Consider the following 115,343-nt stretch of genomic DNA (forward strand, 5'->3'; position numbering starts at 1 on the left):
CCCGTCCAGATGGATTCGAGCCGTCTCCGCCGTCACCAGGCAAACCAGGCTGATCCGGGGTGAATACGCGCTGATTACCTTTCAGAGATCCGTGATCCGAAGTCAAATTACCTTGAGGTCCGACAATTGTGATGTAAGCACCTTCTGGGGCTTTCGGAATGGAAACCGAAGGATCCCTTTCCAGAATAAACCTTCCACTTCGGTTAGGATCCTGCTTAATGATGAATCCAGTTAACTGAGTGAATTCCTTTGCACTGCCGTTATAGTTTTTCCACAATGCTCCAGCGGCACCGTCAGAGCTGTGAGTCGGATTCAAAATGTGCTCTCGAGTATCGTTTCGCGCACCCCCGACATACTGACCGTTGTCAACATTACTACCGATCAATGCCGCTAGGTAAACAGAGTAATTCGCAACGGTCTGCTTTTCCCCCTGCAGAATTGCATTGTGCATCTTGGTTGCAACGTTAATAGCAGCGTCACGATATTCGGGCTCAATTGGCGCCTTACCAGCATTATTCCTGTCATAGGTCTTCTTGGCATCAATTGGCTGGCGCAATATAGGATCAATACACCAAGCCCAACCGACGTTCATTTTTCCTTCTGAACCATCGGGCTTGCCCGTCCAAACCATCGTTCCCCAATTAGGGGCGTCCGCTGTTGTCACTTGTGGCAGGCCTTTATTGGCTTCGATCGAGAATCGTTCATCTCCGTCCTGCGCCTCGGCCCCTGGGACGTGGACCATGGCCGCGATTACCGCAATTGCAGCAAGCACTGCGGTAAAGACCATCCACCCCTCTCGGGATATATTTCTTAACTTACTCATTCTTTCCTCTTCGAGCGGTACAAATACTTACATTCGTTTTCCTGTACAGCGAGTGTCTTCGCTGAACAGAACCTGAAATTGAGACTTGAACACACTGCGGTTAATCAGGGTTTTGAACCCAACTCTGGATTAACTCTTATCGTGCTCTCAGCATAATATCACGGGAAAATTTAAGGCGCCAGCCAGAAAGCTTTAGAAAACTGCAGGTTATGCAGGATTTCTAATTTCATACCCACAGGTGGATGCACTTATTTCCACGGTTAACCTAGGTTTAAATACGTATGTTCAATGTATCCTAGGCCTTTCTTAAGGTCTGGACACCACACTAATGGCTTAATCAATACTAAGATTAGCTTTAACAAGACCTACGTAGATATTTCTTTACGCTGTGCTTTATCTAATTTCTTGCAAATTTTAGAGAGGGGGGATTGCACGCAATTTCTTCGCGTCACCCCGCTACCATCCCCAGAAAGTTGGTGTTACAGGTGTAGCTGCATGGCATTCGATAAGAGTGTACGCACGTTCGACATTTTAGAAATGTAGTAATCCTTAATCCTTTTGCCTCTCATCTCCAAGAAGGGCTGTGTGAGCGAAAACTCTGCCTAAGGTCGTCACAATCACACTTAGGACCCCCGAATAGGGAGTGAGGGAGAATTGGGCAAAGAAAAATCCGCACGGGCGTCGGCAAGCGGATGCTTTACCGAGGCCGCAGTGCGGATCCTGGAATGAACTAGGCCTTAAAGAACGGCAGTAACCCGGTAGCCCTTTTCCTGCAAGAGCTGGGAAACCGCCTCAAAAGTATCGCCATCCTTGTCCGGGTTGTAGGTCTCCGGGTTCAGGGCAATATGGGCGGTGTCGCCTTCGTAACGGACGCTGATGAAGTCGTAGCCGGCTTCGGCTTGGGCGGCGTCGATAAGCGCCTGCACGTCGTCGTTGTTGCCCTGCCCAGCAACGGCAACCTGCTCCTGCTCAGGAGCCGGCGCAGCCTCCTGCGCCGGGGCGCCCAGGCCGAAGAAGCCCATAATCGTGGCTAGCAGGCCGCTCACAAGCTTGATAATCATTGAAGTAACTCCCTGTGTAGTAATACGCGGGAATAGGGCCCGCGAAAGCTGAAAACTCTCAGTACTTAAAGCAATCTTAACTTTAGCTTAGTGTCTAGTTACATTCAACAGGGAAAGCCTAAATTTACCACGCCATGGCCCTGTGTGCGGTTAAGGGACGCTGAAACACCACAGCGCCCCTGCTCCGTCTCAATGACGGGACACGGGCGCTTTCGCTCAATTAGGTCTCAATCCCTTAGAGGGACCAAGAGCTGGGCAGGGATAGGAACCTTTGCTGTCTGCTTGGAGGGCTAGGAGAAGCATCGTGCAGAGAGCCAGTTCAGCTGTGCTAGGGAGCGGGGCTCTCACACCACCTCGGTGAGGACTACGGCCTTACTGGTCTTCCATCACATCATGACGAATGATGGTCTGGTCGCGGCCCGGACCAACGCCGATATAGGAGATACGGCAGCCAGACAGCTCTTCCAAGCGCAGGACGTAATCCTGTGCCTTCTGCGGCAGCTCCTCAAAGGTGGAGCACTCCGTGATGTCCTCATCCCAGGCCGGCATGGTCTCAAAGATGGGCTCGGCGTGGTGGAATTCGGACTGGGTAAGCGGCAGCTCGTCGTAGCGCTTGCCGTCGACGTCGTAAGCCACGCAGATCGGGATCTCGCCGATACCGGTGAGAACGTCCAGCTTGGTCAGGAAGTAATCGGTAAATCCATTGACGCGGGTGGCATAGCGCGCCACAACGGAGTCATACCAACCACAGCGGCGCTTGCGGCCGGTGTTCACACCAATCTCGCCGCCGGTGGTCTGCAGGTACTCGCCCCACTTATCAAAGAGCTCGGTGGGGAACGGGCCGGCACCCACGCGGGTGGTGTAAGCCTTGATGATGCCCAGCGAGGTCTTGATGCGGGTAGGGCCAATACCGGAGCCTACGGAAGCACCACCGGCCGTCGGGTTAGACGAGGTCACGAACGGGTAGGTGCCGTGGTCCACGTCGAGCATGGTGGCCTGGCCGCCCTCCATGAGCACGTGCTTGCCAGCTTCGAGGGCCTGGTTGAGCTCCAGCTCAGCATCGATAACCATCGGGCGCAGGCGGTCGCGGTAGCTCAGGAAGTACTCCACAATCTGATCCGCCTCGATGGCCTTGCGGTTGTACATCTTCACCAGCATCTGGTTCTTGATATCCAGCGCGGATTCCACCTTCTGGCGCAGGATGGACTCATCAAAAATGTCCTGCACGCGGATGCCAATGCGCGCGACCTTATCGGCGTAGGTCGGGCCAATGCCGCGGCCGGTGGTGCCGATAGCGCGCTTGCCCAGGAAGCGCTCCTGCACGCGGTCCAGGGTCTGGTGGTACGGCGCCACCAGGTGCGCATTGGCGGAAATCTTCAGGCGCGAGGCGTTCGCGCCGCGGGCCTCAAGGCCGTCAATCTCATCAAAGAGCGCCTCAAGGTTGATCACTACGCCATTGCCCAGCACTGGGGTGGCGTTCTCGGACAAAATGCCGGCCGGCAGGAGCTTCAGCTCGTATTTTTCGCCGCCTACCACGACGGTATGGCCGGCGTTATTACCGCCGTTCGGCTTGACCACGTAGTCAACCTTGCCGCCGAGGATGTCGGTCGCTTTGCCCTTGCCTTCGTCGCCCCACTGGGCGCCGACAATGACGATCGCTGCCATTGTTTAGTCACTTCCTCATAATTGAAGCCAAAATACTCTCCAACTTTACACTTTCCCGGCGCAAAAAGCCCGCGTAGCATTGTCCGCATGCGTTTTTTGTTCCTCCGTTGCGGCGCCCCGGGCGTGGCCATGCCTGCCGAAGCCCACGACCTCTCCCCCATCCCTACCCGCAAAGAGCTCGCGCTTATCGACGCCTTCCTCAACCCCCTCCTCCCCACAGACCCCACTCCCTCGCTCGATGACATCGCCGCGCAACCCGACGTTCGCCACCTCGGCGCCCCCGAACCTGCCCCGCAGGCCCCACACTTAGCTGAGCCCGCCCGCATCGTCGTCGCCGGCTCCGACGCCGCCCTCTCGGCCGTGCTGACCCGCCTCATGCGCTCCGACCGCCTCTGGGCCGAGGTCGCTTTCATCCCCGTCCCCTCGGCCGCAGCCTCTGCCCCCTCAACCACCGCGCCGACCGCCTCCCCCGCATCCGCCACATCCGCGGCCGCGCAGAACTGGGGAATTCCCACCTCCCCGGCCGAGGCCCTCGACTTCGCCCGCACGGCCCCGGTCCGCCCTGCGCCGCTCATCCGCAACGATTCCGGCCTCGCCGTCGCGGGCTCCGCCACTATTTCGGACACCGCAAATGGCTCTTTCACCGGCGAAATCATCATCGACGACCACACCCTAGCCGCCACTTCCCCCAAAACCTTTGGCGCGCGCCTCGTCCCGATGACCGACGCCCCCGGCATCCTCGCCGCCCGCGCCACCTCCCCCGTCGAGTCGCAGGGCCGCCTGCGCTCGCTCCTGCGTAAGCCCGGTCAGCTCGACCCCGAATCCGTCAGCACCGGCCGCGCGGTCCAGGCTGGCGGCCCGCAGCTGCGCGTCATCGTCGATTCTGTCCCTCACAAGCGGCCGGTGACCCGCGTGACGTTCTACCGCCACCTGCGCGACCTCCAAATCGTCCGCCCTTAGCTCACGCGGCGTCCTTGTCTGCGCGCGACGTCTTTATCTACGCGCGAGGACGCTTGTCCTCGCGCCCCCACACCTCCGGCGGGTAGGCCGGGTGCTGCGAGGTCGGCACGAGGTGCGCCACAGCCGACTCGCGCGAGAGCCCGCACACCATCAGCATGTCCACCACGATGGAGCGCGTTTGGCCCAGAATCATATAGGCCGAGAGCGTGCCTTCTTTATCGATAATGTCCAGCCCGGCGCGCCCGCCCACGATGCGCAGGCGCTGCACAAGGTCCGGAATCTCAATCGCCTCGTCGTGCCCGTGCTGTTTGCCTTGGCCGTAGAGCTCGCTGATAGCGAGGATGACGTCGGAAAGCTCATCGAGCAACTCCAGCTGCTCCTCCGAAACCTTATCGCGGTCCTCCGTCAGGCCCAGCGCCTGGCGCGAGAGCACGCGCACCCCGCGCACCGCGTTATCCACCGGCATGAGGATGCGCTCCAGCGAGCGAATGCTGCGCCGCGAGGCCCACAACAGCGGCGAGACCTCCGAGGCCTCCCTACCCGATTGCGCCGCGCTCAGCAGAGTATTGATGCTATTTTGCGTACCGCGTACCGCCTCGCGCGCATCGCGGATGACGGCGGGGTCTTGGTGGCGGATGCCATACGTGACGTCGGCAAGAATGCTCGAGGCAATTTTTAACACCTTCGAGACCTCGCGCCGCGCCTCCACCAACGGAGAATTGGGAATCAGCGCAATGGTGATAAGGCCAATGCCAGAGCCAATCATCGCGTCAATCGCGCGGTGCAGGCCGCCTGGGCCCTCTGTGGGTGGGAAAATCGTGGCGATCAAAATCGCGCCAAAGACAATTTGGTTGGTCACCAGCGGCGACTTGGTCAAAAACGAGCCCACCACCAGGCCCGCGCCCACAATGAAGAAAATCTGAAACGGCCCCTGCCCCACAATTTGGAAGAGCAGGTCGCCCACGGCCACGCCAATGATGCCGCCAATCGACATCTCCAACGCCTTTTTCATCCTGTCCCCGCCCGAAAGCCCCAGAATGATGACCGCGGAAATCGGTGCGAAGAACGGCTGCGGGTGCCCCACCACATCGCCGGCTACCCAGTACGCGAGCGCCGCGCCGATAGTCGCCTGGACGATGTAGACAAACCGCGAGCGGATGCGGTTAACCCGCGAGAGCACCGAGCGGTCAATCACCCGCAGCTTTTGCCGCGTTGAGACTCTTTCCTTCGCTTCCGACATGCCCTCCAGCATAGAAGACCGCCCTTACCATCGCCGCCGTCCCCGCGCATCTCGGCCGCCGGCCGGCTTGTGGATAGCTCTTGCCGACGCCCCCTTTCCCCCACCTATCCACAATTTCGCCCTTCCCGGCCGCGCACCGCTTGTTCGGCCCTCGCGTGCCCTTTAGCTTCGGCCGTGTGAACACCGAATTTCTCTTGCTATGCCGCCGCGGCGTCGATCTCGTCGCCGATTTTCAGGGCTGCTCCGAAGACTCGCTCCTCGAGGCCGGGGCCAGCCCCCTTCTGGCTGCCCAGCTCGCCCGCCTGCAGCACGTCTACTTCGGCCGCACGTCCAATACCCGCAAGCAGCGCCTCGCGCGCGATGCCGCCCGCACCCGTGCCCATGACCTCACCACGCTCGATAGCATCGAGTCCTATACCCGCCGCGTGCGCGACACCAGCCGCGCCTGGGACCTGCGCCTAGAACTCTGTCGCACCGAGGCCCGCCTCATCCCTTCTGTGGCCAAGAAGCTCCTCAAGCAGCTCAATCCTCCCCGTCGCCCCGAGCCCGGCGTGCGCTATACCCGCCGCCCCGACGGACCCCACACCATCTCGATTACAGCCGATCCCACCGATATCGCCGATATCAAGGGCGTGCTCTCCTCCGTCAACAAGGACGATCCCCTCGCCGCCGCAAAGAAGGTCCTCCTCGAGGGCAACCCTGGCGCACTGCCGGCCGTGCACACCAACGTCATCCTCACCCTGGACCAGCTCGACCGCATCGTCGCCGCGCCTGCCGACGCCTCCGATATCACCCTCCAGCTCACCAACGGCGCCCGCATGACCGGCGCGCAACTCGTCGCTCGTGCCTTAGCCCAGCGCGGCTACGTCAGCCTGGTCCACCCCGAGCACGGCCCGGTGAACCTGTATCGCACCGAGCGCATGGCCACGTGGAAACAGCGCATGCTCGCCGCAGCCGAGCACCCCGTGTGCGCCTGGCCGGGCTGCAATACGCCTGCCGACGACGCCCAAGTCCACCACCTCACCGCCTGGTCCGCCGGTGGGCCTACCAACCAAGAAAATCTGGTCACCTTGTGCGCGCACCACAACGCCGTCAACCAAGATGACCCCGCCCGGCCAACGGAACGCGGCCGCATGGTACGCATCGACGGCCGCGTCGCCTGGGTACCGCCGTGGAGCAATACCCCGCGCTTCGTCCCCAGCCCCGCTAGGCCGCCAAACCCCAACCACAATCCCACCCCCACACACAACCCCTAACTGCGCCGGCCGAGAGCACGAAAAAGCCGCCTCCCACGCGGGGAAGCGGCTCATTCGGCATGCCTATGTGCGAGGCTGCCTCAACTTAAAGCAGTGTGGAGCAGCTAAGGGCAATTACTTGGAAATGGACTTGCCCACAGAGTGCAGGTCCTGGCAGGACTCGATGACGCGCTCGGACATGCCCTGCTCTGCCTTCTTCAGGTAGGAACGTGGGTCGTAGACCTTCTTGTTGCCAACCTCGCCGTCAATCTTGAAGACGCCATCGTAATTCGTCATCATGTGGCGAGCGATCGGGTTGGTGAAGGCGTACTGGGTATCGGTGTCTACGTTCATCTTGATGACACCGTAGCGCAGAGCCTCTTCGATCTTTTCCTTCTCGGAGCCGGAGCCACCGTGGAAGACGAAGTCGAAGGCGTACTCGTCCTCACCCAGGCCGAGCTTCTTTTGTGCAACCTTCTGGCCCTCAAGCAGGACCTCTGGGCGAAGCTTCACGTTGCCTGGCTTGTAGACGCCGTGAACGTTGCCGAAAGTAGCAGCCAGCATGTAGCGGCCCTTCTCACCGGTGCCCAGAGCATCGATGGTCTTCTCAAAGTCCTCTGGGGAGGTGTAAAGGTTAGCGCCCGCCTTAGCCTGGACGCCGTCCTCTTCGCCGCCGACGACGCCGATTTCGGCCTCGAGGATGACGTGAGCGTTCTTAGCCTTCTCCAGCAGCTCCTGTGCGATGACCAGGTTCTCATCGATTGGAATAGCGGAGCCGTCCCACATGTGGGACTGGAACAGTGGGTTCTCGCCGCGGTCGACGCGCTCCTGGGAGATTGCCAGCAGTGGGCGGACGTACTCATCGAGTACCTCCTTCTGGCAGTGGTCGGTGTGCAGCGCGATATTCACGCCGTAGTGCTTGGCGGCCTCATGAGCGAATGCGGCCAGTGCCTGAGCACCCTTGACCTTGTCCTTCACAGCCAGACCGGAGCCGAAGGCGGCACCGCCGGTGGAGAACTGGATGATGCCGTCGGACTCGGCCTCAGCAAAGCCCTTCAGAGCTGCGTTAATGGTCTCAGATGAGGTGCAGTTGATAGCTGGGAACGCGAAGCCATTCTTCTTCGCGGTATCCAGCATCTCGTTATAGACCTCAGGGGTTGCAATTGGCATGAGTTTCCATCCTTAAAAAGTGGGTTTGTGGTCAAACACGTTCCAGCACCCAAGTATGCCCGTTTCACGAAAATTCTGCCGCAAAAACTGTGTGACATTTTCAACCCGCTCATTTCCGGAGCCAATCCCCCTCTGAAAAGCGTGGATTATTTAGGCATGTGCCGCGTCACGCGAGCGCAGGCCTCCATCAGCATCCACCCGGAGAGTTGCACGGACAGATCACGCTCATCTACGCGAATGATGCCGACCTTCTCACTCATGGTGCGCCGGCCGAAGCCGTAGTTATGTGGCAGGCGCGCATCGGACAACCAGTCGGATCCGAAAATCGGCAGGCCGTCGACCTCGAGGCGGTGCTCCCACACCGACTCGGCCGAGGCCACCACCATGCGCGCGGCCAGCTTTTTCGTCGCGCGGTTGGCGGGGGAATCGCCGGGCAGGCGCACAGCGACGTCGGCAAGATAGCGCATCAAAATTCCCTTAAACAGGCCACCGTCGCCATCGCCGGTCTCCCAGTCCACCACGCCCGAAGGCGTAGCCATGCCCGAAGCCACGGTCTGCACCAAGCCCCGGATGCGGATGATGTAATCCATCATCTCGGAAGCCATCTCGGCCTCGTACACGCTGTCGATGTGCTCCAGATCGCCCACGCCGGCCTTTTCCCGCAGCGCCAGCACGATTTCCAGGCACGCGCCGAGCACTACGCCCTGGCAGTAGGGGTGGATGTTTTTTACCACCTCAGGGCCGTCCATGCGCATGCGGACGCCGTCCATGATGTAGCCGTCGTCGTCAAGCAGGTGGTCATAGATCCAGTCAACGATGTGGCGTGCTTCCTCAATGCGCCCCATCCGCGCGAGCATGATGGCGCCCGGGCCATTGGAGGGCACGTTCATGAAATTCTCGCCCAGGCGCCACGGCAGCACACCAAGCGTTTCATCGAGGCCTTCGTGGATATTGCGCTGCAGGGCCGCGAGGCGCTTGGGCGTCTTTGCCTTCTTCAGTCCTTCCACGCGGCCGAAGGCCAGCGCGAGCCAAGCCTTGTCGTCGTAGTACTTATTCTTGGTCAGCTGCGCGAGGTTGCGGATGCGAATGCCGCGCAAGGTGTCATAGATGCGGTAGCGGCGCACCTTGGTGTTATTGCGCAGCGCCGCATCGACGAGGCAGTCCAGGTAGTGGGCCTGCCACCAGTAGTGCCAGTGGACAAAGAGTTTTTCCTTCGTGGTGGGCGGCCAGCTAACCACCGCTAGATTGGTGCGAGGCAGGCCCCACACAGAGTGCGCGTGGCGCTCATTGATGGCGGCCTCTGCGAGTTCGGCGCGGTGGGCCCATTTTTCTTCCACGGTTCCTCAATCACTCCAGTCGCACGGGTAGATACAGCTAGTGTAGCGATCTTCCTACCAAGAATTATCCAGATCGGCGTGCTGGCGGATCCAGGCGTGCATGGCGATGCCGGCCGCGACACCCGCGTTGATGGAGCGGGTGGAGCCAAATTGGGCGATGGAGCAGGTCATCACCGCGGCATCTTGGGCTGCTTGCGTCACGCCGGGGCCTTCCTGGCCGAAGAGTAGCAGGCTGCGCTCCGGCAGCTCGGCCGTTTCCAGGGGCACGCAACCGGGGGTGTTGTCGATGGCAACGACGGTAAGGCCCTCCTCGGCCGCCCAAGCAATAAGCTTCTCGACGCTCTCGTGGTGCATCAAGTGCTGGTACCTATCCGTGACCATTGCCCCGCGGCGATTCCACCGCCGCCGGCCGACGATATGCACGGTATCGACGGCGAAGGCGTTGGCGGTGCGCACGACGGTGCCGATATTGGCGTCGTTTTCGAAGTTCTCGATGGCGATGTGCAGGCTATGCCGGCGCTTATCGATGTCCTCTTTGATCGCTTCCCTACTCCAGTAGCGGTAGGCGTCGACGACGTTGCGACGGTCGCCTTCGGCAAGCAGCTCTGGATCGTATTTCGCGGCCTCCGGCCCTTGCGGCAGCGGACCTTCCCAGGGGCCTACGCCATGGCGGCCCTCGTTCCACTCGGTCGGGCCCTTGGCCTGGTCGGCCGCGCCATCTGCGTTAGGCGAGGTCAAGGTCGCCCAAGCCCAGCAGGGAGCGGTACTCGAGGCCTTCTGCGGCGATGACGTCGCCGGCGCCGGTCTCGCGGTCCACAACGGTCGCCACGCCCACGACCTCGGCGCCGGCCTCGCGCAGCGCGGCCACGGCGGTCAGCGGGGAGTTACCGGTAGTGGTGGTGTCTTCTACGACAAGAACCTTCTTGCCTTCTACGTCCGCACCCTCGATGCGACGCTGCATGCCGTGCTTCTTGGCTTCTTTGCGCACGACGAAGGCGTCGATATCGCGGCCCTCGGCATGCATGATGGAGGTAGCAACCGGGTCGGCGCCGAGAGTCAGGCCACCGACGGCCGCGAAATCCCAATCTGCGGTCAACTCGCGCAGCAGGGCGCCGATAAGGCGGGAAGCTTCGTGATGCAAGGTAGCGCGGCGGAGATCCACGTAGTAGTCAGCTTCCTTACCTGAGGACAGGGTCACCTTGCCGTGGACGACGGCCAGTTCCTTAACCAGTTCGGCGAGGCGGGCCTTCTTCTCGGCGTCCAAGTTCTGGGCGTGCGCGTTCTGGGCGTTGGTGGTGTGAGAATCCACAGTCATCTGCTCCTTGTTGTGGTTCGGGGACGGCGGCCGGCCGCCGGTATCGGACTCTAGGCTACTCTCCCCGGCGCGGGTCCGATTCCTCGGCCGCGGACTCGCTCGCCGGGGTGGGGTCGACTGGGTTGGGGTCGGCCGCACGGAGGCCATCGGTGGTGGAGTCGGCGGAGGGGCTGTCGAAGATGGAGGCGGCGCGGAACTGCTGGCGCGGCAGGCGGGCGGTATGAGAATCGGGGTTGGGGCGCTCGCGGCCGTCGGCAATGGCGTCTACTTCGTCGCCGCCGAGGGCGCTGTGCTCGACCGGGCCGCGGGTTTCGGAGTAGGCCCGAGACGGCATCTGCAACGGCTCTTCCGGCCGTTGGATGACGGGTCGCTCGAATTCGGGCGCGCCTGCGGTCGGCGCGCCGCCGACGACTTCGACGATGGGCTGAGCGGGAATCTCGCGGGCTGGATCCAATTCCTCAAGGCGCACCACGTGGGTGGCCGAGGAACGCGGGGGGAGGACGCGGGCGGCGTCGGCAAGCAGGGCGAGAGGCGGCAGCATCGCGTCCCATTCCGCGGAGCGCGCCTGCTTCGTGGTCTGCGCCAGGACCCACTCTGTTTCCATCCACAGTGCGGTAACGGCCTCGGGCATTTGCTGGAGGGCGACGTGGACGCGCTCGTCCACCATGCGCTCGGTCACGGCGCTATCCGAGGAATACACATCGAAACCCTCGATGGTCATCGCCAACAGCAGGTCCTCGGAAGCCTTCGCGTCGTCGCGATCGAAACGACGGAAGTCCACCACCATGTCGGAGGCTGCGCCGGTGCGCATGGCCATGACGTTGACGCCATCGATATCCATCAACAGCATCTCGTGGCCGTACACGTTACCGGCGACAATGTCTTTGGGAGCCGCGCCGGTGGAGGCCACTCCCCTGGTCCATTCGTCTACGAGGTAAGGGTCGGCCTTCATGAATTCAAATCCCTTGGCTTCCGCCCAATTGCGGCGCTCGCGGCGCATGGTTCCCGGCAGGATCGGCCGGTGACGCGCGTGGGGCTTGGAAGGTGCAGGGTGCTCGCTCGCGGTCTCGTGGCTCGGCTGGTGCTCCGGTTCGGGGGCCGGCTCGGGTTCGTCAGTTGGCTCAGGTTCTTGCTGGGACGGGGTCTCGGTCGCGGGCTCGGGAGTGAGCTCCGGTGCGGGAGCTGACGCATCTGCTTCGGTGGCCGGGGTAGCCGGGTCAGCGGCAGGGGCACGCTCGGGGGCCACGCTCGAGGCCGAATCGGCAGGCTCGGCCGGGGCAGCGTTTTCGGGCGCGGCGAAGGTGGATGCGGAGTCCGTTGGAGTGGGATCTGCGAGAGCGGCATCAGCGGGGGTGGGTTCCACGGAGCTGGGGTCTGCGTCGGCGGAGGGTGTAGGGGTGGAGGTGCGCTGTTTGCCGTCGTAAAGCAGCAGGGCACCGCCGGCAATGCCGAGAAGGACCGCAAAAGCAAGGATTAGAAAAGCCATCACCCCACGATAGTAGTAGGAACGAGCAAGCCCTCAGCGCTCGGCGCGCGGACGCGGGAGGCTGAGGGCGAAGCGAGGGGCGGACTGGGGCGATTAGCCGTTGACGGTGAGGCGGTCGCCGCGCTCGACGGGGTTGTGGGGGTTGGCAGACCACTGGGACCAGCCACCGACATAGTGGCGCAGGCCGGTGAAGCCAGCGTCTTCCATGGCGGCCAAGGCGAGGGCGGAGTGGTTACCGGAACCGGAGTAGATGATGGCGCCTTGGACGTTGTCGGGGGTGAGGCCGGCGTCGAAAAGCACTTCGCGGATTTCGCCCGCGGACTTCCAGGTGCGCAGGCCATCGTTGTGGAACAGGCGCTCCGGCACATTGACGGCGCCGGGGATGTGGCCGGCCTTGAGGTCAAGGTTCTCGCGACGGCCGGCGAAGCGGTTGCGGGTGCGGGTATCGATGAGCAGGCCATCGTGATTGCGCACGTCATCGATGGTGGCCACGGGCATCTGGCCCGGGTTGACCTCGGCGGTGGCACCAACGGCGAAGTTGCCAGGGCCGGTAAGCGTGGTATAGCCCAGGTGGCGCCAATTGGCTAAGCCGCCGTCGAGGATGCGGACGTTGTCCAGGCCGGCCCAGCGCAAGGTCCACCAGGCGCGGCCGGCGAAAAGGCCACGGCCTTCGTCATAGACCACGACTGGGCGATCCTCGCGGATTCCCCACTGGCGGAAGTGCTCCTGCAGCTTATCCGGATCCGGCAGCGGGTTGCGGCCTACCTGGGAGCCGGGCAGGCCGGCGAAGGAATTGGCGGTATCGCTAAATAGTGCCGTCGGGATGTGCAGGGAGGTGAATTCGTTATAGCTCTGGCGCAGCTGCGGCTGCCAGTGGGTGGCCAAGAGGGTGAAACGCTCGCCGTGATAAATGGATTCGCGGAGTTCTTGCGGGGAGACCAAAATGCTCATGCCCCCGAGTCTAGGGGCATGAGCAGGATTTGGCGCGGCGGGCGCTGTGCGGCCGACTAACGGGCGGCGATGTCTAGCTCGGCGCCGCCATCGGCGACGTCCACGTGGACGGTGTCGCCATCAACGATGTCGCCGGCCAGCAGCTTCTTGGCGAGCTTGTCACCAATGGCCTGCTGGATGGTGCGGCGCAACGGGCGGGCGCCATAGGCCGGGTCGTAGCCGCGCTCGGCGAGCCAGGACTTGGCGGAATCCGAGACCTGCAGGGTCAGGCGGCGGGCGTCGAGGCGCTCGGACAGGCCGCGCAGTTGGATGTCGACGATGCCGCGCAGTAGCTCCTCAGAAAGGGGCTCGAACATAACCACATCATCGAGGCGGTTGATGAATTCGGGTTTGAAGGCCTTCTTCACCGCGTCCATGGTCTCCTCGCGGGTGCCGCCGGCGCCCAGGTTGGAGGTCAGGATAATAACGGTATTGCGGAAGTCGACGGTGCGTCCTTGGCCGTCGGTAAGCCGACCTTCATCCAGGACCTGCAGGAGGACGTCGAAGACGTCGGGGTGGGCCTTCTCTACCTCGTCGAAAAGCACGAGCGTATAGGGGCGACGGCGCACGGCCTCGGTGAGCTGGCCGCCAGCCTCGTGGCCGACGTATCCCGGAGGGGCACCGACGAGGCGGGAAACGGAGTGCTTCTCGCCGTACTCAGACATATCGATGCGCACCATGGCGGATTCATCGTCAAAGAGGAAGTCCGCCAATGCCTTCGCGAGCTCGGTCTTGCCCACACCGGTGGGACCGAGGAAGAGGAAGGAACCGGTCGGGCGGTTGGGGTCGGCCACGCCCGCGCGGGAGCGGCGAACGGCGTCCGATACAGCAGTGACGGCTTCCTTCTGGCCGACCACGCGGTTGCCCAGCACGGATTCCATATTGAGCAGCTTCTCGGTCTCGCCCTGCAACATCTTGCCGGCCGGGATGCCGGTCCAGGCGGAAACGACCTCCGCGATGGTGTCCGGGCTTACCTCCTCATCGAGCATCGTATTGCGCTGCTCGGCGGCCTTGACCTCCGCGGCCGCGAGATCCTTTTCCAGCGGGGGGATCTTGCCGTAGTTGATCTCGGAGGCGAGTGCGAGGTCGCCGTCGCGCTCGGCGATTTCAGCCTGGCGGCGCAGGTCATCGAGTTCTTCCTTGATGTTTTGGACATCATCGATGGCCTTCTTCTCATTGGCCCAGCGGGCCTTGAGCTCGCCGAGCTTCTCGCGCTGGTCCGCGAGCTCGCCTTGCAGGGTGGCTAGGCGATCCTGGGAGGCGGCGTCAGATTCCTTCTTCAGCGCCAGCTCTTCGATCTCCATGCGGCGTACGATGCGCTCCAGCTCGTCGATTTCCTGTGGGGAGGAGTCGATCTCCATGCGCAGGCGGGAGCCTGCTTCATCGACGAGGTCGATGGCCTTATCCGGTAGGAAGCGGTTGGTGATGTAGCGATTGGATAGCTCGGCGGCCGATACCAACGCGGAGTCCATGATGCGCACGCCGTGGTGCACCTCGTAGCGCTCCTTCAAGCCACGCAGGATGCCGATGGTGTCTTCCACGGAAGGCTCGGCGGCGTAGACCTGCTGGAAGCGGCGCTCGAGGGCGGCGTCCTTTTCAATGTACTTGCGGTACTCGTCCAAGGTGGTGGCGCCAACGAGGCGCAGCTCGCCGCGGGCCAGCATGGGCTTAATCATGTTGCCGGCGTCCATGGAGCCGTCGCCAGTAGCGCCGGCGCCAACGATGGTGTGCAGCTCATCGATGAAGGTGATGATCTCGCCCTCGGAGGACTTAATCTCATCGAGCACGGCCTTGAGGCGCTCCTCGAATTCGCCGCGGTACTTCGCACCGGCGACCATGGAGCCAAGATCCAGGCTGATGAGGGTCTTGCCCTTGAGGGACTCGGGGACGTCGCCAGCCACGATGCGGCGGGCCAAGCCCTCCACGATGGCGGTCTTGCCCACGCCGGGTTCGCCAATGAGCACTGGGTTATTCTTCGTGCGACGGCTAAGCACCTGGACCACACGGCGGATTTCCTGGTCGCGGCCGATAACCGGGTCGATCTTTCCCTCTCGGGCGCGGGCGGTGAGGTCCGTGGCGTACTTTTCTAGGGCCTGGAACTGGTCCTCCGGGTTCTCAGAGGTCACCTTGGCAGCGCCGCGGACGGAGGGGAAGGCACCCTTGATGGCGTCATAAGTAGCACCACGGCCGGTAAGTAGCTCGGCGGCGTCGGTCTTAGAGCCAGCGATGGCGGCGAGGAGGACCTCGGTGGAGACGAATTCATCGCCCAGCTCCCCGGCCAACTCCTGCGATTTAGTCAGGACGTTGAGGCCATCGCGGTTAAATTGCGGGTTGGCCATATTGGCACCCTCGGCCTTGGGATAGGAATCAACGAGCTCGCGGGCTTCCTTGAGCACGGTATCCGGGTCTACGCCGGTGGCCTTAAGAACCTGGGCGGCAATGCCGCCTTCTTGGCTCAAGATAGCGGCCAGCAGATGGGCCGGGCGGATATCCGGGTTGCCATTAGAGGAGGCTGTTTGCAGGGCGTCCTGCAGGGCCTCTTGTGTTTTAGTGGTGGGGTTAAATGAGTTCATGTGTGCGTTGCTCCTTCTAAGTTTTATTCACCCACTGTAGGGCTTCACTTAGCACAACGCACCCAGAGTTGAGCCTATTCCACTCAACCTAAATATTTTTGAGCGTGGGGCGCTCAACTTTGCGCAGGACTTTTAAACCTGCTTGTATTCCTCGTTTTCGTGGCCCAGAATCTGCAAGCTATGCGCGATGGCAAAGAAGGATACGGTCACTACCTGAACAAAAAGCGCCCACTTGAGATCTTCATTAAAGGTCTTGAAATCGCCGATACTACACAGATGGGCAATGCCATTGGCGCCGGCCCATACAGCCAAGGCGCTGATATAAACCAGCTGGTCGGTGGGGGTAATTCCCATCTCGATGACAAACTTGCGGAGTAGGTCCATCATGATGGCATAGTTCTTGGTCATACCCTCATGCGAGCTGCCATCACCATTGTGTGGAACGATGGAACCGCTGGCCAGCGCGATAATGGAGCTGAAACGCTCTGGGTACATCATCGCGTAATTAAAATAGGCGGCCGCAACAATCTGCAGTTGGTCTACAGTGGGGGTGTCCTCCGGAAGCGCAGCAAGGCAATCCTCGAAGACCTTGACCATTTCCGTGGTGGTGAGGGTTTCTGCCACCTCACGCAGCGCGAAATCGTTGTCCACGATGGTGGTCAGGAAGTCTTTGGAGGTACCAAGCTTTTCGGCCACGTGGTCAAAGAAGCGGCGGTCGACACCGCGGCGACCAGCCACGCGCAGCGCGGCCTCAATAATGACCTTCTTGGCTTCCTCAGGATCCATCTGCTCAAGGTTATCCGGAGCCACGAAGGGTTTTTCACGCTCGCTGCCCATGACCTTTTCCACAATGCCGCGGGCATCGTTCATAATGGGGCGGCGTTGCGGGATCTGCTTATTCTTAAACCAATATTGCAGGGCATCGACTACGAGGCGATCGACCTGCTTAAGATTGGCGGCGCGAATAACGGCATGTTGCAGGCGCAAGATACCCATCACACTCAAGTGGCCCATGCCGTGAATGACCGACCAGCACGCCAAGGTGATGCGGCCGATTTCCAAAGGCGAGATGTCTCCATCGTGGGCCACGACGGCACCCTGTTCTTCGGCAAAGCGCTTGACGACGTCCAGCGCCATGTCCGCCCCCGGAGTCCCCGACTTTTCTCCCTTGGCAAATTGGCAGACGTGCTCCTCATCCATAGCATCGTACCGCTCGAAGAGGTAGTGGTAGATGGCGGGCTCGTCATGGGCGTAGGCAAAGTAGGCCTCTGCCAGCTGCATGAGGACATCGCCGCCGGAATCACCCTCCGGCAGGTGACGCGCCGCTTCCACCATGTATTCAGACATGCGACGATCCAAGAAGGCGGGGACTTCCGCGAGCATGTCGGCACCGGTGGCGAATTCCTCAGCCACCACCTGTGGCGAGAGACCAGCCTGGTCCGCCACAGATTCCACGGTAACGGCTTGCTCGCCTTCGCAGCCCGCTACATAAACAGCGGCTTCCAGGATGATCACCCGCCTGGAAGCCGCATCTAACTGGTACATCTAGTTCCCCATCAAGACAAAGATTAATACCCGCTAATTCTAACAAAATTTAAGGTACAGGAATAACCCCCAATCGAATGCCCTTTCTCGAGAAAATCTTTTCTCACCGATGTTAACGGTGGTAGCGCGGCCTATAGGCCATGGTCGCGGCCATGAGGGTTTCCACCAATCCCGCACCGACGAGAAATATTCTTAACTTTTATGCGGTCAATCTCATAGTTTTTTAAGGCGGGAAGGAGGGGGTCGTCGGCAAGCGCGGCTATGCTTGCTTCTGTCCTACATGGCCGATGCCCTCTTGGAAGATAGTGCCGCGCGGCGGCATAAGGCGCATGGCCTTGAAGGCAATGTAGACGCCGATGGAAATCGCCAAGGAAATGGCGCCGAAGACGCCGGTAAATCCGTACATGACAGCCATGGGCGCGATGATGGTCCACGAGATTTCGAAGGGACCGAAACCGATATAGGCCATGCCGTATTCGGACAGCGTGCCGGACTTGAGCTTAGGATCCACAATCTTGAGGATGGCGATGCCGGTCGCCACGGTGGCGGTGGCCCAGCCCCAGCCAAAGATGCCGCGCTCGATCCAGCGCTCACCAAAGAACTCGGCTGGGAACCACAGCAAGAAGAACACGCAGAAGATGGTGCCCAAGACGAAGAGCAGGAGAAGTGCCTGCCAATAAGAGGCAATAGCGGCTGGGACGATGGCAGCCACGCCGAAAGCGATGAGGTAGTCCGTGGCCGCGCCAGAAATGGAGGAAATGGAGTCCTTATCCAGATAATCCTCGGCGCCGACGAAATTCATGACCGCACGGAAGAGAAGGCCCACCACCATAGACATAGCAAAAAGCGGCACGGAGACGTTTTCCCAGATGCTGCTCAAACCCTGATTGATGCCGTAGGCGGTCATCACGGTCAAGATGATGAAGCCAAAGTGCAGTGCGAGCGGCTCGATGGAGGAAGGGTTGGTGGTAGCGCGGCCGAGAGACGGGCGCTCATCAATATTCTTAATGTAGCCGCGACGCAGCTCTTCCGGCAGCTCCTTGGGTACGTGGGAGACCTTGCCCTTGCGGATTCCCCAGTTACCGGCGATTACGCCGCCGATGATTGCGGCCAGCGTGCCGACGGTCGCGGAGGTAAAGCCGAGCGAAGACGCGGCATCAGCGCCTACGCCCTCGAGCGCACCACCCACGGCCGCGGCGGTACCGAAGCCGCCGGTGAAACCGACGGGCAGCATCATGCCGAACCAATTCGGGGTATCGAAAAGCGGCGCAAAAAGGAAAAGACCCAGCACGATGAACAGGCCCCACTGGCCGGTGAACATCATGGTGGAATAGCCCCACATATTGCGCGCGCCCTTGCCCATGTTGCCTCCCACTTCCATGGAGTAGGCCATAGATGCAAAGACCACCGCGATGAGGATGGAGGTGTAGTCGCCCAAGTTATCGGAGAAGTTAATCCACCCCAGCACGTTTGGACCTACCAGCAGGCCGATGAGGCCGGCGGTAATCGGGGCAGGTAGCAGCAGGTCCTGGAAGATGAACTTCACCTGGTGACGCAGGACGTTGCCGATGACCATGAGCAAAGAAATCCAGCCCACATCTAGCATGAGCGTATATGCGGAAAAATCTTCCATGAGGACCCTTTCTAGCTGTGCAATTATGGCGGCTTGCCCCCGTTAGAGGGCAGACGGATAGGGAATACAATACCTGCCGACAAGTGAGCCACAACATAGGCTCCCGTTTTCACCCCCACTACACTTTCAGTAGGTAGCTCGACCCCCGGTTGGGCGCTGACTATTAGGATGATGTGACATGTGGGAATTGGGCGAGCATTTTCGAAATTACGCAGACGAGTACCGCGATGCGGTCCACGAGCATTTCTTTAACGCGGTGCCTGAATCCCGGCAGATTTTTGCGCTGTCGATGCGCGATACCCATACCTCGATGGTGCCTGCGCTGGCGTGGGTGATTGAGCATACGGAGCCTGGGGAGCCCCTGCTTGCCGACGTCTCCGCAAAGCTCACCCAGCTCGCCCGCGATCACCGCCGGCATGGGTTTCCGGCCGAAATTTATGCCCGCTTTGACGATGCCCTCGTGGCGGGACTGCGGGTTTTGGCGCTGACGCAGTATCAATACAACTTTGCCTGCGACGTCATCCACCAGGTATGTACCACGATGGCCGACGCCGCACGGGAATCCGACGCCGCCGGCAAAGCACCGGCGCACTCGGCGCAAGTGGTAGCGGTGGATCACCCCACCCGCGAGACATCCATCATCCGCGTGGAGGCTGGCCTGGCTGTGCCCTACCAACCGGGGCAGCACTTTCCGGTGACTACACAGTACTTGCCCGGGCAATGGCGGATGCTCACCCCTGCGCAGCCTAGCGACGGGACCGGTCAGCTGATCTTTCACGTCTCCACCGCGGGCGAGGCTTCCCGGTCCCTCGCGCACGCGCAGCCCGGAGACTGGTGGACCTTGGGCCAGCCCGCCGGCGGCATTAGCCTCCAGAACGCGGGCGCAGGTGAACTGGTCATCATTGCCTACGGCACCGGCTGGGCCACGGCCCGCTGCGCGGCGCTCGCCGCGCTGGGCGCTCAAGACCGCAGCCGGGTACCGCGCCTCTTTGCCGTGGCGGGCAGCCCCGGCGCCCACTATGACACCTACTTCCAGCAGAACCTAGCAGCGCTCGGCGTACCGGTGCGCCGCATCGTGCGGGAAGAAAAAGACCCGTGGTTGCTCAATGCCCGCGAATTGGCACCCGGCGCCGACTACGTGGTCTCCGGGGAGCCGACCGATGTAGTAGTCAACGAGGTGGAGTTATCCACAGGCACTCCCCCGCGCTTCCTACTCGTCGGACCGGCCGAAGAAGTTGTGGAAGGTGAGGAAGAGTTGGTTCAAAGGGGCGTCGGCAAGCAGCACATCGACCTCCTTAGCTGGGGCCGCGACGGGCGCTGGCAGCCGGAAGACTACGCGGCACTGGCCTAGTCCGCAGTGGCCACGACCGGCAGGGCGCGGCGGGTTTTCGCTACCTCATTCGGATCGATGTCGGCATAAAGGATGTCATCCTCGTACCCGGCCTCGGCCATGCGCACGCCATTCGGGTCAACGATGGTGGAATGGCCAATGCCCGTTGGTCCGGAGGGATTGCCCGCCTCCGCCTCGCCGCCTGGGCGCGATTGGCCGGCCGCGAGGATATAGCTGGTGGAGTCCAAGGCACGCGCGGCCGTGAGCAGGCGCCATTGCTCCAGCTTTCCGGGGCCATCCGCCCAGCTCGTGGGTACTACAATGAGCTGCGCACCCTGGCTAGCCAGCTCCTTAAACTGCTCTGGGAAACGAATGTCATAGCAGGTGGCCACGCCCACTACAAGGTCATCCACGTCGAAGGCTACGAGCGATTCGCCGGCCAAGACCGTATCCGATTCGCGGTAGTCAAAGGCATCGTAAGTGTGGATCTTGTCGTAACCACCCAGCACGCCGGGACCCGCAATGAGCGCCGTATTGGTCACGCGATTTATGGTCTTGCCGTCGCGCTCCACGGTATCGGCTGGGCAGAACATACCGACCACGACGGTGACCTCAAGCTCCTCCGCGAGCGTTTGGATCGCCGTGGCGAACGGGCCTTCGAGCGTCTGCGCCTGCTCATCAAGGCGTCCGGAGCGGAAATTCTGCGCCGTGGCCTCCGGCAACACGATTAACCGCGCCCCGTTTCCGGCTGCCTCACGGATCTTGGCAAGGGCCAGTTCCTGGTTTTCGGTGATATTACCGGTGGACGTTAACTGCACTGCTGCTACCTTCATGCCTCCCAAAATAATGAAGCAGGGCAAAGTTATCCACAGGCTGCGTCATAACCCCTAGCGCGGCGTTGTGTGGTCCTTCAGGCTTAGGGGCATGAGTTATGTAGAAATTCCCACGCACCTGCCCGATTACGTCCGCTCCCTCATGGCGCGTCCTCCGCTGCCACCGCCGACGGCCGCGCTCGATACCGCCTACCGCACCGCGGCCGCACTAGAGCGAGCCCGTGCCGCCTGGTCCAGCACCGTGGCTGCAACGGAGGACGCCACGGCTGAGCAATTGCGCTCCGTTGAGGCCTTCCTCGTCACTGCCGCCGGGGTAGATTCCCGCCTGGGCCATGCATTGGGAGATGCGCGATGACCCTATCTATGGCTTTAAGACATGGCGCCAGTACGTTGCACAGCGAACGCACTGAACTGCGTTTTCGATTTTTAGATGCACACCAGGATTGGCGCGGCCTATCACTGAGTGGCCCCGCTGGTGACGCCGCCCGCACCAGTTTGGCGGGCTACACCGACTGGCTGGCCCAGCCGCTGCACCAGATGGAGCAGGTTGCCACCACCCTTGAGCGCCACGCCAGCCTGCAAGCCCGCCGCGAGGAACTCGAAGACCGCATCATCGCATTTCTAGGACAAGTAGATGAGCGCAATGGCGCCGCGGCCAGCGCCGCCGGGCTCTTGTTGAATCAGGTGCGGGCACTGGGCGATTCGCTGGATTGGCTCTGCTCCCAAGAAATCGATGCCCTGTGTACGCCTGCCGGGGTCGCTCCACCCGTTCGCCTGGAAGACTTCTCCGATCTTCCAGTGGATACCGTCCACGAGATTAATCTTGCCCAAGCCAGCGAGCACGTATCTCAGCTAGCCGCGCAGAACCCAGATATGCGAATCCTAGAAACTGGCGACGGACGACTCGTAGCAATGGTGGACCCCGGCGGCTTCCGGACTACGCCGGCATCGCTTACCACCTTTGTGGAAGGAGTTCACTCCTCCGATCCAGAAACCTGGCAGCGCGCGGTGGACCGCGGCCGCAATCTTGCTAAGGCCAGCGGCGGGCCGGCGGTGGTGTGGTTAGGCTACCAGGCGCCATCTTCCCTGCCCCGTGCGGTTCACGCCACTCCCGCGCACACTGCCAGTCAAGAACTCGCCCGGTTTCAACGCTCGCTCGGTAAACGCTATCCGCAGGCCAAGCGCACCGTTGTGGGATATTCCTATGGTTCTGTTGTCACCGGGCATGCCGCACAGCAGGAAAGAATTGCTGATGACGTAGTGCTCGTCGGCAGCCCTGGCACGGGTGCTGGCCACGCCTCAGAACTGCATGGCCGCATCTGGGCAGCCACAAATGCCAACGACCCCATCGCTATTACGACGGGGCCTAACGGCGGCATCCATGGTCCCGATCCCACCGTTGATACTTTTGGTGCCACTCCCCTCCCCGGCGCGGATGGCCTCCCTGGCGATCATGGCTCCTATTGGGAGGACCCGCGGTTCTTGCGTGGCCTAGGCCAAGTGGCGCGCGCGAACTAATCCGAGGGGTACGGCCTTTAGAACAGGCCGGCCGGCTGGTCCGAATAGGAGACCAACATATTCTTAGTCTCCTGATAGTGGCCCAGCATCATCAAGTGGTTCTCACGGCCAAGGCCAGATTCCTTGTAGCCACCAAAGGCGCTATGTGCTGGGTAGTCGTGGTAGTGATTGACCCACACGCGGCCGGCCTGGATATCGCGGCCCGCGCGGTAGCAGATGTTTTGACTGCGCGACCATACGCCGGCACCAAGGCCGAAGTTGGTGGCGTTAGCGATTGTGATCGCCTCGTTATAGTCCTTAAACGTAGCTACGGAGAGCACCGGGCCAAAGATCTCCTCCTGGAAGATGCGCATGTCGTTACTTCCCTTAAACACGGTGGGCTCGATGTAGTAGCCCTTTTCTAGGCCTTCCACCTTGTTCACGTGGCCGCCCACAAGAGTCTCCGCACCTTCTTGCGGACCGATCTCCAGGTACTGCTTGATCTTGTCCATCTGCTCCTGGGAGGCCTGCGCACCCATCATGGTTTCCGTATCGAGTGGGTGACCAATCTTAATCTTCTTGACGCGCTCAACGGCCAGTTCCAAGAACTTATCCGCAATGTCTTCGTGCACCAGCGCGCGCGATGGGCACGTGCAGACCTCGCCTTGGTTAAGGGCAAACATGACAAATCCCTCCACGCACTTTTCCAAGTAGGAATCGTCTTCATCCATGATGTCTTTGAAGAAGATGGACGGGGACTTACCACCCAGTTCCAAGGTAACGGGGATGACCTTGTCAGCGGCAGCCTTGTTGATGATCTTTCCTACCGGGGTAGAGCCGGTGAAGGCGATTTTGGCAATGCGGTCCGAACCGGATAGTGCCGCACCGGCTTCATCTCCCAGGCCATTGACGATATTGAGCACGCCGTCAGGAAGAAGATCACCGATGATATCGATGAGCAACAGGATGGATGCTGGTGTCTGCTCAGCCGGCTTCATGACAATGCAGTTTCCAGCAGCCAGCGCTGGCGCAATCTTCCAGGCGGCCATGAGCAACGGAAAATTCCACGGGATAATCTGGCCTACGACGCCGAGCGGCTCATGGTAGTGATAGGCCACGGTGTCCTGGTTGAGCTGGGACAGGCGGCCCTCCTGGGCGCGGATGGCGCCAGCAAAGTAGCGGAAGTGATCCACGGCCAGCGGAATATCGGCGGCCAGAGTTTCGCGTACGGCCTTGCCGTTTTCCCAAGTTTCCGCGACCGCAATCTTTTCCAGGTTTTCCTCGATGCGGTCCGCAATGCGGTGCAGGAGCAACGCACGCTCGGCTGGGGTGGTTTTACCGAAGGTTTCGAAGGCCTTTTCCGCGGCATCGATAGCCAAGTTGATATCGGCTTCTTTGCCGCGAGCTACCTGGCAAAATACCTCGCCGTTTACCGGACTGATGTTGTCCATATATTCACCATCGACGGGCGCCACCCATTGGCCGCCGATGTAGTTGTCATAGCGTTCGCGGTAGTCAACGATGGAGCCTTCGGTTCCGGGGGCTGCATACAGGGTCATGGTGCGTGTCCTTTCCTGGAGAAAATTACAGGTTGAGGTGTTGTACAGCACTATTTATTACTACTGTGTTGCACATCACCCGCTCGCTAGTCATCCTAACCCGAAACTTTGCAATGCGCACTGATTACGGTTACCCCCCTTGCACAAATTCACATGACACCGCGAGTACACGAGTAGAAGAAAACCCCGCAGCCAGCGGGAAAGCTGGCTGCGGGGTTGGGTGTACTCGTCTGCAGAGCGAGAGTTAGTCTTCGCCGTATCCACGGCCGCGGGAGCGTTTACGTTCGCGCGCGGTGCGCGGGCTCCACATCACCACGGAGGTGGACCGTGGGACATGGACAAGCTCACCGCTGCGCTGCGGGCGGCGTCCAGCGGCCTGCTCGCGCAGGGCTCGGACCTCTTCAGCTAAAGCGTCGCGCTCGGCCTCGAGTTGATCGCGTTCCTCGGTCAACTCGATGATGGACTTGATGCCGGCAAGGTTGACGCCATCGTCTTGGGACAGCGCCTGAATCTTGCGCAGCAGCTCAATATCCCGGTCAGAGTAGCGGCGGCCGCCGCCACGGGTACGAGCCGGGGAGACTAAGCCCATACGGTCATAGGTGCGCAGGGTTTGGGCGTGCATTCCGGAGAGTTCCGCAGCTACGGAGATGACGTAGACCGCGGTGCCGGAATCTTCTGCCTTTCCAGTGCTCATTTCTTAACACACCTCCTGCCTTAAGCATTCTCGGCGCCGGCCCAACCCGCACGCGGGTTGAAACCGGAGTCCTTTTCCGCTTGAGCATAGGTGCGCAGGGCGCTGGAGGCAGCGGCATCGAGCTTGGTGGGCACGGTCACCTGCACGGTAACCAGCAGATCGCCGGAGTTGCCACCGCGCTTGGCGATGCCCCTTCCACGCACCCTCAACGTGCGACCATCCGGGGTGCCAGCCGGGATCTTCACGCGCACCGGGTTATCCAAGGTAGGAACCGCGATGGTATCGCCCAAGGCCAGCTCCGTGAAGGAAACCGGAACGGTGACATGGAGGTCATCACCCTCGCGAGTAAAGACCTTGTCCGGCTTTACAGTCACCGCTACGAAGAGGTCACCGGCGGGAGTGCCGTTGGGACCTGCTTCGCCCTGACCGGCGAGGCGGACCTTTTGCCCATCGATGACGCCGGCGGGGATGCGCACGGTGATATTGCGGGTGCGGTGAACCGTGCCGGTGCCGTGGCAATCCTTGCACGGATCCGTGATGCGGCGGCCGGTACCATCGCAGTCCTGACACGGGGCAGAGAAACCGAAAGCGCCGCGGTTCTCCGAGGTAAAACCGGTACCACTGCAGGTGCCACAGGTAGAGGTCTTGCCGGAAGCGGAACCCGAGCCGTGGCACGTGGTGCACGGCGCATTGCCGCTGAGTGCCAGGGGAATGGTGGTTCCCTTAGCGGCCTCGCGGAAGTCGAGGGTTATTTCCGTTTCGACGTCGGCCCCCCGCGACGGTTTAGCTGAGTGGCCAGCACTACCGCCGCGGTTGAAAACGCTACCGAAGATATCCCCAACACCGCCGCCTTGAGCCGATCCTCCAGCGGATCCTCCGAAGAGGTCCGAGAGGTCGAATTCTTGCGCACCTTGTCCACCCATGCGCGTGGATCGAAACCCGCCGGGAAATCCGGCGCCTCCCATCCGTCCAAAGCCGCCTCCATTGCGGAGCATGGCCTTGAACTGGTCGTATTCCTTGCGCTCGGTGGCGTCGGAAAGCACGTCGTAGGCTTCCGCAACCTTTTTGAACCTTTCCGCTGCCGCGGGGTCGTCTGGGTGGGTATCGGGGTGATTCTCGCGCGCTAGCTTGCGGTAAGCACGCTTAATCTCGTTCTGGTCTGCGGACGAGGAGACCCCCAGATCCGCATAGTAATCTTTGTCTGCCCATTCGGGTTTAGCGCTCACTGGGCATCTCCTCCTTTCAAAGAGAATCGATATAAGTTAAGTAAAAGGGCGCCGCGGGAAGGTCACTAGTCAATTCCCAGGGCGCCCTTTTCGTTATTTACTCGGAATCTTCCGAGCTGCCGGTCTCATCGCTGGGGTCCGCGATGATGACCATGGCATTGCGTACGAGCCTGTCGCCCACGCGGTAGCCCTTGCGCAGCACAGTGCCAAGCACCTGCTCATCGCCGGAGGACAAGTCCTGCACGGCCTCGTGGACCTCAGGGTCGAAGGCATCGCCTTCCACACCAAAGGCAGCGAGGTCGTGCTTTTCCAGCGTGCTGTAGAACTTATCCGCAAACGCCTTGAGCGGGCCTTCCAAGTCGCCGTGTTCACGAGCCAGTTCCAGGTCATCAAGGACAGGCAGCATATCTGCGATGACCTTGGCCTTGGCGGTCTCGATTACGGCCTGGCGGTCGCGCTCGGTGCGGCGGCGGTAGTTGGTGTATTCCGCATTCAGACGCTGCAGGTCTTCCGTGCGTTCTGCCAACTGTGCTTCCACATCGCTGGCGCCGGTGCCTGCGGGCTCTTCGCCCGCTGCTTCGGCTTCTACCTCGTCAGCGTTGACATCTGCCAGCGCTTCTTCGAGGTCAGCATCGAGGGTGGGATCCAGCTCGGCTTCTTCGGTGGCGTCAGCCTGCGCTTCCTGCGCAGCCTGGGCCTCCTCGGCCTGCTCGGCAGCAGCCTCAGCGCGGTCAGCCGAGGTAGCCTCCGGATCCGTGTTTTCCGGGTCGCCTGGGTTGTGCGGCATTCCGCTGTCCTGAGTCATTACTTGTTGCCATCCTTGTTCTCGTCCTCGTCAACGACCTCAGCGTCGACGACGTTCGGGTCACCCTGCGCAGCACCAGCATCGGCAGCGCCCTCAGCGCCGGCCTCAGCAGCCTGTGCCTCGTAGATCTGCTTGCCCATCTCCTGGGATTCGGTGGACAGCTTCTCCACTGCGGACTTGATGGCCTCGAGGTCATCGCCCTTCAGAGCCTCATCAACGGCGTCAGCAGCCTCGGTGACCTTGGTCTTAACATCCTCGGATACCTTGTCAGCGTTGTCATCCAAGAACTTGCGGGTCTGGTAGGAGGTGGACTCTGCGTTATTGCGCAGCTCCTGCTCCTCGCGGCGCTTCTTGTCCTCTTCGGCGTGCTGTTCAGCATCCTTGACCATGCGGTCGATCTCTTCCTGGGACAGGCCGGAACCATCCTGAATCTTGATGGTGTTTTCCTTGCCGGTACCCTTGTCCTTTGCAGTCACGTGGACGATGCCGTTGGCATCGATATCGAAGGTGACCTCAATCTGCGGAACACCGCGCGGTGCAGGAGCAATACCGCCGAGTTCGAAGGAGCCCAGCAACTTATTGGCGGTAGCCATCTCGCGCTCGCCCTGGAAGACCTGAATCTGTACGGAAGGCTGGTTATCTTCCGCGGTGGTGAAGGTCTCGGACTTCTTCGTCGGGATGGTGGTGTTGCGCTCGATGAGCTTGGTCATCACGCCACCCTTGGTCTCAATGCCGAGGGACAGCGGGGTGACGTCGAGAAGCAGCACGTCCTTAACCTCGCCGCGCAGCACGCCTGCCTGCAGGGCAGCGCCTACTGCAACAACCTCGTCCGGGTTGACACCCTTGTTGGCATCCTTGCCGGTCAGTTCCTTAACCAGGTCAGATACGGCCGGCATACGGGTGGAGCCACCAACGAGAACAACGTGGTCGATATCGCCGACAGAAAGGTCAGCGTCCTTGATGACCTGGTTGAACGGAGCCTTGGTACGGTCCAGCAGATCCTGGGTGATCTTCTGGAACTCGGTGCGGGTCAGGGTCTCATCCAAGAACAGCGGGTTCTTGTCGGAGTCGACGGTGATGTACGGCAGATTAATGTTGGCCTGCTGGGAAGAGGACAGCTCAATCTTTGCCTTCTCTGCAGCCTCGCGCAGACGCTGTACGGCGCGCTTATCCTTGGTCAGGTCAACACCCTGGGAGGTCTTGAAGCGGTCTACCAGCCAGTCGACGATGCGCTGATCCCAGTCATCGCCACCCAGCTCGTTATCGCCGGCGGTGGCCATAACCTCGACGACACCATCGCCGATTTCCAGCAAGGAAACGTCGAAGGTGCCGCCACCCAGGTCGAATACCAGGATGGTCTGCTCTTGCTCGCCCTTTTCCAGGCCATAAGCCAAAGCAGCTGCGGTTGGCTCGTTAACGATGCGGAGCACGTTCAGGCCTGCAATCTGGCCAGCTTCCTTGGTGGCCTGGCGCTGTGCGTCCTCGAAGTATGCAGGAACGGTAATAACGGCGTCAGTAACATCCTCGCCGAGGTAAGCCTCTGCGTCGCGCTTCAGCTTCATCAGCGTGCGAGCGGAAATCTCCTGGGAGGTGTAATCCTTATCATCAATGTTAATCTTCCAGTCGGTGCCGATGTGGCGCTTGACGGAGCGAATGGTGCGGTCAACATTGGTTACCGCCTGGTTTTTAGCGGACTGGCCGACCAGGATTTCGCCGTTCTTTGCAAAAGCAACGACGGAAGGCGTGGTGCGGGAACCCTCAGAGTTTGCGATAACGGTGGACTCGCCACCCTCCAGTACGGAAACGACAGAGTTCGTCGTACCAAGGTCAATACCTACTGCGCGTCCCATGATTTCTTCTCCTTTTATCTTGAGGTAATTAATAAAGTTGACTGTCAGTGACTCAACTTCTCGTTGCGTCCGAGCGCTACTGTAACAGAACTTCTACGTCCGGTCACACAACCTTGAGCCAGTGTCACTCAATCCTTACAACGGGTAGCCTACAAAAGTTATTCCCCGCGACTCAACTTTTCTTGTAAACCCCGCCTTTACGCAGCTCAGGCCCACCCTTGCCGACGCCCACACCCCTACCCTCCGCACAATCACCCCCTTCACCCAACACTGCCCCACACCCAAACGGAGCTCCTTACATAACCTTAAGAGGATCCAAAAGTCACCTCAGAAAGGATCCAAAAGAGGATTGGCAGCCCGCCCCTGCTACCGCATACTAGGAATCACAGCAGTTAAGAGCTGCTACCCCAGAGAGAGATTGTAGTTTTACTCCGCCGATCCGAAAGGAATGTGTATGTTCGATACCCTCGCAGACCTCAGCTCCGCCATCGACTTCGAGGCACTCATCAAGGGCATCAAGGGCCTCATCGAGGCTTCCTCCGAGTCCAACACCGACTCCGAGGGCCTGTCCTCCGTATTCGAGGGCCTGTCCTCCAAGGATGACGCAGAGGCTGCCGCAGAAGCTAAGTAATTAGCCTTCTGTACTCCTTCATGAAGACCAGCTACCCCCCCTCACCTTCTTCCTCCGCTCGGAACCCACCACAAGGAACCGCGCACGAAGGTGCGGGGGTTTCGCTGTTTTCAATCGCTGTTTCACGTTCGCCGTACTTACACTAGGGAGATAAAACCCATTGAGCCTTAGCATCCAGGAAGCGTGGACCGCACCGTGTCGAAACCTTCACAGCCGCCCATTCACCAACGCATCCGCGCGGCCATGACCCTGCAGCGAACAGCCGCTTTAACGGCGTTCTTCTGTGTAATACTCGCCTTCCTCGGGGCATTCTTTTCTCCCACCGAGGACCAGCTATCTTCCGCCCTACTCGGCCTCACACTCACCGTCGTCACGACTTGCGCTTACCGCTGGCCTATCAACATGTCAGTGGCTTTCGTTGTCATCTGGGTAGCTGCAACACTACTGACCAAGACTCCATTTATTAGCTCGGTATTCTTAGCGCCGATCTTTCTTGCCGTCATTGCATATCATGGACACCACGGGCGCACTTTCCTGATCGGAATGGTCCTTTGGCTAGGTGGCCTAATTGACCCCACAGAGCCCAGCATGAATATCGACCCTGCACCAGCCTTCACTTGGGCCATGCTGATCACTATTGGCGGAGTCATCGGTGGTACGTTCGCCCATTCCGCTGATCGTTATAGGTCCGCCATGGTGGAATGGAACAATGATGTCAAGCGACGCCAATCTGACCTCGCAGAGACTCTGCACAACTCGGTAGTTTCTAGCCTGACAGTAAATACTATGCAGCTAGAAGCTCTAAGCCTCGAGTACGCTAACCAGCCAGAGCTAGCCCAGAGTCTCGATAAACTTAGCGATTCCATGCGCTCTTCAATGTCTGAAGTCCGTGCACTTACCAAGGTTTTGCGCAACGACATCGATGGCATTAACGACGGCACAAGCTTTGCAACCACCACGAAGCCTTCGAACTTTGCTCAGCTGCTGTCAGAAGAGCAGGAACGCCTGTCACGACTCAACCGAGCACCAGTCGTAGAGGTTTCCGGCGAAGAATTCGCGCCGGAATTCCCCCGAGAAATCCTGGATCCAATCGCAGCAATTACTACTGAGGCCTGCCTCAATGCTGTCAAATATTCGCCACCTGGCGCAGAAATTCTGATTTCTGTCCGACCTCATCTGGGGTGGACACTGGTCTCAATTACCAACCCCGTAGCGAAACCTACAACTACAAATGCTGATATGTCTTCCGGCATTGGACTGTCCTCAATGAATCGTATAGCCGCGACTATAGATGCTCGTGTCGACACCAACCTAGAAGATGGAAGCTGGGTTTTGACTCTGTCGCTGCCGCCAAGCACACATAAGGCACGTTAGATCCAGCACTCCGCCTAGCAAACACCGAGTTCGTCCATTAAGCTATCGCTTGTTTCTAACTAAATTGGTTTTTATTGAAGGAGCCCGCAGATGCAGGCCGCACTCGCTACTTTTCTCGCACCACTAATGCTGTCCACTTCACTCCTGGGTGGTCTCGCGCCTGGAGACCTTTCCTCCACAACTGAGTACAAGTCTGCCGTGGATATTGCATTCGGATGCCCCGCACCATGGTGCCCGAAATCGAAGTAAAAACATCCCTCTTGGTCGTCGATGACGACCCACTTGTCCTTGAGGCCTTGGGGCGCTATTTTGCCTCGGCTGAGGACATGGAAGTGCGCGCCACCGCAGAAAATGGCAAGGTCGCCCTCGAACTATTGCAAGAGCAGGACTTTGACGTCATTGTCGCGGACATCCATATGCCCGAGATGGATGGCACGACCCTCTTGCGCGAGGTCAACAAGCTGGAAGAACCGCCGGTTTTCGTTGCGATGACCGCGATGGACAATGACGAGACCCTCAAAGAGGTCATGTCCAATAAGGCTGCGGCCTATATTCTGAAAAGCTCCAAGCCGGTCTACATTTTGGATACCGTACGCGAGGCCGTGCGCGGCGGCACGGTAGTCACCCCACAATCGCTTACCCGCTTGTTTGAGCAGCTACCTGATTGGAATGCTGAGCGAACCAGCGCCGATACCGCAGCCGCAAACGCAAAAATCAAGGACAATCACCACATCTCCCCTGCGCTAGAGCAGGTCCTGGACTTGGTCTGCCAAGGAAAGTCCAACGAAGAGATTGCCAAGAGCACACACTATGCACCGGGCACGGTGAAGAAGTATGTGTCCACCCTACTCAGTGAATTCCACGCCAAGTCGCGTCTCGAGCTGGCAGTGAAGGCGCTTAAGGCCGGCTACGGTTCTTAAAACCCAATTGTTGGACAATCCGGGGGTAGATTACCCCCGGATGAGTCAATACCCCCTCTAAACCCCACATGCTGGGGTTTATTTTTTGTTTTTCTACCCCCGCTTACCGTTTTTCAAAGGAGACTAGCATCACGTTTACCGCTTTCCTATAATTACGGCAACACAAAAGTTCATAGTATTTCCCAGGCAACAATTGGAACCTGAACCTGCAGGGTTGCCGCACGTCAGAGCGTTATAGCGCTCGCGTTTTCCTTTAGCCTTACATAGTCACGTCATAGAAAGCAGGTGAGTGTTGAACACCAACCTGGCGCGCGTTCGTCGCAGCAGCGATAGGCCTCCCGTCCGCACTCGGCCCGCATGATGGCCCGCTGAACATCGCACTTCACACCGAATCCCTGCGACCCTCACTTTGCGTCGCGCGCACCCGCGTGTTCGCTCCTCACCCGACTGCAACCCCTGCAGCACCACATAGCTCACCGCTTACGTCCCAGCCGCCGTATCGCCTGGCAGCCCACTGTCCAGCACGAATACTGCTAGCGGCTACGGGGATGTGACCCGTTTGAAAAAGAGGTAGAACCAATATGACTTCTCCTGCTAATACCCGCTTGCCCATCTCTGATGATGTGGAAGCAGTCCTGCCTGCAGCTATCAGCCGCGCACACGACTGGTTGAAGTCCACTGCGGACGAAGAAGATAAGGCCACCGAACAGCTCGCGGACCTGCTGCGCGATGAGGACGGCGTGAAGTTCACCATGGACTTCGTCGACCGCGTCATGCGCCCAGAAGATGACAAGGTTGCCGCGCACGCGCTGAAGGATATTTCTTCCCACTATGACCCATCGTTCTTGGGCAGCATCAATGGTGCACTCGTTGGCGCCGGCGGTTTCTTCGGCCCCATCCTGCCGAACCTGGTCATGCCGATAGCCCGCCTATACATGCGCAAGATGGTTGGCCACCTGGTTCTAGACGCCGAGTCTGATGCCCTCAACAAGATCCTGGACAAGGCCGCCGAATCCGGTGAGCAGCTTAACCTCAACCTGCTGGGTGAGGCCGTACTCGGTGAGGAAGAGGCGAAGTCCCGCGCGGAACGCACCCTCAAGCTCATCCAAAACCCCCGCGTGACCTACGTTTCGGTCAAGGCTTCCTCCATGGTGGCCCAGCTCAACCACTGGGATATCGACGGCTCGGTAGAGCGCCTCAAGGAGCGCCTGCGCCCGCTGTATCAGGCTGCAGCAGACCGCACCGACAAGGTCTTTATCAACATGGACATGGAGGAGTACCACGATCTCCACCTGACCATCCGCCTGTTCAAGGAGCTGCTCAGCGAGCCGGAATTCCTCACCCTGGACGCCGGCATCGTGCTGCAGGCTTACCTGCCGGATACCTTCGATGCGCTCAAGGATGTCGCTGACTTTGCCAAGGAGCGCGTGGCTAAGGGCGGCGGCAAGGTCAAGGTACGCATCGTGAAGGGCGCGAACCTATCCATGGAAACCGTGCAGGGCGAGGTCCACGATTGGCCGCTGGCTACCTACACCAACAAGCTCGACGTTGACGCCAACTACTATCGCCTATTGGATTTCATCCTGCGCGAAGAGTACGCCGATAGCGTCCGCATCGGTGTAGCAACCCACAACCTCTACACCGCGGCAATGGCCTATGAGCTGGGCAAGAAGCGCGGCGTGCTGCACATGATGGATTCGGAGATGCTGCAGGGCATGTCCCCAGCACAGCAGGCAGCGGTGCGCAAGGTCTTTGACGGCCGCCAAATCCTCTATACCCCGGTTGTCCACGCAGAAGACTTCGACGTCGCCGTGTCTTACCTGGTGCGCCGCTTGGAGGAAAACTCCGCGCCGCAGAACTTCCTCTACGCGCTCTTTGCCCCAGGCGAGGAGCCACTGGCGGACCAGGAAGAGACGTTCCGTCGGGCCGTCGCCAAGCGCTGGGACACCTTCGCTGGTGCCCGTCGCACCCAGAATCGCCTCGAGGAAGACGGCCGCCAGGCACCGCGCACCGGCCGCTTTACCAACGAGGCAGATACTGACCCGGCGCTCGCGCCGAACCGCCAGTGGGCGCTGGAAGCGCTCAAGCGCAATCCGGGCGAGCACGGCATCGCGGAGGTTACCGACCCTGCCGCGGTCGAAGGTCACATCGCTCGCGCCAAGGAGCTGGGCACCGAGTGGGGTAAGCGTCCTGCCGCCGAGCGCGCCGCCGCACTGGAGGCCGTGGCAGATCAAATTGCGTCCCAGCGCGGCAAGTTCATCTCCGTGGCTGCGTATGAGGCCAATAAGACCGTCACCCAAACCGACCCTGAGGTCTCTGAGGCGATTGACTTCTGCACCTACTACGGCCAGTCCGCGCGCCTGCTGGAAGAGTCCTACTCCGAGTTCACCCCGCACACTGTCACCGTGGTGACCCCGCCCTGGAACTTCCCCATTGCCATCCCCACTGGCGGCATTGCGGCGTCCTTGGCGGCGGGCTCGGCGGTCATCGTCAAGCCAGCGCCGCAGGTGGTTCACTGCGGCAAGCTCGTGGTGGAGGCCTTCCGCACCGCCCTCGAGGCGCAGGGACTGGACCCGGACCTGGTCCAGCTCGTGCTTACTGATGAAGGCGAAGCCGGCAAGGCTCTGCTCTCCCACGATGACGTGGACAATGTCATCCTCACTGGCGCCTCCGATACCGGCGCGCTCTTCCGTTCTTGGAAGCCGAAGATGAACATTATGGCGGAGACTTCCGGCAAGAATGCGCTCATCATCACCCCAGCCGCAGACCCGGATCTGGCCATCGATGATCTCTACAACTCCGCCTTTGGCCACTCCGGCCAGAAGTGCTCGGCGGCCTCCCTGGTTATCTTCGTCGGCGCGGCCGGCAAGTCCGAGCGCCTGCGTACCCAGCTGCTGGATGCTGTCAAGACCCTTAAGCCGGGCCCGGGCTTCGATATCACCACCACCATGAACGGCCTGGCGGAAGCGCCGAGCGAGAAGCTCCTGCGCGGTTTGACCAAGCTCGAACCGGGCGAGAAGTGGCTGCTCAAGCCGGAAAAGCTCAACCAGGAGGGCACCCTGTGGTCCCCGGGCATCCGCGATAATGTGCAGCCGGGCTCTTGGTACCACAAGAACGAGTGCTTCGGCCCCATCCTGGGCATCATGTACGCCGATACCTTGGAAGAGGCCGTTGCCTGGCAGAACGACACCGGCTATGGCCTGACCGGCGGCATCCACTCGCTTGACGACGCCGAAATTGAGTACTGGATCGACAACGTCGAGGTGGGCAATGCCTACGTCAACCGCGGCATCACCGGCGCGATTGTCCAGCGCCAGTCTTTCGGCGGTTGGAAGAAGTCCGTCATGGGACCGGGCGCCAAGGCTGGCGGCCCGAACTACGTGGCGCAGATGGGCGAGTGGGCCGATGGCGAGCTCAAGCCGCGCAACGTGGACATTGCCCCAGCAAGCCTCGCCGCGCTGCACCGCCTGCGCGATAACCTCTCCGGCAAGCTCACCGAGGAGGACATCACCTGGCTGTGGCGCGCCGCTGAACTGGACCAGGTGGCGTGGCAGGAAGAGTTTGGCCGCAATCACGACCGCACCGGTTTGGTTTCTGAGGCCAATATCTTCCGCTACCGCCCGCTTCTGACCAAGCTGCGTGTGCGCGTGGGCGAAGGCTACGAGCTGCGCGAGGTTGCTCGCCAGGTGCTGGCCGCCGCAATTACCGGTACCGCCACGGAAATCTCCGCCACCCCGGAGGTTGCCACCCAGCTGCAAGACCTCGGCTTCGACGTCAAGGCCATCACCGACGAGGCTTTTGCCACCGACGTGGCCAATGACGCCTCCTCCCGCGTGCGCGCCCTGGGCACCGTGCCGGATTCCATCTACGAGGCCGCGGTGCGCTCCAACTCCGTGGTGCTGGACCAGCCCGTGCTTGCCGACGGCCGCCGTGAGCTCATGCCTTACCTCCTTGAGCAGGCAGTTTCGGTTACCATGCACCGCTTCGGCATTATCCGCAACGTAGGTAACCTGCGCGACGAGTAATTCCCGGCCGCGTCAGCGGACGTGTTAAAGGTATTGAAGGGAGGTAGCGCCCCGCCCGTGGGCCGCTACCTCCTTTTTCGTATATGCGCTGCGAGTTTAATGTGGCATAGTGGTAGGCAATGTCTACGTCACATAATTCGTCTTCCCGCGACGAGGTCAAGCGCCCGTCTGCGCAGGAAAAAGGCAACGCAACCCAGATCCAAAAGCCAGGCGAGGAAGATTCTCATACCCTCGTCGCTTATGATGACGCGCACCTTGGTGCAGAGGCTGCCAGCGAGCACCCTGCCGAGCGCGACGATAAATCCGCTGTTCTGGCCAAGGACTTCCGCACCATGGCCAAGGTCTCGGTAATCTTTATCCTTATCGTCGCCGGCCTAGCGCTGGCCGGCTACCTGCTCAAGTTCATTTGGGTAGGCCTGCTGCCGGTCTTGCTCGCCATCCTCGTCTCCACGGTGCTCTACCCCATCAGCGCGTGGCTGCGCAGCAAGGGATTCCCGCGCTCGCTCGCGGCGGTGAGCACCTTGCTCGGCCTCATCATCATCTTCTGCGGCGTTTTTGCCGCCATGGCCCCCGTAGTCACTAGCCAGAGCCAAACGCTCATTAACCAAGCCGAAGAGGGAATCAACCAGCTCACGGAGATGGTGGAAAAGTCCCCCATCGATATCCAAAGTGACCAGCTACAGTCCGTGCTCCAGGACGTGGTCAAGTTTGCCAAGGGCCAAGCCTCCACCATCGCCACCGGCGTTATCTCTGGCTTCTCGATGGCCAGCTCCATCGTCGTGGCCGCGCTGATCATGCTCTTTGTCACCTTCTTCATCATTAAAGACGGCGACAAATTCTTGCCTTGGCTGCGCAAGTACACCGGTAATTCCACTGGCTGGCACGTCACTGAACTCGGTGCCCGCATCTGGAAGACCTTGTCCGGCTTTATTCAGGCGCAGGCCGCCGTGGCCATGGTGGACGCTGTCCTCATCGGCCTTGGCCTGTGGGTGCTGCAAGTTCCGCTCGCGCTCGTCATCGCCGTCGTGACGTTCTTCGCCAGCTTCATCCCGATCATCGGTGCGGTCACCGCTGGCGCCCTCGCCGTCATCATCGCGCTGGTCTCCAATGGCCTGACCAACGCGCTGCTGGCGCTCGCACTTATCATCATCGTCCAGCAGGTGGAAGGCAATGTCCTCCAGCCGATGCTGCAGTCCAAGGCCATGGGACTGCACGCGGCCGTTGTCCTACTCTCCGTCACCGTCGGCTCTACCCTGGCAGGCATCGTCGGCGCCTTCCTCGCCGTCCCCGTGGCCGCAACCATCGCTGTTGTCGTGCGCTACCACGCCGAGATGGCTGCACTGCGCTCCGGCGAAGTCGAGCCCTCTGATATAGACATCATCACCGGCTCCAAGGACGACCCTGAAGACTTCAGCGACGTCGCCTTCGAACACGCCGAGACTCCACGCGACAAGGTAGAGCAGCTCTACCAGTCCATGAGTCCGCTGAGCTAAGACTCAGCCACCACTAGCAGCGCGCCGGCCCTCCCCGGCGCGTTTTTAGTTTCTAGCGCAGAAAGCCTAGGTCCGTAGCGGCCGAGGCGAGCTGGCGCGCACCGCGGTCGAGGACATTGGCCCAGGTGCCCTTGGATTCCTCATTGGCGGAATCGGACACCTGCTTAAGCAGGGTGCAGGGCACATCGAAGCGCTGGCATACTGCGGCGATGGAATAGCCTTCCATGTCGCACAACTGCGATTTCTTGGCCAGCTCGGTGCGCAGGGCGGTATCGGAGACAAACATGTCGCCCGTGGCCAGTCCGCGCACCGGCAAGCGGCCGGAGGTCTCGAGCTCGATGGCCTCTGGCAGCAGGTAGCGGTTGATATCGGTAAGCACTTCTAGCTTGAAGTCATGCTTGGTGACCTTATTGACTTCGAAGACGCCAGCCATGCCGTCGACAAGCGCGCCGGCCGTGCCAATGTTGACCACGCGATCGGGAAGGGCGCCGTTAGCGCGGGCGTCGGCAAGAGCTTCCGTCAGCGCAATGGCCGCCGGAACCGTACCGATTCCGGTGATGAGCAGGGGTTCGCCTTCCGGAATGTGGGCGGCTTCCGCATCCACGGCGGCGACGAAAAGGGTGCGTCCGTTGAGATTCTCCATGCCTGCGAGAATACCTGCCCGCCCTAATCAAAGTTCAATGTGCGGTTCTTCTGGCGCAGGCGAATCGTAATGTTTTTCTGTCCGGCGCCAAGGGCAATGATTTTCCCGCTCAGCACCCGGGCGACGGCCAGGTCTTCCTCCGTCGGTGCTTCGGCCGCGACTCGCGCCGTAGGCAGCCATGCATCGTGCGGGTCTGGCTCGCCGAGGTGAATGAGCCGTTCGCGCTCCACGTCGATCCAATAGCCCTCCGTGGCCATGAAGCGATCGTGGCTGCCTTCGAAGGAATCGCGGCGCCACCCGCCCTCGGCCACGCGGAAGACAAAGGGGCAGTAGCCAAAACGCGAAGGCACGATATAGCGCGTTTGGGGGCTAACGCGCCAATGGCCGCGCGCGGAACTCCACACCTGGCGGTAGGTATCGGCCAAGCTCATACCCAGACGCAGGCGCTGCTGCCGGTCCTCCTCTAGGCCAGCATCTTCTACCTGGGTGTTTAGCTCCCCAAGGCGCGTGGCATCGGCCACGTACATGCCCAACCACGCTTCCTCCGGAGTGGTGTACGGGCCGGTGATATCTCGGTGGAAGGAATCCGGCACGGCTCTTTCCGCATCCTGGGGCAGGCGCTGACGGGCGGCAAAGGCCCACAAGCGCGGATGCCCCATGCGATACAGCATCACCGTCGCCCGCGGCAGGCGGTCGTGCACCTGCTGGCGCGTCAGATAATCCCCCGCGCTGATGCGCCGCAGCAGCTGCTTAGCGACGTCCCCCTCTACCTGCTGCTCCACACCCGGCGCGACTTCCATCTCCGGCAGCTGGCTCAGCAACATCAAATCGATGATGTCTCCCAAATCAAAAACCTTGCTCAATTCCGTCTGCGCCTCTGGGCCAAAAGCCTCGATTGCGTGATATCCCAGCGCACCGCCCAAGCGGCGGATGAGATCCGGGGACACGCTCACCCGGTTTCGTGTCGCGTGCAATTCCGCGGCGTTGAGATTGCGGTCCAGGCCCACGAGAGCTCCTTCCTCCCCCTCATCGGGGATTTAATTCTTGGTCATGCTTGGGATTAAGCCGGACATTGGTCTTTGCGTTGTAGGAGGCCGACCTTTCCTGTGCACCTTCTGAATGTTTCTTGGCAACGTGATGAGGGCGTTTTCCAGACGGCAAAGCCACTATGGTGCCCTCCGTAGCTTATACAGATCCGTGCAGCAATGTTTCCCTTAAGCCTTACGCGTTACATTTTTCTCCTTTTACATCCATTGAAACTACCCCTTCAGGGCATCATTCAGAAGAATTCATGCAATCCGTGTGTCTATAGTATGACGCGGATTGATTCTCAGCTTTCCGCTCTCTTTCGCATTCGTTTTCCACTCTGCGTGCATTGGAGTCCAAACCTTGACTAATAACAACGCTTGGGGTCAACCGGAGCCCTCCTCCCCAGACCCCGGCTCCTCGGGCAGCACCCAAACCTGGGGTGCGCCCTCCCCCGCATCCCCTACGCAGGAACCAGATCCCAAATCCACTGGCAAGGGCAAACGCCTAGCCATAATTGTGGTAGCCGTCTTGGCGGCACTCGCTCTTGTAGGCGCTGGTGCATGGGCGCTGCTAAATAATCACGATTCCACAGACGACCCAGGCTCCACTCTTTCAGCCCCAGCTTCTACGCCTTCAGGTTCAGCGGCCTCCAAAGAGGCTTCTTCAACCGAGTCCGAAGAAGTTACAGAAGAGAAGTCCGAAGGCAAGGACAAGAACGCTGCCGCAGCGGATGCTCCTACCAAATACGAAAAGTGCAATGACTTCGCAGATGAAAAGCTCAGCTCGTTGACTAGACCAGTTAAGCAGTATTGCGATGACTCATGGCTTTTTGCCGGTGAAGACGGGACTTCAAACTTAACGTTGTTCTATTGGACTGACAATGCGTGGCACAAATACAAAACGGATGGAACAGCTTGGCCCTCTGATATCGGATGCTATGACCAAGACAAGCTTGAAGAAGCAGGAGCACCGCTTCCCCTCCTTGACAAGGTCGCACTTTGCACCGATGAAGGCGACACTTCAACAGAAGCCGAAGACACCGAAGAAGACCCCGCAGCAGACGAGTTTGCGTGGGCCGGCGACTGGAACGGCAAATGCGATGGTCGCTATATCCTCATCGTTGAATCCGCACTGATCGATGGGCCAGAACCATATACTGAGACCTCTCGCGTCCAGGATAAATACCCCGGTTCCAAGATCCTTCGCGGCGGGGCCTGCAGCTCTCTACGTGAAACGGTAGACGGCAAATCCGTCTACGCCATTTACTATGACGCCGGTTATAGCGTGGACAAGGTCTGTTCCCTTAAGGCCCAGTATGGCGGCAATGCTCGTTCCCTAAACGATAACGGAGACTTCTCCGATCCCTGTTAATTCCCCCATATCCCTCCTCTATCACTCTCCTTCCGGCATTTTCACGGCCTATTTACACCAGAAAGGACCCTGCCGTGGCTCACTACAATCTCTACAACTCCCTCTCCCTGGATCCTTCCGCTGAGTCTTCCCAGCTAGTCGCCGATGTCGAGGCCAAGCTAGCTCAGTTAAGTCCGGAAAACGCAGCAGCTCGAGACGAGCTCACCACTGCTCGTGAGATTTTCTCGGCTGAAAGTCGCCGCTCGCAATATGACAAAGAGCTGGCAGACCCGACCGGTCCAGAGGTAGATATCGCACGCATTCGCCAAATTGCAGCTTCCCCTGCTGGAACAGCTACAGGCATATCTACTCCCACGCATGAGGCCCCATCCCCTGAAGCCAATAGCGCATACACCCCTGCCCCCGGATATACCGCTGCACGTACGTCACAACACGGTTGGCCTACTCAAACCACTTCCCAGACCCCGGCTCCATCCAATAGCACCGGCTTCAGCAGCTCTAAAAAGCAGTTCACTGTTGACTTCAGCAATATGTCATTCCCGGTTGAACCTGCCCGCCAACGCTGCCAGTCCATAATGTGGTGCGTGGTGTGGGGAATCCTACTGTTGATGTGGCTCATCGCCGGTATCCGCGGGCTCTCCTTAGCCGGCACAGCCAACGATGCCACCGCAATGAGCCTGATTATGGGCTCTTCCGAACTCGAAGCAAAGACCGCAAACTTCACCGCCTCAATGATCAAGACTGTTATCGCTACCCCGCTTCTGCTTGTCCTGGCAGAGTTCATTTGGTCTATCCGCAAAACCCTCGGTCTAAAGGGCGCCAATAATGCATAGACTTCGCTTCACGGCAGGCATTGTGTTAGCGGGCTTAGTCGTGACCGCCTGCACTGAGAATTCCACGGACACCACAGGCCAAGAGCCTACGATTGAGACAGCGACTATGTCCGCTACAGAAGAAAACAGCGATGCCAAGCCGGAAGAATCGCCCACTGACTCTGCTGCGACGGAAGAAGAAACTACTCGGCCGGTGCCTCCGAACGTCGTGATGGATGACGAGCAGCCGAGTCCAGAAGCCGACACCACTTCGTCGTGTGGCGCAGCTGATGCCCAAACGGCATTCACCGAGGGAGTATCCCAAGTCGCCCCCTGGGGCACCATTGGATGGGAGCTTTTTGATTCCTCCGGCTATGACCCCTGCGCATCCCTATCGTGGGAAACCCTGATGATTGAGGGAGGAACTAGTTCTTCGCCTTTCCACATCATGCTGTTTAATCACGGCGAATACTTAGGCACCGCAACGGCAAAGCCCTATGGATTCGCCCCCACAATTGAGCGTGTGAGTGATTCCGAGATCGCGGTAACCTACCACTGGCCGCGCGAAGGTGAAGGCAATGCCAACCGCTCAGGCACAACCGACGCAGGCTTCCGGTGGGATGAAGGACAGCAAAAGGTCATCATGTCCGGCGACGTACCGCCAACGGGATAAGAAGTCTAGGATCGTCATTTCGGCTTGTCTTGGCCAGCGCTGTTGCTATTGTCGGGTTTGACTCGGCTTCCTGCCAATAGTCCCGCGAAAGGAAACTCGACCATGCTCAACAGCCTCGACCATTTCTTGCTTCAACTGCGTTCCGCAGCAGCAGTGGCTAGCGCCGGTGTTCTCTGCCTTTCCTTAACAGCCTGTGGAAGTGATTCTGCGGATCCAGAAGATTCGCCTTCTTTCTCTGCTGCAAAGGAAAGCGCTCCAGAAGCGAATCAAGCTCCCTCTTCCGCCGACGGAAATACTGAAGAAAAGCCCGCGCAAAAGACCACTACCGTAGTCGAAACTCCTCCAGAGAAGAAGCAGGACGAGAGTGCACCTAGCCGGGGTCAAGACAATGGTGGCTCTTCTGAGTGCAGCTCTGACAATGACGAGAGTGCCTATGAAAAGGCAATCGCTCAGGTCGAACCATATCCAGGACTTGATAGGCCGTGGAGGCCTTTTGACTCCAATTTTGACCCGTGCGCAGATCTTTCGTGGATAACCGTCACGCTTGAAGGAGCGACCGCTTCCTCGCCATATCACATCCTGCTTTTCCACAATGGCGAATACCTAGGAACGGCCACTGCAAAGGCATACGGGTTTTCGCCAAAGGTCAGCCGAGTGGATGATTCCGAGATTGCAGTCACCTACCGCTGGCCAAAGGAAGGTGAGGGCAACGCTGAAGCATCGGGGACAACACAAGCCGGCTTCCGTTGGGATGAAGGTGCACAAAAGGTAGTCATGTCCGGCGACGTTCCGCCTATGCAATAGTTCGATGTAAAACAAGCACGTTTCGCTAAATTTTCACCGATTTGTCAGCGAAACGTGCTTGTTTTGTTTGCGGAGGCGGCCGCGGTGCGGCGGAGCGGCGCCTAGAGGGGGAGCCCGGAAGCCAAGAAATGGCCGCGTTCTAGGCTTTCGCGGGGTGTTAGGGGCGGTTATCGTGGCCGTAACGTAGCCGAAGGAGAGATAAGAATGAGCGAGAAGACGTTTCAGCAGAAGTTCGGGGCTTTCGCGCTGGTGGCGGCGGTTGTCCTGCTGATCGTGAACTTGACCGTAGTAGGGCCTACGGTATTCGGTATCTCCACGCCGCTGCTGCTCGGTATCACGGGCATCCTAATGATGCGCGGTGAAAAGAGCAGCAGCGCAAAGGATGACTAACGCAGGCGGTGGCCTACGAAGCCGGCGGCAAGGGTATTGCCGGAGGATTGATCGATGAGCAGGAAGTTGCCCACCGCACCGCGGGCGGCATAGTCCTCAACGGGAAGCTCGGCCTGGGTCTGGATGGTGATGTGGGCGATGTCGTTCATGGCAACGGACTCGGGCTCTTCCACATCGGAAACGCCATCCAAGTCCAAGGTGCGGGTGACGGCGGCGACACGGGCCTTAACCAGGGAAGAGCCGTAGCGCAGCTTGAGCATCTGGCCGGGCTTAATCTCCTTTTCGGTCAGGCCCACAACGGTGGCGTCGAATTCGCGGGTGGACGCGGGGCGCTGGGGGCCGGCGAGGAGATCGCCGCGGGCGAGATCGACGTCGTCGGCAAGCAGGAGCGTGACGGAGTCACCGGTGGCGGCGGAGTCGGCCGGACCGTCAGCAGTGTCGATCTGGGTAATGGTGCTGGTGCGGCCTTCAGGGAGGCGGACCTCGTCGCCCACGGAGATGGAGCCCGCCTTCACGCGGCCGGCGTAGCCGCGGTAATCGGAGGCGTGCTCGCGGATGACGTACTGGATGGGGAAACGGAAATCCAGCTCATCGGCGCGGCCGGTGGCCACGGGGACGGTCTCGAGAACCTCGAGGACGGTCGGGCCGGTGTACCACTCCATGGTGGTGGAGCGCTCGACCACGTTATCGCCCTTGAGGGCGGAAATCGGTACCACGGTGGTATCGGTAATACCCAGGCGGGTGGCGATCTGGTTGAACTCGGACTCGATATCGCGGAAGACCTGCTCGTCGTAGTCCACCAGGTCGATCTTGTTCACCGCGAGGACCACGTGGCGCACGCCGAGGAGGGCGGCCACGTTGAGGTGGCGGCGGGTTTGCTCGACAACGCCATGGCGGGCGTCGATAAGAAGCACCACTACCTGGGAGGTGGACATGCCGGTGACCGTATTGCGGGTGTACTGCACGTGGCCCGGGGTATCGGCGAGGATGAAGGTGCGCTTATCCGTGGCGAAGTAGCGGTAGGCCACGTCGATGGTAATGCCCTGCTCGCGCTCGGCACGCAGGCCGTCGACAAGCAAGGAAAGGTCCATGCCGTCGAAGCCGCGGTCGGTGGAGGTGCGCTCCATGGACTCGACCTGGTCCGCGAGCACGGACTTGGTGTCATAGAGCAGGCGGCCGACGAAGGTGGACTTGCCGTCATCAACGGAGCCGGCAGTGCACAGGCGCAGGGTATCGCGCTGCTTGAGGGCGCCGACATTCGGCGTGAGGGTCGTAGTCATCAGAAGTAGCCTTCCTTCTTGCGGTCCTCCATGGCGGACTCGGAAAGTTTGTCATCGGCGCGGGTGGCGCCGCGCTCGGAAAGGGTGGAAATGGAGATCTCCGCGAGCACCTCGTCCGGGGTCGAAGCGGTAGATTCCACGGCGCCGGTGCAGGACATATCGCCCACGGTGCGGTAGCGCACGGTGCGGGTTTCCAGCTCCTCGCCCTCGGCCGGGCCGCCCCATTCGCCAGGTGCTAGCCACATGCCATTGCGCTTGAATACCTCGCGCTTATGCGAGTAGTAGATGGAGGGCAGCTCCAGTTCGCGGGCGCCGATGTATTCCCAAATATCGGATTCGGTCCAGTTGGAGATGGGGAAGACGCGGACGTTTTCGCCGGCCATCTTGCCGCCGTTGTACAGGTCCCACAGCTCGGGGCGCTGGCGGCGGGGATCCCAGCCGCCGAAGGAATCGCGGATGGAGAAGATGCGTTCCTTGGCGCGGGCGCGCTCCTCGTCGCGGCGGGCGCCACCGCACACGGCGTCATATTCGCGCTCGGCGATGGTCTCTACCAGCGGCACGGATTGCAGCGGGTTGCGGGTGCCATCGGGGCGCTCTTGCAGGTCGCCGCGGTCGATCCAGTCCTGGACGCGGGCGACGTGGAGGCGAGCGCCGGATTCTTCCACGAGGCGGTCGCGGAAATCGATGACCTCAGGGAAGTTGTGGCCGGTATCGACGTGGAGCAGCTCAAACGGCACCGTGGCCGGGGCGAAGGCGCGGCGGGCTAGCTCGAAGACAACGACGGAGTCCTTGCCGCCGGAAAATAGGATGCCTACCTTGTCGAACTGCCCGGCCACCTCGCGCAGGATGTGGATGGACTCGTTTTCTAGGTCTTTTAAGTGTGGAGAAAGTGTGCTCATTATTCGTGTAACCCGCATTCTGTCTTGCCGTCTGCAAATACGCGCCCGGACCGGGCATCGTCGCCTTCACCAACCGGGAAGGTCAGCGGTGCGCAGCCGATGGAGCGGTATCCCTGCAGGGTGAGTGGGTGGATGATGAGGTCGTTGTCCTCGATATAGCGGTCCGTATCGTCCAGATCCCAGGTAATGATGGGCGAGATCTTTAGCCGACCGGTGCGGTCGAGACTCAGCGCCGGGGCGGTGGCGCGGTGCTCGGAATCGGCGCGGCGCAATCCGGTAACCCAGCCGGCATAAGGATCCATGGCCATGTTCAGCGGCTCGACCTTGCGCATGCGGTTATACGCCGCGGTATCGCGGGCGTAGAGGCGCGGGCCGTACACCTCGTCTTGTTCCTCTGGGCTGAGCAACGGCAGTACGCGAACAAGTGGCAGGTCCGGGTAGCGCTTTTCTACCTCGTCGGCCACCTGGAGGGTTTCCTGGAAGTGCCAGCCGGTATCAATGAAAAGCAGGTCTGCATCGAGCCCGGCGCGGTGGGCGAGCTCGGCCAAGACTGTGTTCTCCATGGACATGGTCACGGCCAGGCGGCCGGGTGCGTGCTCGGCGGCCCATTCGGTAATGGTTTCCGCTGAGGCGTCATAAAGCTTATCCGCCCACTGGTCCACCAATTGCTGGTTGCGCGCGGCTACCTCGGCGTCCAGCGGCGCGGTATCGCGCGTGCCTTCCGGGGAGATGCTGGGGTCGCGGTAGTTCTTGCCACCGTCCAGCAGGTTCGTCGTTGGGTTCATGCCGTCACACATTAGGCAAAACCCCGAGGCGGCGCAGCGGATTTTGGGCGAAAAGCCGCTGAGCTTGGCGGGAGGTGCGAATAAAAAGTTTCCAATCCGTACCAAGCGGACTAGATTTACAGACAAGACAGTCTATTGCGGGTGTGCGCGCCCTGCACAAGGAGGCACTTTCATGCAGCGTATAGCCATCATCGGAGAGGGCCCGGCAGCCCTATCCACCGCCGAGAAGCTTATCAGCGCTGGCATGTGTGTGGACCTCATTACTCAATGCACCGCACCATTCGGTCTACTCCGCCGCTTTGCGGGCTTGGCAGGCATGCTGGGCGACGCCGTCACGGGCTCCCACTGCGGCCCCAGCACCACTCCCCGCTTGCGCCTTATCGGCAACGTGCGGGTAGGACCAGACGGCGATATCACGCATAATGAAATCCACCGCCTGGCCGCCTCTGGCGACCGCGAGCTACTCGTCTTGGAACTCAAGGCTCGCGGCGTGGCCGTCACCACGTGGGAGGGCCTATGCGCCCCACTGCAGGATTTTGAAGACTGGCGCAGCGTCATCACCCGCGCACAGCTGGCTCACGTGGGGATTTAGCAGCAGTTATCAACTAGCGCCCCACCCACCACCGGTATAAACTTGCACGGCTACCCAGCCACGGCAAGGAAAGGGGCGCGAGTCCATGGACCTGGTTCGCATTCTCGTTACACGGTCGGCGCCATATACGCCGTATTTCATCGCGGTGCTTGTCCTGCAGGCCTTATCTACGGCCGCCACGCTGTACCTTCCATCGCTTAATGCCAAGATCATCGATGAAGGTGTGGCCCAAGGCGATGTGGACTTCATCTGGCGCACCGGCGGCATCATGCTGGCCGTCGCGTTTGCCCAAGTCATCACCGCCATCGGCGCCGTGTGGTGCGGCAGCCGCACCGCCATGGGCGTCGGCCGGGATCTGCGCGGCGAGGTCTTCCGCCACGTTAATTCCCTGTCCACTGAGGACATGAGCCGCTTTGGCACGCCTACGCTCATTACCCGCGGCACCAATGACGTCCAGCAGGTGCAGATGGTCTACATGATGATGCTGAACTTCATGGTGACCGCACCCATCATGTCCATCGGCGGCATCATCATGGCCGTGCGTGAAGACGCAGGCTTGTCCTGGCTGGTGTGGGTTTCCGTAGCGGTACTGCTCGGCACCATCTCCGTCATCATTTCCCGCCTCATGCCGCTCTTCCGTTCCATGCAGGACAAGCTGGATTCCATCAATGGCACCCTGCGCGAGCAGATCACCGGCATCCGAGTGGTGCGTGCCTTCGTGCGCGAGGCCTATGAGTCCGAGCGCTTTACCGAGGAAAATAAAAACATCACCCGCCTGTCCTTGAACATCGGCCGGCTTTTCGTGGTGATGTTCCCGCTCATTACGGTGATCCTCAACGTGGCCACGGGCGCGGTCCTGTGGTTCGGCGGACACCGCGTGGATGAGGGCTTGGTCAACGTCGGCTCGCTGACCGCATTCCTGCAGTACCTGCTGCAGATTCTGGCGGCGGTCATGATGGGTACCTTCATGGCGATGATGCTGCCGCGCGCCATCATCTGTGCCCGCCGCATTACCGAGGTGCTCCAGCACGAGCCCTCCATTACCCCACCCAGCTCCACCACCTCTCCGGAGGCCTGCGCGGGCACGGTGGAATTTCGCAACGTGGGCTTTTCTTATGCCGGTGCGGATGCGCCGGTGCTAGAAGACATTTCTTTTACCGCCCAGCCCGGCACCACTACCGCCATCATTGGTTCGACGGGCTCGGGCAAGACCACCCTGGTTTCCCTCATCCCACGCCTGTACGTGCCGACGGAGGGCCAGGTGCTTATCGACGCCACCCCTACCACCTCCCTGGCCCGCCAGGACATCGTCCAGCGCGTCTCCCTCGTCCCGCAGAAGGCTTACCTATTTAGCGGCACTGTGGCCTCCAACCTGCGCTTGGGCCGCCCCGAAGCCACCGATGACGAGCTCTGGGAGGCGCTGCGCGTGGCTCAGGCGGACTTCGTAGAAGACCTAGACATGCCCATTGCACAGGGCGGCACGAATGTCTCCGGTGGCCAGCGCCAGCGCCTATCCATCGCGCGCATGCTTGTTGCCCGCCCGCTGATCTATCTCTTCGATGATTCTTTCTCCGCGCTGGACGTGGCCACCGATGCCAAGGTGCGCGCCGCAATGCGCGCCTCCTTTGCCGAGCGCGAGCAGCCGGTGACCAGCATTATCGTCGCCCAGCGCGTGGCGTCTATCCGCGATGCGGACCAAATCCTGGTGCTGGACGCCGGCCGCATTGTTGCCCGCGGCACCCACGAGGAGCTCCTGGGCCGCTGCGCGGTCTACCAAGAAATCGTTGATTCCCAAGAAACCGCCGGCGTTGCAGGAGGCGAAAACTAATGGCTGAGAACACCACTTCTACCGCCGAGTCCACTGATACCGGTTTTGATCCCATGGGCGGCTCCGCACCCCGCCAGGCCAAGAACTTCTGGCCCTCCACCAAACGCCTTTTCTCCCTGCTTGCTCCCTTCAAGCGCCACCTGTGGGCCGTCGCGGCAATGAACATCATCTGCATCTTCTTGGCCGTGGTAGCCCCGAAGATCATGGGCAAAGCCATGGACGTCATCTTTGCCGGCGTCATTTCGCGCAACCTGCCCTCTAATATTTCCGCCGAGCAAGCCATTGCGGGCATGCGCGCTGAGGGCCAGGACCGCTTTGCGGATATGGCTTCCGCGATGGACTTCGTCCCCGGTGAAGGCATTGACTTTAACCGCTTGGGCACGCTCATCATCACCGTGATCGCAATGTATATCGTCTCTTCCGGCTTCCAGTGGTGGCAGGGAGCAATCCTCAACAAGGTAAGCATGGATATCGTGTTTGACCTGCGCGAGCGCGTGAAGGCGAAGATTAATGCACTGCCTCTCAACTACTTTGATTCCCAGCAGCGCGGCGATATCCTTTCGCGTACCACCAATGACATCGACAACGTGCAGCAGGCCCTGCAGCAGGCGCTATCGCAGCTGTTTTATGACGCGCTGCTGGTCATTGGCATCACCATCATGATGTTCAGCGTTTCGTGGCAGCTCGCTCTGGTGGCTCTACTGTCCCTGCCACTTACTGGCCTGGTCATTGGTGTCATCGGCAGCCGCTCGCAGCGCCAATTCAAAACGCAATGGCGCTCCACCGGTCAGCTCAACGGCCAGGTAGAAGAATCCTTCTCCGGCCACGACCTAGCCATCGTCTTCGGCCGCACCGAGGCCATGACGGAGGAATTCGACAAGCGCAACGAGGAGCTCTACCACTCCGCAGCTAAGGCTCAGTTCCTGTCCGGCATCATGATGCCCATCATGCAGTTCCTGTCCTACCTGTCCTACGTCGCCCTCGCGGTCCTGGGCGGTCTGCGCGTGGCCAATGGCCACATGACTCTGGGCGCTGCCACTGCATTTATCCAGTACTCCCGCGAGTTCAACCAGCCGCTCGGCCAGCTCGGCGGAATGATGCAGCAGGTACAGTCCGGCGTGGCCTCGGCCGAGCGCGTCTTTGAGCTTCTCGACGCCGAAGAGCAAGCCCCCGACACCACCGACGAGGACCTTCCCGGCCGCGCCCAAGGTCTCGTGGAGTTCCAAGACGTTGACTTCTCCTACGCGGAGGACAAGGAGCTCATCACCGGCCTCAACCTGCGCGTGGAGCCCGGCCAGACCGCGGCCATTGTCGGCCCCACCGGTGCCGGCAAGACCACACTGGTTAACTTGCTCATGCGCTTCTATGAGCTCGATGGCGGTCAAATTCTCATTGATGGGCACGATATCGCCCGCATGCCGCGCCATAGCCTGCGTTCCCAGGTGGGCATGGTGCTCCAGGACGCCGTGCTCTTCAAAGGCTCGATCATGGAGAACATCCGCTACGGTCGCTTGGATGCGACGGATGAAGAGGTCATCGCTGCGGCAAAGGCAACCTATGTGGACCGCTTCGTCCACGCGCTGCCCGATGGCTACGACACCATCATCGACCAAGACAGCGGTGCTATCTCGGCCGGCGAGCGCCAGCTCATCACCATTGCCCGCGCGTTCTTGGCCCAGCCCGCGCTGCTCATCCTCGATGAGGCCACCTCTTCGGTCGATACCCGTACCGAGGTCCTCGTCCAGGAGGCGATGAACGCGCTGCGCGCCGACCGCACCTCCTTCGTCATTGCCCACCGCTTGTCCACCATTCGCGATGCTGACCTCATCCTCGTCATGGAAAACGGCACCATCGTGGAACAAGGCTCGCACGACGATCTCCTTGCGGCCCAAGGCGCATACTGGCGCCTGCATCAGTCCCAGTTCGCTCAAGGGTAGGCCTTCCCCGGCGGTGAGCTACTCCAGCCCTACCGTCACGGTCGGCGCGCTGAAGTGAGCACCCTTGAGGTTCACCAGCTCAAGGGTGACATCGCGCAGCTCAATATGGTCCATGATTACATCGGGCACCTCCGCATCGGGGACGGGGTGCGGCTCTGGAACACCGAGCTTGTCCAACACGGCATTGATATCGTCGCGGCTCAAATCGATATGTGCTGGAGGTGCGGAAACTGCTCCCACCGCCGGGGTGGCCTTAAGCTCGGTAGCCATAATGGTCACCGGTCCGCCGCGCACCTCGGTGGTATCCCCACCCGTGGTCAACATGCCATCGCCATAGCGGCCAGGCAGCGTGATCCCAAGATTGTCGATGTCGAGGTTTTCGCCCTTCAGCTCCAGGACCCGCACATCACCGCTGGCGGTGGGGAAAGTACCCAAGGATACGGTGACATTCTTCGTCAGCGTCACCGTATCCGCGAAAACGGTACTGAAGTACGGAACCGCCGGAGCATCTTGCGCATTAACCCGTTCGGAACCGCTCGCACCGCACACCACCAGGGCACAGGTGAGTACGGCCAAGCAGCTACGCGCCGCCCGCGGCATCGCCCTCGTCATTGCTCTGCTGCTTCCTTGGTACGGCGCTTTTTCTCCCCCGGCTGCCACGCAAAGGTAAAGGCCCCGCCAATAATGCCGAGCAGGGAGCCGATGATGAAGCCGCCCAAATTGGACGTCGGCAAGGCGATAATGGCCACGATGATGCCCAGCACACCGACATAATTCGAGGTTGCTGGCTGGAACCACGCGCCAAGGCCGAACATGGCTAGCAAGACTCCGATAAGCAGCGTAGATACGCCAGAGATGGTGGAAATCATGACCAAAAGGTCAGAGATGCGAATGGTGATATAGGCCGGCGCGGCAATGATGATGCCGGACAAAATGAGCAACAGCCCAGGAAAGAAGGGCCTGCCGCTGCGCCAGCGGCGGAAGCGCTGCCAAGCGCTGGGTTTAGATTCCTCCTCGCCCGTTGCCTCCGCCACCGGGAGGGTCTGTGTGTCTTCCGCGGTCGACTCAGCAGCCATTATCGGAACCCCTCCGCACAGTTACTCCAACGTTCTTGGCAGAAAGGCGCTGTGCGCCCACTGAGGTGGCCTTCACATCGTCCGCCTTGAGAGAGACCTGCTTGGAGTACAGGCCCCACGCGCCAGGATCCGCGGTATCGCTGAGCTGATTCGCATCGATGCCCACGTTGACATCCTGCATGACCAAGGAACCATCCACGTCGGTCGCACCGACCAGCAGGCTATCGGATTCCACGCTGCCCTCGCCCTCAGCCTTCAGCGCTAGGGTGGCCTCCCCACCAACGCCGGGTACCTTCGGAACCGTCACGGAAAGGCAGAGATCGGAGACCTTGGCATGGTCCAGCTTGATGCGCGCGACAGGAAGGTGCTCTTCGGCCTTTTGATCATCATCAACAAAAAGCGAAAAGCCTTCTCCGTCCAAGTGCCCCATGGTGATCTTGAAAAAGCTACCGGAAAGGGCCAGGTTTGCGGTCAATCCGCCCTGCGCCACGGCAAATCCGGTAACGCCGAAGGCGGCAAGGCCTGCGGTCAAGGCCACCGCGGCCTTGGTGATATTCGTTTTGCCCATGGCGGTTTGCCCTTTCTGCAGCGGTGTAGGTCCTCTTCTTGCCAGATTGGGCCACGCTGTGGCCACCAGCACCGGCGATACTCAGCCGCCGTGTACAGCACGTTTAAAAGAATGTGACGGCCGAGTTTCTCATCTTGACAGTGTACAGCCCACCCCGCCGTGATACCGCACTGAATGCAGACTCTCTGATTTCCACCCCTAGGCTTTAAGGTAGATAACAACGTGGAGCATCAGTATTAAAGGAGCACGCATGACCACCGTGTTCGGTTGGATCGCTATAGCCGCATCGATTCCGGTGTGGCTGTACTTTTTCACCCGCGTATGGGCCCTCTTTAAGTTCATCCGCTCCGGCGGACCCACCCAGCTCAAGCGCACCGATAGCCTAGGCAAGCGTTTATGGCGCGTTATTGCGGAAGTCTTTGGTCATTCCCACTTCAAGGGCAAACCTCTGGTCAATGCCGCCCACTGGCTGGTGATGGTGGGCTTCCTTTTCGGCATCCTGGTGTGGTTTGAGGCCTATATCCAAACCTTCGCGCCGAATAAGGGCTGGCCGTGGCTCAGCCACTGGCCGGTCTACCACTTCGTTGAGGAAGTCTTGGGCATCGCGACGGTCCTAGGCATCGGCTTCCTCATCAGTGTGCGCCTCAAGCTTGGCGATACCGAGCGCGGCAGCCGCTTCTTCAATTCTCAAACCGCCTCGGCGCGCTGGGTAGAGTTCATTGTCTTTTCTGAGGGACTCGGCATGATCCTGGTGAAATCCACCAAGATCGCCACCTACGGCGGCGGCTCCGCCTGGGCGGATTTCTTGAGCATCCACTTGGCCAAGCTCTTCCCCGAGTCACCGGCGCTGGTGAGCTTTTTCGCGCTATTCAAGCTGCTATCCGGCATGCTGTTTATCGTCTTCATTTCCCGCAATTTCCAGTGGGGCGTGATGTGGCACCGCTTCACCAGCTTTTTCAATATTTTCTTCCAGCGCAACGCCACCGGTGAAAAGGCATTGCAAGAACTGCCCACCCCGGACTTAGAAGAAGACATCACCCCGGGTAGCTGGAAGATGCTGCTGGATTCCACCTCCTGTACCGAGTGCGGCCGCTGCCAAGAACTATGCCCGGCGTGGAATACCGAAAAGCCGCTGAGCCCCAAAAAAGTCATGATGGACCTGCGCCAGGGCGCACTGGATAACTACAACCCGCACGAGGGCCTGGACGTGCTGTCCATGGCCGGCGTTATCGATGATGACGTGCTCTGGTCTTGTACCAACTGCGGTGCGTGCGTGGATCAGTGTCCTACCGATATTGAGCACATCGATCACATTGCGGACCTGCGCCGCTTCAAGGTGCTTGCGGAATCGGACTTCCCTTCCGAGCTCACCGGCCTGTTTAAGAATATGGAAAACAAGGGCAACCCGTGGGGCCGGAATAATTCCGAGCGCCGCGCCTGGATCGATGAGGCCCGCGCCGATGGCATCGACGTCCCCATCATTGGTGAAGACGAGGCCGATTTCTCCGATATGGAATACCTGCTCTGGGTGGGCTGCGCTGGCGCTTATGATGACGATGGCCGCCGCACCACCCGCGCCGTTGTAGACCTGCTGCACACCGCTGGTGTGAAGTTTGGCGTGCTCTCCACGGGTGAGACCTGTACGGGTGACCCTGCCCGCCGCGCTGGCAACGAGTTCCTCTTCCAGATGATGGCGCAGCAAAACGTAGAGACCCTCAACAACGCCTTCGACGGTGTGCCAGAGGGCCAGCGCAAGATCATCACCACCTGCCCGCACTGCTTTAACACCATCCGCAATGAGTACCCGGACTTTGACGGGCATTTCGACGTCTTCCACCACACCCAGCTGCTCAACCGCCTGGTACGCGAGGGCCTGCTCAAACCGGTACCGCGCACGCCGGAAAACCGCAAGCCGATTACCTACCACGACCCTTGCTTCCTCGGTCGCCACAACAAAGTCTTCGATCCTCCGCGCGAGCTGCTCGAGGCCACCGGCGTGGAGCTGCGCGAGATGGACAAGAACCGCGATGAAGCCTTCTGTTGTGGCGCCGGCGGCGCCCGCATGTTCATGGAGGAAAAGCTCGGCACCCGCATCAATGACTTCCGCACCGAGCAGGCTCTAGAGACCGGCGCGGAAGAAATCGCCACCGGCTGCCCCTTCTGCAATGTCATGATGACCGGCGGCGTGAAGTCCTTGTCGCAGGATTCCACGTCCACCACCAAGGTCAATGACGTGGCGGTTATGCTGCGCAATTCTATCTCCCTCGACGAGTCCGGCACCCTGCCGGAGCCCCACCCCAAGGCGTTCCTGGCTACCCCGGTGCGCCACCAAAAGTCCGAGGGCACCACTGACGCCCCGCTTGCCGACGCCCCCACTTCCGCCACCCACACCCCGACCGAATCGGCACAAGTTCCGGCCGCATCGGCCGCACCCGCAGCGCCGTCTGCATCGCAGGCTCCTCAAGCGCCGAAGGCTCCCGCGGCACCAAGTGCACCCACCCCTCCAAGTGCTCCGGCAGCACCTGCACCACAGGCACCCGCGGCACCAACTTCGCCACAAGCTCCCCAAGCACCAGCGGCACCAGCCGCTCCTGCAGCACCGGCCGCACCCGCAACGCCGGCTGCACCGCAGACTCCCGCAGCACCGAGTGCACCCACCCCTCCAAGTGCTCCGGCAGCACCTGCACCACAGGCACCCGCGGCACCAACTTCGCCACAAGCTCCCCAAGCACCGGCAGCGCCCGTCGCACCAGCTGCTCCCGCAGCACCGAGCGCACCCACCCCTCCAAGTGCCCCGACAGCACCTGCACCAAAGGCACCAGCCGCGCCGACCTCTCCTAGCGCGCCCGCAACGCCTGCAGCACCTGCAGCACCGAAACCGCCAGAGGCCCCTGCTGCGCCCACGCCGCCAAAGGCTGAGCCGCCAGCCGCACCGACCCCGCCAGCACCGCCGGCGGCTCCGGCACCACCGGCGTCGGAAAGCGTGCCAAAGCCACCTGAATCTGAGTAGGCGCGCGGGGGCATTGGTGCGTACGCTGTAGTCCATGCATTTTAATGCGGGACTCCCCACCGATGCCCTGCTGCTGGCGGCAGGCGCAACCGAAAATACAAATTCCCTCGTCTCTTTCGCCTGGATTATGGCCGCGGCGCTGCTGGCGCCGCTGGTCTCTTATATGCTGGGCTACCGTCTTCCATCGGTAGCCCTCTTGCTGATTTTCGGCATGATTATTGGTCCTTCCGTCCTCGACCTTGCGGCCGAGGATGAAGGCATCGAGATGCTCAAGGAGCTCGGCGTGGGAGCGTTATTTCTCCTCGCAGGCTTTGAAATTCAAATCTCCACCCTCAAAACCAAGGAAGCCGGAACGGCATTATCCACTTGGGCAATCTGTGCCCTCGCCTGTGGGGTGGGCGCCTACTTCCTGGTAGATAATGTGCCAGGTGCCATCGTCGTCGCCTTGGCACTGACGTCAACGGCGCTGGGCACGCTGACGCCGATGCTGAAGCAGGACCGCATTCTGGGCACCAAGGTGGGCAACTCTGTGATGATTCACGGTGCCATTGGTGAGGTCGCCCCCATTACCGCAATGGCACTCTTGTTGGGTACTCGTTCCACGCTGACGACGATGATCATTTTGTTGTTCTTCATCATCATCGCCGTTGCCGTCGCCATCATGCCGGCGGCTATCGCATCAGCGATCCCTTGGGTGAAGACCGCTTTTATCTCTGGTGCGGGCTCAACCAACCAAACGATTCTGCGTCTAATCATCCTTATTCTGGCCATTCTTATGGCCGTTACCGCAGTCTTTGAACTCGATATTGTGCTCGGTGCCTTTGCTGCCGGCATCATCTTGAACCGCATTATCCCGGATGAATTCCACCGCCGTCTTGAGCACCGCCTCGATGTGGTGTTTTATTCGATGCTTATCCCGGTCTTCTTTGTGGTCTCCGGCATGAGCATTAGCTGGGATACCATCGCCAATAATCCGTGGAAGGTGCTGGGCATTCCGGCCCTCATCCTGGTGACCCGTGGCCTGCCGGTCTTCCTGCGCGAAAATGTTGGGCATACCGGATCCGATATTGAAACCATCCGTGAGCGCCTCCAAGTGGGCTTGTATTCCGCCACCGGTCTGCCGATCATCGTAGCGGTAACGTCCCTGGCGGTCAATTCCGGGATCATGGAGGCCGAGAATGCCTCGATCTTCGTCTCCGGTGGAGCGCTTACCGTCGCCATCTTCCCCTTCTTGGCCAGCCTGGTGGGCGGCAAGAAGCAGCCTGAAAAGAAGGATGAGGAATCTTCCGCCGCTGAAACTAAGGACCTATAGGCAGCGTTCGCTAAGAGCACGCCCCTAGCAGGGAGGAAATTTCCTAAACTGGGATGCGTGAGTAATAACTTTGGTTCTTCCCCTATCAATCGGACCATGCGCCTGTCCGATTCCGAGCGCAACGATGCCATCAATGACCTCGCCCGCGCCGTGGGTGAAGGCCGGTTAACCATGGAGGAGTTCGAGGACCGCTCGGACGACGTCATGCGCGCTAGCACCCACCAAGACCTCGTGCCCGTCTTTCAAGACATTCCGGCGCGTGGTTCCCACGAGGTCAAGGTCTATTCCCGCGGTGAGGTCACGCGCGCCCATAATGCGGGCAAGAAGCCAAAGTTTGCGACCGCTCTGTCCGGCTCGGTGCTGCTTGCCGTTGCCAGCCCAACGCTTATCGTGATGAGCGCGACCTTGAGCAGCCCATGGCTTTTGCTCGGGGGCGCGGTAGCAGCCGCGCTCATCCCTATCCTGTGGATTCTGCTCTACGTTGCCAAGGTGGGCCCTTCCTCGTGGCACGCCCCATCCGTGCGCCAAATTGAAAAGGAGCAATTGCGTGAGATTCGCGCGCTCACGGCGCATGAGCGCGCACAGCAAAAAATGATCGAAGAAAAGATGTGGGCCGATCGCCGCATGCAAGCCGGCGAAATTACCGGACAGGCCATGGATCTGGCCAAGCGCAAGTTCAACGAGTGGAATAAGAAATAGTCATCGCCACTGTTAAAGCGTTTTGTGTGGCTGTGAATCGTGGCACAATATTCCCATGACTTCTCCGAAACACCGCATCTTTGACCAGTCCGACAAACTCAAGGGCGTCGCGTATGACATTCGCGGCGAGGTCTCTGCGGAAGCGGAACGCATGGAGCTCGATGGCCACACCATCTTGAAACTCAACACCGGTAACCCAGCCGTCTTCGGATTCGAGGCTCCCGATGTCATCATGCGCGATATGATCGCTGCCCTGCCTACTTCCCAGGGCTATTCCACCTCCAAGGGAATCATTCCTGCTCGTCGGTCCATTGTTACCCGCTACGAGCTAGAAGATTTCCCACCCTTTGATATCAACGATGTCTTCTTGGGCAATGGCGTCTCCGAGCTCATCAGCATGACCACCCAGGCGCTGCTTAATAATGGCGATGAGGTTCTCATCCCGGCGCCGGATTATCCATTGTGGACCGCAGCTACGTCCCTGGCAGGTGGCACCCCAGTGCACTACCTGTGTGATGAGGACGATGATTGGAATCCATCCATCGAGGACATCGAGTCCAAGATTACGGATAAAACCAAGGCCATCGTGGTCATTAACCCGAATAACCCAACGGGTGCGGTCTACTCGCGCGAAGTGCTACAGAAGATAGTAAATATCGCCCGCGAGCATAACCTGCTCATCTTGGCTGATGAGATCTATGACCGCATTCTTTATGACGGCGCGCAGCACATCTCCATCGCTTCGCTCGCCCCAGACCTGCTCACCATCACATTTAATGGCTTGTCCAAGGCCTACCGCGTGTGTGGTTACCGCGCTGGTTGGATGGTGCTCACTGGCCCTAAGCACCACGCCCGTGGCTTCATCGAGGGACTGGAGTTGCTCGCCGGAACGCGCCTGTGCCCGAACGTACCGGCGCAGCACGCTATCCAAGTGGCGCTAGGCGGCCGACAGTCCATCTACGAGCTCACCGGTACCGGCGGGCGTCTTTTGCGCCAGCGCAATATCGCCTATGAAAAGCTCAACGAGATTCCCGGCGTTTCCGCGGTAAAGCCTATGGGCTCGCTCTACCTCTTCCCGCGCTTGGATCCGAATGTGTATGAAATCCATGATGATGCCAAACTCATGCTGGATATTTTGAAGGCGGAAAAGATCCTCATGGTGCAGGGAACTGGCTTCAACTGGCCGAACCCAGATCACTTCCGCGTAGTCACGCTGCCGTGGGCATCCCAGATCGAAAACGCCATCGAGCGCCTTGGCAACTTCCTGGTGAGCTATAAGCAGTAGTTTTCTCCCCCACCAGTTGCTAATGATACTGACAATCCATAACAATATGGTGCATGGGAAGACATTCCGCGGGACCTAAATCTCAGCCGACCCCTAGTTCATGGGGTCGGCTCTCTACTTCGATAACTCACCATCCATGGCGATTAACCTTGCTCGGCGTGCTCGTCACAGCGCTAATAGCCACCATTGCGGGCATGGCAGTGCTGTGGCCTCAGAGTCCAGCCTCCGAGCACACCTCCACCGATTTTCGGCAAACCTATGCCCTCAACCACCCACAGGTCGAGGGCACGGTCGATACGACAGACCACTCGGCTTGCCAATCGGAACTTACTGGGCAGGCCTTCGATACACCGCCACTTATTCCTGGGACTGAGGAAGTGCAGTGCGACCGTGCCCTGGTCAATATCACCTCCGGCGAGGACGAAGGTCGCATGACCCAATTGGTCACCTACGGCAATGCCGGCGATCCGCAGCTTAAACCGGGCGACAAAATTGTTCTTTCCAAAGCAGATGACCCTTCCGGCGCTGCGTCCTATGCTTTTGCTGATTATCAGCGCACCAGAAGCCTAGCTCTGTGGGCAGTTATCGTGGCCGTCGTCATTATCGCTTTTGCGGCCTGGCATGGCGTGCGCGCCCTTATCGGCTTGACGCTCAGCCTAGGCGTGATCTTTGCGTTCCTCGTCCCCGCTCTTATCGACGCCCATAACCCCCTCTGGTCCGCCCTTGTTGCCTGTTCCGCCATCATTCTGTTCGCCGTTCCTCTCGTCCATGGACTGAATTGGAAATCGGCATCGGCGGTGGGCGGCTCCCTTATCGCTCTCATTCTTGCAGCAGCGTTAGCGTGGGCCGCTATCGATAGTTCGCAGCTACAAGGCTATAGTTCCGAGGACAACCTGAAGCTACTTCTTTATATGCCCAACGTGTCCATCGTGGGCGTGCTCTTATGCGGTTTTGTGGTCGGTGCCTTGGGCAGCCTTGCCGACGCCGCCGTGGCCCAAGCATCCACCATTACCGAACTCCACGGAGCGGACCCTGATGCTCGCCCTTCACAGCTTTTCCTCTCCGCAATGAAGGTGGGCCGCGACCATATTGCCTCAATGGTTTATACGCTAATTCTGACCTATACCGGTGCGACCTTGCCACTGCTCATGCTGATCACCGCAGCGGAGCGCCCCGCAGGCCAGATTTTAAGCAGCGATCTCGTCGCAACGGAGCTGCTGCGTTCCGGAGTAGGTGCGATGGCATTGACCCTCGCGGTTCCCATCACTACAGCCATTGCAGCTTTCACAGTGCCACAGCGCGCACAAGTTTAGGGCCCTTATGCAGAAGGCTGAGCAGCGCAATAATCACGCTGCTCAGCCTTTGTATCTCAGATGTAGAGGACCTAGAGGGTGCGCCCCAAGGCATCGACCTTCCAGCCCGCCTGTTGCCAGTCTGCAACAGGCAGCACATTGCGGCCATCGATAATGTGCTTATTGTCCACGAGCTGGCCCGCTTGCTGCGGATCCAATTCCTTGAACTGCTTCCACTCGGTTGCCAGAATAACTAGCTCAGCCTCGCGCAGGGCATTGTCAGTGTCCGCGGCGTAATCCAAGGTGGGGAATACCTTCTTCGCGTTGTCCATGCCTTCTGGGTCATAGACGGTTACTGCCGCGCCAGCCAGCGACAGGGAACCGGCTACGGCAAGGGCGGGCGAATCGCGCACGTCATCGGAATTCGGCTTAAACGCGCAACCCAATACGGTCACGCGGTGGCCAAGCAGGGAGCCATTGAAGGCTTCCTTGGCCAGGTCCACCACGCGGTCACGGCGGCGCATATTGATAGCATCCACCTCACGCAGGAAGGTCAGCGCCTGGTCGGCGCCAAGCTCGCCAGCGCGGGCCATGAAGGCGCGAATGTCCTTGGGCAGGCAACCGCCACCAAAGCCGAGGCCGGCGCCAAGGAACTTGCGGCCGATGCGTTCGTCGAGCCCAATGGCGTCGGCAAGAGCGGTAACGTCCGCGCCTGCAATCTCGCAGATCTCAGAAACGGCGTTGATAAAGGAAATCTTGGTGGCTAGGAACGCATTAGCGGAGACCTTGACCAGCTCGGCGGTCTGCCAATCCGTCACGATGAATGGGGTGTCCTGCGCTAGCGGCTGAGCATAAACCTCGCGCGCTACCTCTTCGGCACGGCTTTCGCCCTCGCGCACACCGAGAACGATGCGGTCTGGGGTGATGGTGTCCTTAACGGCGTAGCCCTCACGCAGAAACTCCGGGTTCCACGCGATTTCCACGGTGGTGCCTTCTGGGGCAAGCTCATTGGCCAGCTCTTGGAGCTCTGCAGCCGTTCCCACCGGAACGGTGGACTTACCAAAGATGATGTGATCACCCTTGAGCTTGGGCACCAGATCCGTGATGACGGCCTTCACGTAGGTCATATCGGCCGCATAGGAACCGCGGCGTTGCGGGGTGCCTACACCCAAAAAGTGCAGGTTGCCGAACGCGGCTGCTTCTTCATAGTCCGTGCTGAAGTCGAGGCGGCCGGCCTCGATATTGCGCTCAAGCACCTCCGGCAGGCCCGGTTCAAAGAACGGAACCTTGCCCGATTTAAGAGCGGAAATTTTATTGTCATCTACGTCCACGCCTAGTACTTCATGGCCGAGCTCGGCCATGCAGGCAGCATGGGTTGCACCCAAGTATCCGGTGCCGATTACAGTCATACGCATAAAGCCCCATAGTAGAGGCTCTATGTGAATGCCGGTTTAAGCCTATCGAAAATTCAGGTAAGACTTCGATGGCGTCGGGCCGCGCTGGCCCTGGTACTTCGACCCCAGCGAGCCGGTGCCATAAGGACTTTCCGCTGGCGAAGTCATCTTGAAAATAGCCAGCTGCCCCACCTTCATGCCCGGCCACAGGGCGATAGGCAGGTTGGCGGTATTAGAAAGCTCGAGTGTGATGTGGCCGGAAAAGCCTGGGTCAATAAAACCCGCGGTGGAGTGGGTCAACAATCCCAAGCGGCCGAGGGAAGACTTGCCCTCCAAGCGACCGGCCAGGTCTGCCGGCAAGGTGAATTTTTCCAGCGTGGCGCCGAGCACGAACTCGCCTGGGTGCAGGATGAAGGACTGATCTTCTTCTACCTCCACCAAGGTGGTGAGATCCGGCATTTCCTCTTTGGGGTCAATATGCGTGTACCGCGAGTTATTGAAGACCCGGAAATACTTATCTAGGCGCACGTCTACGGACGAGGGCTGGATAAGTTCGCTGTCGAAGGGCTCGATGCCCAATTCTTCGGCGTCAATGGCGGCACGGATATCACGATCTGAAAGAAGCACGGCCCCAATTCTACTCATGCTAAAGGCCGCGGTGTATAGTAGGCCGGAGCGTACAAACGCGCAGTGCCGACGTAGTTTAATGGTAGAACTGCAGCTTCCCAAGCTGCTAGCGCGGGTTCGATTCCCGTCGTCGGCTCCATGTCATGAGTCGCGACATGTTTGACAGATGAGTCGCGACATCGTTGACAAACCGGCATTCCAGTTGCTTTTTGTTCTGGGGTGCCGGTTTCTTCGATCAGGCGGGCAGTGCCAGGGCGCATTGTTCCAAGCAGCAGTACTAAGACGCCGTAAAGAACACCTATGCGTGACGGGCGGAGCCATTTCCCCCTCGGGCTCTAGAAGGTGCCTTCAGCCCTGAATGGCCGCACTTTATTTCGACGCCACTGGATTGCCACCTTCATGGCGTACGGCTTTGACGACGGCCATATTGCGGTTAGGACTGTTCATAGTGTCAAACATGTCCCGACTCACCAGTCAAGCATCACCCGACACGGTAAGGTAGCCCTAAGCGTCAAATATGTCGCGGCTGATCTGTCAAGCATCACGACGGTTCCCTCAGGCACAGACTGTCAAATATGTCATGAACTCAGACACCGTCGTCGGCTCCAATTTTCGGGGGATAATATCGTGCTAGTCAGTGGCGCTTAGCCACTGAGCCAGCTCTTTTTGTGCCCGATCTACCCCGCCTGGATAGTGTGCTTCCAACTCTGCGGCAGCTGGTTCGAAGAACTTCTCTGTGAGCGCGGCTAGATCGCGCTCAGGCACGTTGCCGCGGATTTCATCCAGCGGGGCACGGAACGTCATTCCCAGATCAGTCCGGAGCTGATAGGCGCGCCAGTCTTCGCTGTAGATGCGAAGTTCCGCACCGCGCAGGTTGGATTCAATGACCACGTTGCCGAATATGAGCGTGGTAAGGGTTCGTTCTTCCATGGCGCCGAGTCTACTAGCCGCAGCGGACGATGGGCTGCGGGTCGTAGACCGTGGTGGTGGTCTCGCGGGAAAGCTCCTTGCCGCCTAGATCCTTGATGATGCGGGTATCGGACGTCGTAAAGCCTGGCGCACCAGAGGAAGGCGAGCAGTCGCTGCCGGGCACGGACATAGGTTGTGGGTCGGTCTTAGCCCAGCGGCCGTTGTTCACAGACTCGACGTCGACGGTCTTGGTGCCCTTCAGGCGCACGGTGATCTTGCCGCCACCAAAGTCGGTCTCAATGCGGACCGGGGTATTGAAGGTATTGGTGAACTGCAGGTCGATGGCGCCCTCGTACACGGTGGCCTCGCGGCCGGCTGGGTAGCGGGAAATGTAGTACGAGTGCGGGGTGTGGGCGGTGTCTTCCATGCCCGCAAAATAGGCAGCGTTGTACAAGGTGGTGGCGAACTGGGAGATGCCGCCGCCCACGGCGGAGCCGGAGTGGCCATCGATAATGATGCCGGACTCAACGTAGCCTTGCGCCGTGCCGCGAGGGCCCGTGTGGCCGTTGAGGGAGAAGGTCTCGCCTGGGTTGACCACGGCGCCGTTGACCTGTTGGGCTACCAGCTCGATATTCTTGCCGGAGGCAGCGGAGTAGCCCTCAGTGGTGAACTCGCCCACGGTGTCGTTGAAGGTCGCCTTCTTGGCATCGTCGGTGGTGAACTCTGCCGGGTCCGGCTTGTAGGTAGCATCCCACTCGCGGTCATCGCCGGTCACGCGCTTGTCAAAGTCCTGCATGGTCGGCTCCCAGTCGATGATCTCGCCATCTTCGGACGGGGTGATCTGCTTGTCGTTGCCGTTGAAGGAAATCTTGGCATTTACGCCGGGGACATCGGCTCCCTCGGAGCGCTCGGCCAGCAGCTCCTGCGCGCGGTTGGTATCCACGGCGAGCTTGAGCTTACCGTCCTTCTTTTCAATGCTGGTGAACTGGGAGATTTCCGGCTTATTCAGGGTAGCGGTGACATTATTCTTGGCCTTCAATGTAATGGGATTATCCAGCGCCTTGGCGGCATCGCCGGTGCGCATGGCCTCGATAGCTTCATCATTGATGGCCGGCTCTACTTCTTCTGGGTCCACGTCTACGCCCTCGGAATCGAGCCAATTATCCGTAACCGCATTGTGCAGGGAGCCGGCATCCACGGTTTGGCCGAGCTTGGGGTCGGTGACCTTGAGCTCACCATTGTTGAGCTCCAACATGCCATCAACTGGATCGGTGGAGAGATCCTTCTTCACGCGGTCCAAGGCCGGCTGAAGTTGGACCTCGTCCACGTTGGTTTCTACCGGAATATCCCGGGTGGGGCGGAAGAAGCTATACAGGCGGGTAAAAGGATTGAGGGAAGGTTCTTCAATATTGTCTACGGCGCGCTGGTTATCCAGGGCAAGGCCCGATTCGGAGGGAACGAGTTCCGTGTGGAGGTCGCCGGAGGTAACGCTCACGGGCTCGGTTTCTACGCCCGCGAGCTCATCTTCGAGCTTCTCCACGGCGGCGGTGCGATCCATGGCGGAAATATCCACGCCGTTGACGGAAACGGCGCGCGGAATCTTGTCCTGGTTTGCTGCGACATCCCAGGCATAAGCAATGCCCGCGATCAGGACAAGGCCGACCAATGCGCCGAGCGCGATGAGCCAGCCTTTAGCACCATTTTTTCCTTCTGCCTTTTTCACGCCTTAAAGGTTAACGGTTTTAGTGGCATTTTTCCTAGTCCTGTGCAGGCTCGGGTGCAGCGCCGGCCGGGGGAGCGCTGACATGGCGAGCCGCGTCCGCAAGGCGTTCGAGTGGCAGGCGGCCGCCGTTGACGGCGCCGACGACGGCGTCGATCACCGCATTAATATCGCCTTCGGTGGACCACAAGGGCATGTCGGCTCCGGCATTGAGGGAGGCCACGACGGCGTCGGCAAGCGGGAGCGAATCTGCAATCGCCTTCATGCCGCCGATGTCATCGGTGTAGATGGGCCCGTCGTACTGCAAGGTCTCGCGGGCTAGGCCATAGGCTTCCGGCAGAATGGAAGCGGGAGTCTGACCATCGCCCAGGCCGGGCACGGCGAGGTGGCCCATCATGAGCGCGGCATTGGGTGCTTGGGGAAGAGCGGTTTTAAAAGGAATGAACTCGTGGCCTTCTAGTTCTTCCAGCGGCGGGGTAACGGCCTCGGCCAGGTGGGTATCGCCAGAAGCACGGCCGTGTCCCGGGAAATGCTTGAATACGGCCTTGACCCCAGCGGATTCCAGCCCGCGGGCAAAGGCCGCGCCATACTCGCCTGCTTGGACCGGATCGGTGGAAAAGGATCGATCTCCCACCACCTCTAGGCCATTGCCATCGACGTCAAGCACCGGTGCAAAGTCCACGTTGATGCCATGCGCCTTCAGGCTCGTGCCCATCTCGTGCGCAAGCTGCTCCACCTCTTGTGGGGAACGCTCGGCCGCCATCTGTTGCGGGGAAGGGTACTCCCCGAGGACGTCGGAAAACCGCTGCACGCGCCCGCCCTCAAAATCGATAGAGACCTCAAAGTCGCGGCCCACCTCTTGGCGCAGGGCATTAATGTCGCGACCCTCTTCCTGCAGCAGGTTTGGATCCGCCCAGCTGGGGATAAAGATTCCGCCCACACCGGCCTCCAGCTTGGCCTTAGCGTCGTCGTAATTGGTGACCGGCGGCATCAGCACGGACGCAGCCATGGCGCGGATGTCCTGCTGCGGGGCGGCCTCCTGCGAGGTCTCTTCGTGCGTTTCATGCGTTGCGGCAGGTGAGCTCGACGCAGCCGGAGTGGTGGAGTCCTGGCTCTCGTTGTCCTCTTGGGTGGAGGTAGAGCAGGCTCCCAAGGCCGTCACGAAGGCGAGGCTGGCAAGGATGCGCGGAGTTTTCATGCCTTCTAGTGTGCAATATTCCTCGCGTTCTGTCGCAAGCGGTGGGTAGACTAGTGACATGAGTAACGGCGAGACAATGCTAATTGCCTACGATGGCACCGAACGAGCCGGCCGCGCCCTCGAGTACGCGGCCCAGCTGCTGCGGCCCACCACGGTAGAAATCCTCACCGCCTGGGAGCCGGTAGCCCGGCAGACCGCACGCGCCGTCAGCCGCACCGGAATGCACCAGTCCACCGTTTCCCCGGACCGCGTCGAAGAGGATCCGGCCTATGAGGAGGCGCTAAAGATTTGTCGCCAAGGCATCGAGCTGGCCGAAAGCCTGGGCCTAGCCGGCCGTGCCCACCTGGTGGAATCCGCCACCACCATCTCCTCCGCCATCATTGATGCCGCGCATGAGCTGGACGTGGACGTCATCGTGACCGGTACCCGAGCCCTGACCGGGTTCCGCGCGTGGTGGACCAACTCCACCGCCGACCAGATTGTGCGCAATGCCGGCCTTCCCGTCTTCATCGTGCCGCAGGAAAACGAAGATGACGCGGACGATGATGAGGCAGAATACTTCTAAATAGCTGCTAGTATCTTTAGCCATGGCTCTGGAAACCGATTCTTTGAACAAGCGCACCCTTGGCCCTGCCATCGGTAGCGCTGTTGTGGGCATCGCGCTCGGCGTCATCACCATCATCGGCATCGCACAATTCTCGGGCACCGATACCGTGCCAGAAGGCAATGCGGTTTCTGCTTCCGATGCGGTTTTGGGCGGCCCTGAGTACGGATCCCGCAACTAGGTGTGCGTACCCTCCGCGGGCGGCTTGCCCGCCCCTACCCGCTGGGGATTTTTGCCCTAGCGCTCATCCTTCTCGTGCAGCCGTGGGGGTTAACGGCCGCCGATACCAAGCATGATCTGGCAGCCAATCCGCTGCACTTTCTCCGCGGGGCGCTTAGCGCCTATACGGATACCTTTACCCTGGGGCAGCTGCAGAATCAGGCCTATGGCTATCTCTTTCCCCAGGGACCTTTCTTCGTTTTAACCCAGCCACTGCCCGATTGGGTGGCCCAGCGCCTGTGGTGGTTGCTGGTCTTGAGCGTCGGCTTCATCGGATTCCATAAGCTCGCTTGCAAGGTGGGCCTGCGTGGCTGGTGGGTCTGGGTGGCAGCGATGCTCTACGCGTTCTCGCCTCGCGCGCTTTCTACCCTGACCGCCATTTCTTCTGAGACCTGGCCGGTCATGCTCGCTCCCTGGGTTATCCTGCCCTTCCTCAACACCAAGCTCACCTGGCGCGATGCCGCCGCGGCCACCATCCCGGTGGCGCTGATGGGTGCGGTCAATGCCACCGCGACCATCGCGGCGTGTATCCCGGCCGCTGTAATCCTGCTCTACCGCCGCGCCTTCACGCCCGGCGCGGCCTGGCTCTTAGGCTGCCTGGCGGTATCGGCGTGGTGGATCGGCCCGCTCGTCGTGCTAGGCCGCTATGCCCCGCCGTTTACGGAATTCATCGAATCCGCGCGCGTGACCACGCGCTGGCTCAACTTGCCAGAGATTCTGCGCGGCACCACGAGCTGGACGCCGTTTGTCGATACCGAGCGCGTTGCCGGCTATGAGCTAGCCACCGAGTCCTTCTTTGTGCTGTTCACCATGGGAATCGCAGCCGTGGGCATGTACGGGCTCACCAAGCTGCCGCGCGTGTGGTCCGTCATGCTGGTGGTGGGCATCGCTGTGCTGGGCTGCCAGGTGGCGTGGTACCTCGATGCGCTCGATGGACCGCTGGCCGCGCTGCGCAACCTGCATAAATTCGATCCGCTGGTGCGCATCCCGCTGCTGTTAGGCGTGGCGCGCGCCTGCGCCCATCTTCCACTACCGAGGAGTTTGCGCCCCACCAAGAGGCAGACGGTGGGTGCACTGACGCTGCTGTTGTGCATCGCGGTGGTCTCCCCGGCATGGTCACAGCGCTTGCTGCCGCTGGGCGCCTATAAAGAGGTGCCCTCCTACTGGCACGAGGCCACGGACTTTATCAATACCCATGCCGCCGATACCCGCACGCTTATCTACCCAGAGGCGTCCTTCGCCCGGCAGACCTGGGGGTGGACGCGCGACGAGCCGGCCCAGCCGCTGCTCGATGTCCCTTGGGCCGTGCGCGATGCCATTCCGCTCGTGCCGCCAGAGGCCATCCGCGGGCTCGACGGCGTCATGGCCGCACTCAAGGAAGATCCGGCTACCGGCGTGCGCTCCCTGCAGCGCCTGGGCATCGGCGCGGTCATGGTGCGCCACGATCTCTTCACCGGCGAGGACGAGGCCCTGGCCAGCAAGTTTGGCGGCGAAGTCCATCGCTTCGGCGAAGTCGATGTCATCCTGCTCAACCACGCCGGCATGTCCTTAGGGCCCACGGACCCAGTGCGCGTGGCCGGCGGCGGGGAAGCCTTGGCGCTTCTCGACGCCCACTCCACCCCCACCACCCGCCAGCTCGTCGATCGCGACGCCGATATCGTCACCGATACCCCGACACTCACGGACCGCAACTACGGCACCCTCGATGGCCCCATCTCCGCGCCCATGGCCGCGGACGACCCCAGCCACGTGAATAACCGTCTGCGCGATTATCCCTCCGCTGGGCCGCTTACCCAGGTGGAAACCCACGGCGGTTCGGTAGCGGTCTCCTCCTCGGCCGCCGATGCCACCGCCTTTGGCGGAGCCCAGCCGGAAAAGTCCGCCACGGCCGCCGTGGACGGGGAGAACTCCACCGCCTGGTGGCCCGCGCCGGGCGATGATGCCGGGTGGATTGAACTGCGCGGCGAATTCACCCAGCCGCGCCTCAAGCTCATGGCCACCAGCGCCACCACGGTAACCGTGCGCTCTGGCAGCGCGGCCGTAGACGTGGACTTACAGCCCTTCCGCTCGCAGGAAGTCCGCGTTCCCGGTGGCGATACCGAGTCCATCCGCGTGGAGTTATCCCACCGCACCGGCATCGCGGAGTTAGGGGTGAAAGGCCAGCCGGTCGAGCGTGTGGTGACCGTCCCGGATACCTCCCCTGACGTGCACCAATTCTTCTTCCAGCGCATGCTGCAGGATACCGGCGTGCTCATCCGCGATTTCACGGCGCCGCGCCCCATGCGCGTGACGGTGGATTCCACCAAGCCCGTGCTTATCGACGCCCACCGCTACTCCCCCGGCGAATCCCTCACCCTCAGCCCTGGCACGCACCGCGTGCGCACCACGGGGCCGTGGGTAAGCCTGCGCGAGGAGGGCTGGCAACCAGCGGGCTCCTCCGAGCCCACCGGGTACTCGATTGCAGCCGCTGATGAGGATCGCCTCTTGGTCACCGGTCGCGCCTTCAATAAGGGCCTGCGCGGCTACCTAGGCGAGGAAGAGCTCGCCCCGCGCGAGATCGATGCGGCCACCCAAGCTTTTGTCATTCCGGCCGGCCGCTCCGGTGACTTCCGCATCACCTTTAGCGCCCAACCGGTTTACCGCGCCACCCTCCTCTTCGGCGGTGCGCTGGGGTTACTTGCCCTCGGCCTGTGCATCCTGGCGGCCGCGCGGCGCCCGTCCCAGCCTGCTTGGCGCGCGCCGCGCGGCGGTGCCGCTTCGGCCGTGGTCGCACTCGGCGCGCTGGCCCTCACCGGCTGGCCGGCCGCGGTCGCGGCCATTGCCGCTTGGTTAGTGCTGCGCTGGACCACCATCCCGCGCGCCTACCTCGCGCCCGGTGTCGTGGCGGCGGCCGGGGCGATCCTCGCCCGCGCGCCGTGGACATCAGGATCCTATGCGGGCGATTCGCTCCTGCTTAGCTGCTTGTGTGCCGCGGGCGTGGCCTGTCTTTTCGCCTCCGACCGAGGAGAAGATCCCGGCCGGGACGCTCGATGAGCGTATAGCTCGCGGCCGAGACCACCACGGTGGCCACCACCGTTACAGCCAAAATCACCCAAAAGTCCAGGGGCTTCCCGCTAAACAGCGGCACCCCGGTAAGCGGAAACGCTAGTCCCAGAATGGCCACATGCCATAAGAAGATGGAATAGGACCACGCGCCCAGTGCTTGCATGAGCGGGCTGGTCAGCCAAGACTTATCCCGTGGGGCGAGCGCTACCGGTACCACCACGGCTGCGGCAAAGGCCGCTCCCGCAATGATCCGGCGGGAAAATTCACCTGGCTCTGGATGCACCAGCCCCTGCGGCCCGAACCACTCACGGCTGGCAAGCCACAGCACCACCGCTGCCACGAGCCACCATGCCCAGCGCCGCCGCAACACGCGTTGCACGCGCCGGCTAACACCAGCTTCTTCGCATTCCGCGGCCAGCATTCCCACGGCAAACCACGAAGCATATGCCGGCGGCCAAATCTGCGAATTGACCTGGTCCTTGGCGTAATCGGCCACAAAGGGAACAAAACCCCAGGCCCAACTAATCACAGCGCCCAGCGCGATGACCGCTACCCGCCAGCGCCGCGGCAGCGTTTCAAGAAGCCACACCAACAAAGGCAAGGCAAGGTAGAAAAAGAACTCCACGCATAGCGACCACAGGTGGGTAAGCCCCGGCGCTAGCCCGTCCACCACATAGATCTGGGTAGAGGTGAGGTTGCTCAGCAGTTGGGTGAGGGTGAGCGAGTGGGCGTCGGGAAGCAGGAGCATCACAGCCACCACGCAGGCATAATAGGCTGGCAATAGGCGGGCCACTCGCGAGCGCGCATAGCCGGATAAGGTGTGCAAGCCGCGGCGACGCCACAAGAGGAAGGCACTGAGCGCAAAGAAGACGGCGACGAAATAATCAAAGCGCCCCGCAAACCCCCACCCGGTTCCGGTCTGAAAAGACACGTGGGTGACAATGATTCCAAGGGAAGCGACCGCGCGTAAACCGTCTAGCTCCGGCAGATGCTGGGGTACGCTTTTCACAGATGCCTGCGGCTGCACGCTTGCTCCTAACCCCGGATCGACCTGAAACTGATTGGACATATTACTGCAATGAAACGCTACCTTTGGCCACGCTCGCCACTGGCGTGGGTTGTCATTGCCGCCGTCATTTTTTTGGTGCTGGGCACCGTGGTGCCGCCGCTGTATAATAATCAGACTCGGCCGCTGGCCTTCGACCAAAACATCAACACCGTCACCGCGCCGTCGGCCGGGGTGTGGATGGAAGCGCCCGAGTTCATCGCCGGGGCCAAAGCCTCTGGCGATAGCAAGGACCCGCAGTGCCAAGAAAAGCAGGCACCCATGTGGTGCTATCTGCACCACGACCTGCTCACTATCGAGCGCAATACCACCACCTCTGAGGTGGCAGAAGATGATGCGCTCGCTAACTCCGATTCGCTCTCTCGCCTGCTCGTCGGCAATACTCCCCTTGCCCGAATCACGGAGCATTCCGTGTTGAACCGCGAGTCCACCTACCCAGTCGCTGCGCCAAAGGATAAATGGGACTTTGTCCTACCGGCGCTGGATACCGGCATGGCCCGTACCGACTTCGAGCGCGATGGAATCAACTACTTCTTTCCCTCCGGTACCGAGCAGCGCTCCTATCCGTTTTTCGATCTAGCGACGCAATCCTCCACGGCGGTGGACTTCACTACGATGGAAAGGCTCGACGGTATCCCTACCTATTCTTTCCACCACGATATCCAGCCCATTTCCTTGGCTGATATGCGCAAAAGCATTACCGCCGAGGTCGATACCGGCACCGGCGATAAGCAGCTAGCGGCCGAGGATTTCCGCATCTCCGGGCCAGCGAAGCGGTTCTACGACGCCGAGTCGCGCGAGCTCCTCGGCCTAGATGCCACTGACCGGGTCACGGTGGAGCCCTTCTACACCATCGGCCGCGATATCTCCGTCGAGCCCACCACCGGCACCATGGTGGACCTGCGCGAGAACATCAAAATCTTCTTCGCCGCGGACGAAAAGCAGGCCGGCACCATGGTGGCGAATGATGATACGGAAGACCGCTCCATCTTTGCCGCCGATTTGCGCTGGTCCGATGAGACCCGGGCGGAGCGCCTGAATGAGGTGCGTCCGGTCATTCGCACCATTCGCGCCTTGATGGTGGTCGGCTGGGCCGGCAAGGCCATCGGCGTTGGCCTATTGCTCTGTGCTGCCTATATGTACATGCGCCGCCATCGTGAAGGCTAGGCGTCTTTTACTCCTCGCATGGGGCGTCCTCCTCGTGGCCGCGGTGTGCTGGCCCTTTGCTTTGCCCGGCGAGTTCTTGTGGCGCGATATGGCGTTGCTTGACCATCCGGCGCTTTCGCCTTCTGCCTTTGGCGGCGGCAGTCTGCCTGCCCGCAACGCACCGCAAGACGGTTTCCTCGCTCTCGTGGGCGGCGCGTGGGCGGCACGGGTGCTCATTATTGCCGCCGCCGCGTCCTCCGCGCTCACCGCGGCGCGCTGGGCACGCTCTACAGTCGCCGCGGTGAGCGCGATGGCGGTGGCGGTGGCCAATCCCTTCGTCATCGAGCGTCTCCTGCAGGGCCAGTGGTCGCTTGCGGTGGCTGCGTGGCTGTTGCCGGTCATCGCGTGGGCCGGAAGAAAGCACAGCTGGGTGGCGTGGCTGGCCATGTGGGGAGCATCGCTTACCCCTACGGGTGGTCTCTTTGCCATGGTGACCGCGGCGGTGACCTGCCGCAAGCGGGTAGCCCTCGGCGGCGTGATCTTGTGTTTGCCGTGGGCCATTCCGGGCATGTTCAATCCCGCCGCACCCGGCGATACCGCAGCGGCGGTGGCCGCGTTTGGCCCGCGGGCGGAAGACTACGTCGGCACCGCGGGCGCGCTGCTGCGACTCGGCGGCATATGGAATGCGGAAGCGGCCATCGGGTTCGCTGTGTGCGGTGTCATCGTGGCAGTCATCGCCTTGCTCGGGGCGTGGCGGGTTCCCGCGCGGTTAAGCGTCCTCGCGGCGATGGGGCTTGGCGGGGCGATGTTCTTCTGGCTGGTTCCCGGCGCGCTGGTGTGGTCCATCGATCACGTACCGGGGGCGGCGCTGCTGCGCGATAGCGGGAAACTGACCATGTTGGCGTTGCCGCTCTATGTGGCCTCGCTGGGGGCGCTGCCGAATCTGCCAGCGGCACTGGCAACCGTGGCTGCGACCGTGCAGCTGCTGCCCGTTCCGGGACGCCTCGCAGTGTTCGCGCCGCGGGATACGGGGATAGATGAGCAGTTGGTGCGCGCGATTGACGGCCGAGTGGCCTTCTTCCCAGACCGCGCCAACCTCGTGGAGGTTCCCGGCGGCGTGGCCGTCGACCCCTATTCCAAGGCGGTAGCCATGGTGGAATCGGGAGAATTGAGCGTGGACGGGACCGTGGTGGACCAAGCCTCGCCGCAGTACCGCGCGGCACTGCGCGCGTGGGAAGAGCACGATATGGACCGGTTGGCCGAGATCGGCATTGGCGTAGTCGTGGTGGACGGTGCCATAGCCGCGGAAACGAACGCGCCGCGGCCGCAGGTTCCGTGGGCGCTTACCGCTTTGTGGATGGCGTGTCCGCTACTAGCCCTTGCAGCAATTCCGCGAACTGCTCGCCGGTCTTCTCCCACGAGAAGCTAGCGGCAAAATCCCGCGCGTTGGAGCCGAGGGTGCGGCGCAGTGGGGCGTCGGCAAGCAGCTGCTTGGTGGCCGCGACGAAGTCCTCTTCGCGCTCTACCAGGATGCCGGTCTTGCCGTTAATAACGCTGTCACGCAGGCCAAATGTATAACCTACAGTGGGGACTCCATGTTGGGCCGCCTCCATTACTGCCAAACCCCACCCCTCTTTGCGCGAGGGCATCAGCAGGGCATCGGCACGGGCCAGCAAAGCGTGCTTATAGTCCTCGGTCACCTGGCCGCGGAAGCGCACGCGATCGCTTACCCCATGCTCCTCGGCATAGGCGCGCAGGTTAGCCTCCCACCAGCCGGAGCCGATGACGTCCAGGACCGCGCCCGGGGTCTGCGCCACCGTATCCATGGCATGCTCGATCTGCTTATGTGGCACTAGGCGCGAGAGCGTGACCAGGTGCACCTCGGCCTCTCGTTCCAGGGAAGGAACATGGTCCGGAACCGGGTCCAGGCCATTGGCGATGATGTGCGCGCCCTTAATACCCAGCGCCTCCAAATCCTCGCGGGAGGCCTCAGACACAGTGACATAGGGAGCGCCGCGATACACGCGCGGGGCCACCCGGGACTCAAGGAACCAACCGAGCCGGCCCAAGAGGGGACCCGCCACCGGCCACTGTTCACGGTGGCAATGGTGAGTAAGCAGCACCGTCGGCGCCCCGGACACCAGGCGAGCGAAGAAGGGGATGCCGTTTTGGGTATCGATTACCGCATCCACTCCGCGCAGGTCCCCCAGCCCCAGGCGGCCGGCCAGCATCGCCGCCCAGGCACGCGGATACACGCCAAATTTGGCGCCGCCGCGGCTATAGCGCACGCCGTCGCGCACCTCCCGGCGCGCGGCATTCATGTGCTTGGAGGTGCGAAAGACCACCTCGTGGCCCTGGGCTGCCAGGTACTCGCCCACGCGCTCCAAGTAGCGCTCCGAGCCACCGCCTTGCGGGTGGGTGGAATCGCGCCAGCATAGTAAAAGAATCTTCATCGTGAGGTATTAGCCTAGTGGGTTATGAGACATACCCGTGAGATGGCCACGCTCCGCCGCTCCATTCAGCTGCTATGTTCCTTCCGCTTTGAACAGACGCGCCCGGAGATTTTTTACGGCGGGCTCGCGGAGGATACGGCCGCGCTGGTGGAGAACCTCGGCCGCGACCTGGGCGTGCAGCTTTCTGGGGCACGGGTGCTCGATGTCGGCGGCGGCCCAGGCTATTTTGCGGACGCCTTTGCCCGGCGCGGCGCCCGCTACGTGGGATTGGAGCCGGATGCGGGCGAAATGTCGGCGGCCGGTATCCACTTGAGCAATTCCGTGCGCGGCGATGGCACCAACCTGCCCTTTGCCGATAATTCCTTTGACGTGGTCTATTCCTCTAACGTGGCTGAGCACATCCCCAATCCCTGGGATATGGGCGAGGAGATGCTGCGCGTAACCCGCCCCGGTGGCCTCACCATCCTGAGCTACACGGTGTGGCTTGGCCCCTTTGGCGGCCACGAAACCGGCCTGTGGGAGCACTACATTAGCGGCGAGTTTGCCCGCGACCGCTATACCCGCCGCCACGGCCATCCGCCCAAGAATGTCTTTGGCACCTCGCTTTTCGACGTCCCCTGCTCCGCCGGCCTTGCCTGGGCTAAGAGCACCGGCGCGCTCAAACTCGCCTTCCCCCGCTACCATCCCAGCTGGGCTTGGTGGCTCACCCGTGTACCAGGGGTGCGGGAGTTTGCGGTGTCTAACCTGACGTTGGTGTTACAAATGTAGCCCCCAACAACGCTGACGTCGCTGGGGGCTAGTTAAGCCTGGTTCTTAAGAGGCGTTTTCTACGCGCTCCTTCAGGGCGTGGAACTGGTCCCACACCTCGGACGGCACGCGGGAGCCCAGGAAGTTGAGGTAGCTGGCGTTATCCTGCATATCGCCTTCCCAGTCCTTCGGGTTGACGGCAAGAGCGGCGCGAACGTCCTCGATATCGAAGTCGATGCCCTCGAGGTCGATATCCTCGGCGCGGGCGGTGTGGCCCACGACGGTTTCCTCGGCCTCAACGTTGCCCTCAATGCGGTCAATGATCCACTTGAGCACGCGGGAGTTCTCGCCGAAGCCCGGCCACAGGAAGCGGCCGTCGTCGCCACGGCGGAACCAGTTAACCAGGAAGATAGACGGCATGCGGTCGCCACCCTTTTCACCCATATCGATCCAGTGCTGCAAGTAGTCACCAGCGTTGTAGCCAATGAACGGCAGCATAGCCATCGGATCGTGGCGCAGGGTGCCGACGCTGCCCTCTGCTGCAGCGGTCTGGCCGGAAGCCAGCAGGGCACCGATCATGGTGCCGTGGTTCCAGTCGAAGGCCTGGGTTACCAGCGGAACGGTGGTCTTGCGGCGGCCACCGAAGAGGATGGCGTCGATCTTCACGCCCTGCCAGTCGTCGTACTCCGGAGCGGCGCTCGGGCACTGAGAAATCGGGACGCAGTAACGAGAATTCGGGTGCGCTGCCTTTGTAGAAGATTCCGGAGTCCAGTCTTCGCCGGTCCAGTCAATGAGGTGCTCTGGTGCCTCCTTGGACATTTCCTCCCACCAGACATCGCCGTCATCAGTAAGCGCAACGTTGGTGAAGATGGTGTTGCCCGGCTCCATGGTCTGCATGGCAATCGGGTTGGAACCGTAGTTGGTGCCAGGGGCCACGCCGAAGAAGCCATTTTCCGGGTTAACTGCGTAAAGGCCGTCCTCACGCAGGTGCAGCCAGGCAATATCGTCACCGACGACCTCAGCCTTCCAGCCCGGAATGGTCGGGGTAATCATGGCCAAGTTGGTCTTGCCGCACGCCGAGGGGAAGGCGGCTGCAACGTGGTACTTCTTACCTTCTGGATTGGTGAGCTTCAGGATGAGCATGTGCTCAGCCATCCAGCCTTCTTCCTTTGCCATGACAGAAGCGATGCGCAGCGCGTAGCACTTCTTCGCCAGGATGGCGTTGCCGCCGTATCCGGAGCCGTAGGACCAGATTTCCTTGGTTTCAGGGAACTGGGTGATGTACTTGGTGTCATTGCACGGCCACGCAACATCTTCCTGGCCCGGCTCTAGTGGGGCACCCACGGAGTGCAGGGCGTGGACGAAATCGCCGTCGGTACCAATCTTGTCCAAGGCTTCCGCACCCATACGGGTCATGATGCGCATGGAGAGCACCACATAGGCGGAGTCAGTCAACTGCACGCCCAACTTCGGTTCCGGATCGCTAATCGGACCCATGCAGAAGGGAACCACGTACATGGTGCGGCCCTTCATGGAACCACGGAATGCTTCCGTCATCTCCTCCTTCATCGCAGCAGGCGGTGCCCAATTATTAGTAGGACCAGCGCCATCTTCGTGCTCGGTGCAGATGAAGGTGCGGGATTCCACACGGGCAACGTCGGAAGGGTTGGAGCGAGCCAGGTAGGAATTAGGGCGCTTTTCCTCATTCAGCTTGATAAGCGTGCCCTTTTCCACCAGCTCTGCGGCCAAACGGTCAGCCTCGTCCTGGGAGCCGTCTACAAAGACCACCTGGTCCGGCTGGAAGAGCTCAACGTTCTCGCTGATCCAGCCGATAAGCTTTTCGTTTTTAGTCGGCAGCTCTCCGACGAGCCCTGGGATAGTGGCGGTCATTAGTATTTCTCCTGAGGGTGGGTATGAAAATTGGGGAAATAAATCCCCAACTGTGCCTTTCACCTCAAGATTAACGTGCTTGTCCGAATAATTTGCGCAGATTTTGCCACACCGGTTATATCCACCGCGTTTACCAGAACTTCACCAAGCGCAACCACAGATACTGTGTTAAAAATCGCCTTTTCCCATCCCCCTGTCTGGGGGTCTATTACCCTCCCCAGCGGCAATCAAAACGATCATCTTCCACCCCCAACCGGGACCACTGGTTATACCCGGATTGACCTCGCCACACGTGACCCACGGCGCGGCGTATTGCTTGACAGGGCTAAGCAGGGAAAAATAGGCCGCAATGAATAACACAGATAACTCTCAAAACACCCGCGCTGGAGAAATGCCTCCAGGTCGCCCACCACAGACCGACTTCAATGCCGTATTCAACAACGAGCTCGACTACCCACGCCTAGGCAACGTCACCTTCCGCCGCGGCACGCTGACCGAAAATCAGCATGAGCTTTTTGAAAAGCGCTGGCCAGAACTAGGCCGCACACTGGAAGACGAGGTCATTGACCTCGACGCCTGGTTTGGCCGCAGCGGCGCCAAGACCATCGTGGAAATCGGATCCGGCACGGGTACCTCTACCGCCGCCATGGCGCCGAAAGAAGCCGATACCAATATCATCGCCGTCGAACTCTACAAGCCGGGCTTGGCCAAGCTACTGGGCCAGATCGAGCGCGAGAGCATCGACAATATCCGCATGATTCGCGGCGATGGCATCGAGGTCATGGTGCGCATGTTTGCCCCGGAGTCCCTTGATGGCATCCGCGTCTTCTTCCCGGATCCCTGGCCAAAGGCCCGCCACCACAAGCGCCGAATCATCCAGTCGGGCACACTCAATCTTTTTGCTTCCCGCCTGAAGAAGGGCGGCGTGCTGCACGTTGCTACCGACCATGCCGGATACGCCGAGTGGATCGATGAGCTTGTGGACGTAGAGCCGAGCCTGGATTACAAGGGCTGGCCGTGGCCAGAGTGCCCGCAGTTGGTGGACCGTCAGGTCATCACCAAGTTTGAGGGCAAGGGCCTAGATAAAGAACACGTCATCACGGAGTATCTCTGGGAGAAGAAATAAATGAGCACCTACCTACTTGTCTGGGATGCGCCCAATATGGACATGGGCTTAGGCTCCCTGCTCGGTGGCCGCCCCACCGCCGCACACCGCCCGCGCTTCGACGCCATCGGCCGCTGGCTGGTACACCTTGCCCAGGACGTTGATGCGGAGCCACGCGCCGATGTCTTTACTAATGTCACCCCGGGCGGCGCCGATGTCATCCGCCCATGGGTTGAAGCCATCCGCAACGTGGGCTTCGGCGTTTTTGCCAAGCCCAAGATCCACGAAAATGATGACGTGGATCCGGATATGCTCGACCACATCGAAAGCCTCCGTGAGGATCTAGCCGGCGTGATTGTTGCCTCCGCCGATGGCCAGAATTTCCAGGAGCCTTTGGAAGAGCTCATCGCGGAAGGCCTTCCGGTGACGGTCCTCGGTTTCCATGAGCATGCCGCGTGGGCCGTAGGCCACGCAGATATCAATTTTGTGGACCTGGAAGATATCGAGGGTGTATTCCGGGAGCCGCTACCGCGCGTGAACCTGGATAACCTGCCCGAGGGTGGTGCATGGCTGCAGCCATTCCGTCCCCTGGCTGCGCTGCTTAATAACCGCTAGGAGGCTACCCCGATGTTTGAAAAATGGGGACGTTTTTCCTATGCGCACCGCCGGCTCATCCCCGCCATCATCGTCGTCGCGATCCTTGCGCTCTTCATCGGCTTTGGCTTGCAGCTCGAAGACCGCATGAGCCAAGAGGGCTGGGAGGATCCCAATGCGGCGTCGACAAGCGCGGCCCAGATCGAGCAGGAAGCATTCGGCCGCGATAACTCCGGCGATGTCATCTTGCTCTTCCACTCCCCCGATGAGAACTTCGACGCCGCCAAGCAGCACTTGGCGCAGTTGAAATCGGAGTATCCGGACCAGATTGACTCGGTGACCAGCTACTTCGACACGAAGAACCCGAACCTGGTCAATGCTGATCATTCGCTGGCCTTCGCCGCCATCGGGCTGAAAGGCGATGATGAGCAGACGCTGAAGGATTTCCGGACCATCGAAGGCGCGCTCACGGATACCACCGCACCGGTGGAGATTGCGGGTGCCACCGCGGTTGCTGATGCTCTTGATGAGGGAATGTCCCACGATATCTCCCGCGCCGAAAAGGCCGCCCTGCCGCTGGTAGGCATCCTCCTGCTGGTGGTCTTTGGCTCCGTCGTCGCGGCCTGCATGCCGCTGGTGGTCGGCGGCCTCTCCATCTTGGGCTCTTTGGGCATCTTGTCCATCCTGGCCGGCTTCTCGCAGGTCAATGTCTTTGCCCAGGCCGTCGTCACGCTGCTGGGGCTTGGCCTAGCCATCGATTATGGACTCTTTATGGTCTCGCGCTTCCGCGAAGAGCTGGACAAGGGCCGCTCCACGGAGGAGGCGGTGGCCACCACCACCGCGACAGCCGGTCAAACTGTGGTTTTCTCCGCGGCCATGGTCGCCGTTGCGCTTTCCGGCCTCTTCCTCTTCCCCCAGGCCTTCCTGAAATCCGTGGCCTATGGGTCCATTTCTGCGGTCGGCTTGGCCGCGCTCCTTTCGGTCACCGTGCTGCCGTCCATTTTTGGCATGCTCGGCTCCAAGATCGATACCTGGTCCGTACGCCGTACCTCGCGGACGGCTCGCACTATTCAGGACACCTGGTGGTATAAGCTTCCGCGCTGGGCCATGCGCCATGCCCGCGGGCTGACCATCGCCGTATGCGGCCTGCTCATCGCGCTTACCCTGCCCGTCATGAGCATCACCTTCGGTGGCATCAACGAGTCCTACCTGCCGCCCGACCAAGACACCCGCGTGGCACAGGATAAATTCAACGAGGAGTTCCCAGCCTTCCGCACGGAGCCGGTCAAGCTCGTGGTGGAAAATGCCTCGAACCAGCAGCTTGTCGACGTCGTCATGCAGGTCCGCGGCCTCGACGGCCTCACCGAGCCCATGGCGCCGACGACTGCCACCAAGGACGGCACTACCGTCCTTTCCGCCGGCATTGAAGACCGCGATGATTACGCGAAGATTGTGCACGAACTGGAAAAGGTCAAGGCCCCTGAGGGTGTGAACCTCTACGTGGGCGGTACTCCCGCCATGGAGGTGGAGTCCCTCGATGCACTCTTCCACACGCTGCCGTGGATGGCGCTCTACGTGGTGCTGGCTACATTCCTGCTCATGGCCCTTGTTTTTGGCTCCTTTGTACTGCCGCTCAAGGCCATTGTGATGACGTTGCTGACCTTGGGCGCAACGCTGGGCATCCTGACGTTAATGTTCGTTGCCGGCCTGGGCTCGGACATCCTCAACTTCACGCCCGGCCCGCTCATGAGCCCGATTTTGGTGCTCATCATCGCCATTGTCTACGGCCTGTCCACCGATTACGAGGTCTTTTTGGTCTCCCGCATGGTGGAGGCCCGCCGACGCGGTGCTTCCACCGACGAGTCTATTGCGGCCGGCACCGCGCATACCGGCGGCATTATTACCGCAGCGGCGCTCATCATGATCGTGGTCTCCGGCGCTTTCGGCTTCTCCGATATCGTGATGATGAAATACATTGCCTACGGCATGATTTTTGCCCTGCTTATCGACGCCACCATTGTCCGCATGCTCCTCGTTCCGGCCGTCATGCACTTGCTGCGCGAGGATAACTGGTGGGCCCCTAGCTGGCTGCGCCACGCCACCACCACTTTGACTGGCGGTGCGACGCACCGCGGCAAGACTGTTCCCTTCACTGAACTCAAAAAACGCCTCGAAGGGGGTAAGTAAGTGAAGAATTGGCTGCGCCTCATCGCCTCGCTCATCGTCCTGCTGGTCTTGGTTTATGTCTTCCGCGATGAGCTGGACTTCCTGCGCGAAGGCTTCTCGCGGCTGTCCCACTCCGATCCCGCTGCGATAGTACTCGTAGTCATCGCCTCCATCGTGGCGGTACTCGCCATGGGCGAGGTCATGCGCTTGCTCATTCGAGCCGGCGGCATCAAGGTGCCGGCCGCAGAAACCGCAGCACTGACGTTGGCCGCTAATGCCTGGTCCACCACTCTTCCGGCTGGCCCGGCCTTTTCCGCCATCCTCACCTTCTACGTGCAGCGCACATGGGGCGCGTCCGTCATGCTGTGTGGCTGGTTCTTCGTGCTGTCCTCTGCAATTTCCACGATGTGGCTCGTGCTCATTGGCTTGGGCGGCGTGCTCTTTCTGAACGCGGATATGGCGCTCTGGTCCCTCATCGGCACCTTGGTGCTCATGCTGGCGCTTTCTGGCGGCCTCTTCTGGCTGACCAATCACCCGGATAAAATCATTCGCTGGCTCAACCGCCAGAAGCTCATTAAAGGCTCCAAGCGCGAGGCCCTCGTAGACCAGGTCAAGAATCTGGAAGAGGTACACCTCACCCGCCGCCAATTCGCCTGGGTATCTTTTTACTCCCTGGCCAACCGCCTGATCGATATGGTCTCGCTATGGGGCTGTGTGTGGGCCGTTACCGGCCACCTGCCAGCGCTGCACGCGGGCGAGGACACCACGACGATGGCCGGCGTGGCGCTGGCCTATCTCACCGCTAAGCTTGCCGGTTCCGCTCAGGTCACGCCGGCCGGCCTCGGTACGGTGGAAGCCGCGATCATCGCCACTCTTGTGGCCACGGGTATGACCGCGGTGGACGCTACCGGCGCGGCCATCATCTACCGCCTTATCTCCTTTGCCTTGATCACCATCATTGGCTGGCTAATCTACTTCTGGCACTATGCCCGCAAGGGCATTACCTACGCCGCCTTGAACCGAAAGGAAAACGCATGAGAATCGCTCCCATTATCGATATCATCGCTCTGATGCTCTTCGCCGTGGCTGCCCGCCTCGCCCACGGCGGATTGAGCTTTTCCACCTGGGTAGATGCCTTTTGGCCCTGGGCCGTAGGCGCGCTTATCGGCTGGGTCATCATCCTGGCTACCAAAGCGCAAGGCAAGTGGAAGGAGGGCGGCATCGTCTGGCTGAGCACCGTCGTAGGCGGCATGGCCCTGTGGATGCTCGTCAACGGCCGCCTGCCGCACTGGAGCTTCCTTATCGTAGCGACGGTGATGTCCGCACTATTTTTCTTTGGCTGGCGGCTTTTCGCCCGCAAATAAAAATAAGGAGGGTTTAACCCTCCTTATTTTTTTGCTCCACTTACTTGGAGATTACCGGTACGCCTGCCTGATTGAGAATATCAACGATGAAACCGATAAGTTCGCTGACGATATCCACAGCGCTAGACAAAATCATAAATAACTCCTTCACTAGGATTAGCTCTTTATATGCTATCCAAGCACAAGGCATTACATCGGCGCAATAGTGTGCTTCTTCGGCAGATCGCTTTCCTGCTTGGTGGCCAGTTGGCGCAGTGCCTGACGGAGCGCCAAGCGCGACTGATTCGGCTGAATCATCGCGTCTAGATAGCCGCGCTCGGCCGCAACATACGGAGCCGTCATGGTCTCATCGTAGAAGTCCATGAACATCTTCTTGGTCATCTCTCGCTGTTCCGGGGTCTCGGCTGCTTCTAGCTGCTTACCTGCAATCATCACCACGGCAGCGGCCGCACCCATCACGGCGATCTGCGCGGTCGGCCACGCCAGGTTGATATCACCGGTCAGGTTCTTCGAGCCCATCACCGCATAGGCACCGCCGTAGGCTTTGCGCACGATGAGCGAGACCTTTGGCACGGTGGCTTCCACCACGGCGAAGGCAAACTTGGCGCCGCGGTGGATAAGTCCCACCTTTTCCTGTTCCACGCCCGGCAGGTAGCCCGGGGTATCCACCACAAAGACCAGCGGAATATTGTAAGCATCGCAGATGCGGATGAAGCGCGCGCCCTTATCGGCGGCGTCGGCATCAATGCAGCCCGCAAGGTGCATGGGGTTATTGGCCACAAAGCCAACGGTCTTGCCATCGATGCGACCGAAAGCGGTGATCATATTGGGCGCGAAGTTCTCCTGAATCTCAATGAGATCCTCGTCATCGCCCAACTGAGTCAACAAGTCCATCATGTCGTAGCCAGCATTGGTGTCATCCGGCATGAAGGCATTGAGCTCTTCGTCTTCGGCCACTTCGGCGTCGGCAGGCGCAGCGAACTCCGGCGCCTCATCAAAACAGGTCAGCGGCAGGTGATCGAGGAGATCGCGGACCATATCAAAGGCGTCGTCCTCGGAAGGGACGACCGCCGAGACGTTACCGTTGAGCTCCTGCTGGCGAGCACCTCCCAGCTCGGCGGAGGTGATGTCCTCACCGGTAACCTCACGGATGACGTTCGGGCCGGTGACATACATTTCTGCTTCCTCATCCACGGCAATGACAAAGTCCGTGGTCACAGGAGCATAGACGGCGCCACCGGCGGACTTGCCCATCATGATGGAAATCTGCGGGCTGCGGCCGGACAGCGGGAGCTGGCGGCGGGCAATCTCGGAATACATGGCCAGCGAGGTGACTGCATCCTGAATGCGGGCGCCGCCCGAATCCTGAATACCGATGACCGGGCAACCAATCTTGATGGCCATGTCCATGACCTCGGTGACCTTCTTGCCAAAGGTCACGCCGACTGAGCCGCCGTAGACGGTTTTATCGTGGGCGTAGATACACACTGGGCGGCCGGAAATGCGGCCATAACCGGTGACCACGCCATCGGAATAGATGGCGTCAGGGTCACCTGGGGTCTTGCCCAAGGAGCCGGTTTCGACGAAGGAACCCTCATCCAGCAATTCATCGATGCGTTGACGAGGCGTGGTGCGCCCAGCCTCGTCGCGGCGCTTGCGGGAGCGCTCACTGCCTGGGTCCTGCGCCTTGTCCAGACGCTCGCGCAGGTCAGCGAGTTTCTCAGTGGTTGTCTGCTTGGCCGCCACGTATCTTCTCCTCGATCCATTCGTCCATATGCTTGCCCACGATGCCGATGGCCGGCTCGTCGGGCACTGCAAGGTGATCACCTTGCAGCTGCACAATTTCTAGATCCTTAACGATAACTCCCCAACCGCCGTCGGGGTCAATCTCAGCGTAGCGCGGCTCCAGCTCAATCGCACCGTCGTGCATACGCTCGGAACGGAAAAGCAGAACCGGCACGGTGACATCGGCCCAGCGATGGAAGTCGATCTTGGCCAGAATCTGGTTATCCACGAAGGAAGCACGCTGGTGCTCCAGTACGCCGGCGGCAAGGCCGTGCTCAGAGGCGTCGGTAGTAGCGAGGAACTCCGCCAGCATGGTCATGAGCGCATCCTCGCCCATGGTCTCTAGCATCTCGTACGGCGGCTCGAAGTCCAGGCCGTAGGTCGTCTTAGCAAAGGCCGCGTAGCGCTCCCACCGGGCACGGGTTTCTTCCGGGGTATCCGGCGCTGGGTTCGACGGCTGGGTGGTATCCAGCAGCGCGATGAACGCCACATCCACCGAGTCTTGGCCGCGCTGGGTGCGCTGATGCAGCTGATAGGCCACCTCGTAGGCCAGCGCGCCACCGAAGGACCATCCGCCGAGCACGACCTTGCGGCCGCGAGCGTAGTGCAGGATGTCCTCGATATAAGCCTCAGCGCGCTCCTCCAGCGAGCCCTCAATGCGCTCTACGCCGTAGACTGCCACGTCCTCGGGCAGGCGGCGGGTCAGCGGCTGGTAGACCACAGTGGTGCCGCCAGCTGGGTGGAACATGAATACGGCAGGACCATCAGCCTCGCGCAGGACGCGGATATTGCCTTCTACCTCGGTCTCCAGTCCTTCCCGGACGAGGTCGGCCAAAGTCTCTAGCGCCTCAGCCTCGTGGACCTGCTGGGCGGTGACCTCGATGCCGGCACGCTCGGTGAGGCGCTCGGCGATCTGGGTCGCTACCTCATCGCTTACCTCAGGCAGCGCCGAGGTAACGCCCGCAGCTGCCTTACCGGTAAAGGTAGCCCACGTGCCAAAGACCATGCGCTCCGAGGCATCGCGCGGGGCAACGCCGACGCCCTGGCCGGGTTCGTCTTCTTCTGGTGCAGGAGTATCCGCAGAAGCAATGTCGCTGGTATCCACGCTGCCGCCGGCTACGGCCTCTTCCACCATGGCAATGACGTCGGCCAAAGAGGCATCACGTAGCGCCTGCACCTGCAGCGGCGGAATCTGGAAGTCATTTTCCACGCGGTTCTTAATGCGCATGCCCATCAGGGAATCCAAGCCCAAGTCAATGAGCGGCAACTCGCGCGGCAAGTCAGAGACGTCGTAGCCCATGGATTCCGACACGATGAGCGCGAGGCGGTCTTCCACGGTTTCCTCCGCAGGATCCCAGCGTACGGCATCAACTTCTGCGGTTGCTGCAGGCTCGCTTTCAGGCACATCGGCCACGCCCGGGATGGGCGCCGCGCCCAAGTCCAAGGCGGAGGCAAAGCCTTCCGCCAAAAGCTCGGTCTGCGCACCCCGGACAGCGTAGACGGCCACGGACATGCCACCGATGGACTGGCTTACCACCGTGGTGACCTCACCGCGCGGTGGCAGATCGGCATGCTCCTCGGTGGCGATGATGCGCGCCCCAGGCTTGACGGCCTCAGCCGCGGCCTCCACGATGGCCAGCGCGGATGGTGCCTGGTCCGCATTGGTAGAGAAGGCCACCTTTCCCTCTGGCAGGTTGACGCGTGCGCCCGGCAGGCCGGATACGCCGGCCGACGGACGCGCGTTGGTCCAGAAGCGCTGGCGGTTGAACTGGGTATAGGGCGCCTCCACGCGCGCACCAGAGCCAAAGACCGCGCCAAAATCTACCGGCATGCCGGCGACATAGAGTTTGCTGAGCAGATCCAGCAAGGACTCGGTGGGATCTACCTTGCGCTTCAACGCATATAGCAGCTGTGCATCGGCCTTGCCCACGGCGAAGGCGGTGGACATGAGGCCCATCAGCGCTACCGGGTTCGGTGAAATTTCTACCAGCTGGGTGTGGCCGGCGTTGAAGGCCGCCTCGGTGGCATCCTGCAGGTAGACCGAGTGGCGGGTCATGCGCAGCCAGTAATCCTCATCGTGCACGGTGGTACCAGGACGATAAACCTCGCCCTTATCTACGGAGGAAAACAGCGGGGTGTGCAGCGGCTTGGCTTCCATGCCGGCGATGGCTGCATGCAGCTCGCCCAGGATGGGGTCCACGGCCGAGGTGTGCCCGGCGGCCTTCACGTTGAGCGCACGGGCGAACTTGCCCTCACCGTCGAGCTTTTCCACCAGGTCCAGCACCTCTTGGCGAGGGCCGCCCACGGTGGTCATACCGGGTCCGGTATACACGGCGGGTTCGATATTGCCGTCGAGCGCGGCAATATCCTCGGCCGAGAGCTCTACGACGGCCATGGCTCCTTGCTCGGCATCGCTTAGCGACGCCTCACCCTCACCCATCAACCGCGCGCGGTGGCAGGCAATAACCATGGCGTCCTCTGCGGAGATGCCGCCTGCGGCATAGGCCGCGGCAATCTCGCCCATGGACATGCCCATCACGCCGGCCGGGCGCACGCCAAAGGAAGCGAACAGGTCCGTCAATGCAATCTGAATGGCGGTAATGGCCACCTGGGCGGTCTCGGTGTCATAGGTTTGGGCATCGTCGTTGACGATATCCAGGATGGACCAGCCGGACTCAAAGTCCACGATGGCATCCAGCTCTTCCAAGCGGGCCTTGAACTGCGGCGAGATCGCAATCATGTCCTTAGCCATCTTGCGGTGCTGGGATCCGAAACCGGAGTAAACAAATACCGGGCCCGGAACCTGCGGGGAATCCGCAGCGGCGATGCCAACGGAAACCTTGCCCTCAGCCACCTGGCGCAGGCGCTTGACTGCTTCCTCGGTGGAGCTAGCCATCACGACGGCGCGGGAACGGGAGTGGTTGCGGCGGGCGACGGTGCGGGCGACGTCGACAAGCGCGGGCTTTTCCGCTTCAATGAAGTCTGCCAACAGGGCCGCAGCGCGCGCCCGGCGCGAAGGCAAGAGGCCAGAGACCGGCAATGCCACCGTTTCGGTGGAAAGCTGGGGCTCGCGCTCGGCCGGGGTGCCGCGGTAATCGGTGAGCACAACGTGTGCATTGGTGCCGCCGAAACCAAAGCCGGATACGCCAGCGACCTTGTGGCCGGAGTACTCGGGCCACTCGCGTGGATCCTCGACTACCTCGAGATGCTCGGCCTCGAAATCGATATAGCGGTTCGGCGCCGAGTAATTGATATTGGCCGGAATCACGTCATTGCGCATGGCCTGGATGACCTTAATGAGGCCTACCACACCCGCGGCGGATTCGGAGTGACCGATATTGGTCTTGGCCGAGCCGAGCAAAATAGGAGTATCGACCCCACGCCCCGCGCCGAGCACGCGGCCTAGGGCGGAGGCCTCGATCGGATCGCCCAGAATGGTGCCGGTGCCGTGGGCCTCGATATAGTCCACGTCCTGTGGATTTACGCCCGCATCAGCATAGGCGCGGCGCAGCACATCCTCCTGTGCCTCCGGGTTCGGGGCGGTCAGGCCATTGGAGTGGCCATCGGAGTTGACGGCCGAGCCCTTGATGACGGCGAGGATATCGTCGCCGTCCGCTTCCGCGTCCTCCAAGCGCTTGAGCACGAGGACGCCGGCGGCGTCGGCACGCACGATGCCATCGGCGTCATCCGAAAAGGCGTGAATGGCGCTCGTTGGAGAGGTAACGCCCAACTCCGAGAACGCCGTGGACGCATGCGGGGCGGCCAGAATATTCACGCCGCCGGCCAGCGCCACGTCCGCGCTTCCCGTGCGCAGATCCTTCATCGCCTGGTTCACCGCCACGAGAGAGGAGGAGCAAGCCGTATCCACGTTGATGGAAGGGCCGCGGAAATCCAAGGCATAGGAAATACGGTTGGCCACCACAGCAGAAGAAATGCCAGTTAGCGCATACGGGTGCATCTCGGCGGAATCCGCGCCGATGAGCATGCCGTAGTCATTATTGGTCGATCCCATATACACGCCGGTCTGCGTGCCACGCAGCTCATTGGCGGGAATACCGGCGTTTTCTAGCGCTTCCCACACCAGCTCCAATAGGATGCGCTGCTGGGGATCCATATTGGCGGCCTCAAGTGGGGACAGGCCAAAAAATTCCGCGTCAAAGGAGGCGATGTCTTCAAGGTAACCGCCATCGGTATTCTGCTGAGCGATCTTCTCACTCATGACCGGATCGGCGGAGTACTCGGACCACCGGCCCACTGGCAACGGGCCGGTGCCTGCGCGGGATTCCGCCAACATAGACCAGAACTCTTGGGCATTCTTGGCGCCCGGGAAGCGGCCGGAAAGACCAATGACCGCAACGTCGGATCCCTGCGCGATCCGCGGGGCGTGCTCTTCTGGTTGGGGCGCCGCCGGTGCGTTCAGCAGGCGGTCCGCCAGCAGCTCGATGGTGGGATACTCATATGCCACGGTGGCATCGAGGCGGGTGCCCAGAAGGTTTTCCAGCTCGCCGGATAGCACTACAGCATCCCGCGAGGAGAGGCCATAATTTTCCAAAGGCTTGGAATCTAGGATCTCTTCGGCGGAAACACCGGTGGCCTGGGCGACCCAGTCACGCAGCCATGCTCGCAGTTGCTCGATGGTCATAAAAAGGTCTTTCGTTACGGAAAAATACTAAATGGCGTAGGGGTATATCGCTATATTTTGTCACTTTGTTAGCGATATATCAGAATCCCACATAATTCTTCTTGGCTACGCGGCGCGCAATCTTGCCGGAGGACGTGCGGTTGATTTCGCCAGGCGCCTTCCACACGATGTCATCCGGAGTGATGCCATGGTGGGCAGTGACCGCGGTGCGAATGGCCTCGGTTGCCTCGGCATCGCCGGACGGCTGCGCATCATCGGCTCGCTCCACCAGCAGGACGAGGGACTCAGAGTCATTGCCTTCCACGGAGAAGGCAGCAACGGAATCCGGGCGAACCTGCGCGGAAGCGGCTTGCACCGTGCCCTCAATATCCTGCGGATAATGGTTGCGTCCAGCAATGACGATGAGATCCTTCAGGCGGCCGGTGATATACAGTTCCCCATCCACGATGGCCGCCAAGTCTCCGGTGGCCATCCAGTAATCGTCTTCCGGCAGGCCATCCTGTTGACGCTCACCCAGGGTATTGCGGAAGGTCGCAGCGGTTTCCTCTGGGCGGTTGAGGTAGCCGGTGGCCATGTTGGGACCGTGGACCCAGATTTCTCCGATAACGCCGTCCTTTACCTCGGCGCGAGTTTCCGGATCCACAATGGCGAGGTGCTGGTGCGGAACGCACTGTCCATTGGAGGCATAAGCAACGGTGTCATCGGATTTCTCCTCGATGACTGCACGACCTGCGGCTAGCTCCGCGCGGTTAAAGTGCGAGATGACCGGGCGCTTGTCAGTTTGCGGGGTAGACACAATAAGCGCCGCTTCTGCCAGACCATAGGACGGGCGCAGTACGGAACGGTCCACGCTGAAGGCATCGAGGAAGGAGTCCACGGCCGATTCGGTCACCGGCTCGGAACCGATAATGATGCCGCCCACGTGCGAGAAATCTGCATCCTTGGCATGGCGAGCGGCGAGTTCCAAGGCAAAGTTCGGGATGGCGGCATAGGTGGCCTGCTTGCCCGCGGTGAGGCGCCGGACCCAGCGATCCGGGTGCTGGATGAAATCGCGCGGGGTCATCATCTCGAAGTCGAGGCCCAAAATGGTGACGAATACGGCAAGGATGATACCCATATCGTGGTGCATCGGCAGCCAAGAAACGATGCGGGCAGGCATCTGCAGCTGCAGTGCCTGGAAGATCTGCGCCACGTTGGTAATAATCGCGCGATTGGTGAGCTCCACGCCGGCCGGGGTGCGGGTGGAACCGGAAGTGTACTGCAGGAAAGCAGTATCTTCTGCGGTTCCCTCCACAGGAGTCCAGGAGGAAGCCAAAGAATCAGGAAGGGCGTCGAGGGAAATGATGCGCGGGCGCTCGCGTTGAGCGGAAAAGTACGTGCGCACTGCCGCCGCCGATACGCGGTTAGTCACCACGATGGACGGTTCGCAGTCACCAAATACGGCCTTGAGGTGGTCCGAGTGCCCCGGTTCGTTGGGGTCATATAGCGGAATCGGCACCATGCCCGCATATAGAGCGCCCAAGAAGCCGAAGACGTATTCTGGTGAATTACCAGCCAAGATAGCCACGCGGGTACCAGGCTCTGCCACCTGCTGCAGGCGCGCCGCCACCACCTTGATGCGGTTATTGACCTGTGCGCGGGTGAGCTCCCGGCAGGTTTCTTCCTCACCGTAGATCCACTGGCGCATCACCACGCGGTCTGGGTCGGTCTCCGCTTGGAAGAGCTTCTCTGCCAACTGGGCCAAGGTGAACTCGGGCGCTAAGAACTGCCCCATCTGCGCTTTTAGATCCATCGATTCTCCTTAGGTAAATGGTTTCGGTAATAAAACTATCGGAGTTGGGGGAATGGTTGTTACGCGGCGTCGATAAGCTGGCGGGCCCAGCCCACGACCCACTGGTTGGCAGTCGTGCCATCGATAACGCCACTATTAGAGGCGTACTGCGCATGCACGCCATTCGCGGCAATCAAACCCTGCGCGCGCTCTAGCGCATTAGTCACGTTTGGCGGGGCATCACACACCGAATCATTGGGCGCACAAATCTGGAAAGTGCGATCCGCGAGGCTACCGAACCCATTCTGGCGCGCACCACGCATGGAAGCCCCCGGCACGATGGGCTGAACCAATCCGGATACCGGCTGAAGGGCAATTTCAGCACCCACGCCGCCCACCTTGCGGCCTGGGTTTTGCCCGACGCCATTTTGGCGGCGGCCGTCAGCGATAAGGGCCACGCCTGCGATGTTTTCCGCCGGGACCACGCCCTGGCCGCCACCAATCTCATCGGCAACGTCGCCAGCAATCACGGCACCCTGAGAAAAGCCGCTCACAATGAACTTGGTAGCTGGGCAGCTTTGGTGAACGCTACGCAGCTCGTCATTCATCTTGGCGGTTCCCTCATTGCGGGAATCGTCGTAACTCATCTCATGTTGCGCATTAATGTTTTTAAATTGCGCGGTATAGGGAAGGGTCCAGACCTTCACGTCGTCCCCGTAGGCCTCCTGCAGCGGCTTCGTAATAGACAACATGAACGAGCGCGGGTTCGCAGAAGGATTAATGGGGTCGTCGTCAGCCGCGGACTCCCAGGTACCCGGGGCAGAAATGAACTCCACACGGGGGCACCACTCGGGCTGCTGCGGTTGCGGCGGCGCAGCCTGCTCCGTGGTGTGCGGAGCAGGGGAATCAGTGCCTTGGTTGAGGTAACGCGACGCGCCCACGCCGATGACAGCTAAAACGACGAGGGCCGCGACAACGGTAATAGTTTTTCGCATGGATTAGTTGTACCAGGTAAACCTAGCAAATCCCTGAACGTGCGGAATCCTTGATGAGCTGGGAAAGCTCCTCAAAACTCTGCGTGGCGCGCTGCTGCTCGATGAGCTGGCCAGCAACCGCAGAAATGGTGACCTCATTCTCGTCACAAGCCGCTTTGCCGGCTCCAAGGAGCTGATCCTCTACGCCATCGACGTTAACGCCGGCGTCCTTGAGCTTGTCCAAGTACTTGGCGTCCTGTTCCGGCACCTCAGCGGACGGGATTTCAGAGATCTCACGTGCACCGCGGTCTTCTTGCGACTTAGAGGTGGCACTCTCCGAAGAAGAGGAAGGGGCCTCGGACTCCCGCTCGAGGGGCGCGACCTCGGTTTCTTGCGGCGGTTCGCTATCCACCGTGGCGGAATCGCAGCCCGCAAGACCCAAGCACAGCGCCGCGCCCACAACTACTAGCTTGCGCATTGCTACTTCTTCTCGGTCCGAACCTGGCCGAGGACCTCACTGATCTTGCCGTGCTGGAATTCCTGGCTCAGGCCGCCAGCGGCAATCTCGGAATAGTCAGAAGTAGGCCAACCGAACTCGCCCTGCTCCCAGCCAGCCTGGCCCCAGCGGTCCATGATCTTGCTCTTCAGAATGTAGTGCGCACCAGTCTTCGGGGACCAGTAGATGCTGCCCTTCTCAAAGGTTTGGAAGAAGCCGCCGTTGACGGCGTTCTCACCGGACGTCGGGAAGCCAAGCGCAGATTCAGCGCCGCCCATGTCCTTGTACTTGGCGCCGATAGCACCGTGGACTACCTGGTTGGAGCCATCCGGATTACGGGTCAGGATGCCATCCTGGAATTCCTGCATGTAGCCCTCGCCGACCTTCTTAACCGAGCCGGTCGGGTACTTCAGGTCGCCCTTTTCGTAGCCGTTCTTGCCCCAGGCCTGGAACATATCACCGGTAATCTCCCAAGCACCGGTCTCCGGGGACCAGTAGATGGAGCCGTGCTCGAAGTGCACGAAGCGACCCTTGCCGTCCGGGGTCTTAGACTCACCGGTCTTAGGGAAGCCCAGCCAGGAGGTGGGTCCGCCGATTTCGGCGTAGCGAGCGCCAATGCGGCCGAAGAGGGCGTGCGCACCGGTATCCGGGGACCAGTAAGCGGTACCAGACTCGAAGTCCTGGGCCTTGCCCTTCTTGGCGACGTCGTACTCGTTATTCAAGCAAGAGCCAATGACGCCGCTCTTGGTTTCCTTGGCGATGGCACCAATGGCCTCACAGTCCGCACCGCGATCAGCCTTGTCCATCTCGAGGGCATCTGCGATGTAGGGCCATGCCTGCTGCATCTCAAACTGCCAGTATTCCCAGCTGTGCACGCCGGATGGGCGGAACTTAATCACTGGGTTAATCTTGGCGCGCTTTGCGTAGTCCACATAGGTTTGGGTGGACATGCGGGAAATGACCTCCAAGCCCATGCCGGCGAGGTTTGCTTGACCCTTGGCTACGGAGTTGGCGTTGCCAAAATCGTCCTTGCCCGAACCTGCAGAGACATAGACCTTCATGTCCTTCAGGTTTTCAATGCCCAGCTTCGGATCGTGGTCGATCCAGTTTTGGGAACCTGGCTCGCCCCACATCTTGCGGGAATCATAACCGCCGGCATCGCGCTGCGCAGCCATAATGGCTTCCGGCATGCCGCGCGTAGTGGTGTCCAAGTAGCCGGAGAAGGAGCCCACGAAGTTGAACAGGTGTGGGTTACGCTCAGCCAAGTTCATCGCAGCGGTGCCGCCCATGGACAGGCCGGTGACCGCACGCTTGTGGTTCGAGCGGTACTCATTGTCCAAAATAGGGATCAATTCCTTGGTCAGGAAGGTCTCCCACATGTAGCGCTTACCGCGGTCTGCCTGCTCCCAGTCCGAGTAGAAGGAAGATTCGCCGCCTACCGGCATAACTAGGTTGACGTTACGGTCAGCGTACTGGTTCAGAATATTGGTCTCGATGGTCCAGCCGGACTCATCGTCACGGGCACGCAGGCCGTCGAGTGCCCATACCTCTGGGAACTTCTTCTCCGGGTGGGAGTACCAGTCACGAGCCAGCTGGATCTGCACCTTTTGCTCTTTATCCGGCATCGCCGCGGACTTGATGTAGACCATCAGGTGGCGGTTGGTCAGGTACTCCACACGGTTGATCTTCACGCCCTCCGGCAGACCCTTAACATCCGGGTATTCGGTGTTCAGCGGGGTGCGGGCGGGCGGTTCCTTCGGTGCGAAGTGATCGGACAGGCTGGAATCGCCGCCGATGGCGGAAGAGAGATCGCCTACGGAAGATTGTGCGGTGGCGTTTGGCAGCAGAGCCAAACCCACGGCAATAGCGGTAGGTACTGCGGCCACTGCAAGGCCCTTGCGAGCTTTGCTCGGGGAAGTGCTTTTGCGCATAGGTAAACGTCCTTGAAGATTTGCCGCGGTACCTTTCCGAGGGTTCCCCTCCCCCCGGACCGATGCCTGCGGCGTGAGCTGTCTATCGTGTGCTCAAGTTTAAGTTGAACTTGAGACTTACGCTAGACTGACACGCCGCTACATTGCCGGGGAGTTGCCCGGGTTATCCTGTCCGCTCACGCGGTACAGGTGCTCGTTGACAAACTCGCCGACACCCCAGCGTGCCAGCTCGCGGCCGTAGCCGGAGCGGTTCACGCCACCGAATGGCAGGCCTGCTGCGGTTACCGACGCCTCGTTAACAAACGTCATGCCATCGTTGAGCTGGTTTGCCACCTCGAATGCGGCATCCAGATCGGTGCCCCACACGGAGCTGGACAGACCATACTCCGAGTTATTGGCAATCTCGATAGCCTCTTCAACATCCTTGGCCTTGTAGACAATAGCCACAGGGCCGAAGATCTCGTTGCAGCCTACGTCGGTGGATGGGTCGACGTCGGTAAGCAGCGCAGGCTCCATGTAGGCGCCCTCGCGGTCAATCTTCTTGCCGCCTACGCGAATCTTGGCGTCGCCGTTGGCCGCGGCCTTTTCCAGGCGCTCCACGATCTCATCGCGAGCATCAATGGAGGACAGCGGGCCAATGTCGGCATTCTCGTCGTCATAAGTGCCGACCTTCATGTCCCCAATCTTCTTTTCCAGGTACTCCACGGTGCGGTCGTAGAAGTCCTCCAGAACGATGAGGCGCTTTGGCGCGTTGCAGGCCTGGCCGGTGTTGTACATGCGGATCAGGCTGTACTGATCCAGTACCCACTCCAGGTTCTCATCATCAATAACCAGGAACGGATCGTTGCCGCCCAGCTCCAGCACGGACTTCTTGTAATTTTCACCGGCGGTCTTGGCCACGGCAGAGCCTGCAGCCTCCGAACCGGTCAGCGAAACACCCTTGATGCGCTTATCCGCTACAAAGGCATCCATCTGGGAACCGGAAGCGTAGATGTTGATGTACGCGTCCTTCGGTAGACCAGCCTCTTCCAGGATGTCCTGGCACGCCTGGGAAGACAGCGGGCAGATGGAAGCGTGCTTGAGCACAATAGTGTTACCCAACAGCAGATTAGGCGCCGCGAAGCGGGCTACCTGGTAGTACGGGAAGTTCCACGGCATGATGCCCAGCAGTGGACCGATCGGCTCCTTGCGCACTACGGTCTTGTCGGCATTCTGTGCCGGCAGGTACTCGTCGGCAAGCAGCTCGTGCGCGTGCTCGGAGTAATAGCGGTAAATATCGGCAACAATCTGTACCTCAGCCTTGGCCCAACGGGTCAGCTTGCCCATCTCGCGGCCGATATGATCGGCCAATTCATCAATGCGCTCTTCATAAAGATCAGCCGCGCGGGACAAAACCGCAGCACGCTCCTCGATGCGAGTGGTCCGCCATGCATCGTAGGCCGCAGTGGAGCGGTCTAGGATGTCATCACGCTGCGAATCATCGATACGTTCAAACTGGTCTTCACTCTTGCCTGTGTTTGGATTCTCAATAGCAAACATGCGCCCCTGTATAGTCCCAACTCACAAGCCTTGCAAAGATCCCCTCCTAAGCTTGAGGAATCGCTCCCACGTCAGCTTCCAATGAATATTCCGGGGCGCCAGAGGACCTGCCGCTCGGTCCACCTCATAAGTACCATCCTCAAACATCCAGACAATATCTCCGGTAAACGGGTCCATGATGTATCGCACCCGACCATCCGTCTTCACGTTATGGTGATGCTGACACAAGCTCACCAGATTTCCCACACTGGTAGGCCCTTTGTCGCCGTACTCCACGCGGTGATCCAATTGACAATAGTGCGCTGGCATTGAGCACCCTGGCCACCGGCAGGTCGCGTCCCGTCCCTGCACCCAGGCACGGATTTCCTCTGAGGGGACATACTTTTTGACGTCCTCGGCGGTTAGAGTTCGCACCGCAGAGTCATGTGCTAAGTCCTCCCCCAGATCGCACCATCCCGCGCTAGGAATAAAGACGCGGTAAGGATCCTCCCCGGTGCGATAGGTGTTAATCACCACCTTGGTACTAGTGCGGTTAAAGATCAGATTTTCCAGCGCCTGCGCCTTTGAAACTCCGTCTTCTGCTGCCGCTTTATCAACATGCCGGGAGATTGCCGCCGCTGTGGCCTTATCTGTCTTCAACACGATCGTGGCTTGTCCACCCGAATAGGACACCGATACTGCGCGCTCGATCTGCGCCGACAAATCTGGCTTCAGCAGCCCATCAATGAATCCGCGCAGGAAATTTCGGATTTCCGGTTCCGTCGGCACGTGCTGTCCTGGGTCTTTGGGCGTGAGGAAATCTGCCAAGGCCGCATCAACCAGTTGGATCTGCGCTTCGTCCTCGCCGAGGGGGCGCAATTCCACGTCAATGACTTGGAGTCGCGGAAGGTCCAAAATCCAGTGTTCCGTTTGCACTGCGGTAGTAAGCGGCAGTTCGCGCATCCGAAAGTGGGCTTGGATTGCACTTGATACCCGCCACCGCGAAAGACCGAGCCTCTTAGACAATACGGCCAGTGTGCAATCAACGTCGTCTTCTAACTGTGGCAGCACTGCCTGGAACAGTTGCCATGATTGAATTCTTTGCACCATGGCCATGACACACACGGCGTCTTCCAGGTCATTGGTAGAAAAATACGCCTGTTTTGGTGGTGCGGTAGCAGTAGTCACAAAAGCTCCCCCTCTAAATAATTTCGCACACCCAATCGAACTGACACCCATAGAATACCGCAATGCCGAGACACCTGCAATAGTTAGACGAATCTTTGTGCGATATACAGCGCAAAAGAAAATCCCCCTTCCATCAGGAAGGAGGATCAGGCCGCGAGAATTACCAAGCGTTCATGACGTTAAGTACCTGTGGCTTAGAGCGGTTGAGCTGGTAGCCGAACTGTTCCCAGTTGTGCAGACCCTGTGCTGGGTAGTCCACGGTCGGGTTCAGGCCCTGCAGGCGAGCGGCGCCTTCCCACACGCGGGTGGTGATATTGGAGCCGACCTCAAGTGCGGCACCTGCCGCTTGGTGCTCCGGCAGGTAGTGGCTATCGCCGGCGCCTGGGACACCAGAGGCTGCGGAGATGTACAGGTTGGTATTGCGCAACTTCGGGATAAGCAGCAGCGGATCGTTCTGGAAACGCTTCGGGTTAAACAGGGAACCGTACATAGCGTTGATATTGAACCCGCCCGCATCCAACATGGCTAGACGCATGAATGTCTGTGCACCGGGGACAGTTGTAGTCAGGAAGCCGGAGTAGGACAGCGCCTGACGGAACTGGTTCGGGTGCTTAGCGGCCAGGGTCAGAGCAGCACCGGCGCCCATGGACAGGCCAGCAATGGAGTTGTTGTTGCGGGCAACACCGAAGTTGCGCTCCAAGTAGCCAGGCAGCTCGCTGGTCAGGAAGGTCTCCCACTTGTAGTTGACCGGATTTTCCAGGTCGTAGGTAGCGGGACCCTGCCAGTCAGCATAGAAGGAAGCGGCACCACCGACGGGCATAGCGAGGGTGATGTTGTGCGGCTCGTAGGTCTTGGCAGCATTAACGTCATTTACCCATGCGTTTGTGCGCTCGGTGGCACGCAGGCCATCCAGCAGGTAAAGGGCAGCATTGCCGCCACGCTTTGCCGGCTGAACCTGCACCGGAATGGTGCGGCCCATAGCCTGGGACCAAACGTCGCAACGCTGGACCCACCAGCCGACCTTGTCCCACTCACACGTACCAGTGGCGTCACGGCGCAGCCAGTCGCGGTTGGCTGCCTCTGCCGGCTGGGACCCCGCCACGACGGCCAGGCCCATAGCTACGGCAACTGCCATGATGACTGAAAGGACGCGACCCTTGATGGATGCAGTCATCTTTCTCCTTCAAACTACTCGGTGATTGTCACTAAGTTCTATCGTCCGGAACCTGTATACCGTTAACGTCACGGATCGATAACAATGTCACAGAATAGTGTAACTTAGGTTCCCCCTAAAGTCTGCATTTAAAGGGATTAATGCAGGTAGTCAGAGGGATTAGAAGAAAAAGTGAGGGTCCGGCCATCGGTCAGGGAGAATTTAATATTTTTCCAGAAACGGTCCCAAGTTAGGGGTTCCCTGTATGTGGCGAAGAGTTTCTGAAAATCGGCGTCGGCAAGCGCGGCGCGAGCCTTGGCTGCCTCGTACTTATCAATCCACGCCGGGATCTCGTCGATATCGGCCGCGGAATCTGCCACCTGCCACGACATATCCAAGCTCTTGTCGTGCCCAATGCGCCCGCCCTCGATGCGCGGCTGGCGCGCCGCCAAAGGGTTGCTGAGGCCGATATTATCCAGCACGCGAATATCCAGCGGCGCATTCATGGAAGACAGGCCCAAATTGAGCAGGTAAACGGTCGGCGGATCGGTGCGCGAAGGGTCCGCAGGCGTGGCCGTCCACGAGAACCTATCTTCGCCCTTGATATAGCGGAAGGTCATGGCGTCGCCGGCCTCTAGCTCGTCGATTCCCTCCTGGTAATCCTCCATAAACTTGGCACCAAGGAACTCTTCGGCGCGCATGGGAGGATCCTGGCGCTGGGTAGCATAGGTCCAGAAATCGCGCTCGTCCACGATGGAAATTTCATCCGCATAGATGCTGCGATCCACCGGATGGCCGCGCAGAACGATAACCAGCGCCCACACCGCGCAGAGGACGGAGACGATCCACATGCGTACGCTAACGACAAAAATCGGAAGCAGAAACGCAAAAAGTGGCAGCAGCAGCATGCGGCCGTGCATAAAGTCTCCACCCACACGCAAGACGTAAAGCGTATGGATGAGCGCCGCGCCCACAAAAAGATACGTGGCAGTGGCGGTGGATCGCAGAGCCGTGGGGCGCAGGTCCGCCTTCCACAGACCCGCAATGGCAAGCACGACAAGCGGCAGGAAGAGCCAGTACGGTCCGGCGAAATCAGCTAAGTAGCTAAAGCCCTTGCTCCATTCGGAACCCGCCGCGGACTTGGCCACGGCCGTGTGCGGGGTCAACAGGCCGTAGTAACCCATGCGGAAAATCTCATAGGCCAACGGCAACGGCACTGCGGCGGCAAGTATCTTCCACCAGCGGTGGGATACGAGCAGCACGATTCCCACCAGGCCGCCGTACAGGGCGAGCTCTGGGCGCACCAGCCAGGACAGTCCGGCCCAGAAGGCGAGCCAATAGGCGTCGCTATTGCTCCCGGAGTGGCGGCGCGGGCGCGACCACCGCAGCAACAGCCACCACAGCACCGCAAGGTAGAAGATGCACAGGCCCCATTCCAGGCCGGAGGTAAAGAAATCCCGGGCCGGTGGCAGGGCCAAATACACAAGTGCGCCGGCCGGAAGGACGGCGCCAGAGCGCATGCTTGCCGACGCCCCCGTGCCGACAACCATTGCCGCTACCGCCAAGAAGAGGCCCAAGTAAATGGCGATGCCTTCCAGGTTTGCGTGGGAGACCCAGCGCACGAGGAAGATGAGGTACTGCCATAGCGTGGAAGTATTGGCCTCCACGCGCTCGCCCATATTGAACACGGGCCCGTTTCCAGCTTCGAGATTGCGCACGGTACGCAGGACGATGAGGCCGTCATCGGAAATCCAGCGGCGAGCGAAGCCGCCCCAGAAAGATAAAACACCGATCACAAGAACGGCCGCTGGGGTACTCCAGCGGGCGATACTCTTGTGGTCGATGTTAAGCACGGGGAGAAAGTTTATCAGCCCCGCAGAAAATTTCTACATCGATTCCGCTGTGTCTAGATCAACGGCATGATATAAACCGCCATGGCAATGCAGGCGAGCCAGGCCAAGGCGAGGACTTGCAAAGTGCGGTCCTCCAGTGCAATCTCGTCCGGTGCGCCGCCCTGGCCGCGGTCCACATCGGCCGCATAGCGGAGGATGGCGATGGTAAACGGCACCATGGAAATCTGGTACCACACGCCACCGGTCTGGGCGTCGTTAGCGAGCTCGAAGCCCCACAGGGTGTAACAGATGACCACCGCGGTGGCGGCTAGGGTCCACACGAAGCGCAGGTAAGTGGGCGTATAGCCTTCCAGGGACTTGCGGATTTTCGCGCCGGTCTGTTCTACCAACAGGATCTCCGAGTAGCGCTTGCCGGAGGCCATAAACAGCGAGCCGAAGGCCGCCACCAGCAGGAACCACTGGGAGAGCTCGATGCCTGCGGCTACGCCACCGGCCATGGTGCGCAGCATGAAGCCGGAGGACACCAGCGCAATATCGATCACCGGCATATGCTTCCAGCCAAAGCAATAGCCCAACTGCAACGCGATATAAATCGCCATCACGATAGCCAGCTGCGGGCCGGCGGTGGCAAGGAAAGACAGGCCGATGGACAGGACGATGAGCACTACGGCCATGACATAGGCGAGCTTAATCGGCAGCACTCCCGAGGCAATCGGGCGGAAGCGCTTGGTGGGATGCTCTTGGTCCTCGCGCCAGTCCTTCGCATCGTTAATCAGGTAGATAGAGGAAGCGCCGAGGCAGAAGACGACGAAGGCCAAGAGGACGTCGAGAAGCACGCGGCCATGGAACAGCGCCTCGGCGCCGGCCGCAGCGGGGGCGGCCAGCACCAGGACGTTTTTGACCCACTGCTTGGGGCGCAGGGCCTTAATCATGCCATCGACAAGATTCTTCGGCGGCTTGCGCTTGCGGCCGGTATCTACGCCAGAGGTGTGCGGTTCCGAATGGAAAAAGTGCTGGTTTCCATCATCACTCATGCTTCATTCCTTTCATCACGACCTCCGCGGTAGCAGCGCCGATGGCCGCACCCACGGCCGTATCTGTTGGGTAGTGCACTCCGAGCACCATACGCGATGCCATCATTACCGGCACGCCGAGAAGGGGCGCCTTGCGGCCGGTCAGGCGGGTTACCGCCACCAGGAATGCGGTGGTCGAAGTCGCGTGCGAGCTGGGGAAGGACAACTTGGAGGGGGTCTTTACCCCCACGCGCACGTACGGATAATCCGGGCGCTTGCGGCGTACGATGCGCTTGAGCACCACGCTGGCGGCGTGCGCGAGGAAGGCGGCGGCCCCAACACGGATCCAGCCTTCGCGGCGGCGCTTGTCGACGCCCGCCCCTACCGCAGCGCTGCCCATCCAGCCCAAGGCATGCTCGCCCCAGTGGCTAAGCCCGCGGGCGGTGGGAAGCACGCCGGGCACGTCGAAGGCCGCACCCTGGATGGATTCGAGGACGCGCGATTCTGCTACGGAAAGCTTATTGGGCATCGAAGACCTTCTTCCAGGACTCGCGCGAGGTCAGCTCCGGCTGTGCCGCGCGGTATTCGGCGCGCAGGTCGTCGAAGTTCTCCTCGATTTCCTTCAGCAGTTCGCGGGTCTGGGCCACGAGGTCCTTGGCTAGGTCGCGATCCCGCTTGCGGAAGGCCACGCCGGTGCCACCCGCGGTGGACACGGTGGCCGAATCTACGCGGGACAGGGTGAACCAGCGGGCCTCGTCCGGGGTGAGGTTGAGCTGCGGCGCCTCATGGTGCGCAGCGTCTTCCTTGCTGACGAGATGCTTGAGGCCCTTAATGGCCCACGGGATCTTCTTAATCTTGGCCAGACGGCCGCCGATATTGCGGGTGGGCACGCCCGGCGCGCCGGTGGGAGCCGGCAGCTCATCGGCGGATTCCAGGATGACGGCATCGGAATAGTTCTTGCGGATCTGTGCGATGCGCGGCAGCGAAGACTCCAGGATGTCGAAGAGATGGTCCGGCCCGGCCAGGAAGTCCCGCATGGCCTCAATTTGGATGGCCATGGTGGAGTATTCCATGCACATGGTGTGCTTGAGGGTGGACTTAAAGATGGACTTGGTAATGCCCTTGGCCGGTCCCTCATGGTACATCGCGGCAACGATGAGGCGGTTGCGCAGGTGGAAGTAGGCCTGCCAGTCAATGGCATCGTCCTTGTCGGCCCAGGCCATGTGCCAGATAGCGGCGCCCGGCCAGGTCACCGTGGGGAAGCCATTGCGCGCAGCGCGCAGGGAGTACTCGGTATCGTCCCACTTGATAAACAGCGGCAGCGGCTGGCCGTTGGTTTCTGCCACGATGCGCGGGAAGAGGCACATCCACCAGCCGTTGTACTCCACGTCAACGCGGCGGTGCAGCGCGCGGGAATCATACTTCTTCGGATCCAGGTGGGTTTCGCGGGTGCCGATGGCGCGCAGCGGGTACTTGGCAAAGTCGTGGTCGTAGACGGCGTGCGGCGCCGCGCCCCACATGAAATCGGCACGGTTGACCTGCTCGCCGGTGGTGCGCAGCTGGGAGCGCTCCTGTAGGTTGAGCATCTGGCCGCCGACGATAATGGGCTTGGCCGCGTAGCGGGCCGCCTGAACCGCACGCAGTACGGAGTCCGGCTCGATAGCGATGTCATCGTCCATGTACAGGATGAAGGGCGAATCGGTATTTTCCAGCGCCTCGTACATGATGCGGGAGTAGCCGCCAGAGCCGCCCAGGTTGCCCTGGCGGAATTCGCGGAAGCGGTCGCCAAAGTGGGCCACTGCCTCGTCGTAACCCGGCTCATCAGCGGGGTGCTGGTTGCCCTGGTCCGGCATGAGGACGAAGTCGATGATTTCATCTACCACCGGATCTTCGGCCAATGCCTTGAGTGCTGCCACGGCATCGGTTGGGCGATTGAAGGTAGGAATGCCGACTGCCACGCGCTTGTCCTGCGCCGGTTGTTCGGTGCCGTCCGGCAGCAGCTGTGGGCCAGGGGCGTGGGGGGAGCACCAGGCGGCGTCGGCAAGCGTGGTTTCCTGCTCGGCGGTGATATCGAACCACAGCCAACCGCCGTCCTCGAAGTTTTTGAGTGGCAGCTCAAACTCGTGGTGGCCGGTGCCTACCAGGTGGTTGGCCACGGAAATGCGCTGGCCATCCTGCTTGGAGCGGTACAGGGAAATATTTGCTTGACCCTCAATGTCCAGGCTGAGGATCACGGAGCGCAGCTGCGACCAGCGGCGCCAATAAGAAGCCGGGAAGGCATTGAAGTAGGTCTCAAAAGAGGCTTCCTCGCCGGCCGGGATGGTTACGGACGTGCGGTCAAACCAGCTAAGGCGTTCACGGTTTTGCTCGGCCTCGATGAGGTAGAGCATCCGCACATCAAAGGGCTCGCCGCGCTTAGGCAGCAGGATGCGCTGCAGGGGCTCATGGGCCTGGGTGTTGTTGGCAGTCACGATAGCTTCGATTCTCCAAACGGTATAAACAGTAGTCAGCGATTTAGCGTAGTTGCTTTTGCATAAGTACTACGGTTTACACGCGGAGCCCGTATGATGGAACATCATGAGATGGGTTCCTTGCGCGGCAGCAGTAGGTCTTCTCACTGTAGCCAGCGCGCCCGCCGCTATCGCAGAGGAAAAGCCCGCGGTGGAGTTTCTGGACCACGCCCAAATCCTCAGCAATTCGGACGAAGACGCCATTAAATCGCAAGCACAGTCCATGCATTTGCCGGATTCCGTGCACGAGGTTCTCTACGCTACGTATCCGAATTCAGGCGAGGATTTTTCCCGGACTCTATTCCAAGACTTGGCCCGCGAGCATCCACATTTCATCAGCGGAAGTGAGTTACAGAAAAATGTGCTCGTCATCGCGGTTGGTTTTGAGCCCAATAGTATGGCCGTGCACTGTGGCACAGAGGTGTGCCAGGACATCAAGATTTATGACGAGGGCCGCGTAGACGGCATTTTGGACCAAATGCGGCCGGCGCTGGCGGACGATGACTATACCGTCGGCATGATCCTGGCAACGCGCGCCGCCGCGGATACCACCGTGCGCCGACAATATGCGCAGGATGCACCCACGTGGTCCGTGTTCATCGCAGCCACTATGGTGCTCGTGGTTCTGGGCGCGGTCGGCCTCATTACCTACTTGTTCATCCGCCGCGCCCGAGTGCGCAAGCGCTTCGATTATATTGAGGGCGCTCGCGACGGAGCTGAGGAACTCATCAAGCGCACGGAGGCCCGGATTGACGCCCTGCATTCCCCCTTGGCGGGCGACTACCTGAAGGTACAGTGGCGCTCTCTGTTCAATCAGTACACTGATGCGCGACCGACGCTCAAGGCGCTGGAGAACATCCAAGACTATTCCCTGCACGCCGCTTCCATTAAGGAGGCATACAAAGCGCTCAAGCAAATCAATACGGCCGCAGCGCAGATAGATTCCTTGGAAAATTTCTGCGCCGGCGATACTGCGGTGCGCGCGGGCGAGGTGCAATGGCTGCTTGGCGACGCCCAAGCGGCCCTCTCCCGTCAGCCCGACAACGCCAGCTTGCGCCAGATTACGCAGCGCATTAATGATCTGTCCCAGGATCTGTCGCGGGAAGACTTCGACTCCGCCTTCGCTCGCGTCCTCGAGGACTACCACCCCATGGTGGGCGCGCTGCCAGAACGGCTATATCCGCAGCGCGACCGCAAAACTCCCCCACTTTTGGGCACGCCGGAATGGCGCCCCGGTATGGGCACGCACTACATGCCCTATCGGTTTGCGGGCTTCTGGGTGGCTAATAATAACGTCTCCTCCCAGCTGCCCAACCCGTATCGCTTCTAGGCGTTGACCGGCTCGGTTACCGGATCGATGCCCAGCTTGTTGAGCATGTAGAGCACGCGGGCTTCGAGGTCATCAGCCAATTCGCGCGCCTCCTCCACAGTATCCGCGGCAGCGATATCCCAGATTTTGATGTCCTTGCCCGCCTCATCGCGCTCGATCTCGCGGCCCAAGAACACGATGTAATCCGGCATCGCTACCGTGCGCACCTCATCGAGGTACTTATTCGGGGCCTCACCCATGCCGCGCTCGTTCATGACGTGGGCAAGGTGGCCTTCCGCTTCGTTTTCTGGGTGAGCAACGGCGGTATCTACAAAGAGGGCGTCGCCGGCGTGCTTTCGGGTGAGCTCCGCTGCCGCTTGGGCCAGAGCACTATTCGTCCCAGCAGCAAAGCGGACGTGAATGCGGTGATTACCGAAGTACTCGCGCACCTCGCGCTCCACCAAAAGCGGCACGAATTCATCGAGCTCCGCCTTCTTGGTGTGCTTGGCAATAACCTCATCGAGCTTGGCATCGATTTCCACGGCCGTGTACTCGTGGCCGTAGTTCTCGTGCAGATCCTGGCGCAGGGTTTCAAACTGGTTCATTGTTATCCCCTTTCTCGGATTATTGTCCCGTTTGCTAATTGTTAACCTACAGTTAACTTTAATAGTTAATGTTGGGTTAAGTCAAACGGTTGGGAATAACCCAATAGTTTCTGCACCAAAAAGCGGAAAGGCCCGCCGGGAGTTCCGGCAGGCCTTCTTGGACTGTTCCTTCTTTTTATCGGGAATGCGCGATGCGCGGCTACGCAATTTCAGATGCTCCTGCAGCCGCTCCGGCGACATTTTCCACATGCGGCGGTCAGCCATGCCGTCACCTCCTTTCCTCAGAGGTGATTAAGCATAGCTCTTAGTGGCCACGCTCCTGCTCAATAGCCTTGCCCTCGTTCCAGAACGGAGCCAGCTTGATGTCGAACATGCTCAGCGCGGAGACGATAACCATGCACATATCGACGTCGACAGACAGCCCGAGCCAACACGTTCACCAGCAGGAAATCGGCCACAAAGTGCACATCAATCCCCCGCTTTAGCACCGAACCTGACCGAACACGTCAGCAAGTCATGCGCTTTTGAAGCCCGATCCCCACGAAAACCAAACCACTCTTGGGCGACACTCTTGTAGTTTGAAATACCCAGCCTTAAGCCCCCTTCAGGACGATTAACAGACTAAAAGCTAGGCACTCCACTCGAGTTCGTTTAACGTATTGGGCAGAGCAATCAGCAATGACCGCTCACCCTTATTCCCCATCACTACCCTATGAAAGGAGGCCTCAAGTGACCGCAACACTGACACTCGCCGATGTCGCCCGGCTGACCGGCGTTACGCGCCCCGCGGTCAACGAGTGGATTCAGCGCTTTAACTCAGAATCCATCACGCCCTTCCCCTCCCCTTACGGAGAACATGATGGCCACCCCTACTACGCCATCACCGAAATTCAAGACTGGCTGCGAGCAACTAAGCTCGGCCGCCGCGACACAGCCGTTGAAGATGCCCTCTTCTATTCTTCGCTCTACCGAATGCTGCTCCACAATCCGGCACGCGCGGCCTTGGGCCTTTTAAACTGCAACACGGCTCTCTCCCCTCAGGATTTTTCGCCCTCTGCTGCAGTAATCGACTCTCTTACCGCGGCGTACCAGCGCGCAGCAGGCAACATTCCTTCTGATGACCCTGAAGCTGACATCGCACAAGCCGCAGAGCAGGTAGCCGAGGCAGCTTTCGGGCCCGCGACCGCGCTCGCACGTCTTGCAGATGACCTCAGTGCTCAGCGCCAGGTAACACTCTCTTCCCGGTTTACTTCCCGCGCTATGCAAGCAGTATCGGAAGCCCTCACGCTAGAGGACCCAACTCCACCTATCATCCCTACTGATGAATACAGCCTAGGTTTCGTCACTGGACTCACCCGAGAACTCGAAGAAACGCTGGCGCTCAACATCGGATATCGAAAGGACTGCGCACCAGACTCTCTCTATTGGGCCGAACTAGCGTGCCGAAACGTGGAATTCATCGACGCTAGCAAGGAGATCCCAGCGAATTCTCTTATCGTCCACGCTGCTCCTTCCCCTCTCAAGAATGCGCCCGAATACTTCGAGCACCTCCAGGACTTGCTCGACAACTTGGACGAGCGCGGCGCAATGTTCTGCATTTCCACCGCAGACATGCTTATCGAGGACTCTTTAGCGCAGGTCGTCCGACGGCGTTTCCTCGCACCGACTGAAACCGGCGCAATTGCACCGCTGCGTTACAGCGCACGGCTGCCCCGAGGCATTTTTCCGTACCGCGGACAGAAGCAGGGCGCACTATGGATTCTCAAGCGCCCTAATCGCAAGGCCATAGGCAACCCTGCCGATGCTGCTGCCGTTATCGCTGACGTGCCGGACCTTAAGACACCCGGTCTCGTCTCAGACTGGGCAACCATGCTCGCCACACCGGATGAAGCGCGCAAGCACACCTTTGTCCGCGGTCGTATTCTTCGCGCAGCTGATGCCTGGCGCAGTCGTACTCATTCTCTCGATGACTCGGTCTTTTCTTCTACGTCGACATCCTCCGCCGCCGATCTCATGCACACCGCACTTCAAGCAGGATTAGACATCAGTTCAGTAGGGTTGGAGGACGCGCAGCCAAAGATTGGTATGCGCGCTGAATCGGGGGCAACGCGCCTTGAGTACCTACCGTGGAAGGCCGCGACCAACGCTCGCACTGGGGTACTGCAGAAACTCAGCGGCTCCCGCATTGCCGAACGTGATCTCGCCCCTGAAGCAGTAGCAAAACTGGAACTCATCGGTGAACCCGAAATTCTGGGGAGCATTCCACAGGGCGCACGTTGCATCGATCGTCTCCGGCTGGAAGACATTGCACCGCGCGGCACCCTCACAGAACCAGGGGACGTGGTCTTCATCAAGAGCCCAAGACCACGCGCGTTCATCGATGAGGAAGGCGGCAAACTAGTCACTGCACCGGCTCAAGCACTACGATGCCGCGCCTTCCGTGGACGCAGCCACACTCCCTTGGAACAGGTCTGCATTCCCTACCTCGTAGAGAAGGCTATTAACGAAGCTGTCTCCTCCGAGTTGGGATCGGTGTACTTCCCCGTATTGCCTCGCAAGAATGCGGAACACCTCAGCACAGTCGAGCACCAGCTCCGCGCACGACGCCAGCAGCTCTTAGAACAGTTACATAACCTCGATGAACTTGAGCACGGCCTCGTCATGTCGATAGGTACCGGTGCTGTCACCATCGCTGAATCTCGTGCACAATCCCCGCCAGCCTAATAACCGAGTTCAACATTCAAACACACAAACACCGTTATATGTAAGGAGAAAAATGACTAACTCAGTCAAGGATGAGCAGAACGTAGAGTCTGCCTCCGCCACCACCCTCAAAGAGCTCAAAGACACTTTATGGAAGGCAGCAGACAAGCTGCGCGGTTCCATGGACGCCTCCCAGTACAAGGACATCGTCCTAGGACTGGTGTTCCTCAAGTACGTCACTGACGCCTTCGATGCCCGGCGCGCGGAGCTGCGTGCCGAAGGCGAGGAGCGCGGCGATAGCGAAGAGTACATCCAGGAAGACCTGGAGGATATCGACGCTTACCGTGAGAAAAACGTTTTCTGGGTGGACCCCATCGCTCGCTGGACCTTCCTGCGTGACAACTCGAAGGGCAAGACGGCCGACGCCGGCCAGGAGTACCAGTCCATTGGCAAGCTCATCGATAACGCGATGAAGCAGCTCATGCTGGACAATGAGTCGCTATTAGGCACCCTGCCCACGAACTTCGCCTCGGAAAGCGTTGACCAGCGACGTTTGGGCGAACTCATTGACTTGTTCAGCACCACCCGCTTCACTTCGGAGGGCCCAGAACGCGCACGCGATTTGCTGGGTGAGGTCTATGAATACTTCCTGGAGAAGTTCGCCCGCGCTGAGGGCAAGCGTGGCGGCGAGTTCTACACCCCCCGCCCCGTCGTCCGCACTCTCGTGGAAATCCTGGAGCCGACCCAGGGTCGCGTCTACGACCCGTGCTGTGGCTCAGGCGGCATGTTCGTGCAGGCAGAGAAGTTCCTCGAGACCACGGAGAAGGACCGCACTGCTCTGGCCATCTACGGTCAGGAGCTCAATGAGCGCACGTGGCGCATGGCCAAGATGAACCTGGCCATCCACGCCATTAGCTCTGCTGGCTTGGGTGAGCGCTGGGCCGACACCTTCGCCCGCGACATCCATCCGGATAAAAAGATGGACTATGTCATGGCCAACCCACCGTTCAACATCAAGGATTGGTCGCGCAACGAGGAAGACACCCGCTGGAAATACGGCGTTCCGCCCAAGCGCAATGCAAACTTCGCGTGGATGCAGCACATTATCTCCAAGCTCACCTCTCAGGGCGAGGCCGGCGTCGTCATGGCCAATGGCACGATGACGTCGAATTCCTCCGGTGAAGGCGATATCCGCAAGGCCATGGTCGAAGACGACATCGTCTCTTGCGTCATCGCACTTCCTGCACAGCTCTTCCGCGGCACGCAGATTCCGGTCTGCGTCTGGTTCTTCGCCAAAGACAAGAAGGCTGGCTCCAAGGGCACCATCGACCGCACCAACCAGGTGCTCTTCATTGATGCCCGCGAGCTCGGCCACATGATTGACCGCACGGAGCGCACCTTCAGCGACGAAGACATCCAGAAGATCGCCGACACCTTCCGCCTCTGGCGCGGCCGCACCTCTGCACCGAAGGACGAGGCCTACGAGGACATTGCTGGTTTCTGCAAGTCCGCCTCCCTCGATGACATCCGCGACGCTGACTTCGCGATGACTCCTGGCCGCTACGTCGGCTTCGCCGAGGCCGAAGAAGACGACGAGCCCATCGACGAGAAGATTGCCCGACTCACCGGCGAACTCACCGCCGCGCTTGACGACGCCGCCCGCTTGGACAAGGCTGTGCGCGAACAGCTGGGGAGGTTGAAGTAATGAAAAAAATCGTTTCGCTAAAAGAAGTATGCGAGTCTGACTACGGAGTCACCGCCAGTGCGACCGAACAGCCTACAGGCACCCATTTCCTTCGTATCACTGACATAGTTAACTTCACTGACTATTCCGGTGTACCTTTCGTCGACATCGATGACGAAGATCGGAGAAAAAAGCTACTTAAACAAAATGACATCGTTGTAGCCAGAACAGGTGCAACCGTGGGGGCTAGCCATCTCTTTAGAGGTACCGAGCCAACAGTCTTCGCTTCTTATCTAGTGCGATTCAGACCAAAGACCTCAGACGTCGACCCAGTCTTTGTTTCATATGTATTGAATTCCCCAGCATGGAAGCAGTTTATTTTTGCCAACGCTCACTCCAAGTCGGCACAACCGAATCTCAGTGCTGCGGCAATGATGGACTTCCAGTTCTCTTTGCCCGAAATACGCGAACAACAAAAGATCGCGTCCGTCTTGAAAGCACTCGACGACAAAATCTCCACAAATTCACGCATTATCAAAATTGCCACTCATCTAAATATCAACCTTGTTGAGAAGTCCGTGACAAAAAAACTTGAGCATCTGCAGAATCTCGCAGACATCACAATGGGTTCTTCCCCCAAAGGAGAGTTCCTGAATGAAGAAGGTATTGGTGAGCCTTTCTTCCAAGGCGTACGTGACTTTGGCGAGCTCTTTCCATCTGAACGCGTCTTTGCGGAGAAGGCCGTGCGCACTGCCCAAGAAGGCGACATCCTGTTTGCAGTCCGTGCACCAATTGGTGAAGTAAATATCGCTGAACGCCCCTGCGTCATTGGCCGCGGCATCGCAGCAATTCGCGGTAAACAATCGCATCTAGGCTTGTTCTATCTGCTGAAGGGCCATCCCGAGCTCTGGGAAACGTACCAATCCAGTGGAACTGTCTTTGCCGGTATTAACAAGTCTGACCTTCACAACGCAGTAATTCCTGTGCTGCGTGACTTCGAAAAACTCGAACAGCAGCTCACTCCCATCCACGAACGCGCAATGCACGCTCTACGCGAAAATCAAGTCCTCGCCCGCACCCGCGACGAACTCCTTCCCCTCCTCATGAGCGGCCGCATTACGGTGGGTGAGGCGGAAGAGGCTGCGAACGTTGCGGGCACGGCGGCGTCGGAAAGCTAAGCACCCCTACCCCTACAACTCCTAAGGAGAAGTTCATGCTGAGCGAAGAATCCCTCGAACTCATTGTTCAGGACCACCTGGCGGAACTGGAATGGCAGGCCGGCCACGGCCCGGACTTTGCGCCGGGTTCCGGCGAGCGCGACACGTGGAATGACATCGTACTGCGCGGGCGTTTGCGCAATGCCGTGCGCAACCTCAACCCGGGCGTGCCGGAGGAGTACCTCGACCAGGCGATTGGTGAGGTCATCACGCCGAAGTCACAGTCCGCGATTTCGGAGAACCGGCGCATTCACCAGATTCTGGTGGAAGGCTATCGCGGTATCGAGTACATCGACCACGAGGGCAACGTCCAGAACCCGACCATCAACTTTCTGTCCTCGCATCCGCACATGAACGACTATTTGTCACTCAACCAGGTCACCGTTGCGAACCTGGATGGGGAACGTCGCTTCGATGTGGTTTGTTACGTCAACGGCATGCCGCTGGCATTCATTGAGCTGAAGAAGACAGGCGCGAATACCTCCGTCGAGGGCGCGTACAACCAGCTGCAGACCTACGTTAAGGAATTCGGCATGGCCTTTCGCTTTGCCAATATTGTGATTCCCTCGGATGACATCAGCGCGAAGTACGGTACGCCATTTACTCCGTGGAACCACTTTGCGCCATGGAACGTGGATGAGGACGGCAGCCCGGTAGACCCCAACAACATGGTTGTGGCCGGCGAGCCGGTCACGCAGCTGGACCTGTTGCTTGATGGTCTGTTTAATGTGGAGCGTTTTGGGCAACTCTACAGCGACTTCACGGCATTCGATGACACGGCCGAGGGCCTGATCATGCGCATCGCGAAGCCGCACCAGTACTTCGCGGTGACCAAGGCTGTGGGTTCCACGATCACGGCGGCGCGCGGCGACAAGCGCGCTGGCGTCATCTGGCACACGACGGGAGCGGGCAAGTCCATGGAGATGGAGCTCTACACCGCCAAGATTATGCGTCGGTCCGAGATGCTCAGCCCGACCGTCATTGTGCTCAATGACCGTACCGAGCTGGATGAGCAGCTCTTCGAGACCTTCAACCGGTCCACCATCCTGCCGGAGGCACCGCGCAATATCGAGTCGCGTGCTGAGTTGCGTGAGCTGCTGTCGCAGAAGACCTCCGGCGGCATCTACTTCTCCACGCTCCAGAAGTTTGGCTTGAACGGCCAGGGTGAGTTGCGTGAGACCGAGCACCCGTTGCTCTCTGACCGCAGCAACATTGTGGTCATCGTTGATGAGGCACACCGCTCGCACTATGGCTTTGGCGACACCGCGGCTGACGGTTACGCGCAGCACCTGCGTAATGCACTACCGAATGCCACCATGTTGGCGTTTACCGGTACCCCGCTCAAGGAATGGGACCGCGATACGCGCAAGGTCTTCGGTGATGACGTCGACATCTACGACATGAACCGCGCCGTCGAGGACGGTGCCGTCGTTCCCGTGTATTTCGAACCGCGCCTCATCCCACTCAAGCGCATTGCTGGGATTACCGATGACGAGATTGATGACACCGCTGAGGAAGTGCTCACGGGTCTCGACGAAGTCGAGCGCGACCGGATTCAGCGCTCCGTCGCCGCGTTGGAGATCATCTATGGTTCCGACGACCGCTTGGATGAACTGGCTGCGGACTTCGTCCGTCATTGGGAAGACCGCCGCGAGAACATGCAGGAATTCATCGGTGCACCGGGCAAAGCCATGATCGTGACCGCCACACGTTCCATTGCGGCACGCCTCTACTCCAAGATCGTGGAAAAGCGCCCGGACTGGCATAACGATGCCGATGACAAGGGCAAGATCAAGGTGATCTACTCTGCAGCGCCTTCGGATCCTGAAGAGCTCAAGGTCCATATGCGCCGACCGAGTGCGCTCAAGGCAGTGAAGAACCGCATCAAGGATGTTGATGATGAGCTCGAGATCGCCATCGTCCAATCCATGATGCTCACCGGCTTCGACGCACCGCCGCTACACACGCTCTACATTGACCGCTCGCTCAAGAGCGCGCTGCTGATGCAGACCCTCGCCCGCGTCAACCGCACGTTCCGCGACAAGCAGGATGGCCTCCTTGTCGCCTATGCTCCGCTGGTCGAGAACCTGGAGAAGGCGCTGGCTGAGTTCACGCTCAACCCCTCCGACGACGGAACCAAGGTCACAGGCCAGGACGTTGAGGAAGCGCTCAATCTGGCGAAGGGATTCCTGGCTCGTCTCGACGACATTGTGGGAACCGAATGGAAGAACACCGCTTTCATCGATGACGCCAACCTTCGCCGTGCCTTGCTCGATGTCACTGGTTTCCTTCGCAATCCAAGAACCGAAGGCAACTACGACCCCGAGAAGCCAAACGCGCGTCCCGTCGCTGATGAGTTCAAGCGTCAGGCTGGAAGGCTCGCGCGTGCCTGGGCACTAGCTTCGGGCAGCCCCGACGCTGAGGAGTACCGCGACAGCGTGCGGTTCTACTCCGAGGTCAAGAACTGGCTCATCAAGCTCGATGCGGGCGACCGCGTGGCCAATGGCGAGCCGATTAGCGACTCCATCCGCAACGCCCTAGGCAAGCTGGTCGTTGATTCGGCTGAGGCCACCGGTGTCATTGACATCTACCGCCAGGCCGGGATTGAGATTCCGAACTTGCAGGATCTCACCGTCGACCTGTTCAAGGACAAACAATCCCCCTCTGAGGTCTCGTTGCTCATTGATGCGTTGCGCCGCCAGCTCCAGCAGGAAGCCCGCACCGCCACAGGAAACAACGAGCTGCGCTCCAAGCAGTTCTCCGAGCGGATCACCGAGCTGATGAATCGGTACACCAATCAGCAGCTCACGGCCGCTGAAATCATCGCCGAACTCATCCGCCTGTCCAAGGAGATTGTCAAGGAAAGCAAACGCGGTGAACAATTCACCCCACCACTAGGCAATGACGAGCTCACCTTCTTCGACGCAGTGTCGACAAACGAATCCGCAACCGAGCTCATGGACGACGAAGTTCTTGCAGAAATCGCACGCCAGCTCGTTTCCATGCTGCGTCGCGATGCAAAGACCGACTGGACAGTACGCGATGACGTACGTGCGAAACTACGCCGCTCGGTCCGCAGGTTGCTACGCGACTACAAGTATCCACCGGACAAGGCGCCGGAGGCCATCAAGCTCGTACTTGAACAGATGGAGAAATTCGCGCCAAGGTATTCAGCGGCGGCGCGCGAACAAGGTGACGATGAACACCGTGGTTAGCCCTGCAGCCGATAGCGCGAACCTGACCCCTGTTAGCGCTCAACGCTCCTGAACACTCTCAAACACTACACACACTGTGGTGTGTTGTGTAGTGTTCGCACGTGTTCCTCGTCCGAAACTCTCACATTACGGGATGATTTCGCAGTTCAATCATAATTTTCCCGGTCTGCGCAACACTACACAACACTACATACAACACACCACCCAACACTCCATAGTGTGGTGTGTTGGGTGGTGTGTTGAGTGTTAAGCGTTCTGTTGACGGATTTCGGCTTAGTGGCCGCGCTCCTGCTCAAGCGCCTTACCCTCGTTCCAGAACGGAGCCAGCTTGTTGTCGAACAAGCTCAGCGCTGAGGCAATGGCCATGTGCATATCCAGGTACTGGTAGGTACCCAAGCGGCCACCGAAAAGAACGTTGTTCTCGCGTGCCTCGGCGGCAGCGCGGCGTCGATAAGCCTCCAGCTTGGTGCGGTCCTCTGGGGTATTAATCGGGTAATACGGCTCATCGCCTTTGTCGGCGAAGCGCGAGTATTCCTTCATAATGACCGTCTTGTCCTTCGGGTACTTATCCTTGCGCTCCGGGTGGAAGTGACGGAACTCATGGATGCGGGTGTAGTCCACGTCCGCATCGTTGTAGTTCATCACCGGGGTGCCCTGGAAGTCGCCGGTATCCAGCACCTCCAGATCGAAGTCGAGGGTGCGCCAACCCAGCTCGCCCTCGGCAAAATCAAAGTAGCGATCCAGTGGGCCGGTGTAGACCACGGGCGCATCTGGGGACTCGGCACGCAGCTCTTCGCGCACTTCAAACCAGTCGGTATCGAGGCGGACCTCGATATTGTCATGATCAGCCATGTTTTCTAGCCATGCCGCGTAGCCGTCGACCGGCAGGCCCTCATAGGTGTCGTTGAAGTAGCGGTTATTGAAGGTATAGCGCACCGGCAGGCGGGTGATATTCGCGGCCGGCAGCTCCTTCGGATCGGTCTGCCACTGCTTTGCGGTGTAATCGCGGATGAAGGCCTCATACAGCGGGCGGCCGATGAGCGAGATGGCCTTTTCCTCTAGGTTTTGCGCCTCTTCCGGAGAGAATTCGCCGGCCTGATCCTTAATGAGCTGGCGGGCCTCATCCGGGGAGTAGTAGCGACCGAAGAACTGGTTGATAAGACCCAGGCCCATCGGGAATTGGTAGGCGGTGCCATCGTGCATGGCAAAGACGCGGTGCTGGTAGTCGGTGAAATCGGTGAACTTATTGCAGTAATCCCACACGCGCTTATTAGAGGTGTGGAAGAGGTGCGCGCCGTACTTGTGCACCTCGATTCCGGTGGTGGGTTCGGCCTCGGAGTAGGCATTGCCGCCGAGGTGATTGCGGCGCTCCACAATGAGCACCTTCTTATTCAGCTGACTAGCGGCACGCTCGGCAACCGTTAGACCAAAAAATCCAGAGCCAACAACGATGAGGTCATAAGAAGTCATGGCCTCCACTTTATTGCACTACGGCAGCTGACACGGTGCATCGGCGTGTCGCAACAGATTTCACAGAAGTCACAAACGTACCATCACTATCAACTCTTAACTTTTGGCAACGGTTTTTACAGCTGCACAACCCCAGGGAGATAACAGTGCAACAACGACGTCGACTAGTACCCACCAGGTCAAAATGGTCCACCCCCGTCATCGCGGCGGTCACTTCCATCGCGCTCGCCGTGACGGCCGCATTCGGCGGACAGCAAGTTCTCAAGACCCAAGACTCCGGCAACGGCGGTCCCATTGAGGTCAAAAATTCCTCCTCTAGCTTCAGTGACGGCGAATCCATCGTCGTCGATGACCCCGCCGTAGCCGCGCAGGGCGAAGGCGAAGGCCGCCGCGCGGTCAAGCAATTCCACCGCGACGATACCTTCAACATGTTCGCCATCACGTGGGAAGGCAAGCGCGATGTCAACTCCTTTGTGCGCTCCAAGCAGCAGGACGGCTCCTGGA

The 115,343-nt window shown here is 60.3% G+C and carries 90 protein-coding genes, 1 tRNA gene and 1 pseudogene (1 of these 92 running past the window's edge); 41 read left to right on the forward strand and 51 right to left on the reverse strand.

Annotation, left to right across the window (positions count from 1 at the left end):
* The 3 genes and pseudogenes from QKD99_RS02875 to QKD99_RS02885 form a co-directional block, all read right to left on the reverse strand.
* Positions 1-787 (reverse strand): annotated as a pseudogene (locus QKD99_RS02875) (adhesin); the annotation flags it as partial.
* 773 nt (positions 788-1,560) lie between these two features.
* Positions 1,561-1,884: a malonyl-CoA-ACP transacylase gene (locus tag QKD99_RS02880; RefSeq protein ID WP_316972044.1), complete on the reverse strand. Its 324-nt coding sequence runs from the start codon at positions 1,882-1,884 to the stop codon at positions 1,561-1,563.
* Between the two features lie 372 nt (positions 1,885-2,256).
* Positions 2,257-3,549 carry an adenylosuccinate synthase gene (locus QKD99_RS02885; RefSeq protein ID WP_005325555.1) on the reverse strand — a complete coding sequence of 431 codons (1,293 nt, stop codon included), beginning with the start codon at positions 3,547-3,549 and terminating at the stop codon, positions 2,257-2,259.
* A gap of 87 nt (positions 3,550-3,636) precedes the next feature.
* Between QKD99_RS02885 and QKD99_RS02890 the strand changes: the two genes are divergently transcribed.
* Positions 3,637-4,509, forward strand: a complete 873-nt coding sequence (locus QKD99_RS02890) for a hypothetical protein (protein WP_347950659.1) — start codon at positions 3,637-3,639, stop codon at positions 4,507-4,509.
* Positions 4,510-4,546: 37 nt separating this feature from the next.
* Here the strand turns inward: QKD99_RS02890 and QKD99_RS02895 are convergent, their stop codons facing one another.
* Entirely contained in the window at positions 4,547-5,761 is a 1,215-nt protein-coding gene (locus QKD99_RS02895; protein ID WP_347950660.1) for an FUSC family protein, read from the reverse strand.
* Between the two features lie 164 nt (positions 5,762-5,925).
* On the opposite strand from QKD99_RS02895, the gene QKD99_RS02900 reads away from it, so the two are divergent.
* The gene (locus QKD99_RS02900; RefSeq protein WP_347950661.1) at positions 5,926-7,005 is read left to right on the forward strand and encodes an HNH endonuclease signature motif containing protein; all 1,080 of its coding nucleotides are present in this window, start codon (positions 5,926-5,928) and stop codon (positions 7,003-7,005) included.
* Positions 7,006-7,119: 114 nt separating this feature from the next.
* Here QKD99_RS02900 and fbaA read toward each other — a convergent pair whose 3' ends face one another.
* The 9 genes from fbaA to QKD99_RS02945 all read right to left on the reverse strand — a co-directional run bounded on the left by fbaA (position 7,120) and on the right by QKD99_RS02945 (position 19,033).
* Positions 7,120-8,154, reverse strand: coding sequence for a class II fructose-bisphosphate aldolase (gene fbaA, locus QKD99_RS02905; protein ID WP_239279367.1), 1,035 nt, complete (start codon positions 8,152-8,154; stop codon positions 7,120-7,122).
* Between the two features lie 146 nt (positions 8,155-8,300).
* Positions 8,301-9,491, reverse strand: a complete 1,191-nt coding sequence (locus tag QKD99_RS02910; RefSeq protein ID WP_347950662.1) for a glycoside hydrolase family 76 protein — start codon at positions 9,489-9,491, stop codon at positions 8,301-8,303.
* Between the two features lie 54 nt (positions 9,492-9,545).
* Positions 9,546-10,229, reverse strand: a complete 684-nt coding sequence (locus QKD99_RS02915) for a TrmH family RNA methyltransferase (protein ID WP_239279369.1) — start codon at positions 10,227-10,229, stop codon at positions 9,546-9,548.
* A complete protein-coding gene (gene pyrE / locus QKD99_RS02920; protein ID WP_005325539.1) occupies positions 10,216-10,806 on the reverse strand; it encodes an orotate phosphoribosyltransferase in 591 nt (196 codons plus the stop codon). Before pyrE ends, QKD99_RS02915 begins: the two co-directional genes overlap by 14 nt.
* A gap of 55 nt (positions 10,807-10,861) precedes the next feature.
* On the reverse strand, positions 10,862-12,292 hold the full coding sequence (locus QKD99_RS02925) for a hypothetical protein (protein WP_347950663.1): 1,431 nt from the start codon (positions 12,290-12,292) through the stop codon (positions 10,862-10,864).
* Between the two features lie 93 nt (positions 12,293-12,385).
* Complete coding sequence (locus QKD99_RS02930; RefSeq protein ID WP_005329334.1) at positions 12,386-13,243, reverse strand: sulfurtransferase; 858 nt, start codon at positions 13,241-13,243, stop codon at positions 12,386-12,388.
* Positions 13,244-13,299: 56 nt separating this feature from the next.
* On the reverse strand, positions 13,300-15,855 hold the full coding sequence (gene clpB / locus QKD99_RS02935; RefSeq protein ID WP_347950664.1) for an ATP-dependent chaperone ClpB: 2,556 nt from the start codon (positions 15,853-15,855) through the stop codon (positions 13,300-13,302).
* A 132-nt stretch (positions 15,856-15,987) separates the two neighbouring features.
* Complete coding sequence (locus tag QKD99_RS02940) at positions 15,988-17,400, reverse strand: WHG domain-containing protein (protein WP_284868782.1); 1,413 nt, start codon at positions 17,398-17,400, stop codon at positions 15,988-15,990.
* A 259-nt stretch (positions 17,401-17,659) separates the two neighbouring features.
* On the reverse strand, positions 17,660-19,033 hold the full coding sequence (locus tag QKD99_RS02945; RefSeq protein ID WP_239279373.1) for a sodium:glutamate symporter: 1,374 nt from the start codon (positions 19,031-19,033) through the stop codon (positions 17,660-17,662).
* A gap of 178 nt (positions 19,034-19,211) precedes the next feature.
* Here QKD99_RS02945 and QKD99_RS02950 point away from each other — a divergent pair, with 178 nt between their 5' ends.
* Positions 19,212-20,384 carry a 2-polyprenylphenol hydroxylase gene (locus QKD99_RS02950; RefSeq protein ID WP_347950665.1) on the forward strand — a complete coding sequence of 391 codons (1,173 nt, stop codon included), beginning with the start codon at positions 19,212-19,214 and terminating at the stop codon, positions 20,382-20,384.
* On the opposite strand, the gene QKD99_RS02955 is transcribed toward QKD99_RS02950, so the two are convergent.
* Positions 20,381-21,196 carry a carbon-nitrogen hydrolase family protein gene (locus QKD99_RS02955; protein ID WP_347950666.1) on the reverse strand — a complete coding sequence of 272 codons (816 nt, stop codon included), beginning with the start codon at positions 21,194-21,196 and terminating at the stop codon, positions 20,381-20,383. The two genes, QKD99_RS02950 and QKD99_RS02955, sit on opposite strands and share 4 nt — an antisense overlap.
* A gap of 91 nt (positions 21,197-21,287) precedes the next feature.
* Here QKD99_RS02955 and QKD99_RS02960 point away from each other — a divergent pair, with 91 nt between their 5' ends.
* Both QKD99_RS02960 and QKD99_RS02965 read left to right on the forward strand, forming a co-directional pair.
* Positions 21,288-21,551, forward strand: a complete 264-nt coding sequence (locus QKD99_RS02960) for a hypothetical protein (RefSeq protein ID WP_347950667.1) — start codon at positions 21,288-21,290, stop codon at positions 21,549-21,551.
* Positions 21,552-21,559: 8 nt separating this feature from the next.
* Positions 21,560-22,714 (forward strand): alpha/beta hydrolase, encoded by a 1,155-nt coding sequence (locus tag QKD99_RS02965; protein WP_347950668.1) that lies wholly within the window; start codon positions 21,560-21,562, stop codon positions 22,712-22,714.
* Positions 22,715-22,731: 17 nt separating this feature from the next.
* Here the strand turns inward: QKD99_RS02965 and QKD99_RS02970 are convergent, their stop codons facing one another.
* From QKD99_RS02970 to dnaK, 5 genes are all read right to left on the reverse strand, one after another.
* Positions 22,732-24,252, reverse strand: a complete 1,521-nt coding sequence (locus QKD99_RS02970; protein ID WP_347950669.1) for an aldehyde dehydrogenase family protein — start codon at positions 24,250-24,252, stop codon at positions 22,732-22,734.
* A gap of 244 nt (positions 24,253-24,496) precedes the next feature.
* Positions 24,497-24,946, reverse strand: a complete 450-nt coding sequence (locus QKD99_RS02975; RefSeq protein ID WP_200435575.1) for a helix-turn-helix transcriptional regulator — start codon at positions 24,944-24,946, stop codon at positions 24,497-24,499.
* Positions 24,947-24,966: 20 nt separating this feature from the next.
* Positions 24,967-26,172, reverse strand: a complete 1,206-nt coding sequence (gene dnaJ / locus QKD99_RS02980; RefSeq protein WP_005329343.1) for a molecular chaperone DnaJ — start codon at positions 26,170-26,172, stop codon at positions 24,967-24,969.
* Between the two features lie 97 nt (positions 26,173-26,269).
* Positions 26,270-26,977 (reverse strand): nucleotide exchange factor GrpE, encoded by a 708-nt coding sequence (grpE, locus tag QKD99_RS02985; RefSeq protein ID WP_347950670.1) that lies wholly within the window; start codon positions 26,975-26,977, stop codon positions 26,270-26,272.
* On the reverse strand, positions 26,977-28,827 hold the full coding sequence (gene dnaK / locus QKD99_RS02990; RefSeq protein ID WP_005325523.1) for a molecular chaperone DnaK: 1,851 nt from the start codon (positions 28,825-28,827) through the stop codon (positions 26,977-26,979). The genes grpE and dnaK overlap by 1 nt, the downstream gene beginning before the upstream one ends.
* Before the next feature lie 454 nt (positions 28,828-29,281).
* Between dnaK and QKD99_RS02995 the strand changes: the two genes are divergently transcribed.
* The 5 genes from QKD99_RS02995 (at position 29,282) to QKD99_RS03015 (ending at position 37,270) form a co-directional block, all read left to right on the forward strand.
* Positions 29,282-29,458, forward strand: coding sequence for a hypothetical protein (locus tag QKD99_RS02995; RefSeq protein WP_179387052.1), 177 nt, complete (start codon positions 29,282-29,284; stop codon positions 29,456-29,458).
* A 183-nt stretch (positions 29,459-29,641) separates the two neighbouring features.
* The gene (locus QKD99_RS03000; RefSeq protein ID WP_239278549.1) at positions 29,642-30,832 is read left to right on the forward strand and encodes a histidine kinase; all 1,191 of its coding nucleotides are present in this window, start codon (positions 29,642-29,644) and stop codon (positions 30,830-30,832) included.
* Between the two features lie 215 nt (positions 30,833-31,047).
* A complete protein-coding gene (locus QKD99_RS03005) occupies positions 31,048-31,752 on the forward strand; it encodes a response regulator transcription factor (protein ID WP_347950671.1) in 705 nt (234 codons plus the stop codon).
* 581 nt (positions 31,753-32,333) lie between these two features.
* A complete protein-coding gene (locus QKD99_RS03010) occupies positions 32,334-35,777 on the forward strand; it encodes a bifunctional proline dehydrogenase/L-glutamate gamma-semialdehyde dehydrogenase (RefSeq protein WP_347950672.1) in 3,444 nt (1,147 codons plus the stop codon).
* 119 nt (positions 35,778-35,896) lie between these two features.
* On the forward strand, positions 35,897-37,270 hold the full coding sequence (locus QKD99_RS03015) for an AI-2E family transporter (protein WP_347950673.1): 1,374 nt from the start codon (positions 35,897-35,899) through the stop codon (positions 37,268-37,270).
* A gap of 52 nt (positions 37,271-37,322) precedes the next feature.
* Here the strand turns inward: QKD99_RS03015 and QKD99_RS03020 are convergent, their stop codons facing one another.
* Together QKD99_RS03020 and QKD99_RS03025 are read right to left on the reverse strand one after the other, a co-directional pair.
* A complete protein-coding gene (locus tag QKD99_RS03020; protein ID WP_316985899.1) occupies positions 37,323-37,913 on the reverse strand; it encodes a nucleosidase in 591 nt (196 codons plus the stop codon).
* 23 nt (positions 37,914-37,936) lie between these two features.
* Positions 37,937-38,920, reverse strand: a complete 984-nt coding sequence (locus QKD99_RS03025; protein ID WP_347950674.1) for a hypothetical protein — start codon at positions 38,918-38,920, stop codon at positions 37,937-37,939.
* A gap of 382 nt (positions 38,921-39,302) precedes the next feature.
* On the opposite strand from QKD99_RS03025, the gene QKD99_RS03030 reads away from it, so the two are divergent.
* From QKD99_RS03030 to QKD99_RS03050, 5 genes are all read left to right on the forward strand, one after another.
* A complete protein-coding gene (locus tag QKD99_RS03030; RefSeq protein WP_347950675.1) occupies positions 39,303-40,313 on the forward strand; it encodes a hypothetical protein in 1,011 nt (336 codons plus the stop codon).
* Between the two features lie 74 nt (positions 40,314-40,387).
* The gene (locus QKD99_RS03035) at positions 40,388-41,146 is read left to right on the forward strand and encodes a hypothetical protein (RefSeq protein ID WP_347950676.1); all 759 of its coding nucleotides are present in this window, start codon (positions 40,388-40,390) and stop codon (positions 41,144-41,146) included.
* 106 nt (positions 41,147-41,252) lie between these two features.
* On the forward strand, positions 41,253-41,798 hold the full coding sequence (locus QKD99_RS03040) for an LppP/LprE family lipoprotein (protein WP_204610841.1): 546 nt from the start codon (positions 41,253-41,255) through the stop codon (positions 41,796-41,798).
* A 102-nt stretch (positions 41,799-41,900) separates the two neighbouring features.
* Positions 41,901-42,602: an LppP/LprE family lipoprotein gene (locus QKD99_RS03045; protein WP_179387060.1), complete on the forward strand. Its 702-nt coding sequence runs from the start codon at positions 41,901-41,903 to the stop codon at positions 42,600-42,602.
* 204 nt (positions 42,603-42,806) lie between these two features.
* The gene (locus QKD99_RS03050; protein WP_347950677.1) at positions 42,807-42,992 is read left to right on the forward strand and encodes a hypothetical protein; all 186 of its coding nucleotides are present in this window, start codon (positions 42,807-42,809) and stop codon (positions 42,990-42,992) included.
* Here QKD99_RS03050 and QKD99_RS03055 read toward each other — a convergent pair.
* From QKD99_RS03055 to QKD99_RS03065, 3 genes are read right to left on the reverse strand one after another with little or no spacing between them, the layout of a single operon-like run.
* On the reverse strand, positions 42,989-44,272 hold the full coding sequence (locus QKD99_RS03055) for a GTP-binding protein (protein ID WP_347950678.1): 1,284 nt from the start codon (positions 44,270-44,272) through the stop codon (positions 42,989-42,991). The two genes, QKD99_RS03050 and QKD99_RS03055, sit on opposite strands and share 4 nt — an antisense overlap.
* Complete coding sequence (cysD, locus tag QKD99_RS03060; RefSeq protein ID WP_204610829.1) at positions 44,272-45,171, reverse strand: sulfate adenylyltransferase subunit CysD; 900 nt, start codon at positions 45,169-45,171, stop codon at positions 44,272-44,274. The genes QKD99_RS03055 and cysD overlap by 1 nt, the downstream gene beginning before the upstream one ends.
* Positions 45,171-45,956: a phosphoadenylyl-sulfate reductase gene (locus QKD99_RS03065; protein WP_200435588.1), complete on the reverse strand. Its 786-nt coding sequence runs from the start codon at positions 45,954-45,956 to the stop codon at positions 45,171-45,173. Before QKD99_RS03065 ends, cysD begins: the two co-directional genes overlap by 1 nt.
* A gap of 172 nt (positions 45,957-46,128) precedes the next feature.
* Between QKD99_RS03065 and QKD99_RS03070 the strand changes: the two genes are divergently transcribed.
* The 3 genes from QKD99_RS03070 (at position 46,129) to QKD99_RS03080 (ending at position 50,313) form a co-directional block, all read left to right on the forward strand.
* The gene (locus QKD99_RS03070) at positions 46,129-46,548 is read left to right on the forward strand and encodes a methylenetetrahydrofolate--tRNA-(uracil-5-)-methyltransferase (RefSeq protein ID WP_347950679.1); all 420 of its coding nucleotides are present in this window, start codon (positions 46,129-46,131) and stop codon (positions 46,546-46,548) included.
* A gap of 85 nt (positions 46,549-46,633) precedes the next feature.
* Complete coding sequence (locus QKD99_RS03075) at positions 46,634-48,376, forward strand: ABC transporter ATP-binding protein (RefSeq protein ID WP_347950680.1); 1,743 nt, start codon at positions 46,634-46,636, stop codon at positions 48,374-48,376.
* Complete coding sequence (locus QKD99_RS03080) at positions 48,376-50,313, forward strand: ABC transporter ATP-binding protein (RefSeq protein WP_347950681.1); 1,938 nt, start codon at positions 48,376-48,378, stop codon at positions 50,311-50,313. The genes QKD99_RS03075 and QKD99_RS03080 overlap by 1 nt, the downstream gene beginning before the upstream one ends.
* A gap of 18 nt (positions 50,314-50,331) precedes the next feature.
* Here the strand turns inward: QKD99_RS03080 and QKD99_RS03085 are convergent, their stop codons facing one another.
* Genes QKD99_RS03085 through QKD99_RS03095 form a run of 3 tightly spaced genes read right to left on the reverse strand, consistent with a single transcriptional unit; the run spans position 50,332 to position 51,957 of the window.
* Positions 50,332-50,925 (reverse strand): hypothetical protein, encoded by a 594-nt coding sequence (locus QKD99_RS03085; RefSeq protein ID WP_347950682.1) that lies wholly within the window; start codon positions 50,923-50,925, stop codon positions 50,332-50,334.
* Complete coding sequence (locus QKD99_RS03090) at positions 50,922-51,389, reverse strand: DUF6114 domain-containing protein (RefSeq protein ID WP_347950683.1); 468 nt, start codon at positions 51,387-51,389, stop codon at positions 50,922-50,924. The genes QKD99_RS03085 and QKD99_RS03090 overlap by 4 nt, the downstream gene beginning before the upstream one ends.
* On the reverse strand, positions 51,379-51,957 hold the full coding sequence (locus tag QKD99_RS03095) for a DUF6230 family protein (protein ID WP_179387067.1): 579 nt from the start codon (positions 51,955-51,957) through the stop codon (positions 51,379-51,381). The genes QKD99_RS03090 and QKD99_RS03095 overlap by 11 nt, the downstream gene beginning before the upstream one ends.
* A gap of 250 nt (positions 51,958-52,207) precedes the next feature.
* Between QKD99_RS03095 and QKD99_RS03100 the strand changes: the two genes are divergently transcribed.
* From QKD99_RS03100 to QKD99_RS03120, 5 genes are all read left to right on the forward strand, one after another.
* Positions 52,208-54,967, forward strand: a complete 2,760-nt coding sequence (locus tag QKD99_RS03100) for a (Fe-S)-binding protein (protein WP_347950684.1) — start codon at positions 52,208-52,210, stop codon at positions 54,965-54,967.
* 34 nt (positions 54,968-55,001) lie between these two features.
* The gene (locus tag QKD99_RS03105) at positions 55,002-56,279 is read left to right on the forward strand and encodes a cation:proton antiporter (protein ID WP_347950685.1); all 1,278 of its coding nucleotides are present in this window, start codon (positions 55,002-55,004) and stop codon (positions 56,277-56,279) included.
* A gap of 57 nt (positions 56,280-56,336) precedes the next feature.
* Entirely contained in the window at positions 56,337-56,978 is a 642-nt protein-coding gene (locus QKD99_RS03110) for a DUF1707 domain-containing protein (protein ID WP_284769134.1), read from the forward strand.
* 55 nt (positions 56,979-57,033) lie between these two features.
* On the forward strand, positions 57,034-58,263 hold the full coding sequence (locus QKD99_RS03115) for a pyridoxal phosphate-dependent aminotransferase (protein ID WP_284791176.1): 1,230 nt from the start codon (positions 57,034-57,036) through the stop codon (positions 58,261-58,263).
* 149 nt (positions 58,264-58,412) lie between these two features.
* Complete coding sequence (locus QKD99_RS03120; RefSeq protein WP_347950686.1) at positions 58,413-59,576, forward strand: YibE/F family protein; 1,164 nt, start codon at positions 58,413-58,415, stop codon at positions 59,574-59,576.
* 71 nt (positions 59,577-59,647) lie between these two features.
* Here QKD99_RS03120 and QKD99_RS03125 read toward each other — a convergent pair whose 3' ends face one another.
* A complete protein-coding gene (locus QKD99_RS03125; RefSeq protein ID WP_293823113.1) occupies positions 59,648-60,970 on the reverse strand; it encodes a UDP-glucose/GDP-mannose dehydrogenase family protein in 1,323 nt (440 codons plus the stop codon).
* A 42-nt stretch (positions 60,971-61,012) separates the two neighbouring features.
* The gene (dcd, locus tag QKD99_RS03130; protein WP_005329405.1) at positions 61,013-61,576 is read right to left on the reverse strand and encodes a dCTP deaminase; all 564 of its coding nucleotides are present in this window, start codon (positions 61,574-61,576) and stop codon (positions 61,013-61,015) included.
* A 65-nt stretch (positions 61,577-61,641) separates the two neighbouring features.
* Here dcd and QKD99_RS03135 point away from each other — a divergent pair.
* Positions 61,642-61,715, forward strand: a tRNA-Gly gene (locus QKD99_RS03135).
* A gap of 491 nt (positions 61,716-62,206) precedes the next feature.
* Here the strand turns inward: QKD99_RS03135 and QKD99_RS03140 are convergent.
* Genes QKD99_RS03140 through QKD99_RS03150 form a run of 3 tightly spaced genes read right to left on the reverse strand, consistent with a single transcriptional unit; the run spans position 62,207 to position 65,403 of the window.
* Entirely contained in the window at positions 62,207-62,506 is a 300-nt protein-coding gene (locus QKD99_RS03140; RefSeq protein ID WP_284769131.1) for a hypothetical protein, read from the reverse strand.
* Between the two features lie 13 nt (positions 62,507-62,519).
* A complete protein-coding gene (locus QKD99_RS03145) occupies positions 62,520-64,208 on the reverse strand; it encodes a VanW family protein (protein ID WP_284769130.1) in 1,689 nt (562 codons plus the stop codon).
* 34 nt (positions 64,209-64,242) lie between these two features.
* Positions 64,243-65,403, reverse strand: a complete 1,161-nt coding sequence (locus QKD99_RS03150; protein ID WP_297846694.1) for a glycoside hydrolase family 3 N-terminal domain-containing protein — start codon at positions 65,401-65,403, stop codon at positions 64,243-64,245.
* A gap of 58 nt (positions 65,404-65,461) precedes the next feature.
* On the opposite strand from QKD99_RS03150, the gene QKD99_RS03155 reads away from it, so the two are divergent.
* Genes QKD99_RS03155 through QKD99_RS03165 form a run of 3 tightly spaced genes read left to right on the forward strand, consistent with a single transcriptional unit; the run spans position 65,462 to position 69,259 of the window.
* Positions 65,462-65,968 carry a universal stress protein gene (locus tag QKD99_RS03155; RefSeq protein WP_284769128.1) on the forward strand — a complete coding sequence of 169 codons (507 nt, stop codon included), beginning with the start codon at positions 65,462-65,464 and terminating at the stop codon, positions 65,966-65,968.
* Between the two features lie 22 nt (positions 65,969-65,990).
* The gene (locus QKD99_RS03160; protein ID WP_005325448.1) at positions 65,991-66,188 is read left to right on the forward strand and encodes a DUF2613 domain-containing protein; all 198 of its coding nucleotides are present in this window, start codon (positions 65,991-65,993) and stop codon (positions 66,186-66,188) included.
* Between the two features lie 2 nt (positions 66,189-66,190).
* Positions 66,191-69,259 (forward strand): alpha-(1->3)-arabinofuranosyltransferase family protein, encoded by a 3,069-nt coding sequence (locus tag QKD99_RS03165; protein WP_284868425.1) that lies wholly within the window; start codon positions 66,191-66,193, stop codon positions 69,257-69,259.
* Here QKD99_RS03165 and QKD99_RS03170 read toward each other — a convergent pair.
* Positions 69,180-70,340: an acyltransferase gene (locus QKD99_RS03170; protein ID WP_347950687.1), complete on the reverse strand. Its 1,161-nt coding sequence runs from the start codon at positions 70,338-70,340 to the stop codon at positions 69,180-69,182. The two genes, QKD99_RS03165 and QKD99_RS03170, sit on opposite strands and share 80 nt — an antisense overlap.
* Positions 70,341-70,349: 9 nt before the next feature.
* On the opposite strand from QKD99_RS03170, the gene QKD99_RS03175 reads away from it, so the two are divergent.
* Together QKD99_RS03175 and QKD99_RS03180 are read left to right on the forward strand one after the other, a co-directional pair.
* Positions 70,350-71,504, forward strand: a complete 1,155-nt coding sequence (locus QKD99_RS03175) for a porin PorA family protein (protein ID WP_347950688.1) — start codon at positions 70,350-70,352, stop codon at positions 71,502-71,504.
* Positions 71,494-72,912, forward strand: coding sequence for a hypothetical protein (locus QKD99_RS03180; protein WP_347950689.1), 1,419 nt, complete (start codon positions 71,494-71,496; stop codon positions 72,910-72,912). Before QKD99_RS03175 ends, QKD99_RS03180 begins: the two co-directional genes overlap by 11 nt.
* On the opposite strand, the gene QKD99_RS03185 is transcribed toward QKD99_RS03180, so the two are convergent.
* On the reverse strand, positions 72,827-73,936 hold the full coding sequence (locus tag QKD99_RS03185; RefSeq protein WP_239278578.1) for a glycosyltransferase family 4 protein: 1,110 nt from the start codon (positions 73,934-73,936) through the stop codon (positions 72,827-72,829). The two genes, QKD99_RS03180 and QKD99_RS03185, sit on opposite strands and share 86 nt — an antisense overlap.
* A 24-nt stretch (positions 73,937-73,960) precedes the next feature.
* Here QKD99_RS03185 and QKD99_RS03190 point away from each other — a divergent pair, with 24 nt between their 5' ends.
* Positions 73,961-74,704 (forward strand): class I SAM-dependent methyltransferase, encoded by a 744-nt coding sequence (locus QKD99_RS03190; RefSeq protein WP_347950690.1) that lies wholly within the window; start codon positions 73,961-73,963, stop codon positions 74,702-74,704.
* 45 nt (positions 74,705-74,749) lie between these two features.
* Here the strand turns inward: QKD99_RS03190 and QKD99_RS03195 are convergent, their stop codons facing one another.
* Positions 74,750-76,573, reverse strand: coding sequence for a phosphoenolpyruvate carboxykinase (GTP) (locus QKD99_RS03195; protein ID WP_284868431.1), 1,824 nt, complete (start codon positions 76,571-76,573; stop codon positions 74,750-74,752).
* Positions 76,574-76,922: 349 nt separating this feature from the next.
* Between QKD99_RS03195 and trmB the strand changes: the two genes are divergently transcribed.
* The 5 genes from trmB to QKD99_RS03220 are packed head-to-tail and all read left to right on the forward strand — an operon-like array spanning position 76,923 to position 81,802.
* Positions 76,923-77,699 (forward strand): tRNA (guanosine(46)-N7)-methyltransferase TrmB, encoded by a 777-nt coding sequence (gene trmB, locus QKD99_RS03200; protein ID WP_225746315.1) that lies wholly within the window; start codon positions 76,923-76,925, stop codon positions 77,697-77,699.
* Positions 77,700-78,293 (forward strand): NYN domain-containing protein, encoded by a 594-nt coding sequence (locus QKD99_RS03205; protein ID WP_286687899.1) that lies wholly within the window; start codon positions 77,700-77,702, stop codon positions 78,291-78,293.
* 12 nt (positions 78,294-78,305) lie between these two features.
* Complete coding sequence (locus QKD99_RS03210) at positions 78,306-80,459, forward strand: MMPL family transporter (RefSeq protein ID WP_347950691.1); 2,154 nt, start codon at positions 78,306-78,308, stop codon at positions 80,457-80,459.
* Positions 80,460-81,476 carry a YbhN family protein gene (locus QKD99_RS03215; protein ID WP_239278584.1) on the forward strand — a complete coding sequence of 339 codons (1,017 nt, stop codon included), beginning with the start codon at positions 80,460-80,462 and terminating at the stop codon, positions 81,474-81,476.
* Positions 81,473-81,802, forward strand: coding sequence for a DUF3054 domain-containing protein (locus tag QKD99_RS03220; RefSeq protein ID WP_239278585.1), 330 nt, complete (start codon positions 81,473-81,475; stop codon positions 81,800-81,802). Before QKD99_RS03215 ends, QKD99_RS03220 begins: the two co-directional genes overlap by 4 nt.
* A 189-nt stretch (positions 81,803-81,991) precedes the next feature.
* Here QKD99_RS03220 and QKD99_RS03225 read toward each other — a convergent pair whose 3' ends face one another.
* The 13 genes from QKD99_RS03225 to QKD99_RS03285 form a co-directional block, all read right to left on the reverse strand.
* A complete protein-coding gene (locus tag QKD99_RS03225; RefSeq protein WP_297552335.1) occupies positions 81,992-83,548 on the reverse strand; it encodes an acyl-CoA carboxylase subunit beta in 1,557 nt (518 codons plus the stop codon).
* Positions 83,523-88,229, reverse strand: a complete 4,707-nt coding sequence (locus QKD99_RS03230) for an alpha/beta fold hydrolase (protein WP_347950692.1) — start codon at positions 88,227-88,229, stop codon at positions 83,523-83,525. Before QKD99_RS03230 ends, QKD99_RS03225 begins: the two co-directional genes overlap by 26 nt.
* Positions 88,230-88,308: 79 nt before the next feature.
* Positions 88,309-90,021 (reverse strand): AMP-binding protein, encoded by a 1,713-nt coding sequence (locus tag QKD99_RS03235; protein ID WP_347950693.1) that lies wholly within the window; start codon positions 90,019-90,021, stop codon positions 88,309-88,311.
* A gap of 59 nt (positions 90,022-90,080) precedes the next feature.
* Positions 90,081-90,995: a cutinase family protein gene (locus QKD99_RS03240; RefSeq protein WP_284766623.1), complete on the reverse strand. Its 915-nt coding sequence runs from the start codon at positions 90,993-90,995 to the stop codon at positions 90,081-90,083.
* 22 nt (positions 90,996-91,017) lie between these two features.
* Positions 91,018-91,452 (reverse strand): hypothetical protein, encoded by a 435-nt coding sequence (locus QKD99_RS03245; RefSeq protein ID WP_347950694.1) that lies wholly within the window; start codon positions 91,450-91,452, stop codon positions 91,018-91,020.
* A 2-nt stretch (positions 91,453-91,454) separates the two neighbouring features.
* Entirely contained in the window at positions 91,455-93,401 is a 1,947-nt protein-coding gene (locus tag QKD99_RS03250) for an alpha/beta hydrolase-fold protein (RefSeq protein ID WP_297552331.1), read from the reverse strand.
* A 138-nt stretch (positions 93,402-93,539) separates the two neighbouring features.
* Complete coding sequence (locus QKD99_RS03255; protein WP_239278591.1) at positions 93,540-94,940, reverse strand: NAD-dependent succinate-semialdehyde dehydrogenase; 1,401 nt, start codon at positions 94,938-94,940, stop codon at positions 93,540-93,542.
* A gap of 21 nt (positions 94,941-94,961) precedes the next feature.
* Positions 94,962-96,107, reverse strand: a complete 1,146-nt coding sequence (locus QKD99_RS03260; RefSeq protein ID WP_347950695.1) for an HNH endonuclease signature motif containing protein — start codon at positions 96,105-96,107, stop codon at positions 94,962-94,964.
* Positions 96,108-96,267: 160 nt separating this feature from the next.
* Positions 96,268-97,281 (reverse strand): alpha/beta hydrolase family protein, encoded by a 1,014-nt coding sequence (locus QKD99_RS03265; RefSeq protein ID WP_347950696.1) that lies wholly within the window; start codon positions 97,279-97,281, stop codon positions 96,268-96,270.
* 137 nt (positions 97,282-97,418) lie between these two features.
* Positions 97,419-99,113, reverse strand: a complete 1,695-nt coding sequence (locus QKD99_RS03270; RefSeq protein ID WP_347950697.1) for a hypothetical protein — start codon at positions 99,111-99,113, stop codon at positions 97,419-97,421.
* A gap of 53 nt (positions 99,114-99,166) precedes the next feature.
* Positions 99,167-100,147 carry a decaprenyl-phosphate phosphoribosyltransferase gene (locus QKD99_RS03275; RefSeq protein ID WP_284844734.1) on the reverse strand — a complete coding sequence of 327 codons (981 nt, stop codon included), beginning with the start codon at positions 100,145-100,147 and terminating at the stop codon, positions 99,167-99,169.
* Complete coding sequence (locus QKD99_RS03280; protein WP_198492186.1) at positions 100,140-100,655, reverse strand: phosphatase PAP2 family protein; 516 nt, start codon at positions 100,653-100,655, stop codon at positions 100,140-100,142. Before QKD99_RS03280 ends, QKD99_RS03275 begins: the two co-directional genes overlap by 8 nt.
* Positions 100,645-102,597: a glycosyltransferase gene (locus QKD99_RS03285; RefSeq protein WP_347950698.1), complete on the reverse strand. Its 1,953-nt coding sequence runs from the start codon at positions 102,595-102,597 to the stop codon at positions 100,645-100,647. Before QKD99_RS03285 ends, QKD99_RS03280 begins: the two co-directional genes overlap by 11 nt.
* 106 nt (positions 102,598-102,703) lie before the next feature.
* Here QKD99_RS03285 and QKD99_RS03290 point away from each other — a divergent pair, with 106 nt between their 5' ends.
* The gene (locus QKD99_RS03290; protein WP_347950699.1) at positions 102,704-103,966 is read left to right on the forward strand and encodes a hypothetical protein; all 1,263 of its coding nucleotides are present in this window, start codon (positions 102,704-102,706) and stop codon (positions 103,964-103,966) included.
* Here QKD99_RS03290 and QKD99_RS03295 read toward each other — a convergent pair.
* Positions 103,963-104,550: a protein tyrosine phosphatase gene (locus QKD99_RS03295; RefSeq protein ID WP_347950700.1), complete on the reverse strand. Its 588-nt coding sequence runs from the start codon at positions 104,548-104,550 to the stop codon at positions 103,963-103,965. The genes QKD99_RS03290 and QKD99_RS03295 overlap by 4 nt on opposite strands.
* Before the next feature lie 81 nt (positions 104,551-104,631).
* Positions 104,632-104,814 carry a DEAD/DEAH box helicase gene (locus QKD99_RS03300; RefSeq protein ID WP_239278600.1) on the reverse strand — a complete coding sequence of 61 codons (183 nt, stop codon included), beginning with the start codon at positions 104,812-104,814 and terminating at the stop codon, positions 104,632-104,634.
* Between the two features lie 465 nt (positions 104,815-105,279).
* On the opposite strand from QKD99_RS03300, the gene QKD99_RS03305 reads away from it, so the two are divergent.
* The 4 genes from QKD99_RS03305 to QKD99_RS03320 are packed head-to-tail and all read left to right on the forward strand — an operon-like array spanning position 105,280 to position 113,369.
* On the forward strand, positions 105,280-107,274 hold the full coding sequence (locus QKD99_RS03305; protein WP_347950701.1) for a hypothetical protein: 1,995 nt from the start codon (positions 105,280-105,282) through the stop codon (positions 107,272-107,274).
* A gap of 52 nt (positions 107,275-107,326) precedes the next feature.
* Positions 107,327-108,958 carry a class I SAM-dependent DNA methyltransferase gene (locus tag QKD99_RS03310; protein ID WP_347950702.1) on the forward strand — a complete coding sequence of 544 codons (1,632 nt, stop codon included), beginning with the start codon at positions 107,327-107,329 and terminating at the stop codon, positions 108,956-108,958.
* Positions 108,958-110,115, forward strand: a complete 1,158-nt coding sequence (locus QKD99_RS03315) for a restriction endonuclease subunit S (protein WP_340419466.1) — start codon at positions 108,958-108,960, stop codon at positions 110,113-110,115. The genes QKD99_RS03310 and QKD99_RS03315 overlap by 1 nt, the downstream gene beginning before the upstream one ends.
* A 35-nt stretch (positions 110,116-110,150) precedes the next feature.
* On the forward strand, positions 110,151-113,369 hold the full coding sequence (locus tag QKD99_RS03320; RefSeq protein ID WP_347950703.1) for a type I restriction endonuclease subunit R: 3,219 nt from the start codon (positions 110,151-110,153) through the stop codon (positions 113,367-113,369).
* 273 nt (positions 113,370-113,642) lie between these two features.
* Here QKD99_RS03320 and glf read toward each other — a convergent pair whose 3' ends face one another.
* Entirely contained in the window at positions 113,643-114,839 is a 1,197-nt protein-coding gene (gene glf / locus QKD99_RS03325; protein WP_347950704.1) for a UDP-galactopyranose mutase, read from the reverse strand.
* Positions 114,840-114,985: 146 nt separating this feature from the next.
* Here glf and QKD99_RS03330 point away from each other — a divergent pair, with 146 nt between their 5' ends.
* Positions 114,986-115,343, forward strand: the 5' portion of a protein-coding gene (locus QKD99_RS03330) for an N-acetylmuramoyl-L-alanine amidase (RefSeq protein WP_347950705.1). It continues 1,541 nt past the right edge of the window; the window shows 358 of its 1,899 coding nt (coding positions 1-358); it begins with the start codon at positions 114,986-114,988; the stop codon falls past the right edge of the window.

It is taken from the genome of Corynebacterium sp. c3Ub_189 (assembly GCF_039907195.1).
Taxonomy (GTDB): domain Bacteria; phylum Actinomycetota; class Actinomycetes; order Mycobacteriales; family Mycobacteriaceae; genus Corynebacterium.

What these genes read in the sequence shown, in the direction of transcription:
- QKD99_RS03205 (WP_286687899.1), top strand. Translation starts at nt 77,700, where the DNA reads ATGAGCACCTACCTACTTGTCTGGGATGCGCCCAATATGGACATGGGC.
- QKD99_RS03040 (WP_204610841.1), top strand. Translation starts at nt 41,253, where the DNA reads ATGTCCGCTACAGAAGAAAACAGCGATGCCAAGCCGGAAGAATCGCCC.
- QKD99_RS02930 (WP_005329334.1), bottom strand. Translation starts at nt 13,243, where the DNA reads ATGAGCATTTTGGTCTCCCCGCAAGAACTCCGCGAATCCATTTATCAC.
- QKD99_RS02895 (WP_347950660.1), bottom strand. Translation starts at nt 5,761, where the DNA reads ATGCTGGAGGGCATGTCGGAAGCGAAGGAAAGAGTCTCAACGCGGCAA.
- QKD99_RS03240 (WP_284766623.1), bottom strand. Translation starts at nt 90,995, where the DNA reads ATGCGAAAAACTATTACCGTTGTCGCGGCCCTCGTCGTTTTAGCTGTC.
- QKD99_RS03155 (WP_284769128.1), top strand. Translation starts at nt 65,462, where the DNA reads ATGAGTAACGGCGAGACAATGCTAATTGCCTACGATGGCACCGAACGA.
- QKD99_RS02965 (WP_347950668.1), top strand. Translation starts at nt 21,560, where the DNA reads ATGGCTTTAAGACATGGCGCCAGTACGTTGCACAGCGAACGCACTGAA.
- QKD99_RS03115 (WP_284791176.1), top strand. Translation starts at nt 57,034, where the DNA reads ATGACTTCTCCGAAACACCGCATCTTTGACCAGTCCGACAAACTCAAG.
- QKD99_RS03125 (WP_293823113.1), bottom strand. Translation starts at nt 60,970, where the DNA reads ATGCGTATGACTGTAATCGGCACCGGATACTTGGGTGCAACCCATGCT.
- QKD99_RS02880 (WP_316972044.1), bottom strand. Translation starts at nt 1,884, where the DNA reads ATGATTATCAAGCTTGTGAGCGGCCTGCTAGCCACGATTATGGGCTTC.
- QKD99_RS03265 (WP_347950696.1), bottom strand. Translation starts at nt 97,281, where the DNA reads ATGACTGCATCCATCAAGGGTCGCGTCCTTTCAGTCATCATGGCAGTT.
- QKD99_RS02960 (WP_347950667.1), top strand. Translation starts at nt 21,288, where the DNA reads ATGAGTTATGTAGAAATTCCCACGCACCTGCCCGATTACGTCCGCTCC.
- QKD99_RS03170 (WP_347950687.1), bottom strand. Translation starts at nt 70,340, where the DNA reads ATGTCCAATCAGTTTCAGGTCGATCCGGGGTTAGGAGCAAGCGTGCAG.
- cysD (WP_204610829.1), bottom strand. Translation starts at nt 45,171, where the DNA reads ATGAGCACACTTTCTCCACACTTAAAAGACCTAGAAAACGAGTCCATC.
- QKD99_RS03160 (WP_005325448.1), top strand. Translation starts at nt 65,991, where the DNA reads ATGGCTCTGGAAACCGATTCTTTGAACAAGCGCACCCTTGGCCCTGCC.
- QKD99_RS03315 (WP_340419466.1), top strand. Translation starts at nt 108,958, where the DNA reads ATGAAAAAAATCGTTTCGCTAAAAGAAGTATGCGAGTCTGACTACGGA.
- QKD99_RS03065 (WP_200435588.1), bottom strand. Translation starts at nt 45,956, where the DNA reads ATGAACCCAACGACGAACCTGCTGGACGGTGGCAAGAACTACCGCGAC.
- QKD99_RS03245 (WP_347950694.1), bottom strand. Translation starts at nt 91,452, where the DNA reads ATGCGCAAGCTAGTAGTTGTGGGCGCGGCGCTGTGCTTGGGTCTTGCG.
- QKD99_RS03195 (WP_284868431.1), bottom strand. Translation starts at nt 76,573, where the DNA reads ATGACCGCCACTATCCCAGGGCTCGTCGGAGAGCTGCCGACTAAAAAC.
- QKD99_RS02925 (WP_347950663.1), bottom strand. Translation starts at nt 12,292, where the DNA reads ATGGCTTTTCTAATCCTTGCTTTTGCGGTCCTTCTCGGCATTGCCGGC.
- QKD99_RS03070 (WP_347950679.1), top strand. Translation starts at nt 46,129, where the DNA reads ATGCAGCGTATAGCCATCATCGGAGAGGGCCCGGCAGCCCTATCCACC.
- QKD99_RS02955 (WP_347950666.1), bottom strand. Translation starts at nt 21,196, where the DNA reads ATGAAGGTAGCAGCAGTGCAGTTAACGTCCACCGGTAATATCACCGAA.
- QKD99_RS02975 (WP_200435575.1), bottom strand. Translation starts at nt 24,946, where the DNA reads ATGAGCACTGGAAAGGCAGAAGATTCCGGCACCGCGGTCTACGTCATC.
- QKD99_RS03250 (WP_297552331.1), bottom strand. Translation starts at nt 93,401, where the DNA reads ATGCGCAAAAGCACTTCCCCGAGCAAAGCTCGCAAGGGCCTTGCAGTG.
- QKD99_RS03075 (WP_347950680.1), top strand. Translation starts at nt 46,634, where the DNA reads ATGGACCTGGTTCGCATTCTCGTTACACGGTCGGCGCCATATACGCCG.
- QKD99_RS03255 (WP_239278591.1), bottom strand. Translation starts at nt 94,940, where the DNA reads ATGTTTGCTATTGAGAATCCAAACACAGGCAAGAGTGAAGACCAGTTT.
- QKD99_RS02890 (WP_347950659.1), top strand. Translation starts at nt 3,637, where the DNA reads ATGCGTTTTTTGTTCCTCCGTTGCGGCGCCCCGGGCGTGGCCATGCCT.
- QKD99_RS03280 (WP_198492186.1), bottom strand. Translation starts at nt 100,655, where the DNA reads ATGCCCAATAAGCTTTCCGTAGCAGAATCGCGCGTCCTCGAATCCATC.
- QKD99_RS03235 (WP_347950693.1), bottom strand. Translation starts at nt 90,021, where the DNA reads ATGGATCTAAAAGCGCAGATGGGGCAGTTCTTAGCGCCCGAGTTCACC.
- QKD99_RS03295 (WP_347950700.1), bottom strand. Translation starts at nt 104,550, where the DNA reads ATGAACCAGTTTGAAACCCTGCGCCAGGATCTGCACGAGAACTACGGC.
- QKD99_RS03210 (WP_347950691.1), top strand. Translation starts at nt 78,306, where the DNA reads ATGTTTGAAAAATGGGGACGTTTTTCCTATGCGCACCGCCGGCTCATC.
- QKD99_RS03310 (WP_347950702.1), top strand. Translation starts at nt 107,327, where the DNA reads ATGACTAACTCAGTCAAGGATGAGCAGAACGTAGAGTCTGCCTCCGCC.
- QKD99_RS03290 (WP_347950699.1), top strand. Translation starts at nt 102,704, where the DNA reads ATGAGATGGGTTCCTTGCGCGGCAGCAGTAGGTCTTCTCACTGTAGCC.
- QKD99_RS03050 (WP_347950677.1), top strand. Translation starts at nt 42,807, where the DNA reads ATGAGCGAGAAGACGTTTCAGCAGAAGTTCGGGGCTTTCGCGCTGGTG.
- QKD99_RS02945 (WP_239279373.1), bottom strand. Translation starts at nt 19,033, where the DNA reads ATGGAAGATTTTTCCGCATATACGCTCATGCTAGATGTGGGCTGGATT.
- QKD99_RS03300 (WP_239278600.1), bottom strand. Translation starts at nt 104,814, where the DNA reads ATGGCTGACCGCCGCATGTGGAAAATGTCGCCGGAGCGGCTGCAGGAG.
- QKD99_RS03220 (WP_239278585.1), top strand. Translation starts at nt 81,473, where the DNA reads ATGAGAATCGCTCCCATTATCGATATCATCGCTCTGATGCTCTTCGCC.
- QKD99_RS03085 (WP_347950682.1), bottom strand. Translation starts at nt 50,925, where the DNA reads ATGACGAGGGCGATGCCGCGGGCGGCGCGTAGCTGCTTGGCCGTACTC.
- QKD99_RS03105 (WP_347950685.1), top strand. Translation starts at nt 55,002, where the DNA reads ATGCATTTTAATGCGGGACTCCCCACCGATGCCCTGCTGCTGGCGGCA.
- QKD99_RS02950 (WP_347950665.1), top strand. Translation starts at nt 19,212, where the DNA reads ATGTGGGAATTGGGCGAGCATTTTCGAAATTACGCAGACGAGTACCGC.
- QKD99_RS03010 (WP_347950672.1), top strand. Translation starts at nt 32,334, where the DNA reads ATGACTTCTCCTGCTAATACCCGCTTGCCCATCTCTGATGATGTGGAA.
- fbaA (WP_239279367.1), bottom strand. Translation starts at nt 8,154, where the DNA reads ATGCCAATTGCAACCCCTGAGGTCTATAACGAGATGCTGGATACCGCG.
- QKD99_RS03095 (WP_179387067.1), bottom strand. Translation starts at nt 51,957, where the DNA reads ATGGGCAAAACGAATATCACCAAGGCCGCGGTGGCCTTGACCGCAGGC.
- QKD99_RS03150 (WP_297846694.1), bottom strand. Translation starts at nt 65,403, where the DNA reads ATGAAAACTCCGCGCATCCTTGCCAGCCTCGCCTTCGTGACGGCCTTG.
- QKD99_RS02940 (WP_284868782.1), bottom strand. Translation starts at nt 17,400, where the DNA reads ATGTACCAGTTAGATGCGGCTTCCAGGCGGGTGATCATCCTGGAAGCC.
- QKD99_RS02970 (WP_347950669.1), bottom strand. Translation starts at nt 24,252, where the DNA reads ATGACCCTGTATGCAGCCCCCGGAACCGAAGGCTCCATCGTTGACTAC.
- QKD99_RS03140 (WP_284769131.1), bottom strand. Translation starts at nt 62,506, where the DNA reads ATGGAAGAACGAACCCTTACCACGCTCATATTCGGCAACGTGGTCATT.
- QKD99_RS03080 (WP_347950681.1), top strand. Translation starts at nt 48,376, where the DNA reads ATGGCTGAGAACACCACTTCTACCGCCGAGTCCACTGATACCGGTTTT.
- QKD99_RS03055 (WP_347950678.1), bottom strand. Translation starts at nt 44,272, where the DNA reads ATGACTACGACCCTCACGCCGAATGTCGGCGCCCTCAAGCAGCGCGAT.
- dnaK (WP_005325523.1), bottom strand. Translation starts at nt 28,827, where the DNA reads ATGGGACGCGCAGTAGGTATTGACCTTGGTACGACGAACTCTGTCGTT.
- QKD99_RS03230 (WP_347950692.1), bottom strand. Translation starts at nt 88,229, where the DNA reads ATGACCATCGAGCAACTGCGAGCATGGCTGCGTGACTGGGTCGCCCAG.
- QKD99_RS03020 (WP_316985899.1), bottom strand. Translation starts at nt 37,913, where the DNA reads ATGGAGAATCTCAACGGACGCACCCTTTTCGTCGCCGCCGTGGATGCG.
- QKD99_RS02885 (WP_005325555.1), bottom strand. Translation starts at nt 3,549, where the DNA reads ATGGCAGCGATCGTCATTGTCGGCGCCCAGTGGGGCGACGAAGGCAAG.
- glf (WP_347950704.1), bottom strand. Translation starts at nt 114,839, where the DNA reads ATGACTTCTTATGACCTCATCGTTGTTGGCTCTGGATTTTTTGGTCTA.
- QKD99_RS03100 (WP_347950684.1), top strand. Translation starts at nt 52,208, where the DNA reads ATGACCACCGTGTTCGGTTGGATCGCTATAGCCGCATCGATTCCGGTG.
- QKD99_RS03175 (WP_347950688.1), top strand. Translation starts at nt 70,350, where the DNA reads ATGAAACGCTACCTTTGGCCACGCTCGCCACTGGCGTGGGTTGTCATT.
- pyrE (WP_005325539.1), bottom strand. Translation starts at nt 10,806, where the DNA reads ATGACTGTGGATTCTCACACCACCAACGCCCAGAACGCGCACGCCCAG.
- QKD99_RS02995 (WP_179387052.1), top strand. Translation starts at nt 29,282, where the DNA reads ATGTTCGATACCCTCGCAGACCTCAGCTCCGCCATCGACTTCGAGGCA.
- QKD99_RS03190 (WP_347950690.1), top strand. Translation starts at nt 73,961, where the DNA reads ATGAGACATACCCGTGAGATGGCCACGCTCCGCCGCTCCATTCAGCTG.
- QKD99_RS03275 (WP_284844734.1), bottom strand. Translation starts at nt 100,147, where the DNA reads ATGAGTGATGATGGAAACCAGCACTTTTTCCATTCGGAACCGCACACC.
- trmB (WP_225746315.1), top strand. Translation starts at nt 76,923, where the DNA reads ATGAATAACACAGATAACTCTCAAAACACCCGCGCTGGAGAAATGCCT.
- QKD99_RS03045 (WP_179387060.1), top strand. Translation starts at nt 41,901, where the DNA reads ATGCTCAACAGCCTCGACCATTTCTTGCTTCAACTGCGTTCCGCAGCA.
- QKD99_RS03015 (WP_347950673.1), top strand. Translation starts at nt 35,897, where the DNA reads ATGTCTACGTCACATAATTCGTCTTCCCGCGACGAGGTCAAGCGCCCG.
- QKD99_RS03005 (WP_347950671.1), top strand. Translation starts at nt 31,048, where the DNA reads ATGCCCCGCACCATGGTGCCCGAAATCGAAGTAAAAACATCCCTCTTG.
- QKD99_RS03090 (WP_347950683.1), bottom strand. Translation starts at nt 51,389, where the DNA reads ATGGCTGCTGAGTCGACCGCGGAAGACACACAGACCCTCCCGGTGGCG.
- clpB (WP_347950664.1), bottom strand. Translation starts at nt 15,855, where the DNA reads ATGAACTCATTTAACCCCACCACTAAAACACAAGAGGCCCTGCAGGAC.
- QKD99_RS03320 (WP_347950703.1), top strand. Translation starts at nt 110,151, where the DNA reads ATGCTGAGCGAAGAATCCCTCGAACTCATTGTTCAGGACCACCTGGCG.
- grpE (WP_347950670.1), bottom strand. Translation starts at nt 26,977, where the DNA reads ATGACTCAGGACAGCGGAATGCCGCACAACCCAGGCGACCCGGAAAAC.
- QKD99_RS03185 (WP_239278578.1), bottom strand. Translation starts at nt 73,936, where the DNA reads ATGAAGATTCTTTTACTATGCTGGCGCGATTCCACCCACCCGCAAGGC.